At 55.6% G+C, this 82,373-nt stretch carries 86 protein-coding genes and 1 tRNA gene (1 of these 87 running past the window's edge); 65 read left to right on the forward strand and 22 right to left on the reverse strand.

The window, feature by feature from the left end:
* The 6 genes from AB9F26_RS04850 to rarD form a co-directional block, all read left to right on the forward strand.
* On the forward strand, positions 1–2,742 hold the 3' portion of the coding sequence (locus AB9F26_RS04850) for a sarcosine oxidase subunit alpha family protein (RefSeq protein WP_369767416.1). 270 nt of this gene lie to the left of the window's left edge; the window shows 2,742 of its 3,012 coding nt (coding positions 271–3,012); its start codon lies off the left edge, out of view; its stop codon occupies positions 2,740–2,742.
* Positions 2,735–3,328: a sarcosine oxidase subunit gamma gene (locus tag AB9F26_RS04855; RefSeq protein WP_369767417.1), complete on the forward strand. Its 594-nt coding sequence runs from the start codon at positions 2,735–2,737 to the stop codon at positions 3,326–3,328. The genes AB9F26_RS04850 and AB9F26_RS04855 overlap by 8 nt, the downstream gene beginning before the upstream one ends.
* Before the next feature lie 164 nt (positions 3,329–3,492).
* Positions 3,493–3,909, forward strand: coding sequence for a hypothetical protein (locus tag AB9F26_RS04860; RefSeq protein WP_369767418.1), 417 nt, complete (start codon positions 3,493–3,495; stop codon positions 3,907–3,909).
* Positions 3,910–4,160: 251 nt separating this feature from the next.
* Positions 4,161–4,565 carry a hypothetical protein gene (locus tag AB9F26_RS04865; protein ID WP_369767419.1) on the forward strand — a complete coding sequence of 135 codons (405 nt, stop codon included), beginning with the start codon at positions 4,161–4,163 and terminating at the stop codon, positions 4,563–4,565.
* 188 nt (positions 4,566–4,753) lie between these two features.
* Complete coding sequence (locus AB9F26_RS04870; protein ID WP_335584818.1) at positions 4,754–5,356, forward strand: superoxide dismutase; 603 nt, start codon at positions 4,754–4,756, stop codon at positions 5,354–5,356.
* Between the two features lie 167 nt (positions 5,357–5,523).
* Complete coding sequence (gene rarD / locus AB9F26_RS04875) at positions 5,524–6,462, forward strand: EamA family transporter RarD (protein WP_335584819.1); 939 nt, start codon at positions 5,524–5,526, stop codon at positions 6,460–6,462.
* Here rarD and AB9F26_RS04880 read toward each other — a convergent pair.
* Complete coding sequence (locus tag AB9F26_RS04880) at positions 6,384–6,965, reverse strand: TIGR00730 family Rossman fold protein (protein WP_039001260.1); 582 nt, start codon at positions 6,963–6,965, stop codon at positions 6,384–6,386. The genes rarD and AB9F26_RS04880 overlap by 79 nt on opposite strands.
* 36 nt (positions 6,966–7,001) lie before the next feature.
* Here AB9F26_RS04880 and AB9F26_RS04885 point away from each other — a divergent pair, with 36 nt between their 5' ends.
* A complete protein-coding gene (locus AB9F26_RS04885; protein WP_369767420.1) occupies positions 7,002–8,684 on the forward strand; it encodes a LysM peptidoglycan-binding domain-containing protein in 1,683 nt (560 codons plus the stop codon).
* A 75-nt stretch (positions 8,685–8,759) separates the two neighbouring features.
* The gene (locus tag AB9F26_RS04890; protein WP_369767421.1) at positions 8,760–10,586 is read left to right on the forward strand and encodes an ABC transporter ATP-binding protein/permease; all 1,827 of its coding nucleotides are present in this window, start codon (positions 8,760–8,762) and stop codon (positions 10,584–10,586) included.
* A gap of 114 nt (positions 10,587–10,700) precedes the next feature.
* Here the strand turns inward: AB9F26_RS04890 and AB9F26_RS04895 are convergent, their stop codons facing one another.
* Both AB9F26_RS04895 and AB9F26_RS04900 read right to left on the reverse strand, forming a co-directional pair.
* Positions 10,701–14,570 carry an efflux RND transporter permease subunit gene (locus AB9F26_RS04895; RefSeq protein WP_369767422.1) on the reverse strand — a complete coding sequence of 1,290 codons (3,870 nt, stop codon included), beginning with the start codon at positions 14,568–14,570 and terminating at the stop codon, positions 10,701–10,703.
* Positions 14,570–15,844 carry an efflux RND transporter periplasmic adaptor subunit gene (locus AB9F26_RS04900; protein ID WP_369755461.1) on the reverse strand — a complete coding sequence of 425 codons (1,275 nt, stop codon included), beginning with the start codon at positions 15,842–15,844 and terminating at the stop codon, positions 14,570–14,572. The genes AB9F26_RS04895 and AB9F26_RS04900 overlap by 1 nt, the downstream gene beginning before the upstream one ends.
* 351 nt (positions 15,845–16,195) lie before the next feature.
* Here AB9F26_RS04900 and AB9F26_RS04905 point away from each other — a divergent pair, with 351 nt between their 5' ends.
* The 3 genes from AB9F26_RS04905 (at position 16,196) to der (ending at position 19,919) form a co-directional block, all read left to right on the forward strand.
* The gene (locus tag AB9F26_RS04905) at positions 16,196–16,855 is read left to right on the forward strand and encodes a hypothetical protein (RefSeq protein ID WP_369767423.1); all 660 of its coding nucleotides are present in this window, start codon (positions 16,196–16,198) and stop codon (positions 16,853–16,855) included.
* Between the two features lie 75 nt (positions 16,856–16,930).
* Positions 16,931–18,352 (forward strand): PQQ-binding-like beta-propeller repeat protein, encoded by a 1,422-nt coding sequence (locus AB9F26_RS04910; protein ID WP_369767424.1) that lies wholly within the window; start codon positions 16,931–16,933, stop codon positions 18,350–18,352.
* Between the two features lie 100 nt (positions 18,353–18,452).
* Positions 18,453–19,919, forward strand: a complete 1,467-nt coding sequence (der, locus tag AB9F26_RS04915; protein ID WP_039001265.1) for a ribosome biogenesis GTPase Der — start codon at positions 18,453–18,455, stop codon at positions 19,917–19,919.
* 115 nt (positions 19,920–20,034) lie between these two features.
* Here the strand turns inward: der and serS are convergent, their stop codons facing one another.
* Together serS and AB9F26_RS04925 are read right to left on the reverse strand one after the other, a co-directional pair.
* A complete protein-coding gene (gene serS, locus AB9F26_RS04920) occupies positions 20,035–21,327 on the reverse strand; it encodes a serine--tRNA ligase (protein ID WP_369767425.1) in 1,293 nt (430 codons plus the stop codon).
* Between the two features lie 47 nt (positions 21,328–21,374).
* Positions 21,375–21,734: a hypothetical protein gene (locus AB9F26_RS04925; protein WP_369767426.1), complete on the reverse strand. Its 360-nt coding sequence runs from the start codon at positions 21,732–21,734 to the stop codon at positions 21,375–21,377.
* Positions 21,735–21,908: 174 nt separating this feature from the next.
* Here AB9F26_RS04925 and yajC point away from each other — a divergent pair, with 174 nt between their 5' ends.
* From yajC to AB9F26_RS04970, 9 genes are all read left to right on the forward strand, one after another.
* Positions 21,909–22,229 (forward strand): preprotein translocase subunit YajC, encoded by a 321-nt coding sequence (yajC, locus tag AB9F26_RS04930; RefSeq protein WP_052274717.1) that lies wholly within the window; start codon positions 21,909–21,911, stop codon positions 22,227–22,229.
* Between the two features lie 49 nt (positions 22,230–22,278).
* Positions 22,279–23,943 (forward strand): protein translocase subunit SecD, encoded by a 1,665-nt coding sequence (gene secD, locus AB9F26_RS04935; RefSeq protein ID WP_369767427.1) that lies wholly within the window; start codon positions 22,279–22,281, stop codon positions 23,941–23,943.
* A gap of 2 nt (positions 23,944–23,945) precedes the next feature.
* Complete coding sequence (secF, locus tag AB9F26_RS04940; RefSeq protein WP_369755454.1) at positions 23,946–24,905, forward strand: protein translocase subunit SecF; 960 nt, start codon at positions 23,946–23,948, stop codon at positions 24,903–24,905.
* Positions 24,906–24,997: 92 nt separating this feature from the next.
* The gene (locus AB9F26_RS04945; RefSeq protein WP_039001270.1) at positions 24,998–25,351 is read left to right on the forward strand and encodes an Mth938-like domain-containing protein; all 354 of its coding nucleotides are present in this window, start codon (positions 24,998–25,000) and stop codon (positions 25,349–25,351) included.
* A gap of 42 nt (positions 25,352–25,393) precedes the next feature.
* Entirely contained in the window at positions 25,394–26,014 is a 621-nt protein-coding gene (gene ccmA, locus AB9F26_RS04950) for a heme ABC exporter ATP-binding protein CcmA (protein ID WP_369767428.1), read from the forward strand.
* Positions 26,011–26,667, forward strand: coding sequence for a heme exporter protein CcmB (gene ccmB / locus AB9F26_RS04955; protein WP_039001272.1), 657 nt, complete (start codon positions 26,011–26,013; stop codon positions 26,665–26,667). The genes ccmA and ccmB overlap by 4 nt, the downstream gene beginning before the upstream one ends.
* A 55-nt stretch (positions 26,668–26,722) precedes the next feature.
* Entirely contained in the window at positions 26,723–27,451 is a 729-nt protein-coding gene (locus AB9F26_RS04960; protein ID WP_335584833.1) for a heme ABC transporter permease, read from the forward strand.
* Positions 27,448–27,624, forward strand: coding sequence for a heme exporter protein CcmD (gene ccmD / locus AB9F26_RS04965; RefSeq protein WP_369767429.1), 177 nt, complete (start codon positions 27,448–27,450; stop codon positions 27,622–27,624). Before AB9F26_RS04960 ends, ccmD begins: the two co-directional genes overlap by 4 nt.
* On the forward strand, positions 27,617–28,153 hold the full coding sequence (locus tag AB9F26_RS04970; protein ID WP_369767430.1) for a DsbE family thiol:disulfide interchange protein: 537 nt from the start codon (positions 27,617–27,619) through the stop codon (positions 28,151–28,153). Before ccmD ends, AB9F26_RS04970 begins: the two co-directional genes overlap by 8 nt.
* Positions 28,154–28,473: 320 nt before the next feature.
* Here the strand turns inward: AB9F26_RS04970 and acnA are convergent, their stop codons facing one another.
* A complete protein-coding gene (acnA, locus tag AB9F26_RS04975) occupies positions 28,474–31,158 on the reverse strand; it encodes an aconitate hydratase AcnA (protein ID WP_369767431.1) in 2,685 nt (894 codons plus the stop codon).
* Positions 31,159–31,398: 240 nt separating this feature from the next.
* Here acnA and AB9F26_RS04980 point away from each other — a divergent pair, with 240 nt between their 5' ends.
* Positions 31,399–32,106: a DUF1223 domain-containing protein gene (locus AB9F26_RS04980; RefSeq protein ID WP_335584836.1), complete on the forward strand. Its 708-nt coding sequence runs from the start codon at positions 31,399–31,401 to the stop codon at positions 32,104–32,106.
* Here AB9F26_RS04980 and AB9F26_RS04985 read toward each other — a convergent pair.
* Both AB9F26_RS04985 and purB read right to left on the reverse strand, forming a co-directional pair.
* Positions 32,103–33,227, reverse strand: a complete 1,125-nt coding sequence (locus AB9F26_RS04985; RefSeq protein ID WP_369767432.1) for a flagellar motor switch protein FliG — start codon at positions 33,225–33,227, stop codon at positions 32,103–32,105. The two genes, AB9F26_RS04980 and AB9F26_RS04985, sit on opposite strands and share 4 nt — an antisense overlap.
* Before the next feature lie 165 nt (positions 33,228–33,392).
* Positions 33,393–34,700, reverse strand: a complete 1,308-nt coding sequence (purB, locus tag AB9F26_RS04990; protein WP_369755448.1) for an adenylosuccinate lyase — start codon at positions 34,698–34,700, stop codon at positions 33,393–33,395.
* A 105-nt stretch (positions 34,701–34,805) separates the two neighbouring features.
* On the opposite strand from purB, the gene AB9F26_RS04995 reads away from it, so the two are divergent.
* A complete protein-coding gene (locus AB9F26_RS04995; RefSeq protein ID WP_369767433.1) occupies positions 34,806–35,219 on the forward strand; it encodes a DUF6314 family protein in 414 nt (137 codons plus the stop codon).
* On the opposite strand, the gene AB9F26_RS05000 is transcribed toward AB9F26_RS04995, so the two are convergent.
* Positions 35,206–36,429 carry an alpha/beta fold hydrolase gene (locus AB9F26_RS05000; protein ID WP_369767434.1) on the reverse strand — a complete coding sequence of 408 codons (1,224 nt, stop codon included), beginning with the start codon at positions 36,427–36,429 and terminating at the stop codon, positions 35,206–35,208. The genes AB9F26_RS04995 and AB9F26_RS05000 overlap by 14 nt on opposite strands.
* A gap of 152 nt (positions 36,430–36,581) precedes the next feature.
* Between AB9F26_RS05000 and AB9F26_RS05005 the strand changes: the two genes are divergently transcribed.
* Entirely contained in the window at positions 36,582–36,842 is a 261-nt protein-coding gene (locus tag AB9F26_RS05005) for a hypothetical protein (protein WP_369757504.1), read from the forward strand.
* A gap of 20 nt (positions 36,843–36,862) precedes the next feature.
* On the opposite strand, the gene glnA is transcribed toward AB9F26_RS05005, so the two are convergent.
* Positions 36,863–38,269, reverse strand: coding sequence for a type I glutamate--ammonia ligase (gene glnA, locus AB9F26_RS05010; RefSeq protein ID WP_335584842.1), 1,407 nt, complete (start codon positions 38,267–38,269; stop codon positions 36,863–36,865).
* 59 nt (positions 38,270–38,328) lie between these two features.
* Positions 38,329–38,667: a P-II family nitrogen regulator gene (locus AB9F26_RS05015; protein WP_335584843.1), complete on the reverse strand. Its 339-nt coding sequence runs from the start codon at positions 38,665–38,667 to the stop codon at positions 38,329–38,331.
* Positions 38,668–38,913: 246 nt separating this feature from the next.
* On the opposite strand from AB9F26_RS05015, the gene AB9F26_RS05020 reads away from it, so the two are divergent.
* Positions 38,914–40,434, forward strand: a complete 1,521-nt coding sequence (locus AB9F26_RS05020; RefSeq protein WP_369767435.1) for an NAD(P)H-hydrate dehydratase — start codon at positions 38,914–38,916, stop codon at positions 40,432–40,434.
* Here AB9F26_RS05020 and AB9F26_RS05025 read toward each other — a convergent pair.
* Complete coding sequence (locus AB9F26_RS05025; protein ID WP_369767436.1) at positions 40,415–40,885, reverse strand: Hint domain-containing protein; 471 nt, start codon at positions 40,883–40,885, stop codon at positions 40,415–40,417. The genes AB9F26_RS05020 and AB9F26_RS05025 overlap by 20 nt on opposite strands.
* A gap of 296 nt (positions 40,886–41,181) precedes the next feature.
* Between AB9F26_RS05025 and AB9F26_RS05030 the strand changes: the two genes are divergently transcribed.
* Positions 41,182–41,265 (forward strand) — tRNA-Leu (locus tag AB9F26_RS05030).
* Between the two features lie 71 nt (positions 41,266–41,336).
* On the opposite strand, the gene xerC is transcribed toward AB9F26_RS05030, so the two are convergent.
* From xerC to AB9F26_RS05065, 7 genes are all read right to left on the reverse strand, one after another.
* Complete coding sequence (gene xerC, locus AB9F26_RS05035; protein ID WP_369767437.1) at positions 41,337–42,359, reverse strand: tyrosine recombinase XerC; 1,023 nt, start codon at positions 42,357–42,359, stop codon at positions 41,337–41,339.
* Positions 42,353–42,556 carry a helix-turn-helix transcriptional regulator gene (locus tag AB9F26_RS05040; RefSeq protein WP_369767438.1) on the reverse strand — a complete coding sequence of 68 codons (204 nt, stop codon included), beginning with the start codon at positions 42,554–42,556 and terminating at the stop codon, positions 42,353–42,355. The genes xerC and AB9F26_RS05040 overlap by 7 nt, the downstream gene beginning before the upstream one ends.
* Positions 42,557–42,578: 22 nt before the next feature.
* Positions 42,579–42,731, reverse strand: a complete 153-nt coding sequence (locus AB9F26_RS05045) for a hypothetical protein (protein ID WP_369767439.1) — start codon at positions 42,729–42,731, stop codon at positions 42,579–42,581.
* Between the two features lie 46 nt (positions 42,732–42,777).
* Positions 42,778–43,152: a hypothetical protein gene (locus AB9F26_RS05050; RefSeq protein ID WP_369767440.1), complete on the reverse strand. Its 375-nt coding sequence runs from the start codon at positions 43,150–43,152 to the stop codon at positions 42,778–42,780.
* A 152-nt stretch (positions 43,153–43,304) separates the two neighbouring features.
* Positions 43,305–43,721 carry a hypothetical protein gene (locus tag AB9F26_RS05055; RefSeq protein ID WP_369767441.1) on the reverse strand — a complete coding sequence of 139 codons (417 nt, stop codon included), beginning with the start codon at positions 43,719–43,721 and terminating at the stop codon, positions 43,305–43,307.
* Positions 43,718–43,957 (reverse strand): hypothetical protein, encoded by a 240-nt coding sequence (locus AB9F26_RS05060; protein WP_369767442.1) that lies wholly within the window; start codon positions 43,955–43,957, stop codon positions 43,718–43,720. Before AB9F26_RS05060 ends, AB9F26_RS05055 begins: the two co-directional genes overlap by 4 nt.
* Positions 43,958–44,182: 225 nt before the next feature.
* Positions 44,183–44,491: a helix-turn-helix domain-containing protein gene (locus AB9F26_RS05065; protein WP_369767443.1), complete on the reverse strand. Its 309-nt coding sequence runs from the start codon at positions 44,489–44,491 to the stop codon at positions 44,183–44,185.
* 90 nt (positions 44,492–44,581) lie between these two features.
* On the opposite strand from AB9F26_RS05065, the gene AB9F26_RS05070 reads away from it, so the two are divergent.
* Positions 44,582–44,872 carry a hypothetical protein gene (locus AB9F26_RS05070; RefSeq protein ID WP_369767444.1) on the forward strand — a complete coding sequence of 97 codons (291 nt, stop codon included), beginning with the start codon at positions 44,582–44,584 and terminating at the stop codon, positions 44,870–44,872.
* Positions 44,865–45,305 (forward strand): hypothetical protein, encoded by a 441-nt coding sequence (locus tag AB9F26_RS05075; protein WP_369756906.1) that lies wholly within the window; start codon positions 44,865–44,867, stop codon positions 45,303–45,305. Before AB9F26_RS05070 ends, AB9F26_RS05075 begins: the two co-directional genes overlap by 8 nt.
* Before the next feature lie 20 nt (positions 45,306–45,325).
* On the opposite strand, the gene AB9F26_RS05080 is transcribed toward AB9F26_RS05075, so the two are convergent.
* On the reverse strand, positions 45,326–46,285 hold the full coding sequence (locus AB9F26_RS05080; protein ID WP_369767445.1) for an exonuclease domain-containing protein: 960 nt from the start codon (positions 46,283–46,285) through the stop codon (positions 45,326–45,328).
* A gap of 189 nt (positions 46,286–46,474) precedes the next feature.
* On the opposite strand from AB9F26_RS05080, the gene AB9F26_RS05085 reads away from it, so the two are divergent.
* The 29 genes from AB9F26_RS05085 to AB9F26_RS05225 all read left to right on the forward strand — a co-directional run bounded on the left by AB9F26_RS05085 (position 46,475) and on the right by AB9F26_RS05225 (position 69,479).
* Positions 46,475–46,654 (forward strand): hypothetical protein, encoded by a 180-nt coding sequence (locus AB9F26_RS05085; RefSeq protein WP_369767446.1) that lies wholly within the window; start codon positions 46,475–46,477, stop codon positions 46,652–46,654.
* Positions 46,651–47,256, forward strand: coding sequence for a helix-turn-helix domain-containing protein (locus tag AB9F26_RS05090; protein WP_369767447.1), 606 nt, complete (start codon positions 46,651–46,653; stop codon positions 47,254–47,256). The genes AB9F26_RS05085 and AB9F26_RS05090 overlap by 4 nt, the downstream gene beginning before the upstream one ends.
* Positions 47,257–47,337: 81 nt before the next feature.
* Complete coding sequence (locus tag AB9F26_RS05095; protein WP_369767448.1) at positions 47,338–47,925, forward strand: hypothetical protein; 588 nt, start codon at positions 47,338–47,340, stop codon at positions 47,923–47,925.
* A gap of 2 nt (positions 47,926–47,927) precedes the next feature.
* The gene (locus AB9F26_RS05100) at positions 47,928–48,698 is read left to right on the forward strand and encodes a hypothetical protein (RefSeq protein ID WP_369767449.1); all 771 of its coding nucleotides are present in this window, start codon (positions 47,928–47,930) and stop codon (positions 48,696–48,698) included.
* 150 nt (positions 48,699–48,848) lie between these two features.
* Positions 48,849–49,196, forward strand: a complete 348-nt coding sequence (locus tag AB9F26_RS05105) for an HNH endonuclease (RefSeq protein ID WP_369767450.1) — start codon at positions 48,849–48,851, stop codon at positions 49,194–49,196.
* A 122-nt stretch (positions 49,197–49,318) separates the two neighbouring features.
* Positions 49,319–49,801, forward strand: a complete 483-nt coding sequence (locus tag AB9F26_RS05110) for a hypothetical protein (RefSeq protein WP_369767451.1) — start codon at positions 49,319–49,321, stop codon at positions 49,799–49,801.
* A 9-nt stretch (positions 49,802–49,810) separates the two neighbouring features.
* Entirely contained in the window at positions 49,811–51,517 is a 1,707-nt protein-coding gene (locus tag AB9F26_RS05115) for a terminase large subunit (protein WP_369767452.1), read from the forward strand.
* Positions 51,514–52,737, forward strand: coding sequence for a phage portal protein (locus AB9F26_RS05120; RefSeq protein ID WP_369767453.1), 1,224 nt, complete (start codon positions 51,514–51,516; stop codon positions 52,735–52,737). Before AB9F26_RS05115 ends, AB9F26_RS05120 begins: the two co-directional genes overlap by 4 nt.
* A complete protein-coding gene (locus AB9F26_RS05125) occupies positions 52,734–53,579 on the forward strand; it encodes a head maturation protease, ClpP-related (RefSeq protein ID WP_369767454.1) in 846 nt (281 codons plus the stop codon). The genes AB9F26_RS05120 and AB9F26_RS05125 overlap by 4 nt, the downstream gene beginning before the upstream one ends.
* A 72-nt stretch (positions 53,580–53,651) precedes the next feature.
* Positions 53,652–54,911, forward strand: coding sequence for a phage major capsid protein (locus tag AB9F26_RS05130; protein ID WP_369767455.1), 1,260 nt, complete (start codon positions 53,652–53,654; stop codon positions 54,909–54,911).
* A 73-nt stretch (positions 54,912–54,984) separates the two neighbouring features.
* On the forward strand, positions 54,985–55,497 hold the full coding sequence (locus AB9F26_RS05135) for a hypothetical protein (protein WP_369767456.1): 513 nt from the start codon (positions 54,985–54,987) through the stop codon (positions 55,495–55,497).
* Positions 55,494–55,790 (forward strand): head-tail connector protein, encoded by a 297-nt coding sequence (locus tag AB9F26_RS05140; protein WP_369767457.1) that lies wholly within the window; start codon positions 55,494–55,496, stop codon positions 55,788–55,790. The genes AB9F26_RS05135 and AB9F26_RS05140 overlap by 4 nt, the downstream gene beginning before the upstream one ends.
* A 1-nt stretch (position 55,791) precedes the next feature.
* Positions 55,792–55,995, forward strand: coding sequence for a hypothetical protein (locus tag AB9F26_RS05145; protein WP_369767458.1), 204 nt, complete (start codon positions 55,792–55,794; stop codon positions 55,993–55,995).
* Positions 55,992–56,336, forward strand: a complete 345-nt coding sequence (locus AB9F26_RS05150; protein ID WP_369756919.1) for a hypothetical protein — start codon at positions 55,992–55,994, stop codon at positions 56,334–56,336. The genes AB9F26_RS05145 and AB9F26_RS05150 overlap by 4 nt, the downstream gene beginning before the upstream one ends.
* The gene (locus AB9F26_RS05155; protein WP_369767459.1) at positions 56,336–56,758 is read left to right on the forward strand and encodes a hypothetical protein; all 423 of its coding nucleotides are present in this window, start codon (positions 56,336–56,338) and stop codon (positions 56,756–56,758) included. Before AB9F26_RS05150 ends, AB9F26_RS05155 begins: the two co-directional genes overlap by 1 nt.
* Positions 56,755–57,153: a hypothetical protein gene (locus AB9F26_RS05160; protein WP_369767460.1), complete on the forward strand. Its 399-nt coding sequence runs from the start codon at positions 56,755–56,757 to the stop codon at positions 57,151–57,153. The genes AB9F26_RS05155 and AB9F26_RS05160 overlap by 4 nt, the downstream gene beginning before the upstream one ends.
* 82 nt (positions 57,154–57,235) lie before the next feature.
* A complete protein-coding gene (locus tag AB9F26_RS05165) occupies positions 57,236–57,643 on the forward strand; it encodes a hypothetical protein (protein ID WP_369756922.1) in 408 nt (135 codons plus the stop codon).
* Positions 57,643–58,026, forward strand: coding sequence for a hypothetical protein (locus tag AB9F26_RS05170; RefSeq protein WP_369756923.1), 384 nt, complete (start codon positions 57,643–57,645; stop codon positions 58,024–58,026). The genes AB9F26_RS05165 and AB9F26_RS05170 overlap by 1 nt, the downstream gene beginning before the upstream one ends.
* 8 nt (positions 58,027–58,034) lie before the next feature.
* Positions 58,035–58,142: a phage tail assembly chaperone gene (locus AB9F26_RS05175; protein ID WP_369756924.1), complete on the forward strand. Its 108-nt coding sequence runs from the start codon at positions 58,035–58,037 to the stop codon at positions 58,140–58,142.
* Positions 58,143–58,145: 3 nt separating this feature from the next.
* The gene (locus AB9F26_RS05180) at positions 58,146–61,253 is read left to right on the forward strand and encodes a tape measure protein (protein WP_369767462.1); all 3,108 of its coding nucleotides are present in this window, start codon (positions 58,146–58,148) and stop codon (positions 61,251–61,253) included.
* Positions 61,254–61,880: a hypothetical protein gene (locus tag AB9F26_RS05185; RefSeq protein WP_369767463.1), complete on the forward strand. Its 627-nt coding sequence runs from the start codon at positions 61,254–61,256 to the stop codon at positions 61,878–61,880.
* 10 nt (positions 61,881–61,890) lie between these two features.
* Positions 61,891–62,517: a hypothetical protein gene (locus tag AB9F26_RS05190; protein WP_369756927.1), complete on the forward strand. Its 627-nt coding sequence runs from the start codon at positions 61,891–61,893 to the stop codon at positions 62,515–62,517.
* On the forward strand, positions 62,504–62,959 hold the full coding sequence (locus tag AB9F26_RS05195) for a GNAT family N-acetyltransferase (protein WP_369767464.1): 456 nt from the start codon (positions 62,504–62,506) through the stop codon (positions 62,957–62,959). Before AB9F26_RS05190 ends, AB9F26_RS05195 begins: the two co-directional genes overlap by 14 nt.
* A complete protein-coding gene (locus tag AB9F26_RS05200) occupies positions 62,959–67,224 on the forward strand; it encodes a phage tail protein (RefSeq protein WP_369767465.1) in 4,266 nt (1,421 codons plus the stop codon). Before AB9F26_RS05195 ends, AB9F26_RS05200 begins: the two co-directional genes overlap by 1 nt.
* Positions 67,221–67,637 (forward strand): hypothetical protein, encoded by a 417-nt coding sequence (locus tag AB9F26_RS05205; protein WP_369767466.1) that lies wholly within the window; start codon positions 67,221–67,223, stop codon positions 67,635–67,637. The genes AB9F26_RS05200 and AB9F26_RS05205 overlap by 4 nt, the downstream gene beginning before the upstream one ends.
* Entirely contained in the window at positions 67,630–68,046 is a 417-nt protein-coding gene (locus AB9F26_RS05210; protein WP_369767467.1) for a DUF4376 domain-containing protein, read from the forward strand. Before AB9F26_RS05205 ends, AB9F26_RS05210 begins: the two co-directional genes overlap by 8 nt.
* A gap of 113 nt (positions 68,047–68,159) precedes the next feature.
* Positions 68,160–68,405: a hypothetical protein gene (locus tag AB9F26_RS05215; RefSeq protein WP_369767468.1), complete on the forward strand. Its 246-nt coding sequence runs from the start codon at positions 68,160–68,162 to the stop codon at positions 68,403–68,405.
* Positions 68,406–68,430: 25 nt separating this feature from the next.
* Complete coding sequence (locus AB9F26_RS05220) at positions 68,431–69,162, forward strand: lysozyme (RefSeq protein WP_369767469.1); 732 nt, start codon at positions 68,431–68,433, stop codon at positions 69,160–69,162.
* Positions 69,162–69,479 carry a hypothetical protein gene (locus tag AB9F26_RS05225; RefSeq protein WP_369767470.1) on the forward strand — a complete coding sequence of 106 codons (318 nt, stop codon included), beginning with the start codon at positions 69,162–69,164 and terminating at the stop codon, positions 69,477–69,479. Before AB9F26_RS05220 ends, AB9F26_RS05225 begins: the two co-directional genes overlap by 1 nt.
* 524 nt (positions 69,480–70,003) lie before the next feature.
* Here the strand turns inward: AB9F26_RS05225 and AB9F26_RS05230 are convergent.
* A complete protein-coding gene (locus AB9F26_RS05230; protein ID WP_369757751.1) occupies positions 70,004–70,414 on the reverse strand; it encodes a hypothetical protein in 411 nt (136 codons plus the stop codon).
* Between the two features lie 320 nt (positions 70,415–70,734).
* On the opposite strand from AB9F26_RS05230, the gene AB9F26_RS05235 reads away from it, so the two are divergent.
* The gene (locus AB9F26_RS05235; protein ID WP_369757750.1) at positions 70,735–70,911 is read left to right on the forward strand and encodes a hypothetical protein; all 177 of its coding nucleotides are present in this window, start codon (positions 70,735–70,737) and stop codon (positions 70,909–70,911) included.
* Positions 70,912–71,127: 216 nt separating this feature from the next.
* Here the strand turns inward: AB9F26_RS05235 and AB9F26_RS05240 are convergent, their stop codons facing one another.
* Positions 71,128–71,793, reverse strand: coding sequence for an ArsR/SmtB family transcription factor (locus AB9F26_RS05240; protein ID WP_369767471.1), 666 nt, complete (start codon positions 71,791–71,793; stop codon positions 71,128–71,130).
* An 87-nt stretch (positions 71,794–71,880) separates the two neighbouring features.
* Between AB9F26_RS05240 and AB9F26_RS05245 the strand changes: the two genes are divergently transcribed.
* The 8 genes from AB9F26_RS05245 (at position 71,881) to AB9F26_RS05280 (ending at position 82,195) form a co-directional block, all read left to right on the forward strand.
* On the forward strand, positions 71,881–72,732 hold the full coding sequence (locus AB9F26_RS05245) for a sterol desaturase family protein (protein ID WP_369767472.1): 852 nt from the start codon (positions 71,881–71,883) through the stop codon (positions 72,730–72,732).
* Positions 72,729–74,030 (forward strand): MFS transporter, encoded by a 1,302-nt coding sequence (locus AB9F26_RS05250; RefSeq protein ID WP_369767473.1) that lies wholly within the window; start codon positions 72,729–72,731, stop codon positions 74,028–74,030. Before AB9F26_RS05245 ends, AB9F26_RS05250 begins: the two co-directional genes overlap by 4 nt.
* Complete coding sequence (locus AB9F26_RS05255; RefSeq protein ID WP_369767474.1) at positions 74,023–74,739, forward strand: DUF1499 domain-containing protein; 717 nt, start codon at positions 74,023–74,025, stop codon at positions 74,737–74,739. The genes AB9F26_RS05250 and AB9F26_RS05255 overlap by 8 nt, the downstream gene beginning before the upstream one ends.
* A gap of 24 nt (positions 74,740–74,763) precedes the next feature.
* Positions 74,764–75,189: a rhodanese-like domain-containing protein gene (locus tag AB9F26_RS05260; RefSeq protein WP_369767475.1), complete on the forward strand. Its 426-nt coding sequence runs from the start codon at positions 74,764–74,766 to the stop codon at positions 75,187–75,189.
* 600 nt (positions 75,190–75,789) lie between these two features.
* Positions 75,790–77,514 carry an ATP-binding protein gene (locus AB9F26_RS05265; RefSeq protein WP_335586535.1) on the forward strand — a complete coding sequence of 575 codons (1,725 nt, stop codon included), beginning with the start codon at positions 75,790–75,792 and terminating at the stop codon, positions 77,512–77,514.
* Positions 77,511–78,848, forward strand: a complete 1,338-nt coding sequence (locus AB9F26_RS05270; RefSeq protein ID WP_335586534.1) for a sigma-54 dependent transcriptional regulator — start codon at positions 77,511–77,513, stop codon at positions 78,846–78,848. The genes AB9F26_RS05265 and AB9F26_RS05270 overlap by 4 nt, the downstream gene beginning before the upstream one ends.
* Before the next feature lie 128 nt (positions 78,849–78,976).
* A complete protein-coding gene (locus AB9F26_RS05275; RefSeq protein WP_335586533.1) occupies positions 78,977–79,972 on the forward strand; it encodes a TAXI family TRAP transporter solute-binding subunit in 996 nt (331 codons plus the stop codon).
* 66 nt (positions 79,973–80,038) lie between these two features.
* Positions 80,039–82,195, forward strand: a complete 2,157-nt coding sequence (locus tag AB9F26_RS05280; protein WP_335586532.1) for a TRAP transporter fused permease subunit — start codon at positions 80,039–80,041, stop codon at positions 82,193–82,195.
* The last annotated feature ends 178 nt before the right edge of the window (positions 82,196–82,373 follow it).

The following is an 82,373-nucleotide window of genomic DNA, read 5'->3' on the forward strand; positions in this document are numbered from 1 at the left end:
TTTGACGGCCTCGTGGCAACGTCGCAAAACCACTGGCCCAGCCTGAATTTTGACGTGGGCGAGATCAACAACAGTATCGCGCGCTTCCTTCCCGCTGGCTTTTACTACAAGACCTTCATCTCGCCACGGCCCGCATGGAAGCACGTGTTTGAGCCGATCATCCGCAAATCTGCGGGGCTGGGTCCGGCTCCCAAAGATCGTGATGCAGATCGCTATGAACATTTCTATGCCTTTACCGATGTTTTGGTCGTCGGTGGTGGCATCGCAGGCCTGCAAGCAGCCCTCGCCGCAGGACGCTCTGGTGCCAAAGTTCTGCTGTTGGAGCAAACCGACAATTGGGGTGGTCGCGCACCTGTGGACGGCGACGTTATCGACGGTATGGATGCTCAAAGCTGGATAACTTCGGCTCTTAACGAATTGAATACGCTCGAAAATGTGACATTGCGCACCCGCACCCAAGGCTCTGGCGTTTATGACCACGGCTATGCTTTGGGCTATGAGCGTCTAACCGACCACGTCACCGCATCCGCCGCCCCGCGCCACCGCCTATGGCGCATCCGCGCCGCGCGGATTGTGACGGCCACAGGGGCTTTGGAACGCCCCCTCAGCTTCGCGGGCAACGACATCCCTGGCGTGATGCTCGCAGGGGCAATGCGCGACTATTTGGTCAATTTCGGAGTCGCTCCGGCGCAAAATCCAGCCGTAATCACCAACAATGACGACGCCTATCGCACGGCCATCGCATGGCGCAAAGCGGGGCTGAAGATTGCCGCAATTTTGGATGTGCGGGATGCCCCTACGGGGGACTTGATCGATCAGGCGCGTGCGCTCGGGATTGACATTAAATTCGCCACCGGCATTGCCAAAACCATGGGTCACAAAGTGGTGACGGGCCTTAAAATCTGCGCCATCGATAGTGACGGAAGCCAATCCGAACTCCTCGAATGTGACGGTGTGGCCATGTCCGGCGGCTGGTCTCCCGTTGTCCACCTTTGGTCCCATTGCGGTGGAAAACTTCTCTGGGATGACGCGCAAATTCACTTCGCCCCCGATCCTTCCCGCCCGCCGCTTGGCGCGGATGGCACGGGTTTCGTGCTCACGGCGGGCACGGCCTCTGGGCCTCTCGCGACAGGGGCGCTGCTTGCCGATGCGGATGCCGCAGGCAAACGCGCCGCCAAGGAGGCGGGGTTTACCCCCTCCGACGCGGCGGCTCCTACCAGCGCTGAAATCGCGACCGCGCTGCCCAAAGCTATGTGGATTATTCCTGCCAAAGCGACCGCAGATATGCGCGCAAAATCGTGGTTGGACTTCCAGAATGACGTCAAAGTTTCCGACGTGCAACTGGCCGCCCGTGAGGGCTATGAAAGCGTTGAACACACCAAACGCTATACTACTTTGGGTATGGCAACTGATCAAGGTAAGTTGAGTAATATCAACGGATTGGCGGTGCTTTCTCAAGCGATGGGTCAAGAGATACCCTCCGTTGGCACGACCACCTTCCGTCCGCCCTATACCCCGATCTCCATGGGCGCAATCACCGGCGAAGCGCGCGCAGATTTGTTCCAACCTTTGCGCCGTACGCCGATGCACGATTGGCACCAAGACCACGGTGCAACATGGGAACCCGTCGGCACGTGGCGTCGCGTCTATGCCTATGAGCAGGCGGGAGAAACCTCCGATCAGGCCGTCATGCGCGAAACCAAAAACGCGCGTGATAACATCGGTCTTTTGGATGCCAGTACCTTGGGCAAACTTATCGTTAAGGGCCCCGACGCCGCGGCGATCCTTGACCTCATGTACACCAATATGATGTCGACGCTCAAACCCGGCAAATGTCGCTATGGGTTGATGTGTAACGACAATGGATTCCTGATCGATGATGGTGTTGTTGCCCGCATAGATGAGGAGACGTTCCTTTGTCACACAACAACCGGCGGCGCGGAATCTATCCACGCGCATTTCGAGGATTGGTTGCAATGTGAATGGTGGGATATGAAGGTCTATACGGCCAATATCACCGAACAATTTGCGCAAATCGCTGTGGTGGGTCCCAAGGCGCGGCTCCTGTTGGAAAAACTTGGCGGTATGGATGTTTCCAAGGAAACGCTGCCGTTTATGTCTTGGGCACAGGGCACGCTCGCGGGATTTGACGTGCGGGTGTTCCGCATCAGTTTCTCGGGCGAATTGAGCTATGAAATCGCCGTTCCAGCCTGTCAGGGATTGGCGTTTTGGCAAGCCTTGCATGAGGCGGGGCAGGAATTTGGCCTGATGCCTTATGGCACCGAAGCGCTGCATATTTTGCGCGCAGAGAAGGGCTTTATCATTGTCGGTGACGAAAGCGATGGAACAGTTATTCCGCAAGACCTCAATTTGGGTTGGGCGGTGTCCAAGAAGAAACTCGACTTTATCGGTAAACGCGCCCACGCGCGCAAGGATATGCTGCGTGAGGATCGCTGGAAACTTGTGGGCTTCCAATCGGTTGACGGATCAATGCTGCCCGAAAGCGCCTATGTTCTGGGAACGGGTAAAAACGAAAATAACCAGCAAGTGATGCAGGGACGGATCACCTCCACCTATCATTCGCCCAATCTTGGATACGGCATCGCGATGGGCCTTATTGAGGGCGGCTTGGCGCGGATTGGGGACGTTGTCGAAGTTGGCAATCTGGGCCGCGAAACCATCGCCGCACGGGTTGTCGATCCGGTTTTCTATGACAAAGAAGGGGCCAAACAAGATGTCTGAAGCAATTGAAATCGCCGTGAGCGCCCTTGAGGGGGCGACCTCCACGGGCTGTGTGACTGTGCGCGAAATGGGCCTGCAGGGCATGTTGACAGTGCGGGCCGATTTGTCGAGCAAAGTGGTCAAGGCTGCAGTCAAAGCCTTGACGCAAGTGGCAATTCCAAAGCCTCGGCGCGTGTCGATTTCAAAAGGCGCTGGGGTGGCATGGATGTCGCCCGACGAACTGCTAATTTTGCTGCCCTATACTAAGGCCGTTGAGGCATCGGTTGCGTTGGACAAGGCCTTAGCGGGCACCCATGCGCTGGTAGAAAATGTCTCCGACGCGCGGGCGGTGTTTACGGTTTCCGGTCCCGATGCTCGCGATGTTTTGGCCAAACTTTCCCCTGTTGATCTCTCGGATGACAACTTTGCCAAAGGGGAAATCCGTCGCAGCCGTCTGGCGCAAATTCCGGCGGCGTTTTGGATGTCGGGGGATGCCTCCGCGCGCCATGAGGAGATGACCATCGTTGTCTTTCGCAGCGTTGCTAAATACGCGTTCGATGTCCTTTCTAACGCCAGTAGTGGCGGGCCGGTCAAGTTCTATTCTTGAAAGGAGCGTGATCCTTGTGGGTTGGGGCGGGCCGAATGAGGTATCATAATATGTTTGTTTACAAATGGTTATGACCACAAGACACAAGCCTCCACACGCCTTGCGATAAAACTATTATCACGCTACCTATGTTGGATATTGTTTTTTCGATTTGGAGAAGTCATTTGAAATTTTCGTTTTTCGCAGTGGTTGCTGCGACTTTAACCCTCGGGATCACAGCACCCGCTTCCGCCGCCAACCTGCTCATGTGCAAAGTCTCAAATGCTGGCGCGTCACGAGGTTGGATTTCGGACAAGATCGTAATTGCCTATGAGGAAGGCAGAAAAGATGTTTTAGTTTTTGATCGTGTGATTTCCAATTATGGTTCGGAATCAGCGGTGGGGAAGGTTGAAACCGATAATGCAAAGCGGACGACTTTTGTTTGGGAAGTTAAGGTTACGGATTCCAAGCGCCAACACGCCACAATGCAATACCGATTGACGTTTCTAAAGAAGAACCACGGTCTGCGGTTGACAGTAAACCCTTTAGGATATCGCGGCGACGTGACTGGCAAAGGTATCTGTACGCCAACGGTGAGCTAAAACGCGCTCCTATACTGGGATCAGCATAGTTTTGTTCCGAAGCGTGGCGCAAGACGCGTTTGACACGCTGTCTAACGCGTCATCGGGCGGGGCCGTTGGCTACTACGACCAACCGTTTTTATTCGGCTCGGACTCCATTTTATTGTGCTTTATTGAGGAAATTTCGTCCCATTTAGGGAATGCTGTTGTCCATCAACCTCTCAACCCCTAGGCTTGAGACGCGTAGTATTTGAAAATTATGGAGAAGTTTTGTGAAACCTTTGACTTTTGCCGCCGCCACTCTGGCTCTTATTGTTGGGGGCGTCGCACCGGCTTCCGCACTAATTCTGAAATGCAACGTCTCGAATGCAGGCTCGTCAAAAGGGTGGATCGCGGACAACATTGAGATTGAATATGAGGACGGATCAGAGCTGGCAATGGTTTCCGATCAACTCATTCTAAAATATGGTTCCGGAATTGCAATCGGTCGGGTTAAAAGTGACAGTTCCACACGAACGACCTTTGTTTGGGAGCAAAGAATTAAAGACACGTCGCTCCAAAACGCCACGATTGAATACCGTCTGAACTATGAAAAGAAAGACCACCAGCTAAGCATGACGGCTAAGGCGATGGGGATTGGACGTACTGCTACTGGCAAAGGGTCCTGTACGTTTTAATTGGAAAAAAACAAGGTCTTGCACAGGGAACTTGTTTTATGAAAGGTGTCTGACCGAGGTATGAAAATTTCGAATTTGGACACGAAACCTGCAAAACACCCTTGACCTCCCCCCATTGACGGGGCCATTCATCAGGGGACAATATCCGCGAACATGCGCCAATTTGCGCTCAAAACATGAGGTTCACCATGGCTTTTACGCTTCCCGATCTTCCATATGCCCACGACGCCCTTGCCGACAACGGCATGTCCGCCGAGACGCTCCAATTCCACCACGACCTGCACCACAACGCTTATGTCACCAATGGCAACGCGGCGATTGCGGGCACCGAATGGGATGGCAAGAGCCTCGAAGACATCATCACCGGCACTTACAACGCCAAATCTGTTGCCCAAAACGGCATCTTCAACAACATCAGCCAGCTTTGGAATCACAACCAATTCTGGGAAATGATGTCCCCTGGCACGACCGCTATGCCCTCCGAGCTTGAAAAAGCTTTGGTTGAGAGCTTTGGCTCGGTCGACGAATTCAAAACTGAATTCGCAGCCGCTGGTGCTGGTCAATTCGGTTCTGGCTGGTGCTGGTTGGTAAAAGCTGCTGATGGGGGCCTCAAAGTCACCAAAACAGAAAACGGTGTAAACCCGCTTTGCTTTGGCCAAACCGCGCTTTTGGGTTGCGACGTGTGGGAGCATTCCTATTACATCGATTTCCGCAACAAACGCCCAGTTTACCTCTCGAACTTCCTTGAGAAGCTCGTGAACTGGGAAAATGTTGCATCCCGTCTGGGCTAAGCTTCGTCCTATAATTTTTGAAAACCCGCTAGGAGTAATTCTGGCGGGTTTTTTCGTTTTACCACAAGGGAATTTTCCTTTACGTTACGGCGCTGCTGTGAAACGCTGACGCCGATACGCGTGCGTTTTTGACACGGGTTACCCCAATAAATTTAAGGTGATCCCCCATGCCCGAGCATATTAAGGGAAGTCTTGCGATGCTCTTGGCCTGTGTTGTCTGGGGCTTTTCGTCGATTTATTATAAAGCGATAGATCACGTGGCACCCTTGGAAGTTTTGAGCCACCGAAGCCTATGGTCGCTTGCGTTCTTGCTTGGTATTCTGGCGGTGCAGGGGCGGTTGCCGACCTTGTGGCCGATCTTGCGGGATCGCCGCAAAATGCTGTGGATTACGGCGGCTTCCTTGCTGATTTCAATTAATTGGTTTTTGTTTATCTATGCGGTTCAATCGGGGCGCGCGGTTGAAAGTTCGCTGGGCTATTTTATCTTCCCTCTGTTTGCTGTTTTGCTGGGGGCCTTTGTGTTGGGAGAGCGTTTGGGGCCGCTCAAATGGGCGGCTGTGGCGCTGGCTGCGATGGCCGTCATGGGGCTGACCTACGCGCTTGAGGCACCGCCTTGGATCTCGCTGGTATTGTCCAGCACCTTCGCGGTTTATGGCCTGATCAAGAAGCAGCTAGATGCCGGCCCCGTGGTTTCAGTGACCTTAGAGGTGCTCATTCTCCTGCCTCTTGGCGTGATCTGGCTTTGGGGTGCGCATACGCAGGGTTGGCAGGCGATTGGCACGCAAACCCCCGGTGTGTTTGGCAAAAACTGGCAGGACAGCCTGTTGTTGATCTTTTCTGGCGTCTTGACGGCGGTGCCGCTGCTGCTTCTGTCCTATGCTAGCAAACGCGTGTCCTTGGCGACTTTGGGGTTGTTGACCTATGTGAATCCAACGCTTCAGTTTTTGGTGGCAGTTTTTCTGTTTGGCGAGATCATGACGCCCGCGCATTTGATCGCTTTCCCCGTCATTTGGATCGCTTTGGCGCTTTATTCCGTTGTGAGTTTCTCTGAGGAAAGGTCGTCGCGTAAAGCGCTGCGCAATGCGGCGACGGTTTCGACAACGTGAACGAAATCGCGCAATGAGGCGTCGGCAAATCCTTGGTCGATAATGTGATCTATCAGGGCCATGAGTGGCGCCCAGTATCCGTCGACCGACAAGAGGTAAATGGGCTTGCTGTGCAGGCCCAACTGGCGCCACGTCAAGACCTCGAAAAACTCGTCCATTGACCCCGCGCCCCCGGGCATCACCACCACGGCATCGGCGTTCATATACATCACCTTTTTGCGCTCGTGCATGTTTTCGGTGATGATGAAATTGGTGAGGTCGCGCTTGCCGACTTCGTGTTTCATCAAGTGGGTTGGAATAACGCCAAAGGTTTGAGCGCCTGCGGATTGTGCGGCGTTGGCCACGGCCCCCATCAATCCGATATCCCCCGCGCCATAAACCAAGCGCCAGTTTTCCTCGGCGATCATCTTGCCCGTTTGTTTTGCCGCCTCTGTATATGCGGGATTTACCCCGTTTCGCGAGCCACAATAGACACAAATTGATGCAGAAAAAGTGGAAGTCATGGACAACGGCCTTTGGTTAGGGTTTCTTGAGCGTCAATGTGGGCGCTGCGCCTGCACAATCGCTTGTTCATGGGACGGGTGCAAGACCATTGGGGAATGGAATACATGGCTGTTCAGGGCAAATCAGGATTAACGGGCGCGACAGGCGTGGTTTTGGGCGGAGGGGCGGCATTGATTGTCGCGATGGTCGGTTATTTGGCCTATTACGCGCAAACGCAACACCCCGTAGAGATAGAGATCAAAGAGTCCGCCGTGGTTGCCCCCGCGCAGGTCGCGGCACCGGTTGAGAATGCAATCGAAACTGTCTCCGAAACGGATGTGGTTGCGCCTGAGCCGCAAGCTCAAACCAAGGCCCAAGTGCCAGAACAACAAGTCTCAGAGCAGCCTGAACCTGCGCAGGCAGAGACCGACGTGGTGGAAATCGCGCCCGCTGTTCCCGAGCCACTCGCCGACCAAGGCCTCGCGCCGCCGACGTTTGATGTGGTGCGAGTTGATGCCGACGGCAATGCGCTTGTGGCGGGGCGTGGCGTTGCGGGGCAAGAAATAGCCATTCTGGTCGACGGAGAAGAAGTCGCGCGCGCACAAGCAGATGGCGCGGGTAATTTCGTCAGCCTTTTCACCATCAACCTCACATCGGCGGCCAAAGTCGTGTCCCTCCTTCAAGGAAGCGGCGCTTCGTCTGTGGCGTCCGTTGATACGGTGATCCTTGCGCCGCCCGAGGCACCTGTGGTTGTTGCAGAGGCCACACAAACGCCAGCACCGTCGCCAGAAAAGGAACCGCAAAACGCACAAGAGGCCGTAGACCCTTCGCAGGAAACGACGAATTTGAGCACTACAGAGGGCACGACGCAAAGTACACAATTGGTCGTGCCTGCCGAGTCCGTTGAGGTTGCAAAAGTACAGATTGAGGAAGAGAAGGTTCCTTTGTCCTCAGCGCAGGCTGCGGCGACACCGGCAGTCCCTGAGGAGGATGTCGCAGAGGCGGCACTTGAAGGTGTCGCGCAAGTCGACACAGCCCAAACCTCTGTTGTTCCTGATTCCGCGCCGACCGCAATCGAGGCTGCTGGAATAGAAGAGGCGGTTTCTCAAACGATTGAGACACAGGAGTTGAACACGCAGACCGCTTCTCAAACGCCTGCCGAAGCCGTGGCGGAGCCTGTCGCCCAAGCTCCTGCGATCCTTTTGGCGACGGAGGAGGGCGTGAAAGTGCTGCAAACAAGCGGGGCCTCCGCCATCAAAAACATTGCGATTGACGCCATCACCTATGCGACCACGGGCGACGTTCAGGTCACAGGGCGCGGCAAGGCGGGCGAATTCGTGCGCCTTTATCTCGACAATAAGTCCGTCGGTGAGGGCGAGATTGCTTCTGATGGTGCGTGGTCATTTGACTTGGAACAGATCAGCGCGGGGCTGTACACTTTGCGCGCGGATCAGGTCGACACGGCGGGAAAAGTCAGTGCGCGCGTTGAGACACCGTTCCAGCGTGAGGCGCCAGAACTTCTGGCCCAAACCGCGCCCTCTGCCCCCGAAAGCGGAGTGGCCACCGTCAAGGCGGTCACTGTGCAACCGGGCAATACCCTTTGGGGGATCGCGAAGGCAAGCTACGGCGACGGGGTGCTTTATGTGCGGGTCTTTGAGGCAAACAAGGACGCCATTCGCAATCCTGACCTCATCTATCCCGGGCAGGTTTTTACGGTTCCAGCATCAAAAGAAAACTAGGTTTCTGACGGCTCCCCTCTGGCCATCCACCGCGCGTCTGTCTACTTTGCGAAGTTCAGCTAGCCGGAGGAAGCCATGCGTCGATTGACCCCCACAGATGCCGCCCTAAAAGGCGGCCCAAAGGGCGGAGCGTGGAATGTGATCCGCCGCGTCACCCCCTATGTTTGGCCCAAAGATAAGCTCTGGGTGAAACGTCGTGTGGTCGCGGCCATGACCATGCTTATTCTATCTAAGTTCGTCGCGGTTCTCGCGCCGGTTTTGTACAAAGAAGCGGTGGACAACCTCGCGGGCGAAGGGCAGTCCGCGGCGTGGATGTTGGGCATGGGCGCGGTCGGATTGACCGTCGCTTACGGCATGACACGGGTGATGACGGTCGGGATGAACCAATTGCGCGATGTCATCTTTGCCAAGGTTGGCCAAGGAGCGTTGCGCGCTCTCGCGCTTGAGACGTTCACCCATATTCACCAACTCTCAATGCGCTATCATATCGCGCGCAAAACCGGCGGCCTCTCGCGGATTATCGAGCGTGGCGTAAAGGGCGTTGATTTCCTCCTGCGCTTCCTTTTGTTTTCGATCGGGCCCTTGATCCTAGAGTTGTTGATGGTCGCCATCATTCTATTTTTTGTGTTTGATGTCTGGTATTTAGCTGCCGTTGTCGTGACGATTACCCTGTATGTCTGGTTCACATTCGCGGTGACCGAATGGCGCGTGCGCGCCCGCCAAGAGATGAATAAACAAGATACCGAGGCCAATCAAAAAGCCATAGACAGCCTTCTCAATTTTGAGACGGTGAAGTATTTTGGCGCAGAGAAGCGCGAAGCTGCGCGCTATGACGAGTCCATGGCGCTCTATCAAGTTGCCGCGCTCAAAACCAACTATTCCCTCGCGTTTCTGAACTTTGGCCAGTCGCTTTTTATCACTGCTGGCCTTGTGGTTGTGATGGTGATGGCGGCTATGGGCGTGCAAAGTGGCGCGCTGACGGTTGGCGATTTTGTGATGGTGAATGCCTATATGATCCAAATCACCATGCCGCTCAATTTTCTTGGATCGGTCTATCGCGAAATCCGCCAAGCCTTGGTGGATATGGGCGATATGTTCGACCTTTTGGGGCAACCCGCAGAGGTGGTCGACAAGCCAAATGCGCCCGACCTCAAGATCAACGGCGGCGAAGTTGTTTTGGACAGTGTGAAGTTTGGCTATGACGCCGAGCGGCCGATTTTGAAGGGCGTGAGCCTGACGATTGGGGCGGGGGAAACCGTAGCGATTGTTGGCCCCTCAGGGAGCGGAAAATCCACCATTGGGCGTCTGTTGTTTCGGTTTTATGATGTGAGCGACGGCGGGGTGCGCATTGATGGTCAAGACCTGCGCGATGTGACCCAAGAAAGCCTGCATGCCCAGATTGGCGTCGTGCCACAAGACACCGTATTGTTCAACGACAGCATCTATTACAACATTGCCTATGGGCGTGCGGATGCCAGTGAGGAAGAAATCTTTGAGGCCGCACGCGGTGCTAAAATCCACGACTTCATCACGTCGCTTCCCGATGGGTATAACACTCCCGTTGGTGAGCGCGGTTTGAAGCTTTCGGGCGGTGAAAAGCAGCGGGTCGGCATTGCGCGGACCCTGCTCAAAAATCCACCGATCCTGTTGCTTGACGAGGCCACCAGTGCACTAGACAGCGAAACAGAGCGCGACATTCAGGACAGCCTCGCGGCCATGGGGCGGGGGCGGACGGTGATTACGATTGCCCACCGTCTCTCGACTGTTGTGGATGCGGATCGGATTGTTGTGTTGGAGGCGGGCGAGGTTATCGAGCAAGGGTCGCACGATGAATTACTCGTGCGTAACCAACGTTATGCCTCGATGTGGTATCGCCAGCAAACAGAAGAAGACGTGGCCTAAGAGCACCGTTTTTACGTGACCCGAACCCGTCTATTGTGGAATGCCTAAGGAAGAGACCTCAAGTCTCGCAGACAAAAAAGACCGGAGATAATCTCCGGCCTTTTGCGTTTTACACTACTCGGCAGCTTTTAACGGGGGGCCATCTTTTTTGGCGATCCCGTTCTGGAGTTCGCCGTCATTGCTTGCCGCACCGACATCCGCTTCGCGTAGGTAATCCTGCTTTGGGTCCGGCGCTTTGCCGGTTTTCTCAAGGACGCTCTCAAGTTCGCTGAGGTCGATATCCTCGGCGGGTTCCTCTTCAAAGCCGTCGCCTTGTGGCAAGGTCAGGCGGGTCCAGTCCAGTTCGGGAGCGTGGATTTTACGGGCGGCGGATTGGAGGGCCCAATCCTGTGCTGCCTTGCTGCTGCGTCCCATCGACAGCATCGCAAACAGGCGCGCGAGCCAACTTACATAGGTCCAGAACCACACTCGAATGGCGAGCATGGACGGGGTGAACACAAGCGTCAGAACGGTTGCAATCCCAAGGCCAAAGACCACGGCGGTCGCCAGTTGGTTCCACCAAAGGGCAGTGGGGCTGTTGACGGAATAGCCACCGTTGATGAAGTCGAGCGACAGGCCAAACATCATCGGCGCAAGGCCCGCCATCGTGGTGATTGTGGTCAGCAACACTGGGCGGATACGGTTCTGCGCCGTGCGGATAATCGCTTCAATGCGCGGCATGTAGCGCGCGTATTCCTGATAGGTGTCGATCAACACAATGTTGTTGTTCACCACGATTCCCGCCAAGGCCACGATCCCCGTTCCGGTCATAATAATCGAGAACGCTTGTCCCATCACCAGCATCCCGATGAGCACGCCCGTGGTCGAAAGAACCACCGCGATGAGCACCAAAATGGAGTTATAGAAGCTGTTGAATTGCGCCAGTAGGATCACAAACATCAAGGCCAAAGCGCCTGCGAAAGCTTTCATCAGGAAGGCGCCGGACTCCGCTTGCTCTTCTTGATCGCCCGTCCATTCCCATGCAACCCCCTCGGGCAAATTGCCGTCAGCGTCGAGCCATTCCGTGAGGGTTTCGATGCGCTCGGTGGGGTTTACGGGGATTGATTTGTAATCACCCGCGTCAATCTGCGACTGATAGGTGGTCCCGTTTGAACGCGTCAATTCAAGTTGGTCCTCGCTTATCACGACGGTTTCCATGCCCTCTTGCGAGGTGTCCTGAGGGACCAGTTTTACGAGGTTTGAATCAACCGCCGCTTTCACATCGAAATACCGTTGCTGATCAATCCGGTCGATCTGTGCCAGCTTTGCCACAGGCTTGCGGGTGGTGAAATTCGACAGCGGGACAAGTCCCTCGGAGGTGCGAATACGCAGGCTATCCAAGGTCGAAAGAACGCGGTCCGCTTCGGGTAAACGCACCCGAATTTCGATTTCCTCGTCGCTGGTATCGACCCGCATGGTGTCGAGCAGAATACCGCGCGTGACCAGCTGAACCATGCCGCCAACGGTGGCCACATCCGCGCCGTAACGGCCGGCTTTTTGGACGTCCACGTCGATTTGCCAATCAATCCCCGGAAGGGGAAGCGTATCGTCAATATCGGCCAGACCCGCCGTGTCTTCAAACTTCGCGCGTGCGATTTCTGTTGCAACAAGAAGCGATTCCCAATTGTCGGATTTCAGGCGCAGATGCACAGGTTTTCCAGAGCCCGGACCGCGCGACAAGTTCAGGATTTCGGCTTTGATACCCGGAATTTGAGCGAGTTTGACTTCGAGGCGCTCCAGCACCTTATTGCCATCATATTCAGGGTCGACGGCGTTGCGCTCGATGCCCCAAAACCATGGCACTTTGACGGTGGGGCGGTCTTCCCACGGGATCAGCTCGATTTGCACCTGACCGATGGCGTCACGCGGTGCGCCCGCGCCACCGTCGTTTTGGGTCAGGCCGCCGTCACCTGCGAAGGCAAAGGTGCTTTGCACACCAGTTTCATTGATAATAACCTCTTCGGCCTCGCGCAGGGCGGCGTCTTTTTCCTCAAGCGACAGGTTCCCGCGTTGGCGCACGTAAATGATCGCCTGCTCGGGTTCGCTTTCAACAAAAAACTCGACGCCTTTGTTGTTTTCGCCAAAGTATTGGAAGGTTGTCATCACAACGAAAATCACCGCGGCAACCGACACCAAGGGCATGATCGGGTTGCCCACAATGAACTTGATGAACAGGCCAAAGGGCGAGCGATGAACGCCTGCGCGCACCTTTTTCTCGCGTTTGGGCAGGGCCGCGGCCCCAAGGAACGCCGAGCTGGCAAAAGCCGAGATCATAAAGAGCACAGCTCCTGGAAGGATGGCCAGCACGCCCTCGGTTGGGGCAGTGCCGCCAAACAGATATCCGGGGTTGAGCATTTGCATCATGCCCAAGAACAACCCGTAGAGCGCGAAAGGCACGAACGCCGCGCGCACGAACCACGGGAGTTTGGTGATCAGCCACGCCGAGACGTGTTCAATGATCCGCGAGCCACGGCCAAACACGCCGCCCAAGACAGGCAGGTAGATGAGGGCAACTACAAGGGAGGCCGAAAGCACAAAGATCAAAGTGACGGGCAACATGCCCATGAATTGGCCGGGAACGCCGGGCCAAAACAGCATGGGCAGGAAGGCACAGAGCGTGGTCGCGGTGGAACTGACGATGGGCCAGAACATGCGTTTGGCGGCCTCGGTAAAGGCGTGCATCGGGCCGACGCCCTCTTTGATACGTCGGTCGGCGTATTCCACCACCACAATCGCGCCATCCACCAGCATCCCCACGGCGAGGATCAAACCAAACATCACGATGTTGGAAATGGTGATCCCCATCGCGCCCAAAAGCACGAAACACAATAGGAAGGACGTGGGAATGGAGAAGCCCACCAGAAGGGCGGAGCGGGTGCCAAGCGACGCAAGAACGACGATCATCACCAGCGCGATTGCCGTGAGAACCGAGCCTTCAAGCTGGCTCACCATCGACCCCACAGTGCGCGATTGGTCGTTGCTCGCCCCCACATGGACGGCGGCTTGCAACTGTTCGGGCCACTCGGCGCGGGCCTCTTCAACGGCGGCACGCACCTGCGCGGCGGTGTCGATAATGTTATAGCCTTTGCGTTTCACCACCTGCAAAGCGACGGTTGTTTCGCCATTAAAACGAGCGGTTCCTGTGCGGTCTTCAAACGTCAGACGGATATCCGCGAGGTCGCCAAGGGTCACAACACGGTCGCCGTTGGTTTTCACGGGCAGGTCAAAAATATCTTTGGCATCGTTGAAGCTTGAGGGGATTTTCACGGAAAACGCGCCATTAGGGGTTTCGATTTCACCCGCTGCGATCAATTGGTTGTTGTTGACCACAACGTTGATCAATTCGGGCGCAGTCACATTATAGGCTTCAAGGCGCAACGGGTCGATTGTGACTTCGACCATCTCGTCGCGATGCCCCGCAAGAGCCGCTTCCAGCACCGGCTCAAGGGCTTCGATTTTATCCTGAAGCTGCTTGCCAACACGCACCAAGGTGCGCTCTGGTAAATCGCCAGATAGATTTACAATGATGATCGGAAATTCGGAAAAGTTGATCTCGGTGATGGAGTATTTATCGGCCCCAGCGGGGAAATTCCCCTCAACGGTGTTCATCTTGTCGCGCACATCGGCGATGATTTTGGTCTTGTCCCAGCCGAATTCAAACTCCAGCGCCACGCCGCCATAGCCCTCAGAGGCGGTGGCGGTCATGGTCTTGAGGCCATCCAGATCAGACAGTTCGTTTTCCATCGGCTTAACCAACAGGGCTTCGCTGTCTTCGGCGGAAATTCCGGGGAAGGGGACAGAAACAAAAAGAGCCGGAATTTCAATATCCGGCTCGCCCTCCTTGGGCAGGTTCATGTAAGCCGCAGCCCCCGCGATCAGGGAAATCGCGATAAAGGCAACCACCATGCGGGCGCGTTCGGCGGCCCAATCGACTAAACCAGTCATCAGCTTGGCTCCCTATAGGTCACCGCGACGGTCACACCATCAATAACATATTCTTGGCCTGACGTAATCACGCTCACTTCTTGGGGAAGGTCCAAGACCCAAATCCCATCGACGCTATCGCGTAAAACGGACACTTCCAAAAATTTCACCACGTTTTGGTCTTCGACAACCCGAACCCCAAGGGCACCTTCGTCATTCAGGGTCAAGGACGAAGCGGGCAATAAATGCGCGTCCGACCCCGCGGAGGATACCACGATCTCCACCGTTTGGCCGTCGCGAATGGCGAGATCTGCGTTCGGCACGATTACCTCCACGCGGAAGGTGCGGGTCGCGCTATCGGCGGTGCGCGACAGGAATGACACGCGGCCAACGGCGTCCACACCCGAGGCCAAACGTGCGCCGGACATGGCCCCAACTTTGATGCGTTCCACATCGGTTTCCGGAACAAACCCGACCAGCTTAATCGGATCAAGCAATACGACCGTTGTACACAGAGCGCCCGGTTGCATCAGGGTGCCAAGCTCGGCGGTGTCTGTTTCCAACATGCCCGAGAAGGGGGCCAAAATGCGCAGACGTTCGATATCCCGCTCGGCGGCAACCACACGGGCCACGGCCGATTTGATGCCAGATTCGGCGGCGGAAACGGAGGCTTTTGCGCCCTGAACACCCGCGAGCGCGCTCTCATACGCGGCGGCGCTGGAGGCCACCCGTGTATCGGAGGCAAATCCACCCTCAGAAAGACGTTTGGCGGCGGTGTCGTTAATTTTTGCTTCAGAAAGGCGTGCATTGGCCTCGGCGAGGCGAGCATTGGCTTCAGGGACGGCGGCATTTGCGCGCTCAAGATTGCCCTCGGCATCCGCGAGGACAGAGGCGCGGGTGCCAATCTCGACTTCGCACAAAAGCTGGCCTTTTTCGATATAGCCACCCTTGCGCAGGGGTTCGGAGATAATCAATCCGGTGACTTCGGAGCGGATTTCAACTTTGCGGGCCGCTTCGGTTTGGCCACGCAGTAAGACCGCATTTTCAACAGGCTGGGCAACAGAGCGCAACGCGACGACAGAGACCATCGGGCTAGCGTTTTGCGTGTTTGTGACTTCGTCTGAGGCTTCGATTTGGGCCACGGAGGTGGGTTGGTCGCCTGCCTCAACCGTTTCTTCTACAACGACGGGGGTGTCATCTTTAAAGGCAAATCCCAAGAGCCTGTCGCGCTCAAATACGAGCAAAAATAAAAATAAACTTACCAAAATGGCAGAAATCACGGGTAATGGACGCATGGAACCCTCTTAAAAACATACTATGGTTGCCCGTCGGACAGGTGTTAATCACGTTCACATAAGTGGTTTTGGTTAGATTACAACTGAAATCTAACGTCAATTTACCTGAACTGTTCGGTTTAGTTTATTTATGCGGCACAGTGATTGCAAGTGATGAAGAAATGATTGATGGGGGAAAATGTTGCATCGAACCGCCCAGATATTCCCAACCAAGCCCGTGCATTTATAAAGAGCGACGCGGCGGGTCTTGGCAAGGCGTTCCGCTTCGGGGTATGAGGGGGCATACCGGACGCATTCGGGAAGACGAAATGCCCCCGCACAGACGGGTGGGCAGACGGGCAGGAGAACGACGTGAGCGATACAGACAGTTTTATTGACGAGGTAAGTGAAGAGGTCCGTCAGGATCGACTCTTCGGATATATGCGTAAATACGGGTGGGTCGCAGGTGCGCTCGTTTTGCTTTTGGTTGGGGGAACCGCCGTTAATGAGGCGAGACGCGCCTCAGCCCAAGCGTCAGCCGAGAGCTTTGGCGATGAAGTGATTACCGCGATGCTCAACAATGAATCCGCAGCCCGAGTCACCGAACTTGCGGTCATCCAAGCGCCTTCCCCACAGGCCAACGTCATTCTTGCGTTTTTGCAAAGTGGTGAAGAATCTTTGGGCAGTGAAGGCTCAGATGCCGCCATTGCAGCTCTTGATGTCATCAAAGCGAGCCCCGAGTCTGCGCAGGTCTATCGGGACCTTGCAGGTTTCAAGGCGGCATTGCTTTTGGGTGCGGGCGTTCCTGCTGCGGATCGCAAATCGGCTTTTGAGGCTCTCATCGTTCCAGGCAGCGCGTTCCGCCTGTTGGCCGAAGAGCAAGTGGCCCTTATTGAGGTCGAAATGGACGACAAGGACGCGGCGATCGCGCGTTTGAACGCCATTTCTCAAGATGCCGAACTGACGTCGAGTTTGCGTCAACGTGTGGAGCAATGGAAATTGGTTCTGGGCGTGAAAACAGCGACCGGCTAGAGAAAACGCGTCACCGCTTGAGAATGGCCTATTTGCGCCGTGAACTAGGGACGAGGAATTTGAGTGGAGCTTAACATGAACCCAGTGCTACCGAAATTTGCACTCGAGTCCGCCAAAACAACTTCTGTTTTCGCGCCCTCACGGTTCGGACTCAAAAAGGCCGCGCATCTTTTTGCGGGGCTTGCTGTGGTTGCTTTGTTGGCGGCCTGTGCCAAGGATGAAGTTATTCTTCCGGGCGAGCGGATTGGTTTGCGCGCGCCTTTTGGCGCTCAAGAGCCTGCAACCGCAATGGTTGTCGAAACCCGCGCCGAAGTTACGCTTCCGCCAGCGCCCAGCTTTTCGGCGCGTCGCCCCGTGACCAACAGCGCGTGGACCCATTCCAACGGGTCCCCACAACATCACATTGACCACCCTGCCTTGGCCCAAACCATCCGCCCCCTTTGGAGTGTGGATATCGGCGAGGGTGACAGTCGCAAGTACCGGATTTCAACCACCCCCGTCGCCAAAGACGGCCGGATTTTCACCATGGACAGCCAATCACTGGTCATGGCGCATAACACCAGCGGCGCGCTCCTTTGGAAGCGCAACCTGACGCCGATCACAGATTCGCCAGAGGATGTTTCGGGCGGCGGCCTGGCGATTTCGGGTGACATCTTGGTCGCCACGACGGGATTTGGCGAGATGGTGGCACTGGATGTGAAAACAGGTGGCGAAGTCTGGGCGCAACGGGTGGATGCAAATATCGCAAGCCCTCCGACAATCTATAACGGCTTGGTCTATGCCATTTCGCGCAACAATGTGGCTTGGGCGGTCAATCTGAGCGACGGGCGCGTTAAATGGCAATTGGCCAACGCGCCAAGCGATTCCGGCATCATTGGCGGCGCGGCCCCCGCGGCAACTAATGATGTCGCGATTTTCCCGTTCAGCACGGGCGAAATGATCGCCACCTTCCCGCAAGGCGGCGTCCGTCTGTGGAGCACGACGATTTCTGGCCGTCGCGTCGACTCGGCCTACGCGGGCATCACTGATATCACCAGCGAGCCTGTGATCCTTGGCAATACGGTCTATGCGGGGAATGCTTCTGGGCGCACGATTAAATTCAACCGCGCCAACGGCGATGTCGTTTGGACCGCGCAAGAGGGGGCTTATGGTCCCGTTTGGCCTGAGGGCAACTCGGTGTTTCTGGTCAACGATCAATCCGCCCTCGTGCGTTTGAGTGCGGCGACGGGCGAAACCTTGTGGAAAGTTGATCTGCCTTATTTTGTTGAGGAAAAGATCAAGAAACGCAAAACAATCTATGCCCATTACGGCCCTGTCCTTGCGGGCGGACGCCTTTGGGTGGGGTCGAGCGATGGCGTGCTACGCTCCTTTGATCCGCAAAACGGCCAGCTTTTATCGACGGTCCCGCTGCCTGAAGGGGCAACCACAGCGCCAATCGTCGTCAACAACACACTCTATATCGTCACCGGCGATGGGGCTTTGCGCGCCTATCGCTAGGTGCGGCACCCCGATATCTTAGGAATTCTTTACGCAGGGGCTTTCCGTTCCTGCGCAAATCATGTTACGGACGCGCCTGATCCGTGCATTGGAGCATAAAATGAGCTTTACCCTTGCCATCGTGGGCCGCCCGAATGTGGGCAAATCCACTTTGTTTAACCGTTTGGTCGGTAAACGTCTTGCGTTGGTGGATGACCAACCGGGCGTCACACGAGACCTGCGCGAAGGTGCCGCGCGGCTTGGCGACTTGAATTTCACCGTCATTGATACGGCGGGCCTTGAAGAAGCCACGGACGAGAGCCTTCAGGGACGCATGCGTGCGCTCACTGAACGTGCCGTCAGTATGGCTGACATCTGCCTGTTCGTGATTGACGCGCGCGTCGGGGTGACCTCCACGGACCGCGTGTTTGCCGAAATCCTGCGCAAAAAGAACGCGCATGTTATTGTTGCCGCGAATAAGGCCGAGGGAAACGCCGCCGAAGGGGGCGTGCTCGAGGCCTATTCTTTGGGCCTTGGCGAGCCTCTTCGGCTATCTGGTGAACACGGCGAAGGCATGTCGGATTTGTATTCGATGTTGCTGCCGATTTCCGAGGAACTTGCCGCCAAGACCTATTCGGCCGAGCCAGAAGTCGATGTTGACGTCTCGGATGATGACGAAGAAGAAGGTCCCCGCGTTCCGACCAAAGAACAGCCGCTGCAAATCGCAATTTGTGGGCGTCCCAATGCGGGGAAATCCACCCTTGTGAACCAACTTTTGGGCGAGGAGCGGATGCTTGTTGGTCCAGAGGCGGGGATCACGCGCGATGCGATCTCGGTGCAGACTGTTTGGGAAGGCACACCTGTGCGCGTGTTTGATACCGCAGGCATGCGCAAACGGGCTAAGGTGCAGGAAAAGCTTGAGAAACTCTCGGTTTCCGATGGTATTCGCGCCGTTAAGTTCGCCGAAGTTGTGGTGGTTTTGCTGGACGTTGAAATCCCATTTGAGACCCAAGACCTGAAGCTTGCCGACCTTGTGGAACGTGAAGGGCGCGCGGTTGTTATCGCTGTTAATAAATGGGACACGGAACCGGATAAACAATCTAAACTCAAGCAGTTACGCGAGAGTCTTGAACTGCATTTACCCCAGTTGCGCGGCGTGCCGATGGTGACGATTTCGGCCAAAACCGGCAAGGGCATGGACCGTCTGCACGAAGCGATCATGAAGGCCCATGATGTTTGGAACACACGGATTACGACAAGTCATTTGAACCGCTGGTTGATGGCGATGGTTGAGGCGCATCCGCCGCCCGCACCGTCGGGTCGTCGGATCAAATTACGCTATATGACACAGGTGAAAACACGCCCACCGGGGTTTGTGGTGATGTGTAGCTTGCCGGAAAAATTGCCCGAAAGTTATTCTCGGTATCTTGTCAATGGATTGCGGCTCGACTTTGAAATGCCAGGGACTCCGATCCGTCTGCATATGCGCAGTCAGGCGTCGCAGAATCCGTTTAAGGATAAGAAGAAATCGACGCCGTCGCGTTTGCGCAAGCACCTTGGGAAACCGACCGCCAAGAAGACGTGGTAGGGCGTTTTTTAAAAAGTTTAAAACCTCTGAGAGGCACTTTTTAAAAAGTTTAAACATTCTGGAATAAAAAAAGGGGCCTCAACGGGCCCCTTTTTCGTGTCTTGTGGGAAGTGGCTTAGGCCAAAGCGCCCTCGGAGGTGATGCGGGTTTTGCCGCCGAGGTAGGGGTGCAAAACGGCGGGGAGGGTGACGGAGCCGTCGGCTTGTTGGCCGTTTTCTAGGACCGCAATGAGGCAGCGTCCGACGGCGAGGCCGGAGCCGTTTAGGGTGTGGACGAATTCGGGTTTGCCGCCGTCCGCAGGTTTGAAGCGGGCGTTCATGCGGCGGGCTTGGAAATCGCCTGTGGTGGAGCAGGAACTGATCTCGCGGTAGGCGTTTTGACCGGGGAGCCACACTTCGATATCATAGGTGCGTTTTGCGCCAAAACCGATGTCGCCTGTGCAGAGTTTGACCGTGCGATAGGGCAGGTCGAGTTTCTCAAGGATGCCCTCGGCGCATTTGGTCATGCGCTCAAGTTCGGCGTCCGACTCGTCGGGATGCATGATCGAGACCATCTCGACTTTTTCGAACTGGTGCTGGCGCAACATACCAGAGGTGTCGCGGCCTGCGGAGCCAGCTTCGGAGCGGAAACACAAAGTATGCGCGACCATGCGGCGGGGCAGGTCTTCGGCGGCGAGGGTGCCCTCGGCGACGCTATAAGTGAGGGGGACTTCGGCGGTTGGCACGAGCCACCAGCCGTTGGTTGTCTGGTAGCTGTCTTCGCCGAATTTGGGCAATTTATCGGTGCCTGTCATGGCGTCGTCGCGGACCAAAACGGGCGGGTTGATTTCGGTCAGGCCGTTTTCATCGACATGGGTGTCGAGCATGAATTGGGCGAGGGCGCGGTGGACGCGGGCGACGGCACCTTTGAGCATCACGAAACGCGCGCCCGAGATTTTGCCAGCGGTTTCGAAATCGAGGGAGGCCGCGGTGCCTGCCAACTCAAAATGTTCCTTGGGGGCGAAATCATAGGTGGGGAGGGTGCCCCATGTGTGCATTTCTTGGTTTTCGCTCTCGTCCGCGCCCTCGGGCACATCGTCGGCCACGATATTGGGGATGACCATCAGCATGTCGCGCAGGCGGGCGTCTTCAATCTTGGATTCTTCTTCGAGGGTAGCGATTTCGGCCTTTTTCTCGGAGACCAGCGCACGGAGGCGTTCAAACTCGGCGTCGTCGCCACGGGCCTTGGCCGCGCCAACTTCTTTGCTGGCCTTGTTGCGGGTCGCGAGGGCCTCTTCGGCGGCCATGATTTTCTCACGGCGGGCGGTATCAACGGCGAGGATTTCGGAGGACAAAGACGACAGGCCCCGACGTGCCATAGCGGCATCAAAAGCGGCGGGATTTTCGCGGATTTGGCGAATGTCGTGCATGGGAGCTGTCCTTTATTGGGGTGATCTTGGAGAGCTTTTAGCGCGTTTTATTTGGGTTGGGAACCTTTGGTTTTACGACGTTTCAAAAATCGTTCTAGACGTTTCGCAAATCGTTCTAAAGGATTTGGGAGCCGGTCAAGAAGGCGCTTCACCTGCCAGGCTAGGACTGGACCGAAGGTGTAAGTGAAGGCTTGAATGTAGCCACTTTTTCGAACGTCTGGGTCAAGGCTTTCTAGTTTGGGGCTCCAAATTGGATAGGAGTACAGATAGAAAAGCCAGCAAAGGGGCAAAACCGCCAAAACTTGTACAAAGATGCCCGGTTTATAGGTCGCGATCGACGAACCCACGCGTTTTAGGCGCAGCCAAAGGGCTTGAAGGATATTCGGGTTGTTCTCAGAATCACGCATTAAGACCTCAATTCAGTTGCAATAGTGTTAGCGCTGCACTGGCATTGGGACAACAGGCTGCATATGTCCTGTGGGGTCGGGTGTTTAGCTTGTGATTCTGTAAACGCGCCTTTAGGGTGCCCGCCAGCCAATACGGTGCAAATGCACCACTAAACCCAAGAAAAGGACGACCAAATGTTCGTGACCCCTGCATATGCCCAAGCCGCTGGTGGCTCTTCCAGTGCTATCTTGCAATTTGTGCCCCTCATCGCGATTTTCGCCATCATGTATTTCCTGATGATCCGCCCCCAGCAAAAGAAGCTCAAAGAGCACAAAGCGATGGTTGCGGCGCTGCACCGTGGCGACCAAGTGGTCACACAGGGCGGTTTGATCGGCAAGGTTTCCAAGGTTAAAGATAACAATGAAGTTGAAGTTGAATTGGCCGAGGGCGTAAAAGTGCGCGTGGTTCAATCGACGATCGCGCAGGTTTTGAACAAGACAGAACCAGCTAAATAATCAACAAAAACAATATCCTAATACGATTGTCTAAGAACAGGCGGAAAAGATGCTGAGTATCGCTTTATGGAAGCGGATTACCATTTGGGGACTCGTTGCCCTTGGTGTGGTCCTTGCGCTTCCCAATGTGTTTTACCCACGGGTAGAGCGCCACAACGACGCCGTTGCGGCGATTGAGGCTGGGTTTAATACACCCGAAAATCAGGCAGAAGCGGCGCTTTGGCCTGATTATCTGCCGTCAAATCTGGTCAATCTGGGGCTTGATCTTCGCGGCGGGGCGCATTTGCTGGCGCAAGTGAACCTCGCGGAAGTTTACGCGTCGCGGATGGAGGGCATGTGGCCCGATGTGCGGGATGCGTTGCGGGTTGAGAGCGATGTTGTTGGCGGTGTGCGTCAGGTAAAAGACGCGCCCGAGGGCGAATTACACGTTCAGATCAACACGCCCGCCGGATTGCAACGGGCGATTGAGATTGTGCGGACATTGGCGCAACCCGTTGTAAGCCTTACAAGTATCGGCCACACCGATCTGGAAGTGACGGGTGAAGGCGACGTTATTGTTGTGAAGCTGTCGGAGGCCGAACGTGTGGCAACCGATTTGCGGACCATGGCAACATCGCTTGAAATCGTGCGCAACCGTGTGGATGCGGCAGGCACGCGCGAGCCGACAATTCAGAGCATTGGCGAGGATCGTATCCTTATTCAGGTGCCCGGAATTGGTTCGGCGGAAGAGTTGAAAACACTGATCGGTTCGACCGCGAAGTTGGAATTTAAACCTGTGACTGGGCGCGCAACAAGCGCCGATGCACGGACGGATTCGCGCAACGAAGTCCTTAAGTCGGTTGACGAAGAGGGTGTCTATTACATTGTCGAGAAAACGGCTGTTGTGACGGGTGAAGACCTGACCAATGCGCAACCGAGTTTTGACCAAAATGGCCGTCCCGCCGTGAGCTTTACGTTCAACGGGTCTGGGTCGCGCAAATTTGGCGATTATACGCTGGAAAACATCGGGTCGCCGTTTGCGATTGTCCTCGATAACGAGGTGATCTCGGCGCCGACCATCCAAAGCCACATTCCAGGTGGATCGGGGATTATCACGGGGAACTTTGATATTGCCGAAACCACGCATCTGGCGATTTTGCTGCGGGCGGGGGCGTTGCCAGCCAAGATGACTTTCCTCGAAGAACGCACTGTTGGGCCAGAATTGGGCCAAGACAGTATTGATGCTGGGCGGATTGCTTGCATCATCGCCTTTGCGGGTGTGCTGATCTTTATGATGCTATCGTATGGAATGTTTGGCCTGTTTGCCAATATCGCGCTAATCATCAACGTCGGGCTTATTTTCGGCATTCTGAGCGTCTTTGGCGCGACCCTGACCCTTCCCGGGATTGCGGGGATCGTTTTGACGATTGGTATGGCGGTGGATGCCAACGTGCTGATTTTTGAGCGGATTCGCGAAGAACTCAAGGCGGCGCGCGGGCCTGTGCGGGCGATTGAACTTGGCTATGAAAAAGCGCTGAGTGCGATTATCGACGCGAACGTCACCACACTGATTACGGCGTTTATCCTGTTTGCCATGGGCTCTGGCCCCGTCAAAGGCTTCGCGATTACGCTGGGTATTGGCATTATCACATCGGTCTTTACGGCCATTTTCGTGACCCGTTTGATCATTGTGATGTGGTTTGAACGTACACGTCCCAAAACGATCGAGGTATAAAGATGCGTTTGAAACTTGTTCCTTCGGAAAGCAATTGGGATTTCTTTTCGACCACCAAAATCACTTTGGGCGCCTCGGCGCTCGCGGTGGTGGTGTCGGTTATCTTGTTCTTCACCATGGGTCTGAACTTCGGAATCGACTTTAAGGGTGGCACAACCATCCGCACGGATTCCGACATTTCGGTGGACGTGGGCGCCTATCGGGACGCCCTTACGCCGCTCAATTTGGGCGACGTATCGATCACGGAAATCTTTGATCCCACCAATGCCGATTTGAATGCGGCACAAATCCGCATCCAAGCCCAAGAGGGCGCGGAAAGCGTGTCCATCGACATGATCACATCGGTGAAAGAGGCGCTTCTGGCGACCGACAGCACCCTGACGTTTCCAGAGGTCAATTCGGTAGGCCCGAAGGTCTCGGGCGAGTTGGTGCAAACGGCGGTTCTTGCGATTGTGGCGGCGATGGCGGCGGTGTTGTTTTACATCTGGCTGCGGTTTGAATGGCAGTTTTCGGTTGGCGCGGTTGTGGCGCTTATCCACGATGTGGTGCTGACGATCGGGGTGTTTAGCCTTGTGCAAATCCGGTTTGATCTGGCGATTATTGCGGCACTTTTGACCATCGTGGGGTATTCTCTCAACGACACTGTGGTTGTGTTTGACCGTGTGCGCGAGAACTTGCGTCGCTATAAAACACGGCCCTTGCGGGATGTTTTGAACCAGTCAATCAACGAAACCTTGAGCCGTACCGTGATGACATCGGTAACCACATTGATCGCGCTAATTGCCCTGTTTATCTTGGGTGGCGACGTGATCCGCGGGTTTGTTTTCGCGATGATTTGGGGCGTTGTAGTCGGGACATATAGCTCGATTTTCGTGGCCTCCGCGATCCTGTTGCGCCTTGGTGTGACACGCGATTGGTCAAAAGAACAAGGTGATCCCGCCGCGGAACAAGCGGAAGCTTAAAACACAGTGCTGGCCCATAACGGGCTGGCATTTTTTTTGCCTTGGCGGTCTCCAGACTTGTCGGACTTACGAATTAGGGGTAAAAACACGTTATGAAATTTACCGAAGTAACATATGGCGATGTGGTTCCTGTGGACGGTTACGGCCCCGGATTTTTTCGCATTTTGGGCGAGGTTCATACAGGGCCGATGGCCTTGATGCCGAGCGGTGTTGTTGAATGGCAGGGGTTTGATGACCTCGCGCCATTGCTAAAAGCTGCCGATGATTTGGACGTATTGTTTGTGGGCGTTGGGGCCGAGATTGCCGCGCTTCCTGCGGGTGTGCGCGCCGCCCTTGAGGGGGCTGGCATTGGCGTGGAACTGATGGCGACGCCCACGGCCTGTCGGACGTATAATGTGCTTTTGAGTGAGGGGCGGCGCATTGGGCTTGCGGCCTTGCCTGTCTGAATTCCTTGCATTTGTTGGGCGCAATAGTCTAGGCCTTTCCCTATGATATTGCAGGTTGAAAATCTTACAGTGCAGCGCGGCGGCGTCGCGGTCTTGGCGGGGGTTTCCTTTGCGCTGGACGCGGGGCAGGCCGTTTTCTTGCGCGGTCCTAACGGGATCGGCAAGACGACGCTTTTGCGCACCTTGGCGGGGTTGCAACCCGCCGTGACGGGGGCGATTTCGGGCGCGCATTGGCCAGAGGGTATCGCCTATGCCTCGCACGCAGATGGGGTGAAACCGACGTTGACTGTGGCCGAGAACCTATGGTTTTGGGCGCGTGTTTTTGGCACGGTGGAGATTGACGCGGCCCTTGATCAAATGAACCTGCTGGATTTGCGAGATCGCCCCGCGCATACGTTGTCGGCGGGACAAAAGCGGCGGTTGGGGCTGGCGCGGATGCTGGTGACGGGGCGGCCGATCTGGGTGATGGATGAACCAACGATTTCACTGGATCGGGACAGCACGGCGCTTTTTGCACAGGCGGTGCAAGGTCATCTCAGTGCTGGCGGGGCGGCGGTGATTGCCACCCATATCGACCTTGGTTTTGACGCGCAAACCCTTGAACTTGCGCCGTTTAAGGCGGCCCGCATGAGTGACGCAGATTTTGATGAGGCTTTCCTGTGAGAGCGCTTTTCTGGCGGGATATTCGCCTTGCTGTGCGGTCGGGCGGCGGCTTTGGGCTTGGGCTTGCGTTCTTTTTGATCGTGGTAGTGTTGATTCCATTCGGGGTGGGACCGCAGACCAGTGTGCTACGGGTGATCGCGCCGGGGGTTTTGTGGGTCGGGGCGCTTTTGGCGTGCCTTTTGTCGCTTGATCGCCTTTTTGCGCTGGATTACGAAGACGGCTCGCTTGATCTTATGGCGACTTCGCCCCTACCGCTTGAAGGGGTTGTGGCGGTAAAAGCCATGGCGCATTGGGTGACGACGGGGGTGCCGCTGACGCTGGTTGCGCCTGTTTTGGCGGTGCTTTTGAATATGACGCCGGAGGCATTCGTGTGGTTGGTGGCGACGCTGGCGATTGGCACACCTGCGCTTTCGGTGATCGGCACGTTTGGCGCGGCGCTGACGGTGGGGTTGAAACGCGGTGGGTTGCTGTTGTCGATTCTGGTGTTGCCGATGTATGTGCCGACGTTGATTTTTGGGGCAGAAACTCTGCGCCGTGGAGCGAGTGGCATGGAGGTACAAACGCCTCTGCTTTTGCTCGCGGCCATCACGCTTGCGTCCTTGGCAATCCTGCCTTTTGCCTCGGCTGCGGCAATCCGTATCAACCTGCGTTAACACAAACCCGTGTAGGGTGATTGCGCAAATGTTTAACTCAATTTAGGGTCCGGCCATGTCACTTTGGGAATATGCAAATCCGCGAAAATTCATGGTAACCTCCGGCACTATCTTGCCGTGGGTGATTGCGCTTGCGGTCGTGACGTTGGTCGGCGGTCTTGTTTGGGGGTTCTTCTTTACGCCTGAAGATTATCGCCAAGGCGCGACGGTGAAAATCATGTTTTTGCACGTGCCAGCGGCGCTTATGGCGATCAATGCGTGGTTGATGATGTTGGTTACGAGTTTGATCTGGCTGGTGCGGCGGCACCATGTGAGTGCGCTGGCGGCCAAAGCGGCGGCACCGATCGGCATTGTCATGACGCTGATTGCGCTGATTACGGGCGCGATTTGGGGGCAACCGATGTGGGGGACCGCGTGGGAATGGGATCCGCGTTTGACGTCTTTCCTTATCTTGTTGCTATTTTACCTTGGCTATGTGGCCCTTTGGGAAGCGATCGACAATCCTGATACCGCCGCCGATTTAACGGCCGTTTTGTGCCTTGTCGGATCTGTTTTCGCGCTTTTGTCGCGCTATGCGGTGCTGTTTTGGAACCAAGGCCTGCATCAAGGGGCGAGCTTGTCGTTGGACAAAGAAGAGAATGTCTCTGATGTTTTTGCCTATCCGCTGTACCTTTGTATGGCCGGTTTTATCCTCTTGTTTGTGGCGCTTGTTTTGATGCGTACACGGACCGAAATTCGTGTGCGGCGGTTGAATGCGCTGCTGGCAAGGGAGCGTTCGGTATGATGCCAGAACTTGGAAAATATGCGAGTGAAGTCATGGCGGCCTATGCCGCCACGGCGGTTTTATTGGCGGTGTTGATTGCCATGACCGTGGTGAAAAGCCGCCGCGTTGCGGATGCGCTGCGTGAAGTTGAAAATCGGCGTGAAGCGCTTAAAAACAGGAATGAAAATGGCTAGAATATCACCTTGGGCCGTTGTCCCCCCCCTCCTTTTTGCGGGGCTTGCAGCCGTTTTCTATGTCGGCATGTACCGCGAGGACCCGAGTGCTTTGCCAAGCGTTCTTATTGGCAAAGAGGTGCCCGTGTTAACGCTTTCCTCGTTTGAAGGCAGCGACGTGCTCTCCGCCGAAACCCTCGCGCTGCCAGGTGTGAAGCTGGTGAATTTCTGGGCAAGTTGGTGCGTGCCGTGCCGTGCCGAACATCCGCAGCTTGAGGAAATGGCGCAAACGGGCATTACAATCCACGGCTTGAACTACAAAGACAAACCAGAGGCCGCGGCGCGGTTCCTAGCTGAGCTTGGCGATCCCTTCGCGACAATTAGCGCGGATGATACGGGGCGCACGGGGCGTGATTGGGGGGTATACGGGGTTCCGGAAACCTTCGTGATCGATGGTGACGGAGAGGTAATTTTGCGCTTTGCTGGCCCGATTACCCAGCGCGTGATGAAGGAAACGATCCTTCCCGCCATAGAAGAGGCCACCCCTTAAGAGGGGAGGCCCGAGAACGCTGGGCAACCCTAGTGAGGAGCGTGCGTCAGAAAAATTAATAATAGAAATCCGGCTGTTTCGAGCAATGGCCATGAGAATGGCAGTCCTACGGGAATCAATTTTATCTTGGAAATTTTCATACCTAGAGTGTCGCATCTATTTATTAACAAGGCTAGAACGCCAATGGCTCCATAGGCGGTCTCTTGGGAATTTCACTGTTTCCAACGAAGGGTACTTTCGCCTTTAAGATGTAAAAAGGCGCCCCGCAAAACCTGCGAGGCGCTTAAGTTGTCTAGATTCGGTAGTTAAGCCTTTGAAACTTAGGACTTAGCAAGGTTGCGCAGCACATAGTGCAACACGCCGCCGTGTTCGACGTACTCAACTTCAATCGCAGTGTCGATCCGGCACTTGAGCATGATCTCTTTGACGGAACCGTCCGCCATCGTGATCGTGCAGGGCACCTCTTGGAGGGGCTTAATGCTGTCCAAACCGCTGATTGAGACCGTTTCTTCGCCAGTGAGGCCAAGCGTTTTGCGCGTGTCGCCGTTTGTAAATTCGAACGGGATAACGCCGAAGCCAACGAGGTTGGAACGGTGAATACGTTCAAAACTTTCCGCAATCACAGCTTTGACGCCGAGGAGGGCCGTTCCTTTGGCCGCCCAGTCACGTGAAGAGCCCGCACCGTATTGTTCGCCGCCAAAGACAACGAGCGGTGTTCCGGCATCTTGATAGGCCATGGACGCGTCGTAGATCGAGGTTTCTTTGCCGTCGGGACCGTTTGTATAGCCGCCTTCAACGTTGTGCAGCATCTCGTTTTTGATGCGGATATTGGCGAAAGTGCCGCGCATCATGATCTCGTGGTTGCCGCGACGCGAACCATAGGAGTTGAACTCCCGTGGGGCGACTTGGCGCTCGATCAGATACTTACCCGCAGGGCTTGTGGTCGCGAAACCACCCGCTGGAGAGATGTGGTCGGTGGTGATCATATCGCCCAAAACGGCCAGAACTTTGGCGTCGTGGATGTTGGTGATCACACCTGGTTCGGGGCTCATGCCTTGGAAGTACGGCGGGTTTTGCACGTAGGTCGAAGTTGGGGGCCAGTCGTAGGTGACGCTATCTGTGGTTTTGACGCCCTGCCATTTATCGTCGCCCTTGAAGACGTCGGCATATTTGCTTTGGAAGGCTTCGCGGGTCACGGTCTTTTCAACCAAATCCGCGATTTCCTGTGTCGAGGGCCAGATGTCTTTTAGGTAAACATCATTGCCGTTTTGGTCTTGGCCAAGCACGTCAGATGCAAGGTTAATGTCCAAGGTTCCGGCGATGGCATAGGCCACAACGAGGGGCGGCGAGGCAAGGTAGTTAGCGCGCACGTCGGGGGAAATACGGCCCTCAAAGTTGCGGTTACCAGACAGAACGGAGGTTGCCACGAGGTCGCCTTCGGCGATGGCGGCGGAGATTTCCGCTTGGATCGGTCCCGAGTTACCGATGCAGGTTGTGCAGCCGTAACCGACGAGGTTGAAGCCGAGTGCGTCGAAGTCTTCTTGCAGGTCAGCCGCCTCTAAGTAGGCAGAAACAACTTGCGAACCGGGCGCGAGGGACGTTTTGACCCAAGGCTGGCGGTTAAGACCCAAAGCGCGTGCTTTGCGGGCAACGAGACCCGCGCCGATCATCACGTAGGGGTTGGAAGTGTTGGTACAGGAGGTGATCGAGGCGATCACAACTTTGCCCGATTCCATTGTGTAATCTTCGCCTGTGACAACCACTTCTTTGCCCATTGGACGTTTGAAGGTTTCTTCCATTTCGCGACGGAATTCGGTTTTGCCGTCTGTCAGTGCGACGAAGTCTTGTGGGCGTTTTGGACCGGAAATCGCAGGAACGATTGTGCCCATATCGAGGGACAATGTGTCGGTGTAAATCGGGGAATAATCCGCGTCGCGCCAGAAGCCGTTCTCTTTGGCATAGGCTTCGACGAGGGCAATCCGGTCTTCGTCGCGGCCAGAAACACGCAGGTAGCGGAGCGTTTCGTCATCGATTGGGAAGAAGCCACATGTTGCGCCGTATTCTGGCGCCATGTTGGCGATTGTCGCGCGGTCAGCGAGGGGCAGGTGATCAAGACCCGCGCCATAGAATTCAACGAATTTGCTGACAACGCCTTTGGCACGCAGCAGTTCGACAACTTTGAGCACAAGGTCGGTGCCGGTTGTGCCTTCGACCATCGCGCCTGTCAGCTCAAAGCCAACAACTTCGGGGATGAGCATGGAGATCGGCTGGCCGAGCATCGCAGCTTCGGCCTCGATGCCACCAACGCCCCAACCAAGAACAGCCAAACCGTTGACCATAGTTGTGTGGGAATCGGTGCCGACGAGCGTGTCGGGGTAAGCAACTTCGTTGCCGTTTTGGTCGGTGTCCGTCCAAACAGTTTGCGAGAGATACTCAAGGTTCACTTGGTGACAGATGCCTGTCCCTGGAGGAACAACGCGGAAATTGTTAAAGGCGGATTGGCCCCATTTCAGGAAGGTATAGCGCTCCATGTTGCGCTCATATTCGCGGTCGACGTTCATTTGGAACGCACGTGGGTTGCCAAATTCGTCGATCATCACGGAGTGGTCAATCACCAGATCAACAGGGTTGAGCGGGTTGATTTTCTCAGGGTCACCACCGAGGGCGACAATCCCGTCGCGCATCGCGGCAAGGTCAACCACGGCAGGAACGCCGGTGAAATCTTGCATCAAAACGCGGGCAGGGCGGTAAGCGATTTCGCGCGGGTTTTTGCCACCGTTGGCACCCCATTCGGCGAAAGCTTTGATGTCGTCAACCGAGACGGTTTTGCCATCTTCAAAGCGCAGCATGTTCTCAAGAACAACTTTCAGCGCGGCTGGCAATTTGGAGAAATCGCCAAGGCCTGCGGCTTGGGCGGCTGGGATGGAATAGTAGGAAATGCTCTTGTCGCCCACAGTGAGTGTTTTGCGGGTCTTTGAGGAATCGTGTCCGACGGTGATGGGCATGTTGGCCTCCCTTTATAGTGAAAATAGGGTATCGCTGGAGGGGTTTTGGACCAGTTTGACTCGATAATCAAGAGGGGAGCACGTCTATTGTATACCATTGTACACGATTTTTACGCCAAGAGAGGGTTTTTTCCCGATTTTGACGCGCGGGCACCACACGCGGCGCTCGCAAATGGTTGATTGGCGCTTTTACTGGTGTTTCAATACAAGGTTAAGAAACAGATGTATCGGAAAGATTTTATGACGGCAATTTGGACACGCGCAGCACGCGCCCTTGCACTCTCTCTTGGCTTTAGTGCGATTTGCGGTGCCGCCAATGCGCAGTCTGGACCTGTTGTCGTGGAACTTTATACCTCTCAGGGGTGCTCGTCTTGTCCACCTGCGGATGCGCTTTTGGATCAATTGGCGCAGCGTCGCGACATTATCGCCTTGGGGCTGCATGTCGATTATTGGGACTACATCGGATGGAAAGATGTCTTTGGCGACCCCGCCTTTACCGAACGCCAGCGCAATTATAGCCGCGCGGCGGGAACGACGGTTGTGTATACCCCGCAAATGGTGATTGGCGGGGTTGAACATGTGGTTGGCAACAAACCTGCCGATGTTGAGCGAGCGATTAAGAAAGCCATGGGCGTGGTTTCCCCTGTCACGCTTTCGGTGGTTAAAAACGGCCCGCTGTTCGTGATCGAGGCGCAGTCCAAGCAACGTGCGGATATGGTGGTGCAATTGGTGCGGTTCGTGCCAAATCAATCGGTAAAAATTCGCGGGGGCGAGAACAATGGGCGGGAAGTGTCGTATTCCAATATCGTGACCGATTGGCGGGTGCTTAAGAAATGGAACGGCGCAACGCCTTTTACGGTAAAAGTTGATCCCAAGGGCGCGCATCATGCGATCATCATTCAGCGCGCGGGGCATGGCCAGATTTTGGCCGCGGCGCGTTTGGATTAATCTTCGGGCGGATCATCATCCATTCTCAGGAAGATTTCGCCCGCCGCCTCAAGTTGACGGACCGAAGCCACAAGTTTGGTTTGGGCATCATCTGAATCTTTGGCTTTGATAACGCCCGCTTCTTCCATTTCTTCGAGGAGGCTTGCTGACAGTCGTTTGGACATGCTTGCGAGAACAAAGTCGACGGTCGCATTGTCTCCCCCTTGTTTGGCCGCAGCGAGCGCGGTCACAAGATCGGCCTGATCTACGCCGCGCAAAACTTTGGCCATGTCGCGGGGGTGAATGCGCTGGGGAATATTGGCGAAGGTGAAAATCGCCTTGCGCACAAGGGCGCCGAACTCTTTGTCATCCTCATCCAGCCCATCCAAAACCTCGTCGCGACGGGTGGCGGCCGAGAAGTTCAGGATTGCGCCGACACGGTCAACGGGGTCGTCATCAAAGGCGACGGGGGGCTGGTTGTTGAGTTGGGTGGCGAGGGAAACGCCGATGCGGCGCACGGCCTCTGGGGTGACGGATTTGGTTTGGGAAATCGCATAGGCAATGCGGCGCGCGCGTTCGCCCGCAATCATGCCAAGCAGTTCGGCGGCGCGGGGCACGGCGAGTTTGGAGATCATCACGGCGCAAATTTCAATTGCTTCGGATTCCAGCGCCACGAGGAGAATGTCAAGCGGGAGATCGACGACTTTTTCCCAAGGGTCACCGTAGAAAACGCCACCCGCTTCACGGCGCAAGCGCGTGACCATCGAGGGGGAGAGCGCGCCTTCCAGAACCTTGAGCGCGCCATCAAGGCCACCGGGGAAGAACATGCCGACACTCTCGATTTCCGAGAGGAATTCCTCGATAACGGAGATCATCGTCTCGCGACTGATACTTTTCATGCTGCCCATAGAACGGGTCAGAGTGTGTTGTAATTCCTCGGGAAAATCAGAAATCGGGAGCTTGGCGCCATCCGAGAGGAGCAGGCGCACGATGATCGCCGCTTTTTGGGCGCGGGAGAGTTTGGGGGCGGGGCCGGAATTTGAGGGGAAAGACGGTGTGGCGGGAAAGCCACTTCCAAGGGCATTGCCCATGGGAGGCAAATCTAGGGGGAAATCGCCGATTGGGGCTAAAGCTGTGCTCACGAGTGTCTCTCCATTCTGGATGTCCTAGGAATGCACCAGAGATGTTAAGAGAGGCTTTAAGAAAGGGAGGTTAGAGAAAATTCTCAGTAGTTTTTCGGCGTAGGTCTGAAAAATCCCGCCAGAAGGTGTCTGACGGGATTATAAGTGTTTGAAATTTGGGCTGGGTTAGCTTTTGCCAAAGACCCGTGCAAAGATCGTATCGACGTGTTTTGTGTGATAGCCGAGGTCGAATTTTTCCTCGATTGCTTCAACGCCAAGCGCTTTTACGACCGCGTCGTCCGCGAGCAATTCAGTTTTGAAATCACAGCCCGTTTCCCAGACTTTCATCGCGTTGCGTTGCACCATGCTGTAGGACTCTTCGCGCGACACGCCGGCTTGGGTGAGGGCGAGAAGCACGCGTTGGGACATCACGAGGCCGGGGAATTTGTTCATGTTGGCGAGCATATTCTCAGGGTAAACTAGGAGTTTGTCGATCACGCTTGTGAGACGCGCGAGGGCGAAATCGAGGGTGATTGTGGCGTCGGGGCCGATGTTGCGCTCGACCGAGGAGTGCGAAATATCGCGCTCGTGCCAGAGGGCGACGTTTTCGAGCGCGGGGATTACGGTCATGCGGACAAGACGCGCGAGGCCTGTGAGGTTTTCGGTGAGGATAGGGTTTTTCTTGTGCGGCATCGCCGAAGAACCCTTTTGGCCCATCGAGAAAAACTCAGCCGCTTCAAGCACTTCGGTGCGTTGCATGTGGCGGATTTCGGTGGAAATGTTTTCCACGGTCGAGGAGACAACACCGAGGGCGGCGAAGAAAGCTGCGTGGCGGTCGCGCGGGATAACTTGGGTTGAGATCGGCTCTGGCTCAAGGCCAAGTTGGGCGCAAACGTATTCTTCTACGGCGGGGTCGATATTGGCGAAAGTGCCGACCGCGCCAGAAATCGCGCCTGTGGATATTTCTTCGCGGGCAGTTTTTAGGCGGCGCAGGTTGCGGTCCATTTCGGCGTAGAAACGCGCGAAGGTGAGGCCCATTGTCGTTGGTTCGGCATGAATGCCGTGGGAGCGGCCGATACGGATGGTGTCTTTGTGCTCAAGGGCGCGGCGTTTGAGGGCAGCCATGAGGCCCTTTGCGTCCTCAATGAGGATGTCGGCAGCGCGCACGAGTTGGACGTTGAAACAGGTGTCCAAAACATCGGAGCTGGTCATGCCTTGGTGGACGAAACGCGCTTCTTCGGAACCGACATGCTCGGCAAGGTGGGTGAGGAAGGCGATGACGTCATGTCTGGTTTCGGCTTCGATTTCGTCGATCCGTGCCACGTCAAATTCAACGTCTTTGGCTTTCCAAACGGCGTCGGCGTTTTCGCGCGGGATGACGCCAATATTGGCCATGGCTTCGCAGGCGTGGGCCTCGATTTCATACCAGATTTTGAATTTGGTTTCAGGTGACCAAATGGCAACCATTTCGGGGCGAGAATAACGAGGGATCATGGGGTAGCCTTTTTTAGGGAAACAGACATGGCAGAGGCGCGCGGCTTCTCATAGACTGACGGGGCACAGGCGGCAAGGCCACGCGGCGTAAAGGGACGTGACAAAGTGAGTTTTTCACCAGATTTAGCCGATTTTCGCGGCGAATGGGCGTTGGAACGCGATATTCAGAGCGAAATTGCGGGTCAGGCGGGGCGGTTTTCGGGGCGGGCGTGGTTTTGCGCGGCCGAGGGGGGCTTGGCCTATCGCGAGGTTGGGAAGCTGCATCTTGGGGCGGCGGTGATTCAGGCGGAGCGGCGGTATTTTTGGCGCGAGGCGGCGGGCGAGATTGAGGTTTTGTTTGCCGATGGGCGTCCGTTTCACAGCTTCACCCCCGCCCAAACGGTGGCCACGCATTTTTGCGATCCTGACGTGTATCAAGTGGCCTATGATTTCGCCGATTGGCCATGCTGGTCTTCGCGCTGGCGGGTGACGGGGCCGCGCAAAGACTATGTGATGACCAGCCGCTTTAGTCCCGTTTAGCCCCAAGAACCGTCGTGATGTGGGATTTTTTCTCAAGGGTTTGATGCACGGGGCAGCGATCGGCAATTTCGAGAAGGCGCGCGCGTTGGGTCGCATCGAGGGAGCCCGTGAGGTGGATTTCGCGGTGGAAACTATCAATTTTTTGCGGCGTCGTTTGACAGGCGTCTTGGGCGTGGACCTTATTATGGGTCACGTCGACCTGAACCGAGTCCAGCGGCCAGCTCTTGCGACGGGCATACATGCGGATGGTCATGGAGGTACAGGCGCCAAGGCCGGCGGCGAGGAAGCCATAGGGCGACATGCCCTGATTTGTGCCGCCATAGGCGTGGGGTTCATCGGCTAATGCATGATGAAACGGGCCAGAGGTGACGTCTTGCAGGAAGCCCGATGGATCGGCCTCCGAGACGCGCACAATCCCTTCGGGCGCGCCAATCGGCGGGGCAGGGGGCGCGAGTTTGAGGTAGCGCGAGGCCCATGTAGCAATCACTTCGGCGACATATTCGGCATCTTCGGGGCGGGTCAGAAGGTGGTCGGCGCTATCTAATGTGACGAAACTTTTGGGGTGTTTGGCGGCGGTGAAAATATCGGCGGCGTTGTCGATGCTGACAATTTCATCGCGGGGCGCATGCATCACCATGAGCGCGGCTTTGAGCTGGGCCAAATCGGGCAGGATGGGGGCGTTGGCGATGTCGTCGATAAAGGTTTTACCAATGGTAACCGGACGGCCGCCAAGTTCGACTTGGGCGGAGCCTTGGGCGTTGATTGTCGCGAGATCGTTCTCAAATAAATGCGCCACATGCGACGGGTCGGCAGGGGCGCCGATGGTGGCCACGGCTTTGATGTTGGGTAAGGAGAGCGCCGCGCGCAGGACCGCCGCGCCACCCAAAGAGTGGCCGATGAGGAGGGATGCGGGGGAGCCGATACTCTCAAGATGGGCCGCAGCAGCGAGGAGATCTTGGGCGTTGCTGGTGAAGTTTGTATTGCCAAATTCACCGTCTGAATGTCCCAAGCCCGTGAAATCAAACCGCAAAACGGCAATGCCCATTGAGGCAAGGCGCGCAGAAATCCTACGGGCGGCGGGGATGTCTTTGCCACAGGTGAAACAATGCGCGAAAATCGCGGTCGCCAAATGCGGTCCGTCGGGTCGATCAAAACGGGCGGCGAGCTTGTCGCCATCATGGCCGACAAAAGTGAGTTTTTGGGGGGGCATTGGACTTCCTTGTTGCAGGATTTGAGAATGGGGTGCGGGGGCGATTTGGGCAAGGGGGGACGGGGGCACCTCACGCATTGGTGAGGCGGCGCGGGTCTTTGTGAGGTCGAAATTGGGCCGGTGTTCGGGGCGGGGTCACCTAAACTTGCGTTATGATCGAGATCTTGAATACGTTCCATCCGCCCGAGCAAGCCACGCGCGCCTGTGCGCCGCGTATGCCAGGACTTGCGCCGCTTGGGTTTACGGATTGGCTTCAGATTTCGGAGGTTTACGGGCCGCAGATGGCGTTGCGGCGGGAGTTGTTGGATTTGGTTTTGGCACAGGTTGCGGTGGCTCGAGCCCCGCCTTTGGCGACTCTGGCGCAATCAGAGGCATTCGAAAAACGAAAAAGGGCGCCCGAAGACGCCCTTTAAGATATTGAAACCGTTAAATATTAACAGCTGTAGTACATTTGGAATTCCACAGGGTGTGGTGTGTGTTCAAAAGTGTAAACTTCTTCCCATTTGAGGGCTGCGTAGCCTTCGATTTGGTCTTTTGTGAACACGTCGCCCTTGAGCAGGAAGTCGTGATCCGCTGCCAATTCTTCGAGCGCTTCACGCAAGGACGCACAAACCGTCGGGATGCCAGAAAGCTCTTCTGGTGGCAGGTCATAGAGGTTTTTGTCGGACGCCGCACCGGGATCGATTTTGTTGAGGATGCCGTCAAGGCCAGCCATCAACAAGGCTGCAAAGCAAAGGTAGGGGTTTGCTGCGGGATCAGGGAAACGCGCTTCAACGCGTTTTGCCTTGGGGGATTCCGAGAACGGAATACGCACACAACCAGAGCGGTTGGACGCGGAATAGGCGCGCAGAACGGGGGCTTCAAAACCAGGGATCAAACGCTTGTAGGAGTTTGTCGATGGGTTTGTGAAGGCGTTCAAAGCTTTGGCGTGCTTGAGGATACCACCGATGAAGTACAAAGCTTCTTGGGAGAGATCCGCGTATTTGTCGCCCGCAAAGAGCGGCTTGCCGTCTTTCCAGATCGACATGTTTACGTGCATGCCAGAGCCGTTGTCGCCATAGATTGGTTTTGGCATGAAGGTCGCGGATTTGCCATAGGCGTGCGCGACGTTATGCACAATGTATTTGTATTTTTGCAGGTGATCGGCTTGCTCGGTGAGCGTGCCAAAGATCAGGCCAAGCTCGTGCTGACAGGAGGCAACCTCGTGGTGGTGCTTGTCAACTTTCATGCCCATACGCTTCATAGTGGAAAGCATTTCGGAGCGAATGTCTTGGGCATCGTCGATTGGGTTGACGGGGAAGTAGCCGCCTTTGAGACCAGGACGGTGGCCCATGTTGCCCATTTCGACTTCTGCGTCTGTATTCCAAGAAGCGTCCAGCGCGTCAACTTCGTAAGACACTTTGTTGATCGAGTTGGAGAAGCGCACATTGTCAAAGAGGAAGAATTCAGCTTCTGGGCCGAAATAGGACGTGTCACCTACGCCGGAAGCGATGAGGTAAGCTTCGGCTTTTTCCGCGGTGCCACGTGGGTCGCGGGAGTAGGCTTCGCCGGTATCAGGCTCAACAACGGAGCAGTGAATGCAGAGTGTTTTTTCCGCATAGAACGGGTCCATATAGACCGATTTTGGGTCTGGGATCAATTTCATGTCGGATTCGTTGATCGCTTTCCAGCCCGCGATGGACGAGCCGTCAAACATGAACCCGTCTTCGAAGAAATCTTCGTCGACGATGTCTGAGATCAAGGTGACGTGTTGGAGTTTGCCACGTGGGTCTGTGAAACGAACGTCCACATATTCAACATTTTCGTCGGCAATAAGTTTGAGAACGGCAGCTATGCTCATCTGTTTCTCTTCCCTCTGGTTTAGTGTTAGATTAGAACCGCTTGCGCGGCGTTGTTAACTTACAATGCGTCTTCGTTGGTTTCGCCGGTCCGGATGCGGATGGCCTGTTCAATGGAGGACACAAAGATTTTGCCATCGCCGATTTTGTCGGTTTTAGCAGCATTGATAATGGCTTCGATTGCGGCATCTACCTGATCGGTGGCCAGCACGATTTCGATTTTTACTTTGGGCAGGAAATCGACAACATATTCGGCGCCACGGTAAAGCTCCGTGTGGCCCTTCTGACGGCCGAAACCCTTGACTTCAATTACCGAAAGACCCTGAACGCCAACTTCTTGGAGCGCTTCTTTTACCTCGTCCAATTTGAACGGTTTGATAATGGCTTCAATTTTTTTCATTGTGCGTCTCCTTTGAATGGGTCGGGGAATCTCCGCTGTCGAAGTGTTCAGAACACTTTCCTAATCAGGGAACAATTGGCTATGCTGACGCATCCACGGTGGGGGCGGGGAATCTGGGCGTTAAGTTCGTTAATTGTGCGATTTGATTAAAAATAGGGCAGTATGAAAACTTTTGGGGCAATGCAGGTCCAGAGGTTTCGGACTGGTGACTTTGATTTCCTCAGGAATAAGTTTGAAAGTGAAGTTATGACGGACCTTATAACAGCGGCGCAAATGCGCGGTGTCGAACAAGCTGCGATCACGTCGGGCGCGGTCACAGGGCTTGAGTTGATGGAGCGGGCAGGGCGCGGCGTAGTGGCGGCCATTTTTGAGGAATGGCCAGAATTTGCGCAGTCCGGCGGGCGCGCAGTTGTGCTCTGTGGGCCGGGAAATAATGGCGGCGACGGCTTTGTGATTGCGCGTTTGTTGCGGGAGTGGGGCTGGGAGGTGGAGGTTTGTTTGTGGGGCGGTCCTGCGCGGCTTCCGCCCGACGCCAAGGCGAACTATGTGCGTTGGTGTGCACTTGGCGCGGTGCATCCATTGGGGGAGCCGGTATTTGAGGCGGCAGAGTTGGTGGTGGATGCCCTGTTTGGCACGGGACTTACGCGGAAGTTAGAAGGGCTTGAGAAAACGGCATTGGCGATGAAGGACAGGGGGGCAGCAGGGCGTCCCAAGGTTGTCGCGGTGGATGTGCCAAGTGGTTTGAGTGCGGATAGTGGCCGTTATGTGGGGGAAATCGCCGTTGAAGGGCGCATTTCTGCGGATCTGACGGTGAGTTTTCATCGGGCCAAAACGGGGCATTACTTGGCGGATGGCCCTGCGGCCTGCGGGCGGTTGGTGGTCAAGGATATTGGTTTGGACGGATTTTGTGTGTCTGGGGAGGGAGTCCGTTTGGCGAGCCCGAATGCGGAAAGGCTCCAAAAACGAGGCGAAGGGCATAAGTTTTCCCATGGACATGCGTTTGTGCTGTGCGGGGGTGTTGGCCACGGCGGCGCGGCGCGGTTGGCGGCGCGCGGGGCTTTGCGGATTGGCGCGGGGTTGGTGACGCTCGGGTGCCCTCCGGCGGCGATTTTGGAAAACGCCTGCCAGCTTAATGCGGTGATGCTGGCGCGGGTTGCGGATAGGGCGGGGTTGACGGAAATCCTTGAAGATAGCCGGATCAACGCGCTTTGTGTGGGGCCGGGGCTCGGGAGCCGCGCCGAGACGCGGGGTCTGGTTCGGGCGGTGCTTTTGGCGCGGCGCGCGAGCGTGGTGGATGCCGATGGCTTGTCGGCGTTTGCAACGGCCCCTGCGGATTTGTTTGAGATGTTGCATGAGGCATGTGTTTTGACGCCCCATGCGGGCGAATTTGCGCGGTTATTTCCGGATATCGCAGAGCATTTGTCGGCAGGATGTACCAAGGTTGATGCCGTGCGAGAGGCTGCTGCACGAGCGGGATGTGTGGTTTTGTTGAAAGGGGCGGATACGGTAATTGCGACCCCAGAGGGGCGGGCTTGTATTAACGCCGCCGCCTATGAACGCGCGGCGCCGTGGTTGGCAACGGCGGGGTCGGGAGATGTATTGGCGGGGTTTATCACAGGGCTTCTGGCGCGCGGATTTGCGCCCTATGAGGCGGCGCAGACGGCAGCTTGGCTGCATGTGGACTGCGCCCGCATTTTTGGAGCGGGGTTGATTTCCGAGGACTTGCCGGAGGTTTTACCGAGCGTTCTTAAGCGTTTACACGGATAGGCGGCGCGCTGGCGACTTCGAGACCGTCCACATAGAGAATATGCGGCGTTTCAAACTCAAGTGCATAGAATACAGTCTCTGTGGAGGTTTCGCGTGCAATGAAGTGACCGTCCGCAAGGCGGCTTACGGGCACCAAAGCTTCGGCCTCGCCAAACATCGCTTTCGCCCGCCAGTCGCGCAACAATATGCGTTGCCCTTCGGCGACCAGAAGTTCGCTTGCGGGACGATCATGCCCCAAGACGCTGGCGCGAATACGGTAGGCCGAGTCGGAGCGGGTGGTGGTGACGGCTTTGAGTTGCGCCATGCCGATGTCGCGCGTGATAATGCGGTCCCCCGCGCGCAGATGCTCGACAGGCATTTCGCCTTTCAGCGTTAGGACAATACTTCCCGTCGCAAAGCCGGACGGCAAGGTTGGCCCAGTGTCTTCGATTTTCCGCGCAAGATTCGTCACAAGGCACGCCTGGGGAGCGTTCCCTGTTTGCGCGCGTCGGACCGTTTTCGGTTTCATAGACGTGCTCTCTTTTAACCGCCTCAAGGTTTTCCTCAACCTAGGGCACAAAGGGGGAGACTTAGGTTTTTTTTGGCGGAAATTCGTTAATATTTGATTGATGTTGCCCCGAAGACTCGCATTGAGGGCAGTTCTTTTGGCGGGGCGGCGAAAAAACTTTAATATTGGCGCATTTTCCACTCGCATAGGGGAAACCTCTAGGCTAGAAGGGCGCGAATGGTGGCCTCGGCCCCATGAGTGCGGGTGTGGCGGAATGGTAGACGCACCAGATTTAGGTTCTGGCGCCGCGAGGCGTGGAGGTTCGAGTCCTCTCACCCGCACCACTTTGATTTTATTATATAAAATTGATAAAAGTGGTGTTTCGCTTAGTTGGTCAATTCTCAAGTTTATCAATTTAGTTATCACTTTCACGTTTCGTATTTGTTCTGTTCCTCCTTTCTTGTGCAGTCTTGCTGAGCTTTTTTTGATTGGCTTGGGCGCGATACTTTTGAACCATCGTCAGCGTCTTATGCCCCGTCACGGCTTGAATTTCGGAATCGCTACATCCAGCGTCTGCGAGCTCACGCGCAGCATTGTAGCGCCAGCCATGAATAACAAACTCTTTGGCCCCGATTGCTTCGCGCACTTCTAGAACCAGCTTTTGAACGTGGCGCTTTGAGATCGGCGTCGTGAGGTTCTTTGCTAGGATGTGCTTGCCTGCCCTGGGGGCATTCGCTAAATGTGCGCGAAGTCTGGCAGGGCAGAATACCCAAACGCGGCTGTTTGTCTTTTCCTGCAAGACTTCCATGTATTCGCCGTCAAAATGGCTCCACTCCATTTTCACCACGTCGCCAATGCGCTGGCCTGTTCCTGTGCAGAGATGAAAAGCCAGCAATTCAGTATCTAGGCTTTCACGTTTACAATAACGTTCGAAGGCTTCGAGCTTATCTTCTGGCCATGGATGGTATTCTCCTCCCTTTAACTTCGAGACGCCCGATGCGGGATTGGCTATGATCCATTCCAACTCAATTGCATGGTTGGCTAGGATTGAAAGCTGCTCAACCATCGCGTTTGCCTTGCGCCATGTGTCGGCATAGGCATCCCTTGCAGCAATCACATCTCTACGGCGCATTTTCGTGAAGTCACGTTTCCCATTTTTCTCTCGGATCAGCTCAAGGGTCCGGCGGTATTCCGTGCGGGTGTTGGGCTTAAGGCTCTTAAAGCGAGGCGTTTGGTAGTAGCTCGTAACCAGGGCGTCGAAGGTAGTTTTTGTTATGCTGGTTTTGCCCGATCGGATCTCCCAATAGGCGGTATCAAACTCTCGGCTATCTGGGTCGTCGGGCAGGCGGATATACTTCCCTGATCGGCGAAAATACCAGTACTCTCGGCCTTTTCGCGTGATTTTGTGCAAGTGAGGTTTGGTTGTTTTCTTCACCATTCAAATTGACCGTCCATGATTTCACCGCTCTTTATAGCCTCAAGTTCCCGCACGGACCAACGGACATACTCGCCGCCGATCGTTACGGGTTTGGGCAATGCACCTTTTTCCACCAACCGCTTGAAGTCGGCGCAGGGCATTTCAAGCATTTTTGCCGCGGTTCGTTCGCTGGCAAAGATTGGTGATTGTCGATTCATAGCCAAGGCTCCTTCGGTAAAGTCATCGGATTGCCTCCCAACTTGCAAAGCCAATCCAGACAATTAGAAACCATCCAGTGAGGATAATGATTGCCCAGAAGGCGAGCATCGCAGCACCTTCGAGGAGGACCCATGCTTTCCCGACCAGTCGGTTAGAGTTGTGGGGCTCCGTCATGATGCGGCCTCGCTTTTTGTCGTGCGGATTTGATGTTCCAACTTGGCTATCGCGAGTATCGCTGGTCTAAGAGGAATTTGACCGCAGCCATGTTCGCTGTCGCACTTAAGATTTGTGCGGACAGGATTTCGACGGTCGTTCTTCTTCTTCGTGCAATTCTGCGAAGGCTTTCAGACGTGTGTGGTTCTAGCTTCAACAATTCCATTGCTGTTTTCTGGGCGGGGACATAGGCGGCTTTGGGACGGCGTGCCCTCCTTCTCGCAGGGAATTTGATGCCTCGTTCTCTGGCTTCGCGAATGATCACGTTGAAGGTGCTCCTCGACATGTTTTGGTCGGTCTGTTCCCTTATTTCGTCAAACTTCATGCCAAGACGCGCCAGATCGACGACGTGCGCGTTACGTTTTGTGAAATCTTTCGGCATGACGGTCTCGCTGTTTTGAATTGGGCGCGCGCAGCTGGGAATTCCGTGAGTGAAATGGCTGCGCGCGCGTTTGTGCGGGTGGGAGGCTCCCGCGGTTGTAAAAGTGGCCGAAGGCGGGAGGAAGTACCTTCGGCCGAGGTGGCCGATCCGTTTCAAGCGTGGGTCGGCTGAGGTTTTTTGTGTTTGCCGATCGCGGCCAATAGTTGGCGCGCAAGGTGGCTATCTTCTGGGGTGCCGAGTGATTTCAGGATCTCGCAATGGGTTGCGATATCTGCGTCGCTGATGATGTCAGGAAGGCGTAGTGCGTTGCGCGCGGTGTTCAGTTTCTCGGCGGTTTCAATGCGGCGGCTGGCGCATTTCATCCAGTCGCGGATGGCCTCAATCGGGGAGGTGCCAAGGCCGGTGATTTCGAAAAGCTGTACCTCGACCAAATGGGCCACGCCGCGCGGCATGATGGGCCATGTGCCGCCTTGCTCCACGACCCAGCTTGCAAAATGGCTGGGGCGTTCTTCTTCGGTGCGCATTTGGAGCGAGCCGATACAGGTTTGAATGTGCTCTAGATCGATCATGTGCACGACGCCGCGTTTTGGACGCGATAGGCGAGCAGTTCACCGATGACGTCAGGCAAGTACATTGCGAGGGCGGCTTGATCTTCCAAAGATATGACGCCGAAAACGCGCTCTGGGCCACCTTTGGCGAGGGTGCGAAGGGCGTGGGTTGGGACAAGTTCTTCATTGCTCAGCACTTTGTCAGGCGTAGCCGCTATCGCTTGCGCTGTTGCTCGGGGTAAATCGGCTAGAAACATAAAGACCTCCATCGGGTTGATGAAAGATCATTAATGGACGATTTTTCCACTGTCAAATAAAATTATGGACAAAACATCCATTGCTATGCCGTGTGATATCAGCCAAATCTTGGCGCAATACTATTTTGAAGCAATCATGGGGTAGGGTGATTTGAGTAGCTATGGGTTTGGAGAGCGTGTTTTGTTTTGGGTGTCTAACTTAACAGGCGTGTCAATTGATAAAGTTTACAGCTTCTCGCCGCGTTGTATTGTAGTTAAGGCGTCGGCGAGGTTCTTAGGCAGTTCTGTCAAGCGGCCACGGTAGATGAAGTCCATTGAAATCCCCCACTTTTCGGCAATAATATAAGCCATATCGGCTTTTAGGGGTTTTGTCCCATTTTCAATTTTGGTGTAGCTGGATCGATCAATTCCCACTGAATCAGCGAAATCTGCTTTATTCAGTTTGTAGTGATTTCTAAGTGCTGCGAGCCGTTCCCCGACTAGAACCGGATGGAAAGGGTTGTGAGATGTATGGGTGTTTTTGATGTTTTTCATACTTCAATTATTGCCTATGTATGGAAGATATTTCCATGGATGTTTTGTCCACTATTGACTAATGGTAAATTCTTCCACTAATTGTGGAGAATGGATGATTTTTCTACTTTCAGAGATTTGATTGCATTGTGGCCTTCTCGGGCGGCATTTGCTGAAGACGTGAGTGTATCCTTAGGAAGGGTGCATAAATGGGCTCAAAAAAACAGCATTCCGGCACCGTACTTAAGCATTATTTTGACCGCTGGTAAGAATAGGCGTTTTGATATTTCCGCTGATCTTCTTTTGCGGCTGTCTAGTTCGGGTCTCGAAAGGAAAGTTCTCTGCCCCAACCTTGAGGGCATTTCCCAACATTTAAAAAGAAACGAGGTTTCCAGTGGGTGATCCAGTTACGCGCGGGATTTTCGACGGGCTCGTGCGCCGCGCTGGCGGCGTTGATGCCGTCGCGGCGGTTTTAGAGGCCCGTTATGGTACAGGCTCAAAGGGCACGGTTTCCAAGATGTGCAGCGGCATCATTGGCGTCACGGTGGACGCGGCGGTTGCGGTGGAGGACTTCGTCGGCGCTTTCCCGATCACCAACCGGATGTTTGAACGCACCGGGCGCGAGGGGGTTAAGCATGGCTGCCTCAAGGAGCTGGCGGCGCAAAGCACATTGGCGACGGGGCAGGCGCACTCCGCCCTGATCCGCGCGTTTTCGGCAATCAGCGATGATCCCGAACAATTGACCGACAAAGAACGCGCCGAGGTCATCGCGGAAATGCGGGCGGCGCGGCAAATCATCACCAACATAATCGACGCAGCGGAGGCGGCAGGATGAGTGCCCCTTACGCGATGGAGCTAGGTTCTAACCAAATCGAGAAACTCTCCTTCACCAATGATTTTGATGGCGCAGCCTTCTGCAATCAGTTCTTCCGCGCGCCGGTGTTTAGTGCTCTTTTCGTGCCCAGCAAGCAGGGTCAGGTCCTGATCGCCGACGATCAGAAGTGTGATTTTTTTCGAAATACCTGCTTTTACAGAAATACCTGCTCCGGCAGCGGTTGTGGCCGCTTCGGTTCTCGAAAGTTTCAGTTGGCCAGTGAAGCAGGCGACATGACCAAAGAGCGGCCCTTTATGGTTGCCCTCTACTGCGATCGAAACGGGAAATTTGGCCGCACCCTTTCGTGCGGGAGCGGCAAGTTCAGGGAACTGCAGACTGGTTCTCTCCTCTGCAAGCAAAACGATGCAGGCGGCAGCTCTTGCGTCTTCTTCGGCATCATGGTGCTTGAAATCCAGCGCAAGTTCTTGCTTGAGGTTTGCGAGGCCGTGGCCACCATTGCCAGTAAATTCCGGCCACGCCTTTCGGGCAATCCTAACACTATCGAGCCAATTGGAACGCAAAGCCGGTATTCCATAGTTTTTGCTCGCGGCATTGAAGGCTTGTTTGTCAAAATTGCTGTGTTGTATGAGCGTATGCCGTTCAAGAAACGGGCGCAGAGATTGGAGAACGCTGGAAAAATCTGGCGCGCCTGCAACCACATGTTTGTCGATGCCATGGAGATTGGAGTTAAAGCTTTCAAACTTCTCTTTGGGGTCGACAAAATAGCTCAAAGTCTCGATCTCACCGTCCTCGGTGACCATAGCGAGGCCAATCTGGCAGATGCTGTGCTGGTTCCCATTAGCTGTTTCCACGTCCACAGCAACAAATCTGAATGTGCGGTCGAACAATTCATTTTGTCCAGGCCTACTCGAGGCGTTTTGCGTGACAGCGGGGCTCGGGTCGGTACTTCTAAAGATATTGAGGAATTTCCGTATCATCATAAAGCCTTATGCATACTAATTAATCTGGCGACGTTAACAACGCTAATCCCTTCAAGTCCAGTAAAACCGCGTTCGACTGGTTCGCAATCTAGCTTAGTGCGTGATTGGCTTGGACCATTTGTACGCCCTTTTGAAGGGTGTTTCCGCATCGGAAATGGCTTGTGGTTCCGAGTTTCACAGACATTTATATTGCCGAGTGACCGGACTTTTTTACTCGCGGCAGTCGCATATCTCACTGCATTGTTTTCGGCAATCAGCGATGATCCCGAACAATTGACCGACAAAGAACGCGCCGAGGTCATCGCGGAAATGCGGGCGGCGCGGCAAATCATCACCAACATAATCGACGCAGCGGAGGCCGCAGGATGAGCCATAAAGCAACCAATTGGCTGTCGGGTATTCCGGCCGATTTGATCGGGGCAAGCGAGTTCCGCATCCTGTTTCACCTCTGTGATTGTCACAACCCTTCGAAGGGTTGCTTCCCGACGCAGGCCTATTTACGGGGCTGTACGGGGGCCTCAAACGGCACGGTGAACAACGCTCTCAATGCGCTCGAAGCGAAGGGATTGATCGCCCGCCATCGGGAACGCGAGAAGGGCTCAAAAAGGCAAAAACCGACACGCTATATTCTGGGTTTCGAGATGGAGAAATCGCCAAACCCGTCTCCAAATACTGGAGATGGAGCCGTCTCCAATCTAGGGGGCGACCCGTCTCCAATTTGGCGGCAAAGCCGTCTCCAGCCCACTGGAGAGAAACCTGTAAGTAAACCAGTAATTAACCATGCGCGGACGCGCGAGGCGCAGTTTTTCACAAACTCCGAGCAGTTTGAAGCAAAGCAGGTTTGCGAATTTGTGAAGGGCGGCGGCAAGCCAAATGCGCAGGCCATTCCCAGCCGTGTTTTGGAATGTTTGATCGCCAAAACGATGCTGTCGACCGATGAGATGAAACGGGCAGGGCTTGGGAAGAAGTGAGTTCCTTTTTTTGAGGAGCCGACTCCAATAATTGGAGTTGGGCTTGAGGCAAGTGAAGATTGAGCGGAGAGGATTGAGGCGATGAATGCGGAAGAGTTGAAGGCAGGCAAAGAGCGGGTGCGCGACCTTCTGATTGCGCCGTTGGTCGAGTTGGGCATGAAGCGTAAGCGCGGCGACACGGTTGAGGCGCATGACAAGATGCTCGATAATTTGGCCGCCATTCTGGCCTACATGGATGCGCCGAACCTCAAGGGCCTCAAAAGCGTGATGATCGGCTTGGCTGGTGGCAAGGCGCGCGACCAGTGGCCGTCGCAGATCAGCTTTCTAAACAATGCGAAACGGTTTCAGGAGCCCGAGGCGAGCGACAGCGAAATGGTCCATAGCCTGATCGGGTCCAAGGCAGGGCAGCGCGCCTATGAGGGCGGCTATCTGGTTGAGTTCTATTCCGATTTGAAGGCGGGCAAGCATGTTCTTGGATCTTATGCGGAGCGGAATTTGCGCGAGCGCGGGGCCGCCAATAAGCGGCGGTTGGATCGTATTCGGGCGCAGCAGGACCGCGACACCGCGCTGCCGTCGGATCTGAACTGGATGGCGGGATATGCGGGTTATGAACGCCGTGCGCTGGCGGTGCTGGAGGCAGAAAATTGCAAAAACGAGGCGGGCGCATGAACATGGCAAAGATTGAGGTAGGTGGCGTGGTGCGGGTTACTCCGGCGGGAGTGGCGCGGGTTATTTCCAAGCGGTTGGTGGAAGCTGAGGCGGCGCGGATTGCGGCGGTGAAAGCGCGCGGCACGGTACCGCCGCTCTGTGGTCCAGAAATTCCAGCAGCCCCAGCACGTGGTCCTGTGTTGCGGTTTGAACCGCTGGAAACTGCTGTGACCAAGGAAGGCAACATTCGCGTGGTGCGATCGGGGTTTGAGGGGCGCAAGGCGTTGCGCGCGGCGGACATCTTTGACGTGATGAATGCCCAGGCGGCACGGCGCAGCCAAGGTGCCAACATGTTCAGCAAACGGCAAATGGATGCCGGGCGGCTCTACCGCGATCTGGTGGAGCGTCACAGCTCGGCGGGCGTCAAATGCTCCTCACTTGAGGCCACGGGCGGCGGCGGATCGGGCGGCAATTTCATGGATGCGGTGCTGGCGGCAGGCGAGGAAATCCGACGCCAGCAGCGGCTGATTGGCAGCGGTGCGGCGATGGTGGTGCGACGGGTTCGCCCCTCGGCGCGCGGCTCGCGGGTGATGATCTATGACCGTGTTTTAGTGGATATGGTCTGCCTGCAAGAAAAAAATCTGAGTGAAGTCCTGACCGCGCACGGCTGGTCCTTGGGTGGCAATGTTTCTATTGTTTTCAAAGCGCTGTGCGCCTGTCTTGAGAGGATGTCTGGCGCGCAGAAGGGCGGCTCAAGGATCCTCTCGTGGGCAGAGGGGCAAAATTTGTGTTGATCTTTATTTAATCCGCGTCCACTTATGTCGATAATATCACCAACTGCGCCCACCGGAAACGGTCTGGGCGTTTTTGCTTTTCGGCGTCACGCCTGCCTCTCACATTTTGGATATCTCTATGCTGTCGGTCCGCATCAAAGGCGCGCACTCGTGGGGCGTTTGAAAACCATCCCGTCGCGCCTGTCGCGGGTGAAGCCGCGCTTGGCCCAGCCGGTACCGCTGGCGGTGGAAGGGCAACGGCGCTCGGAAGGTCCGATCAAGAGCTACCGCTGGCAAAAGCTGCGCCAGAAAATCTTGGCGCGGGATGGCTACCTCTGCCAGCAAACCGGCGTGGCTTTGATTGGCAAATATCCGGAGGCAAACAGTCCGGTGGTCGATCACATCAAGCCCCATCGCGGCGACCTCGATCTGTTCTGGGACGAAAGCAACCTGCAAGCGGTGGCGAAAGCCTGGCACGATCGCGAGAAGCAAAGCCTTGAGAAACGCGGTCTGGCGTGAGGCTGTCACGTCATTGAAAACGTTGGATAATATCCTGTACCTCGGCGAGGAGGGGGGTGGGGTCAAACTCAGGGGTTTTTGGGCATATCGACCCGTCTCCCCTCACGTAGAGGTTTTTTTTCATGGCGGCGAAATTTGATCTGCTTGGCGATCCGATCCCGGACAACCATGGCAAGGCAGGGCGGGATGGTCATGTGGCCTGTCGTGAAAATCATAACAAAATCAGACTATTAGCGATTGCAGGTTGGACGCAGGCGCAGATTGCCAAGGAGCTTGGCCTGTCGGCGCCGACTCTGCGCAAGCATTATTTTCTATCTTTGAAGAAAGGCGCCTCGATCGCGGTGTCTGAAATCAAAGCGCAAGTGATGCTGATGTTGTTCAAGGCAGCGCAGGGCGGAAACGTCGCCGCGATGAAAGAACTGCTGAAGCAAGCTGAGCGCAGCGAGTTGGAAGCTCTGGCGGGCAAAGCGCGCGGCGACGGGAAGGCCAAGGAAAAGCCGCTGGGCAAAAAAGCGCAACAAAGCAAAGACGCGCGCGACATCACCGCTACTGCCGAGGGTGGGGTTGCGGCGCATTTGCCGAGTTATTCGGATTTCAAACATTAGGGGGCCGAAGTGGCGCTAGATTTTTCCTTTGCTTGCCTTGATTGGGAGGAAAAACTCAAAGCGGGGGAAACGCCGATTTGCGCGTTGCCGATCGACACCAGGAAGGCGGATCAAGCCGAAGCGATTTTTAATTCCCTGCGCCTTCCGGATGTGATCGGGCAACCGACCATGGCGCAGGCGGGCGGGCAATGGTTTCGCGATATCGTGCGCGCAGCCTTTGGCGCTTATGTTGAGGGCACGTCTGAGCGTCTGATTGGCGAGTTGTTCGTTCTGGTGCCAAAGAAGAACTCGAAAACCACCAACTCGGCGGCGCTTGGGATCACGGCGCTGGTGCTCAATTTGGTGCCTAATGCGGTGATGCTGATCGTCGGGCCGTCGCTTGAGGTAGCGGACACCTGTTTTTCTCAAGCAATCGGGATGATCGAGGCGGATGAAACCTTGAAAGCATTATTTCAGGTGCGGGGGCATATCAAAACGATTGAGCACCGGATCACTGGTGCGGTTCTGAAAATCAAGACGTTCGATATGAAGGTGATGACCGGCGCAATTCCGATCCTTGTGATCTTGGACGAGTTGCACATCATGGCCAAAAACCACTATGCGAAAAAGGTTCTGGGGCAAATACGTGGCGGCATGATCACACGGCCCGATACGCTTTTGATCATGATCACAACGCAATCGGTTGATCCGCCGGCAGGTATTTTTAAATCCGAGCTGGAATATGCACGCGGTGTTCGGGATGGCCTGATCAAAGAAGAGGTTCGGCTCTTGCCGATCCTCTATGAGTTCTCGGAAGCCTTCCAGAAAGACAAAAGGGAACTTTGGCAAGATCCGAAGTATTGGCCGATGGTGCTGCCAAATCTTGGGCGTTCGATCGAGATTCACCGGCTGACGCCTTTGTTTCGGCAGGCGATGGACAAAGGGCTTGAGGATAAAATCCTTTGGGCCTCGCAGCATTTGAACATTCAAATCGGGCTGGGGACGCATTCCGATCTTTGGATCGGCGGCGAATATTGGCTCAGCTCGGAAGACGAAAATCTAACCTATGAGAAAATCAAGGAAGTTTGCGACGTTTGCGTCGTCGGGATCGATGGCGGTGGCCTCGATGACCTTTTGGGCCTCACGGTGATTGGCCGCCATAGGACAACGAAGATTTGGTTGAGCTGGTCGAAAGCCTTTGCCGACGAGCTGGTGAAAGAACGTCGCAAAAATATCGTGGCGGAACTTGAGGATTTCGAAAAGGCTGGCGATTTGGTTTTCGTGAGTGATGGCGTGGAAGATATTTCCGCCGTTGCAGAAATATGTGCGGATTTAAACAACGCGGGGTTGCTTCCAGACGAAAACGCGATCGGCCTCGATCCGGAGGGCGTTGCGGCGATCATCGACGCGCTTATCGGTGCGGGGATCAGTGAAGCGCAACTTGCGGCGGTGTCGCAGGGCTACAAACTCAATGCCGCGATCAAAGGTGCGCCGCGAAAATTGAAAAACGGCTCCCTCAAACATTGTGACCAGGCGCTGATGAATTGGTGCGTGGGCAATGCGCGGGCGGAAATGCGCGGCAACGCCCAAATCGTGACCAAGCAATTGTCCGGGTCTGGCAAGATCGACCCCTTGATGGCGTTTTTTGATGCGGTGATGCTGATGAGCCAAAATCCTTCGCCGTCTATGAAAGCAAACATGGATGAATTTCTCTCAAACCCTGTGATGGTGATATGATCCGATTTTTGAAGGCGGCAACGCGCGTGGTGCGCCAAGAACTGGCCAGCGGTGAATCCGGCTGGGTGTCTTTGTCGTCGAGCGAGGCAATTTCGTCGAGTGGGGTGACGTCTGCCGCTGGGAAAATAGTATCCGAGAAGGCCGCGCTCAATGTCTCAGCGGTCTGGGCCTGTGTCAGTAAGACGGCGCAAATCGTTTCGACCTTGCCCTTGGACCTCTTTGAGAAGCAAGCGGATGGGTCGCGCGTAAAAATCGAAAACGACCTATCGCAAATGGTGAAGCTTTCACCAAACACCATTCAGACGGGCGTTGAGCATTGGGAAGGGCAGGAAGCCAAAAAGCTTCTCTCGGGTAACGCCTATTCCGAAAAAATTCTCTTGGGAAAACGGCTCGTCGGGCTGAGACCGCTGCATAATGTTAAGCCCGTGAGGATTTCCACAGGTTTCAAATACAGGGTCACGGAAGATGGCCGCCAGTATGATCTTCCGGCTGAAAAAGTGCTGCATATGCGCGGCTTTGGCGCGGGCGATGGCTTGGGGTTGTCGGCGGTTTCTTATGGTGCGAATTCCATGGGCTTGGCGCTGGCGGCGGATGAAACTGCCGGCGCGGTGTTTGCCAACGGCCTGATGGCCAGCGGCATTCTCAAGGCGGATCAATCGTTGACAGAACCCCAACGCGCAAAGCTTCAGGAGATGCTCGAAGCCTATACCGGTTCAAAGAAGGCTGGCAAAGTCATGGCGCTTCCGGGGGTTCTTGAGTTTCAACAACTCCAGTTCAATCCTGAAGATATTCAAATGCTGGAAACGCGGCGCTTTAGCGTTGAAGATGTTTGCCGCTGGTTTGGCACGCCGCCGATCGTGATTGGCCATGCCTCTGAAGGTCAAACCATGTGGGGGTCGGGCGTTGAATCGATCATGCTGTCTTGGCTGACAACGGGGATCAATCCGCTTTTGTGTCGCAATGAGGCGCGGTTCAATCGCGATCTGATTCCGATCGAGAAGCGGCGGCGCTGGTATTTTGAATATAACCGCGAAGCCATGCTGCAGATGGACAGTGTGGCGAAGGGGGAATTCCTCTCCAAAATGCGCACCTCGGGCATTATGTCCGCCGACGAAGCGCGCACGAAAATCAACCTGCCCAAACGTGGCGGGGCTGCGGATCAATTGATCGCGCAGACCGCTTTGGCTCCCCTTGAAAAACTCATGACAGGTGAAAAATGACACTTCGCATATTGCCTAAGGCAACCCTCAACACGCTCCCAAATTGTCGCTCTGACATTCCAGAGCGCGCGATCAATCAGTGGAACCCCGATGTGATGGCCTCGGAAGGGGAGAGTGGCGAAAACACAATCACAATTCTCGACCCGATCGGCGCGGATTGGTACGGCGAAGGGGTGACGGCCAAACGTATTTCGGCGGCTTTGCGGCGGATTGGCCCAAATCCGGTCGAGGTTGTGATCAACAGCCCAGGCGGAAGTTTCTTTGAGGGGCTGGCGATCTATAATTTGTTGCTGGAGCATAAAGGCGAGGTCACGGTCAAAATCATCGGCATGGCGGCGTCTGCGGCCTCGGTGATTGCGATGGCGGCGGACAACCTGCTGATGGCGCGGGCCAGTTTTCTGATGATCCACAATACTTGGGTGATGAGTGCCGGAGATCAGCATTCCTTCCGCGACGTTGCCGATTGGTTGAAACCTTTCGACGAAGCTGCGGTTGATATTTACCACGCGCGAACGTCGATCGACCGTAAGAAAATTTCCGCAATGTTGGACAAGGAGACCTGGATCGGGGGAAGCTCTGCCGTCGATCAGGGGTTTGCGGATGATCTTCTTTCTTCCGATCAGGTCGAAACCAACGCTCAAAACGCCACGGAATTGACGCCGCATGCTGCGCAGAAAAAAGCAGACCTTTTGCTTGCGCGCTCCGGTGTCACCAAAGCAACGCGGCGCGAGATTTTCGCCGCGATGAAAGGGGGCACGTCTCGCGCTGCCCTATCCAGTACGTCCAGCGCTGCTGTTCATGAGGCGGCGACGCGCCTCCTAACTCAAATCAACAACATCTAACGGAGACCAAATATGTCTAAACGATTTTTAATGCCGAGCATTGCTCTGGCAACCCTTTCGGCTGCGCTCCCAATGGGCGTGATGATGCTGCCGCGCAACGATGCCGACACCGATACAGTTGCTCTGCTGACCAAAGTTAGCGCCCAATTGGATAAGGTCAGCTCCGAAGTCAAAAGCACAGCTGAGGACGCGCTGAAGCAAGCAAACAAATCCGGAGTTGTATCTGCGGAAACAAAGGCTACCGCCGACAAGCTGCTCACCTCGCAGAGCGCGATGAACAAAGTTGTGGAAGCTTTGAAGGCGCAGGTTGAGGGGCTCGACAGCAAGACGCAGGACATCGCACAGCAATTTGCCGAGGGCGGCGCAGGCGGAGGTCAGAACGGGCCAGTGTTAAGTCTCGGGCAAGCATTTGCGGGCGAAACCGATAAAATCAAAGCTTTTGTTTCCAACGGCTTCACGGGAGTCATGTCAGTAACGGTTCAGAACGCGATTACGACGGCGGCTGGTTCGGGCGGTGGTTTGATTAGCCGCCATGAAGAGACCACGCCGATTGGCATTCAACGCCGGCGTTTGTTGATCCGGGGGCTGTTGACGCAGGGCAAAACTGGCAGCAATGGCGTCCATGTGCGCAAACAGGTTCTGCGGGACAACCAGGCGGCGGCGACGGCCGAAGGGGGCACGTCGCAGGCGTCGGCCTATGGCTGGGACAAAGAGCTGACACCGGTGAAGAAAATCACCCATGTCACCAACATCAGCGAAGAAACCATGTCTGATGCCGACGAGTTGCAGACCGAAATTGACAGCGAAATGCGCTATGGATTGGACCTTGAAGAAGAAAACCAGCTGCTTGCGGGTGATGGTCTTGGCGAAAATCACAGTGGCCTTTTGACCGAAGCGCCGTCTTTTGTGGCGGCTGCCGGCTTGCCCAATGCCACGCGCATCGATCGCTTGCGCCTGGGGATTTTGCAGATCGCGCTGGAGGATCATATCGCGTCGTCCTTTGTGCTCAATCCGCTGGATTGGGCGGCGATTGATCTGCTGAAGGACACGACGGGGCGTTATATTTTCGGCAACGCCTTTGGGCAATCCTCGCCCTCGCTCTGGGGCAAGGATGTGGTCGAGACCTCCGGCATGGGGGCGGGCGAATGGTTGACCGGCGATCTTGCGCTGGCGGCGACGATTTATGATCGGCAGGAAACGGAAGTGCTGATTTCTTCTGAGCATGGCACAAATTTCGTGGAAGGCATGCTGACCATGAAGGCGCAGAAGCGCCTTGCTTTGGCGATTAAACGCGCGCTCGCCATGTGCAAAGGCGACTTTGTCTTCGTGTAATCCATTGATGGATTGAAAGAAACAGCGCGCGCCGATTGGCGGCGCGCGTGACCTTAAAATTGTGCGAGGACATATGTTAATCAAAATGAATTCGACCCGTCACACGGCGGTCGGCACGTTTAAGTTTGGCGTGATCTATAACGTCGATGAGCGGGATCCGCGCGTGGCCAAAGCGCTCAAAGGCTTGCGGGCGGGTGCCACTCCTGCGGCGACGGTCCTGACGGAAAAGCAGGCGAAAAAACTGAACGCGGAGGTGAAAAGCCTCGCGCCATTGCCAGCGGCCAGTTTCAGTGCTCAGGATGCGGATGTGCTGCAGAAGGAACTGTCGGCAACGCAGGCCACTTTGGAAGAGCTGCAGGGAACTGCAGGAGATTTGGCGAGCAAGGTTGCGGCGCAGGATGCGGAAAACATCGCACTGACGGCAGCGGTTGCCGCCCTGTCTGACGAGCGCAAACAACTCGAGGACGATCTTGCCGCGATGGCGGCTGAAGCTGACACCTTGAAGTCCACGCTTGAGAACGAGCGCACGGCAGCGGTTGCGAAAGCCGAAAGCGCGACGACGAAAAAAGCGACCTCCAAGACATGAGCGCAGTCAGCCTTGCGGACGCCAAAAAAGAAGTTGGCGTCCGCCATGACGAGCATGACACGCTTCTGACCGGCTACCTTGAGGCTGCAACCGTTCACGCTCAAAACCATGTGAACCGTATATTTGCAGACGATTATGGGGCGGACCTTCCATCTCCCATTTGCATCGCCATTTTGATGCATGTTGCATTTCTCTATCGCAACCGGGGAGCGGCATCTGATGGTAAAAATTCCGAACTTCCAAACGGTTATAAAATGCTTTTGGAAGCTTATCGAAATTTCTTGGGAGCTTGAAATGCTTAAAAAAGTCAAAGTGAAAACGAAAACCGTGACCATGATCAAGGCGCGGGCGGTGAGTGGCCAAACCCGTGCCGTTGGCGAGGTTCTGCGCGATCTTCCCGAAACGGTCGCTGATATGCTGGTGGGTCGCAAGGTCGCGGTCCTTGGTGAGAAAACTCAGCAAAAGCCCGTTGAGGAGAAACCCGAGCCAAAGCCGTGATCTACGCCGATATTTGCCGCATCGAGCATCCGGTCGAAACACCGGTTGCTGGCGGTGGGCGCGAAATTCAATGGCAGGAATTCATGGTTCTTGATTGCCGGATTGAGGCGCTGCGCTCCTTTCAGGCCGCCGTTGAAAGACAAACGGCGGGCGGTATCGCGTCCATGCCACCGGTGCGTCTGCACTTTGGCTATTTCGCTGGCGGTTTGGCCATCACCGAGGCGATGCGGGCGGTCAATTTGGAAACGCAGGAGGTGATGAATATTCTGTCGCCGCCTGTGGATTTGAGCGGGATGCGGGTGGAATTGACGCTCTCTGCCGCGATCGGAAAGCCGAGCTGATGGCTAAAATTCGAGGAGCAAAAGAGCTGCGTCGCGCGTTGAAGCATGCGCCAAGCGCCTTGCGCAAGGAAGCCACCGAAGAGGTGAAAATTTCATCCCAAACCATGTATCGGCGGGTGATGGCGGGGTTGGCCACGGCGGGGCGGCTTGCGCCGTTGTGGCACGGAAAGATCGGCATGCAGCGGATTACTGGCAATGCGCGGCGGTTTTACCGTCATTCTGTTTCGGAAAAGAAAATGAGCGGCCGTGTCGGCTTGTTGACGCCAGGTGCGCATCGATCGGCTTTCTATTTGCGGATGTTTTTCTACGGCACCTACCGCCAACCGGCGCGCAATATCCATGAAGAGGTCTTTGAAGACGAGGCCGACGGGTTTGTGAAAGCCCAGCAAAAGGCGCTTGATCGCGTGGTGAGGAAATTATGACCGTTGAACAAGCTTTCCCCTTTCAAGTGTGGATCGCAGAGCAAGTAGCTTTGGCGCTGGCGGCGGACCCGATCGAGGTTTTTGACTATGCGCCGCAAAAACCGCCGGTGGAATTCATCCGTCTCGACGGGTTTGGCCTGACCGGTCAAAGCCTGAAGAACAAAGAGCGCGGGCGTCACAGTTGCGAGATCCATTATTTCCATCGACCAAAGGGGGCGGACCTAGGCGCGCGGGGGCAAAAGCGCGCCAAAGAGGTGCTTGCGGGGATCCATAGCTTTTTGAAGGTGCAGGCCTTCCTGGGGGAAACCCTGTCGTTTCAGTCGATGAGCAATGAAAAAGACGCGGACGGTGTGACCCAGCACGGCCACCTGCGCTATTCGATCCTGATTTCTTAAACCTTGGCGGGGTTCGCCTTTGTTTGCTCGGCCATTTGGTCGGGTCAATTCGTGTGTCTAAATCAAAAAAAGGAGGCCCAACATGTCGGGCAAAGACTATCTTCTCTATATCTCCGCCGATGGAACGTCTGTGGGTGCTAAAACCGCAATCGAACTGCAAGGGGATATGAGCCTCAATTTTGGCAAAAGCGTTTCAAAAACCGCGTATAAAAACGGCGCTAAATCTTCGCAGGGCAATGAGGGCATTTCGGGGTCTTGTTCGTTTGGCGACGAAGCGCCCCTTCCGGCAGGCATTGTCCTGTTGTGGGATGCGCATGACAACGACGGTGCGGCCTATTTGTGGATCGAGTCCAGTAAGACGGGTGGGAAAACTTGGGAGGGTAACTTCAAGGTTGCCATTACCGAGCTTACCGCGCCCACGGAAGGTGAAGTGTCGCACAGTCTCGAGTTCAGCGAAGACGGCACAATCACGCGCGGTACCGTCGTCTAATGCGCGGTCGCGTTCATATCGAGTTCGGCGGGAGGGATCATTCCCTCTTGCCGACTTATGAGGTCGCTGAGCAGTTTGAAGCCCGCCACGGCGGCATTGTTGATCATTACGAAAAGCTCAACAACGGTTCCGCTCCGATGCAGGTGCGCGCTTATTTGATTTTGCTGGCGCTCAAACAGGGCGAGGGCGGCGACAAGTTCACCCTGCAAGGCGTGATGAAGGCCATGTTTGAATTTGGCCTCTGGCATGGCGATCTGGTGCGCAAAGAGAATGAGCTGATCGAAGGGCTCATTTACACGCCGGAGCAGCTCCTCGCAAAAAAGGAAGAGGAGAAGGCGGCGATGAAAATCGCGTCCGAAGCCTTGGGGGTCTTCTCCGAATAGCCTTCCAAGTGGCCACCGTTGATCTGGGCTGGCCACCGTCCGAATTCTGGACCGCAACCCCGAAAGAACTCTGGGCGGCTTACGATCACAAAGTGAAACGAAACAAGGGAAACTAGAGCATGGCGCGCAAGGTTATTGCTGAATTTGATGCGATCGACGGACCGTTTGTTCAAAAGCTCAAGCGGATCGACAGTGGGATTTCGCGCTTTGAACGGGGCACACTTTCATCTTTTGGCCGCGTTGAGCGCGGTATGGATCGCCTTGTGTCGCAGGGCGCAAGGTTGCGATCGACCACGGCCTTTCTGGGCGCAGGCTTTGGTCTCAAGGTGGCGTCGGATTTTGTGGATCAAAGCAAGCTTATTCGGAACGCCCTGCGAGATGTCGGCGGTGACTCACAAGAGACTTTTGAGGCGGTCTATCTCAGCTCGATGAAATCTTTGTCCGGCTTTACCGGCTTTGCACAGGGCGTGCAGCGGATGCAAAAATCGCTAGAGGGGCAGCAAGCCCTCACGCAGACCATTCGCGATATGGAAACGCTCAACAAGTTGCTAGCCGTCGGCGGGAAGTCGGCGCAAGAGCGCGAGTCCACTATGGTCCAATTCACCCAAGCGCTGCAGTCTGGCGTTTTGCAGGGCGATGAATTGCGTTCGATCCGCGAAAACGCACCCATCAGTTTTACCCGCGCGATTGCCCGGGAAGCGGGAGGCACGTTGGCGGATTTGAAGGATCTCGCCAAAGAGGGCGTGATCACGACTGAGGTGATGATCCGTGCGTTGCAAAGCCTTGAGGCAGAAGCCGACGCGAAATTCGCCAATGTCGAGGTGACGGTGCAAGCGGCGGCACAAGTGTTTAAAAACGGCGCGATTGTTGCGGCGGAAGGGTTCGATAAGGGGCTTGGCTTGTCGCGCGCCACGGCGGAAAGTCTGCAGGGGTTGGGCGAGATCTTGGGATCGGATGCCGAGGCCGCCGAGCTCTTTGGCAAGAGCGTGAAAGTGGCAGGCTTTGCGCTGGCGGCGGCTTTCGGCGGGCGTAAAATGACTGGCTTTGTGAGCGGCGTCAAAGATTTGACGGCGGCGCGCTATGCCGCTGCCACTGCTGCCGATCGTGAATTGCGCACGGCAAACGAACTCGTGGCAAAACGACAGCTGGGGGTGGCGGCGACGCAGGCCAGCGTCGACAAGCTGGCATTGCAAGGCGCTGCGACCCAGCGCATGACCTCGGCCAACAAGCAGGCCATAAAAGCGCGCACGCAATTGACAGCAGCAACCGCTCGGCAGGCCATTGCGACGGCGGGGGTTGATGCGGCGCAAAAACGTCTTTTGCTCTCCACACGCTTGCTGACGGGGGCGGGGTCCGCTTTGCGCGGCGCCTTTGCCTTTTTGGGCGGTTGGCCTGGACTGCTGCTGATTGCCGGCACGGCGTTCCTCACTATGGGGGAGTCGGCGGAAAGCGCGACGGAGCGTTTGGAACGGCTCAACCAGATGAGCGGCCAACTTGAAGGCTCCAGCGATAATCTGCGTGCGGTCTTGGAAAAACTCAATGCGGCCATAGAGACGCGCGGCGATAAATCGCTCGAGGCCTCCTCGAAAATCATTGCGGCCACGCGGCAGGAATTTGAAGCCAAGAAGGTTTTGCTGCGGCAAGAAAAGATTGGCGAGCAAAGGTTGCAAGCCGAGCGGCTCAAAGAGTTAAATCGCCTGATCAAAGAGCGCGCGGACATTAAGTCGATTGAGGATCGGGTCATCGAGGCCATGAATGAGGGCGCGGCCTATTCGGGGGAATTGCCCGCGAGCTACCGACAGAACATAACGAAAGGGGCCGCAAAAGCCTATAATGCGGACCTGCTGGCGCTCGATCGCACGATTGATGGTTTGCAAGCGACCGTCGATCTCACGGCTCAATCCATTCAATCGGCCAATGAAATCATAGGCACCTCGTTTGATGTGGAGCCTGCCAAGGAATGGGGGACGCAGGTGGATGCGGCGCGCAAGATGGCGGAAAAGTTCATCGCGCAGAATATGTCGGCGGCGGAGCGGCAAGCGGCGGTCACAGCCGAGGTCGCGGCGGCACGGGAAAAGCTGGTGGCGCAATACGGGGCGGAAAGCGATATCGTGTCCACACTCGATCGCGCGATGTCCAGTTTCCAGAATGAACTCAGGAAAACCAAAGGTGACACCGACAGCCTGACCTCGGCGGCGACACAGCTCAATCAGGCGCTTTCTGCGGTGAGCAGCGTGCACCTAAATCTGGGCGATCGCCTGTCGGTCGCGCGGGCGCAATTGAACGCGGCGCAGGCGGGGGCGAACCAGGACAAAGTAAGTGCGGTCGGGGATGCACAACAGCAATCAATCACGCTGGTGAAAGCAGGCGCCACGCCGGATCAGATCGCGGCGGCCTATACAAAAACTCTCGAGCTCAATCTTGAACTGTCCGAAACACAGGGGCTGATTTCGGCGATCTTCACGCCCAAAAAAGAGGGTGGAGGCGGGGCGACATCACCGCTCAAGACGCTGGAAAAGGAGGCCATCACCGCGATCCAAAGCATGATGACAGCCGAGGAGCGCCGCGCGCAAACCATTGCCAAGACGGTTGAGATTAGGCGTCAATTGGTGGCCACCTATGGCGCGGAACATATCTCGGTTGCGGCCCTTACCGATGCGCTCGATCGAATGAAGAACGAGCTCGAGGACGGCAAAAGCAAAACCGACGAACTGTTCGATACGCTTTCTGATCGTATTGCCAATTCCATCAACGAATGGAAGGGCTTCGGCTCCCTTGTTAAAGCGATTTTGGCCGACATTGTTCGGCAAGAAGGCGTCAGTTTCATCCTGAAATCAGTGGGCTCGGCTATTGGTGGCAGCTTTGGCGAGTCCCTCTCGGCGGAGGTGCATCATGCGGGCGGAATAGCGGGGTCCGGTACGACTAAGCGCCAAGTATCGCCCAGGATGTTTGTTGGGGCCCCGCGCTATCACAACGGCGGAATTGCGGGTCTGAAACCCAATGAGGTTCCAGCGATTTTGGAGGCGGGCGAGCGGGTGTTGCGCAAGGGCGAGACCATGGGCGGCGGCGGGATGACTGTCTCGATCGCCATGGCCAATGATTTTCGCGGCGTTGATAACGGCATGAAAGAGTTTCTGGCCAAGCAAATGTCCAAGATGGAGGCCAGCTTTAAGCCCAAAGTTCTACAGGTGATCTCAAATCTGCCGCGCACCAGGGAGGGTCGTTAGATGACTGTGGCACCGATTTCCGATCTGTTGCTTGGCTATACGTTTCTGACCACAAGCTTCACCCTTCAGCAAAATCAACGGGTGTCGCGCGACAAAGGCGGGCGCGCTTATACGTCCGATTTTGGCGCGCCGTTCTGGATCGCGACCTACGGGTCGGTGATGCTTGGACACGATGATCTGGTCCAAGCGGAATCGCAGCTGCTGGAGTTGGACGGGGCGATGGGCACATTCTGGGCCTATGACACGCGCCGGTTCCAACCGCGCAAACATAGCGGGGGCGCTTTTAGCGACGTCGGGGTGATTGCGTCTATCGGGGTCAACAATGACGCGGTGACGCTGTCCGGTCTGGCGAACGGCTTTACCGCCTCAATCGGCGACAGACTTTCGATCGAAACCGATGGCGGCGGCAGGCGCCTTTTCTCGGTCGTGCGCGAGGAAGTTGTCACGGTGGGCGGCAGCCTGACCATTAAGATCCGCCCCCACCTTCCGATCTCTGTGAGTGTCGGGGCCGATGTGCGCTTTTCCAAGGCCACGGTTCTCATGCAAGTGGAACCACAATCCGTTGAAACCAACGACGCGGGACGTGCCCTTGGGACCGTCAATTTCAAAGCCGTCGAAGTCATCTAAGGATCCCCATATGCCCAATTCAATGAGCGCCGCAAATCTTGCGGCGATTGCACAGCGTCGCCTTTTCCCCCGTGATTTTCTCTGGGTGACGGCGACGCGCTATTCTGATGGCGTGGAGGTTGCGCAAGGCTTCTGGTCAGATGCGGGCGACATTTCCGCTGAAATTTTCAACCCGGACACCAATGCAAACGAGATCCGTTTTTTCCACGGGGTCGGGACGCTGATTTCTATTTCGACCTTGGCGGATGTGAGCAACTTGACCATTCAAGAGTTGGAGATCGCGATTCCGCCTGAGGAAGCTTTTGGCCAAGATTTACTGCGGGTCTATGATCTCAGGCGCGCGAAAGTCGAGATTTATCGGGGATTTCTAGATCCCGCCACCCGTCGTTTGGTGGGGCCCGCCGATCCGCGCTTTCTTGGTTTTATCGATGAGGTCGAAGAAGACGAAGACGATGCCGGCAACACCACCGGCGTTGCCAAATGCGTGTCCTTCACGCAGGAATTGACGCGCTCCAATCCAGATACGCGCTCCGATGATAGCCAGCGCTTGCGCTCGGCCACCGATGATTTCTTGGCCGATGTTTCAACCGTTGGCGACTGGTCGCTATTCTGGGGCCAAAACAGTGGGGTTGCATAGCGTGGCCGTCATTCGTCAGGCGCTTCCACGCGAGGCAACAGCCATTGCAGAACTGGGCCGCGACTTTCTGGCCCATACCGGCGCTCATATCCCGTTTGACCTGTCCTATGCCAAACACACGGTGCGGACGTTTATTTCCGACCCGACGCGCCTTGCGCTGGTGCTGGAAAAAGACGGCGCGGTTGTGGGCGCGCTGCTGGCGGCCACCTCACCATCGCCCTTTTCGCCTGTGCTTTTTGCCCAGGAGGTTGCGTGGTGGGTCAGCCCGAACGCTCGCAGTCTAAGATCGCTGCAAATGATTGCCCAGTATGAAGCTTGGGCAAATTCGCGAGGCTGCCGCTTTGTCGCGATGGCCAGCCTGAATGATCACCGGCTTGATCGTTTCTACCGTCGGCGCGGTTTTACCCCGCTGGAAACCCACTATTTGAAGGGTCTGAAATAATGCCATTTGTCACCGCCGCCGTTGCTGCCATTGGCACCTTCTTTGCGGGATTAACCTTGGAAGTTGTCGGCGCGTTTTTGATTAGAACCATTGCCAGTATCGCTGTGAATGTTCTGGTGAATACGCTGCTTGGCTCAAAGGAGAAAAAACAGCCAGCGATCGGGGTGACCGGCGCATTGTCGTCTGGCGGGGATGTTCCGAGGTCGTTCATTCTTGGGCAGTCGCGGGTTGATGGCTCGCTGGTCTACAGAAACACTTGGGGCAATGCAGGCGCCACGCCGAATGCCTATTACACCCGCGTCATAGCCCTTTCCGATTTGCCGCATTCGCAACTTCTTGAATTTTATGTGGATGGCGAGAAGGTCACCCTTGGGGACATAAAGCACGGCAATCTTGGCTACCCGATTGAAGAATATTCAGATGCGGGCGGCGTCTATCTCTGGATCAATTATTATGACGGTACGCAAACGACGGCCGATCCGCTTTTGGTGGCCCATGCAAGTCCTGAGCGACCCTATCCTGCAACCCGCGTTGGGGTTGGCATGTGCTATGCGGTCATTACCGCGCGCAGCAAGCCGGCCTTGTTCTCGGCAGGTTGGCCTAGTTATCATTTCGTTCTCAGTTCAACGCCGTTTTACGATCTTTCCAAGGACAGCTCGCAAGGCGGGGCAGGGCCGCAGCGTTGGAATGACCCGACAACCTGGGGCGGGGACGGCGATGATCTGCCCGTTGTGCAGGCCTATAATATTCTGCGTGGTATCTTCTACAACAGCACGTGGTTTTACGGCACGCGCGGTCTGAGTTCGGGACGTTTACCGAGCGCGAAATGGATTGCGGAAATTAACAAATGTCGCACGCCGACGGAAGGCCTGAACGGATTTGCGCCACGGTATCGGTGCAGCGGAGAGCTGCGGGTATCGTCGGAACCGGCCTCCGCGCTGGAAGCGGCCCTGATGACCTGTTCGGGTCGCATTGCCGACATTGGTGGCGTTTATTACCCCCATATTGGGGAGCCAGAAGCGCCAGTGGCCAGTTTTACCGACGCCGAAATCTTGGCAACCGAAGAGGAAAGTTTCGTCCCTTTTCGGCGCTTGCACGACACCGTGAATGGCATCACCGCGACCTATACAGAACCGTCCGAGGGCTATGTTACCAAGGCCGCGCCACCGCTTTACAATGCCAATTTTGAGGCCGAAGACGGCAACCGCCGCCTGACCTCAAATGTCGATCTGCAAATGGTGCCCTATAGTGAGCAGGTGCAAAGGCTGATGGCCGAAGCGCTGTCTGCATCGCGCCGCAACCGGCGGCACACGCTGTTTTTGCCGCCGGCCTATAGCACGGTTCTCAACAATGAGGTCCTGGCGTGGACCTCTGAAAAATACAGCTACGACGCCAAGCAATTTATCATCAACGGTCGCGTCCTTTTGGATGACGGGTCGATCGCGCTTGAACTTGGGGAGGTGGATCCCGAGGATTACACGCCACCCGCCGCGAACTCCTATGTGCCTGTCACGCCGTCGCCGGTTGTTCTGGTGCGGCCATCAAGTCAAGCTGTCCTGAATTTCGCAGTTGCGCCGGACTCGGTGGTTGATGGATCCGCGCAAGGGCGCCTTCCCGCAATCCTTGCGACATGGGATACCAGTCTGGACGACATCGAGGCGCTGCACGTGCGGGTGCGTCTTGAGGGGGTGGCGGCCTCAAGTGAGCTTTTGCTCCTTCCCAACTTTGAGGACGGGTCGGCCCGCATTATTGCCGGCATTCTCCCCGATACCGATTACGAGGTCTCGGCGCGTCTTGTGCCAAATGCGGCGCGTGCTGTGTCCTGGACCTCTTGGCTCAAGGTCACAACGCCCGACGTGCGGTTTGGCTATATCGATCTTGCCCCAGCCATTGAGGCTGAAATTACCGCAGCACAGACACAGTCTGCTGCCGCTGCCGAAGGCGTAGTTACTCTATCTGGCGAGGTTACGGCGGTTCAGGACAATCTCGCCGCGCAAATTGCAGCGAGTGATTTAGAGTTTGGAACGGTGAATTCTGAACTAGCCGCGACGGGGATCCTTGCCCAGGCTGCCGTTGCCGGGGGTGGTCTTATCATGGACCCCTACTTTGTAACCTTCGACGAATCCGCCGACGATTGGGAAAAGACGGGCGATGTTGACCCTGTAGGCACTCCCAATGAGGTCTATCCTGTAGGCCAAACCCTGACTATGACAACCCTCTTGGGGCAGGACTGCGGAACCTATCTAAAGTATTCCCAAAGCGGGTGGACGGGCGGCATTGACCATGAGGGATATGTCGTCGAACTTACTTTTGAGGTGGTCGCGGGGGATCCTCAAAGTACGGGGATGCGCGTATCGTGGATCGAAAACTCCTTTAAAAGCGATTATATAAGTCTGCAAGAAGCGAATGACGGCGCGGCTATCGAAGTCGGAAAACTCTACACAATCTCCTTTATTGCAATTCGCCCAACGTCCATTTCCAATCCTGTTATCGATATGGGTGTTTATCTCTACGGGAGTAAAGATAACTTTGGCGACGGTGCCAATCAACCAAACACAACGAAATTCCACAGGTGCGCCATGCGGCCAGCCACTCCCGAAGAACTCGGCGGCGGTATTATTGATGCGGCGATTACGGCGGCGGTTAACACGGAAACCACGGCGCGGGTTAGCTCAGAGGCCGCCCTCGCAAATGCGACGCAAACCGTTCAAAGCAACCTTGATGATACTGATGCAACGGTATCCAGCCAAGCCACGACTTTAGCCGCGGTGGATGGTTTTGCCCAAGCTTCGGCGGGCCTCACAGTCACAACAAACGGCGGGAATATCGCGGGGTTTATCGCCACGTCCTTTTCCAACCCAAATGGATCGGGCGGATCCTTGCTTGAATTGCTTGGGTCGGTTGTGAAAGCGGGAACGATTGCCGCCAATAAACTGAGTGTCGGTTTCAACACCAACAGAATTGTGAACAGCAATTTCTTGGACGGTCTGACAAACTGGTTTTCTTGGGGGAGTGGGGGGGCCCACTCGTCAGGCTACTATCAGGTTCGTGCGGCTGGTTCCAGTTTTGCGGGGAAACTCTATCCGACTTTGACCGCTTACTGCGGATCGGCAGGGATTGACGGGTATCAAGTTTTCGAAAACAAACCAGTAACATCGGCAGGGGGAATGGTTTCTTTTGGGATGCCAGTTTCCGCAGGTGATTGGGTTGAAGCGTCTGCAAAGCTATCAACGCATAGGTGTCGCCGCGTTATTCGTATTCGCTGGCGCGATTCTGATAACGTTTATATTTCGGACTCTACAGTAGAAGATTTAAGCACAACAGGAACAATAGGGGGCAACTCCAATCCCGCCGACTGGCCTAAATATGGCGGTAAAGCGCAAGCGCCAGCTAACGCTGCTTATGCAACTTGGCAAATTCTCAAATGGGAAAATCTTGCAGGTACCTCAAGTTACATCTTTATCCATGAGCCAGTGCTATGTTTGACAACAGCCGACGCCACAGAACTGACAACATACAGTCCAGACGGAACCACGCTAATATCGGGCGGGGTAATCATTGCCGAAACGATCTATACCAGCCACCTTAACACGGTTGAATTTGCCGCCGCTGGCCTTGCTATCTTCGGTGGCGCTATGAAAAGTACCAACTTCAACGGGGCGATTTCTGGCGATGATATTCCTTCCGTAGGGACTGTAGGTTGGGCGGTCTCTAAAAATGGCAAAATGGTTCTTCACAATCTTGTGGTCCGTGGGAGCATTGTTGGCGGCGCGGTTTCTAATGGCGCCGATATGTTGGCGGCTATCGGTAGCCCCGTTCACATTGTCACTTTGGGGTCACAGGTAGGCTCAACAATCTCAACTGGTGTGATGGGATCAAGCGAGCTTTGGATTATCGCCCTCCGTGGCGAGTATAGGCACCAAAAATTGGTTTACGGGGCATACAATAGCGGCAATGGCACAACTCCCGTTTCAACTTATCGAACACAATTAGAATTATGGATGCGGGAAAGATCAGTCGGCGGGTCTTGGGGTGGGTGGTACAAAAAAACAAACGGTGTCGATTCATCATCGACAACCGCTTGGTCAGTCTTCGAGCACTCATATACGGTTATGGGAAAGGGGATTGAGATGCAGTTGAAGCTTATCTTGGGGTCTGCTGGCCCCGCAGTATTTAACGCTAGTGGTGACCAATCGAGCACCCCCGACGTCACCTATACTTGCGTTAAAAACTTGGGACTTTCAGCAAAGGCGGTGGTGAAATGAGTGTTGTATATGTGAAGCTGGACGATGAAAGCCAAGTTGTTGTTTCTGTAGTTCAGGGAGCCGTACCTTTCGACCCTGAAACGATTTTCGAGCAAGGGCTGATCTGCGTGGAAGGTCACTCAGTCGATTTCCTTCAAAGCGCGCATATATTCACAGATGAACTTGGCTTTGAGTTTTTCGCGCGTCCGTCGCTTCCTGAATTGGTGGCGATAGAGGGAGGCTGGGGGATCTCCGGCCTTCCAGAAGGCACAGTCTGCACAATCACGGACATATCGGACGGGGGAACCATTCACTCATCCACAGGCACAGAACTTGAATTTTCTCTGCCGGATGGTGGGAGCTATCAAATCGAGTTTGCAACGGCTGGCCTTTACATGGATCGGACTTACGTTTTGGAGGTCAACAGTGCTTGAAATTAAAAGAACGGTGGAAAGCAAAGCGTACCAGAAAGCCGCTGAAAATCGTGAGATTATGGACGCAATAAATTTGGAACGGGATCGGCGCATAAATCTTGGATTTGATTTCGCGGGCCAACATTTTCAAAGCGACCCCAAAAGCCTTTTGAATATTTCAGGGGCCGGGGCTTCGGCGGGCATTGCCTATATTTCTGGAAAACAAGCGGGCGATTATCGCTGGCACGGTGGCGATAGTGATTTTGCGTGGACGGTTGGCGACAACACGTCTTTTGTTATGGATGCGCAAACGACTTTCGCCATGTCGCAAGCGGCGATGGCGCATGTTGATTGGTTTATGAAGGCTAGTCGCGCCCTAAAGGATATGGACCCGATCCCTTCTGATTTCTTGGATGATCAATACTGGTGAGCGCCCCGCGCGCCTTGCGGCCAATATAGCCGCGCCTTCCCTTCCCCCTAAAAATTTAATGAGTCTTTTGCCCCGCCTGCGGGGAAAATTGTGACGAAAAAAGGATCTGCGATTTGGAACAATTCAGTGAAACGGAACGCGCGACCCTGGCCTCTGTGGCCGACATGTTTGCCGTAAAAAAGGACCGCGACGATTTTCGGGAATTGGTGCGCAGCGGCGCGACGGTGCGCGAAATGGTCCTGGCCTACCGCACGCAAAAACGCATGATTTCATCCCTAAAGGCGGTGGCCTCTTTGATCGCGGTGATCGGGGCCGCCTATGCCGCCCTCAAGCAATTCGGTGTTTTCCCAAAATTATAATTTGAAAATTTGGAAGGTAAAAAAAATGAAACTGATACCAGAATGGAAGCAAGTTTTGACCGGGGCGTGGTCCTCGGTGCTGGCGATTGTTGGCGCCCTGGCGCTGGCGGCCGGCGCGGCTTGGGAATATTTCAGCCCCGAGGATCTCGGGCTTGAGAATTGGCAATATTTGGCCATCGCGGCTTTGCTCTCGGCGGGCGTGTCTGGCGCGCGTGTGACACAGCAAGATGCCCTTGCCAAAAAGGTGGCGGAATATTTGAGCGCTACCGGCGGGGCGATCAAACGGCGCGGCGTGGGGATCCTTGCAGCGAGTGCTGTGGCATTGGCCAGTGCGGTTTCCTTTGTTGGCGGTTGGGAAGGTAAAGAGAACCAAGCCTATTGGGACAGCATCGGCAAGGTCTGGACGGTGTGTCACGGCGAAACGCGCGGCGTGGGGCAGGGGGATTACTACACCGATGCGCAATGCGCGGAGATGCTGGCCGAGGGCCTCCTAGAATTTGAGCGCCAGCTCGATCGCTGTTTGGCGTCGCCCATCCATATTCCCGTCAACACAAAGATCGCGCTGATGGCCTGGTCCTGGAATGTGGGTGTCGGTGCTGCCTGTCGCTCCACATTGGTGCGTAAAGTGAACACGGGCGATCTGCTGGGGGCCTGCCATGAATTGCCGCGCTGGAACAGGGCGGGTGGCAAGGTGATCCGTGGCTTGAGCAACCGGCGCGGGGCCGAACGCAAGCTGTGCCTCTCTGGGCTGGGGTGATGCGTCTTCCAAATCCTTGGTTCATTCTGGCCGTTTTGGCGGCGCTCAGTGGCATCTATGGGCTTGGGCGGGGCCATGGTGCAAAGGCGGCAATGCAGGACGTGCAGGCGGCGACACAGCGCAAAAACCTTGAGTTGTTCAACCTTGCCGAAAAAACATCCCGCATCGCCGCCGAACTCAACAGGGAACGCGCTGCGCGTGCAGCGCTTCAGGAGGATTTTGAAGATGCAGCCAATGAAGCAATGGGGGCCGATCGCTGCGCTGTTGATACTGACAGCGTGCAACGGATCCGCGCCCTCTGGGATGCGCGCCCCTAGGCCTGATGCCGAGCTGCTCGCACCCTGTGAAAAACCACGGCTCGCACCAGGTGCAAAGAGCCAAGCTCAAATGGAAATCGCGGTCGGGCGAATTGGCAATGATTTGATCACTTGCGCCGATCGGCATGGGGCGCTGGCGCAGTGGGCGATCGAGCATACTGCAATTGTTGGTCCTCGATAGAGCGACCGCAAAACGAGATACCCTCGCCTACGGGCGGGGGCGCTCGGTGTATCAGCACCTAACACCACGCGGCAAATATTCAAACCAACCGCGCCGACAATCCGATTAGAATATCGTCGCCCGACTCTCGCGAGAGCGCGCGACCTATATTTGAGAATCAATCATGAACACAATGACTAAGGTGCCCGCAGCTGCCCCTCGGCCAATTCCGCTTGAAGCGCCTGTAATGAGTGCTTTCGTGGCCATTTCCTCGTTACCCTCCATCGATTCCTGACTTTCGAACTTTAGCACACAGTTCAACGGGCAGGATTAAAGAGAGAATACAATGAGCAGCAGGGATGAATTATTCTGGGAAAATCATCACTTCATCGCCGGTATTTCCGACCGTAAACGCGACGAATTTTGCGCCCTCGGTTGAGCTGACGTTATTGGCCACCATGTTCAGGTTTGGAATTTCATACGCCGCCTCGCCTGGAAGAAGTGTCAGCGCGTCAAGGCCGTCAGCTTCAATCATGATCGAACCTTCGATCATATAGACGAATATGTGGCCAGGATGGAAGTGACGGTCGATAGTCCAGCCGGGGCCTACTTCGAATAATACAACATTCGACTCTTTACCGGCGATGTCCTCGAGCGGCATATTCAACAGCCCTGTTGTCACCATTTCGCCAGTTTCCAGTGCCGAGCTTTGAGTTCCGACAAATGAGAAAGCTGCCACGGTCGCGATTAATACTAAATGCTTACGTTTCATCATATTTCCCTCGTTTTATGGAATCATTGATTATTTTAACGTTATACCCACCTACGCTTTAAAGAGACTAAGACCATCGATCGATTTAAAGACACTAAGACCATCGATTATAGCGCAAAGCTTAGTAAAAGTCAAATATTCCAATCTGGTGAAGCTAAAGTGCTGTCAACGCCGGAGCTACAGAGTGCCTCAGACAGCATCAGGTTGGACTATCGGATACCGACCCTATCTTCCCCCCCTATGCTCAACCCAGAGGCAATGACAAAGCCTCCGCCATGCTCATGAAGCGGCTCCGCACAGTCATCCCAGACAAGAAGATCACCATGCACTCGCTGCGACACCGCATAAAGGACAAGCTGCGCAACTCTGGCTGTCCTGAAAGCCTCTCCATGGAAATCCTTGGACATGCCCAGGGCAGTGTCGCGGCCAACTATGGCTCAGGCTATGCTATCGACGTCATGCGGGAGGCGTTGGTGAAGGTTTGGTGGGAGTGTTGCTAAGTTGGGTGGGGGCAGCTACCGGCCTTTAGACGCCATTTGAGAAACAAGTCTGACGACCGCTCCCAGCCCGAAGCGGACGCGAGACGGACTTCCAATCAGGCCGCAGCGCTTCTGCAAAGAATTCCAGAAGTCGCCACGCTCTTCCGGAGCCCGCAACGTCTGCTTTGCAAGGAATTAGCTAAATTGGACTGCGGTGACAGCAAATAAGGTTTCAGTTCATCGGGACATTGACCGAATGGCACGCCCGTCCTCCCGCCATTCCGGCAATCCTCCCTCAAGGCGCCGCGCGTTGAAGCCATGTTTGCGCAGGGCGGCGACCGCCTGGTGGGCATAGACGCAGTAGGGTCCCCGGCAGTAGGCGACGATATCGGTCCTCGGATCGAGGGTCGGAACGATCCGCTCGAGCTCTGCCAGCGTCGTGTTGAGCGCGCCCGGAATGTGGCCGACTGCGTATTCGTCGGCGGGCCGGATGTCAAGAACGGTCACCGCCCCCTCGGCGAGCCGTGCCGCGAGTTGCTCCCGGCTGACCGGTTCAGGTGCATCTTGCCCGCCTGAGAGACCGCGAAGGATGCGGTCTACCTGCGCCAGGTTCCGCTCGGCGACGACCCGCAACAGATCCATCAACGCAAGCGTCTTCGCGTCGGTCAGCCGGTAGATCACCGCCTTGCCGTCGCGGCGGCTGGTGACAAGCGCTGCGCGGCGCAGCTGCTGCAGATGCTGTGAGCAGTTGGCGATGGTGAGGCCGGTCTTTTCGGCGAGCGCCTCCACGTTACGCTCTCCCTGCGCCAGTTGTTCGAGAAGTGACAATCGCGCCGGAGCGGACAGGGCGCGCGCGACGAGTGCGTATTCCTCAAGAAGTGCTATCTTCGGGCTGATTGACACCGGGCGTCTCCAGACGTTAAATCATTCAAGTGACAATTTGAATGATAGCGATTCCATCGCTTCCGACAACCCCGAAGTCCAGAACCCATGTCCGAGACCATCCTTGCTGCCGAACCGACGATCCGCCTTGCCGCCTTTCTGGGTGTTCTGGCGGCTATGGCGCTGTGGGAAGTGGCGGCCCCCCGGCGTCGGCGGGAAATTCCTCGGGTGATCCGCTGGACGAACAACCTTGCGCTCGTCGTGGTCGACACGGTCATCCTGCGGCTGACCTTCCCTATCATCGCGGTCGGCCTTGCGGTCATGGCCGAGGACCGTGGATGGGGGCTGTTCAACAACATCGACGTGCCGGTCTGGCTGGCCATCGTGATCTCGATGCTGCTGCTCGATCTGGCGATCTATCTGCAGCACGTGATGTTCCACGCGGTGCCGGGGCTTTGGCGGCTGCACCGGATGCACCACGCCGATCTCGATTTCGACGCGACGACGGGCCTGCGCTTTCACCCGGTGGAAATCCTCATTTCAATGGGGATCAAGCTGGCAGTGGTCGCAGCCCTCGGCCCACCCGCCATAGCTGTCCTGCTGTTCGAGGTGATCCTGAACGCTGCGGCGCTCTTCAACCACGCCAACATCGATCTGCCGCGCCCCGTTGACCGGGTGCTGCGCCTGTTCGTGGTGACGCCCGACATGCACCGCGTGCACCATTCCATCGACCCGCGCGAGACCAATTCCAACTACGGCTTCAACCTGCCCTGGTGGGATTGGCTGTTGGGCACCTACATCGCGCAACCCGCGAAGGGGCATAAGGGTATGGAGATCGGCATCGAGCAGTTCCGCACCCAGCGCGACCTCTGGCTCGACCGGATGCTGATCCAGCCCGTCCGCGGACCGGCGAGTGGTCATGCGCTCGACCCCCGAATGACGGCGAAGGAGCCGGAATGACCTACGCCCTCGGCATCCGCGAGAACTTGCGCCCTTTTTTGGAGCAGCTTCTTCAAGTCTTCTTCGTTGGCCTGACCATTGGCCTCCAACGCACGGTGATCCCTGCCTTGGCCGAGACTGAGTTCGGGGTCGTTCAGGGCTCGATGACCGCGATCTTTGCGTTCATCGTCTCCTTCGGGATCATGAAGGGGGCGATGAACTTCGTCTCGGGGCGCCTGTCCGAACGCGTCGGGCGGCGCAAGGTTCTCATCTGGGGTTGGCTGGTGGCCCTGCCGATCCCGTTCATGATCCTCTGGGCGCCGTCCTGGGGCTGGATCGTGGCGGCGAACGTGCTTCTGGGCGTCAACCAGGGGTTTTGCTGGTCGATGACCGTCACGGCGAAGATGGACATCGTAAAGGGGTCCCAGCGCGGGCTCGCCACCGGGTTCAACGAGTTCGCGGGCTATGGCGGCGTGGCTCTGGCCGGGCTGGCAACCGGTTATCTCGCCAGCTCCTTCGATCCGCGAATGAGCCTCTTCGTCTTCGGTCTTGTCGTGATCCTTCTCGCGCTGGCGGCGGGGTTACTCGCCTTCACCGAGACGCTTCCCTATGCAAGGGCCGAGGCTGCGCGGCACAAGTCAGGCGCGACCACAGGGCCGCGCCCGCGCTATGTGGAAGGGCCCGAGAGCCCGACGGCGGGCCAGATCTTTGCCCTCGTCACATGGCAGAACCGCACCTTCATGGCGCTGGCGCAGGCGGGCAGCGTCGAGAAGTTCGTCGATGCGCTGATGTGGGCGCTGGTGCCTGTTTTCATGGTGGCGAAGGGCGCGAGCCTGATCGAGATCGGCTGGGTCACCGGCATCTACGGGTTCGTCTGGGGTGGCAGCCAACTTTGGACCGGGCCGCTGTCTGATGCTTTGGGGCGCAAGTGGCCGACGGTCGCAGGCTTCTTCCTCTGTTCCGGTGGCGTCCTTGTGTTTCCGTTCCTCGCAACAACTTCGGGTTGGGCCGTTGCCGCCGCCATCATCGGGGTCGGCATGGCGCTGCTCTATCCGACCCTCATCGCCGCGATGGGTGACATCTCGCACCCGTCATGGCGCGGCTCGGCGCTGGGTGTCTACCGGTTCTGGCGCGATCTTGGCTACGCCATCGGGGCGCTCGCCATGGGTCTGATCGCAGATGCGTCGGGGACGCTCGAGGCCGGGTTTTGGGTCACGGGGCTTGCCATGGCGCTGTCGGGAGTCTGGCTGATCGTCGCGATGGAAGAGACCCATCCCCGCCTCAATCCCTCACCCGACGCGGAGCGCACGCATGCCTGACATCCTGACCCGTCGCCTTGGCTTCCTTTCCATCCTGCTGGGACTCGCGTCCCTTGCGCTTCTCGCCGTGTCGGTCTGGGGTTTCCGGGCGGGAGGGTGGCCTTGGCCGCAAGCGTATGACGTTGCCGGTTGGGGGGCCTGGACGGGCGGTGCGGGCGTCATTGTCGCGCTGGCCGGTGTGGTGGTCTGGTGGCGCCGACGGCGGGGCGACATTGCTGTGCTGCTGGGGCTGATCCTGTCGCTGCCCGTCGCAGGCCTTGGCACCGTCTTCGAGATCGCTGCGCTCACGACACCGCCGATCAACGACATCTCGACTGATATCGAGGACCCCCCGGTCTTCTGGTTCACGGCGACGCCCAGTGACTACCCGGCGCAGAATGCCGATCCGCAGGGAGCCGCCTATCCGCATGTGCGCCCGCTGGAGCTGCCGGTCTCCGGAGACGAGGCCTTCGCGGCAGCGCTGGCATTCGTGGAAGCACGCGGCTGGGATGTGCTCTCGGCCGATCCCGTTGAGAGCCAGATCGAGGCCATCGCCACGAGCCGCCTCTTCGGCTTCGAGGACGAGGTGGCGATCCGGGTCACCGAGACCGACACCGGCACCCGCATCGACATGCGCTCGCGCTCGCGCCTAGGCCAGATCGACCGTGGTTTCAACGCCCGGCGCATTGAAGCTTTCTTTACAGACTTGAAACTGAAAACCGGTGAATGAAAACGAGAATAGAGGAGTAATTTGATGAAAGTATGCCACACTCTTGCGGCGGCGACCGTCGCGTTCGGCATCTATATGGCACCCGCCCAGGCGCAGGACGCCGCCATTGAGGCGATGCAGGAATACATGATGTTCTCGGAATACGAATCCGGCATCATCCTGCCCCAACAGATCGATCAGTCCGTGTTCGAGTCGGCACTCTTCGTCGACACACGGGATGCGGGACAGTTTGAAGACGGCACGATTCTCGGTTCCGTCAACATCGAATGGCGCGAAGTGCTCGACCGGATCGACGAAATTCCAGAGGGTCGCATGACAATACTATTCTGCAACACCGGGAGCTTGTCGGCCCAGGCGGCCTTTGCCCTGCGCGTGGCCGGTCGAGCGAACGTCGTTGTTTTGCAAACTGGCCTCACCGGTTGGCAACAGGACGCTGCATACATGCCTTGAAGGAAACGTCCTGCTCGGAATTTCGGGCAGAACGAATTTACCTAAGCGGACATTGGTGGTGGGCGCTCCAGGGTGCCCCCACCAGGGTCAAAATACCCAACTAAACCGTCGGTGCGAAGTGGCTTTGCAAAGGCAGCTTCTGCGCAAGCCGACCCTGGTGTAGATTGCGTCGAACGACCGCTTCCCGCCGTTAGTGTCGAATGCTGCGGTCGCATAAAGGTCTCGAGCCTAGCTCTAGCATAGATGTCGCGAACGGCCCTTTGTTGCCGTTCGCCTACCCTCGATAATGCCGCAGTGCGGCCCGTTAGACCGGACTTTCGCTGCGCCAGCAGAATCGAGTGATCGGTGAATTCACAGACTGCGGACTTAGCCGCCGTTCACTGCAATTCCGTCGATGTCCGCTAATGCTGAGATCATCGCCTTCTTATTGGAACGGTTGCTGCCACGATTTCTAAGTAGGGTGAGAGTCTCTGACTTCGGAATTCCCTTAAGAAGTGCCTTGCCCTGCGAGTTTCCGCAGGGCGCTTTCGGTAGGTGTACTGGATAACTGTTTACATAAAGTCCCGTCCGGTATCACATACATCCTCATAGGAGAGGTCAATGCCAACTGAGATCGATATTGAGCGCGCGCCTAGAAGGATGCGCAAACGCGTTCTTGGCGTATTGCTTTTTACTGTTTTGCTTGCCACTGCAGCGACCTTCTTTGGGGCTCAGCATTATTTCGAACGGTTGGAGGGTGAAACGGCAATGAACCGTATGGCCTTGTACCAGCGTGCTTTGAACGAAACGCTACGCCAACACCAGCATTTGCCCTTCGTGTTGGCAAGCGATCCGCGTTACGCTCAGGCATTGCAGCCCAACTTTGTGACGCCTGAAACAAACGAAAGGCTGCAGCGTTTGGCAAGTGAAGCCAAGTTGGAAGCCATTTACCTCATGGATGCAACGGGACGTGTTGTAGCGACTTCTAATGCCGATAAGCCGCATAGCTTCCTTGGTCAAAACTATGGTTTCCGTCCTTATTTTCAAAGTGCCTTGCAAGGCGAGCGTAGCGATTACTTCGCAATCGGTGCGACATCTGGACGACCTGGATATTTCGTTGCGGAACCTGTTTCGTTTGCTTCAAATACCCAAAAAGGCGTCATAGCGATCAAGCTGGATGTGAGCGAACTGCAACGGTCATGGGAAAGCGACAGTGAAACAGTTGTTGCAATCAATGAAGACAATATCGTCGTTTTAGCCTCCAACCCTGATTGGCTTTATCGACCTGTTAGCACCCTCGATTCAAAGGTCCGCATGGCGATCTTGGAAAGCCGTCAATTTGGCAATGAACAACTTCAATCGCTAGATTGGATGCCCATTGGAACAGACCGTGTGCGGCTGGAAGGGACTGATTATTTACTAGCATCCGGGACGTCCGAATGGCGGAACTGGACCGTCCATTACTTGCATCCTCAAAGTATCATTTTACGCGAAACCCTTCTAACAACGGCCTTTTTCGGTAGTATCATCACCTTCCTGTTGGGGTTTGCAACGTTCCTTCGGTCGCGGCGTATCGAATTGGCGTACGCTGCATCCGAACGGCGGCGTACAGAATTGATCGAAACAAATCGACGCTTAGAACATGCGCAGACAGAATTGGCACGTAACGCTAAGTTGGCAGCACTTGGCCATTTGGCAGCCTCCGTTACACATGAGTTGGGTCAGCCGATAAGCGCATTTCGAAACCACCTTGCTGCAGCGGAGATAGGCAATGAAATTACTTCGCCCCAAACCGCTGCAAACCTGAACAAGCTTGTGGACCGCATGGAAGCTGTCACAGCGCAATTCAAATTTTTCGCGCGCGGGCGGGGTGATAAGAAGACCAAAGTGAACTTGGCAACCGTCTTTGAAGAGGTAGAGAACTTACTACAAGCCGAGCTCTTAGAGGGACACATTAACTTCCAAACTGCGCACTTACCCAGTCCGATCTATATTCATGCCCATCAAATTCAATTGGAGCAGGCGCTGGTAAATCTGGTTAAGAACGCAATTCACGCTGTTGAAGACAAACCTAAGCCGATGATTAAAATTGATGTTTCCACCAACCGAGGCGTTCTTAAAATCCACGTAACGGACAACGGTCCGGGACTTGCGAATGCAACCCTCACCGACCTGCAAGAGCCATTTTTCAGCACGAAACCCTCCGGGATTGGGATGGGGTTGGGTTTGGCTATTGCGACTGAAATCATTAAAGATCACGGCGGGGAACTCGCCCTTGGTGACGTCCAAGATGGCGCGACGTTTATCGTGACGTTATCATTTGATGCGAACGGGAGTAGATCATGAGCAAAGGGACCGTACTTGTTATCGAAGATGATCGCGAAATGCGTGTTTCATTGGATCATTTGTTGCAAAGCGCAGGGTATGACACCGTCATTGCAAAAAATGGGTCTGATGGGTTGGACGCTTTGCAGCAAAACGCACCCGATGTTGTGTTAAGTGATGTTCGGATGCCTGCAATGGATGGGCTTGAATTTCAGCGAAAAGCGCGTGAAATCAGCCATGTACCTGTCGTTCTGATCTCGGCGCACGGTGATATCCCAATGGCTGTCGGCGCGTTACAAGATGGTGCCTATAGCTTCATTGAAAAGCCATTCGAACCCCGCCGCCTTTTGGGAATTCTGAAGAATGCAATTCGGATGAAGCGGCTGGAAGACAGTACCAAACTGTTGCAAAATAGATTGGTCGAATTGGCTGACTTGGAACGTGTTTTAATCGGTAACAGCACGCAGATCGCTGATACCCGTGATTTAATTTTCGACTTTTCCATGAGTCGCGCAAATGTCTTAATTCTTGGACAAACGGGCACTGGAAAGGAATTGGTCGCGCGGGCTTTGCACGATCTTGGTCAGATCCCTGCCGCCCCGTTTATTCCAATAAACTGCGCCACGATCCCACCAGAACAGTTTGAAGAAACTGTATTTGGCACCATCGATAATCCGCGCGGATTGATGAGCCAAGCCGACGGTGGAACGCTGTTTTTAGATGAACTCAGTTCGATGCCCTACCAGTCCCAATCCAAATTTCTGCGCGCGATCGAGACGCAGCAATATCAACGCGTGGGCGAGACCGAAGTTCAAACTGTTGAACTGCGCGTGATCAGCGCCGCATCGGGGCAGATTGCGCAAATGGTCATCGATAAAACCTTTCGCAAGGATCTGTTGTTCCGTCTCAACACCCTCGAAATCTCACTGCCCTGCTTAGCCGATCGCGGTGAAGACGTGTTGTTGTTGTTTCGTCACTACCTGGAACGGCTTAGCCAGCTTTACGAACTGCCATCCCCGACGCTCACGAATGACGATATCTCGGCCCTTATCGCGTATGATTGGCCCGGCAATGTGAGGGAATTACAAAACGTTGCTGAACGGCGTGTGCTGGCCCAGCGTCGTGGCGGTGGGTCTGTCAGGCATTCCATGGCCAAGCAATCGACGTCGCAGGCTTTTCCCGAAACCCTTCGTGAAGCTGTCGCCATGTTTGAACGCGAGTTGGTAAGCCGTGCGATCCAAAGCGAAAACGGACGCATGGATGATGTCGCTGCGTCCCTTGGGATAGGACGACGCACTTTGAACGAGAAGATCGTCAAACTAGGACTAGATAAAGAAGCCATTTTGTCGCGTTAAACTGCCATGCGGACATCCGCAGACAACTTTATGCGTCTCCTGCATTTTCTCACATATCGCGACTCCCGCCCAGTTTGGCATAACCGTCACAAGCCGGATTAATGGCTAAATTTCTGGGAGGAAATATAATGAAAATGTTGAAAGCACTTGTTGTCAGTGCCGGTCTTGTGACGTCCGGCGGTGCCTTTGCGCAAGGCGCAGACTACGTATTGAATACAGCATCAACGGGTGGCACCTATCACCCCGTAGGTACAGCGATCTCGACCTTGTCAAAAATAAAATTGCTGCCAAAGCAGGGGTTTTCGCTCACGGCCGTGAACTCTGCAGGGTCCGGCGCTAACGTCCAAGCCTTGTCCGCCGGCACCGCCGATTTCGCAATTTTGCAGGGTCTGTTCGGATCATATGCCGTCACAGGCACAGGCCCCGTAAGTGAGCCACAGGCGAACCTTCGTTCGGTTACAATGCTTTGGCAGAACGTCGAGCAATTTATTGTGCCAACGGAAAAGGCGACAACAGGCACAGTCGCAGATTTGACTGGCCTGAAAGGCATGTCTGTTGGCATGGGCAAACAGAACTCTGGCACCATCGGGTCCAACACTGTTTTGCTTGCTGGCCTGGGCTTAGATGTCGGGTCTGACTTCACGCTGGTCTCAGCAGGGTACGGTCCCACGGCAGACGCCTTGGCAAACGGGCAAGCGGTTGCCGCTGGCATCCCGTCTGGTCCACCAACTGGTGCGATCACAAAACTGATGGCTTCCAATGAAGGTAAATTCACAATCCTTGACGTGACGGCTGAACAAAACGCTGCGATGGACGCTGGCCGTAATCTTTGGGTGCCATACACAATCGCGGCTGGTACCTACCCCGGTCAAACCAAGGACGTGAACACAATCGCGCAACCCAACTTTTTGGCTGTGAACGCAAGCGTTGACGAAGAACATGTCTATATGCTGACCAAAACCATGTATGAAAATTTGCCGTTCTTGCAAGCGATCCATCCCGCAACCAAAGCGATGATGATTGAATCAGCAATGGCAGGTCTTCCGGCCCCCCTGCACCCAGGGGCCGCGCGTTACTACACAGAAGTTGGTCTGGAAATTCCAGCAAACTTGATCGCGCAATAAGACACTAAGACCGCGATAAGGGGCACCATTTTGGCTGCCCCTTATTCCTTTTGGGGGGAGAACCACATGACAAACGCTGCTGTACAAGAACCAATGACCCGAGACATGCTGTTAAGAATGCCGCGGGGTAAGTTTGGGACACAGCACATCGTGCTTGTTTTCGCGATGTGTTTTGCCATTTGGCACGTTTTGACTAACGTTTACCTGACGGAACCCGGGCTTTGGCAAAACGCCATCCATTTCGCAGGTTTTGCATTTCTCGCCTCCATCACCCTTAGCCCTTGGGGCAAACACTCTGGTCAAACGTGGGCTTGGGTCGTGGACACCGTTTACGGATTGCTCGTGGCGAGCGCTGCGTTGTGGGTGGCAGGGGCCGAAAGCGGTCTCTACGAACGATCCCTCGCGGTGACCGGTTTGGGCTGGCAATTTACTATCATTGATTGGGCCGCAGGTTTGCTGCTGATATTTGCATGTATTGATTTGTCGCGTCGTGTGTCCGGTTGGGTCATCCCGATCTTGATCGTCTTGTCCCTCAGCTATATCTTATTCTTGGGTACAATGTTGCCGGGTGTCTTCCGCTCTGCGAGCCTTCCCATAAACGATGTTTTGTTCCGAACGCTTTACAATGATGAAGGTATGTTCGGTATCCTTGCCAACATCTCGGTCACGAACATTACCTTGTTCATGATCTTTGGCGGCTTTCTGGTTGTGTCGGGTGCCAGCAACTTTGTAATCGAAATATCCAAAGTTGTGGCGGGCCGTATCAAAGGCGGCGCTGCATTTGTCGCGATCATCTCTTCGGCTTTGACGGGTACGATTTCCGGATCAGCCATCGCCAATACGGCGTCCACTGGGGTCATCACCATTCCCTTAATGAAGTCTAACGGCTTTCGGCCAAAATTTGCAGCGGGCGTTGAAGCTGCGGCATCAACGGGTGGTCAACTAATGCCACCAATCATGGGGGCTGGTGCATTCGTTATGGCCAGCTATACATCCATCCCCTACGGCACAATTGTTGCCGTGTCTGTTGTGCCTGCCATCCTCTACTTTCTATCAGTTGCCTTTATTGTGCGCATTGAAGCCGTCAAATATGATGTTGGGTCCGAAATCGATCTGACCGTAGATCACGGCAAAATGTTGTCCGGTGGTTTGGTGTTTGTCATCCCATTGGCTGTGATGATCTGGTTGTTGCTCTCTGGCGTGACCCCATCCTTTGCCGCCTGCTGGGCCATAGTTGCTGTGATCGCAACCTCGTGGTTCACCAGCTTGCTTGCATGTTTCAGCAAAGACGACGGGTTCACACCCGTCAATATGGGCCCAGCAAAGATTTCTGAGGCACTGGTGAGCGGCATCAAGTCAGCCATCATGACCGCCATTTTGTTGACGGCTATCGGGATTATGAACAATGCAATTGTGACCAGTGGCGTTGGAAATGGATTTTCGTTGATGATCGCACAGTGGTCTCAAGGGTCTTTGGTGTTGGCGATTGGGCTCATCGCGATTGCCTCACTTGTATTGGGAATGGGGCTGCCCGTAACGGCCGCCTATATTATTCTCGCTATCTTGACCGCGCCCGCCTTGGCTGGGATCATGGCCGACGGCCTCATCGCAGAACAGTTGATGGCTGGTATCACTGATCCGGCAAAGTCGGGGTTGTTCTTCCTTGTGGATCACCCGCTGGTCGCACAAGTGGCGACGGGTATGACCAAACCCGAGGCATGGGAATTGATCCGAAACATCCCCTTCGAAATCGCGGTCACAATCCGGCCTGTCATGGTCGATCCTACGATGCTGACGACGTTTTTGTTGACGGCGCATTTGATCATCTTCTGGCTCAGTCAAGATTCCAACGTGACGCCACCGGTGTGTCTTGCAGCATTCACAGCCGCCGGTATTGCGGGTTCACCTCCAATGGCAACAGGTTTTGAAAGCTGGAAAATCGCCAAGGGTCTATATGTCGTGCCATTGTTGTTTGCCTACACACCTCTGATTTCAGGCGACCTGATTGAAGTGCTGCAAATTGGCTTCTTCGCACTGTTCGGAATTTACGCAACCAACGCTATCATCCAGTGGTACGCAGAGGGTCCAATTGGCCCTATCAGCGCATTGCTTTTGGTTCTTGGTGCAGTGGGAGCCTACTGGCCTTTGGCACTGCTTCCCAACATCATAGGCGCGTTGGCGATTTTGACGGTGATCGTTTTATCTTCTAACCGAAAAGCATAGGGGGCAAGCATCAAAGTGGATCCTAAAGCAGACTTTCGTGCAGATTGCAGCATGGGTCAGATTGGGCTCACTGCCGCCATTAGATCGTTTGCAGCATTCGTGGATTTGACCTCTTATTGAACGGCTGCTTTCGCCAGATTGCCCGAGAGCCCGCGCACTTGCAGCGAAAGTCCGCAAT

This window comes from Falsihalocynthiibacter sp. BN13B15 (assembly GCF_041205415.1).
GTDB classification, from domain to species: Bacteria; Pseudomonadota; Alphaproteobacteria; order Rhodobacterales; family Rhodobacteraceae; genus Falsihalocynthiibacter; species Falsihalocynthiibacter arcticus.

What these genes read in the sequence shown, in the direction of transcription:
- AB9F26_RS05020 (WP_369767435.1), top strand. Translation starts at nt 38,914, where the DNA reads ATGACGGACCTTATAACAGCGGCGCAAATGCGCGGTGTCGAACAAGCT.
- ccmA (WP_369767428.1), top strand. Translation starts at nt 25,394, where the DNA reads ATGATATTGCAGGTTGAAAATCTTACAGTGCAGCGCGGCGGCGTCGCG.
- secD (WP_369767427.1), top strand. Translation starts at nt 22,279, where the DNA reads ATGCTGAGTATCGCTTTATGGAAGCGGATTACCATTTGGGGACTCGTT.
- AB9F26_RS05110 (WP_369767451.1), top strand. Translation starts at nt 49,319, where the DNA reads ATGGCGGCGAAATTTGATCTGCTTGGCGATCCGATCCCGGACAACCAT.
- AB9F26_RS05015 (WP_335584843.1), bottom strand. Translation starts at nt 38,667, where the DNA reads ATGAAAAAAATTGAAGCCATTATCAAACCGTTCAAATTGGACGAGGTA.
- AB9F26_RS05165 (WP_369756922.1), top strand. Translation starts at nt 57,236, where the DNA reads ATGTCGGGCAAAGACTATCTTCTCTATATCTCCGCCGATGGAACGTCT.
- AB9F26_RS05160 (WP_369767460.1), top strand. Translation starts at nt 56,755, where the DNA reads ATGACCGTTGAACAAGCTTTCCCCTTTCAAGTGTGGATCGCAGAGCAA.
- AB9F26_RS05200 (WP_369767465.1), top strand. Translation starts at nt 62,959, where the DNA reads ATGCCATTTGTCACCGCCGCCGTTGCTGCCATTGGCACCTTCTTTGCG.
- AB9F26_RS05100 (WP_369767449.1), top strand. Translation starts at nt 47,928, where the DNA reads ATGGCAAAGATTGAGGTAGGTGGCGTGGTGCGGGTTACTCCGGCGGGA.
- AB9F26_RS05095 (WP_369767448.1), top strand. Translation starts at nt 47,338, where the DNA reads ATGAATGCGGAAGAGTTGAAGGCAGGCAAAGAGCGGGTGCGCGACCTT.
- AB9F26_RS05230 (WP_369757751.1), bottom strand. Translation starts at nt 70,414, where the DNA reads ATGATGAAACGTAAGCATTTAGTATTAATCGCGACCGTGGCAGCTTTC.
- AB9F26_RS04960 (WP_335584833.1), top strand. Translation starts at nt 26,723, where the DNA reads ATGTCACTTTGGGAATATGCAAATCCGCGAAAATTCATGGTAACCTCC.
- AB9F26_RS05005 (WP_369757504.1), top strand. Translation starts at nt 36,582, where the DNA reads ATGATCGAGATCTTGAATACGTTCCATCCGCCCGAGCAAGCCACGCGC.
- AB9F26_RS04980 (WP_335584836.1), top strand. Translation starts at nt 31,399, where the DNA reads ATGACGGCAATTTGGACACGCGCAGCACGCGCCCTTGCACTCTCTCTT.
- xerC (WP_369767437.1), bottom strand. Translation starts at nt 42,359, where the DNA reads ATGGTGAAGAAAACAACCAAACCTCACTTGCACAAAATCACGCGAAAA.
- AB9F26_RS05080 (WP_369767445.1), bottom strand. Translation starts at nt 46,285, where the DNA reads ATGATGATACGGAAATTCCTCAATATCTTTAGAAGTACCGACCCGAGC.
- AB9F26_RS05090 (WP_369767447.1), top strand. Translation starts at nt 46,651, where the DNA reads ATGAGCCATAAAGCAACCAATTGGCTGTCGGGTATTCCGGCCGATTTG.
- AB9F26_RS05280 (WP_335586532.1), top strand. Translation starts at nt 80,039, where the DNA reads ATGACAAACGCTGCTGTACAAGAACCAATGACCCGAGACATGCTGTTA.
- secF (WP_369755454.1), top strand. Translation starts at nt 23,946, where the DNA reads ATGCGTTTGAAACTTGTTCCTTCGGAAAGCAATTGGGATTTCTTTTCG.
- AB9F26_RS05130 (WP_369767455.1), top strand. Translation starts at nt 53,652, where the DNA reads ATGGGCGTGATGATGCTGCCGCGCAACGATGCCGACACCGATACAGTT.
- AB9F26_RS05185 (WP_369767463.1), top strand. Translation starts at nt 61,254, where the DNA reads ATGACTGTGGCACCGATTTCCGATCTGTTGCTTGGCTATACGTTTCTG.
- AB9F26_RS05180 (WP_369767462.1), top strand. Translation starts at nt 58,146, where the DNA reads ATGGCGCGCAAGGTTATTGCTGAATTTGATGCGATCGACGGACCGTTT.
- AB9F26_RS05050 (WP_369767440.1), bottom strand. Translation starts at nt 43,152, where the DNA reads ATGCCGAAAGATTTCACAAAACGTAACGCGCACGTCGTCGATCTGGCG.
- ccmD (WP_369767429.1), top strand. Translation starts at nt 27,448, where the DNA reads ATGATGCCAGAACTTGGAAAATATGCGAGTGAAGTCATGGCGGCCTAT.
- AB9F26_RS05055 (WP_369767441.1), bottom strand. Translation starts at nt 43,721, where the DNA reads ATGATCGATCTAGAGCACATTCAAACCTGTATCGGCTCGCTCCAAATG.
- AB9F26_RS04970 (WP_369767430.1), top strand. Translation starts at nt 27,617, where the DNA reads ATGGCTAGAATATCACCTTGGGCCGTTGTCCCCCCCCTCCTTTTTGCG.
- AB9F26_RS04870 (WP_335584818.1), top strand. Translation starts at nt 4,754, where the DNA reads ATGGCTTTTACGCTTCCCGATCTTCCATATGCCCACGACGCCCTTGCC.
- AB9F26_RS05125 (WP_369767454.1), top strand. Translation starts at nt 52,734, where the DNA reads ATGACACTTCGCATATTGCCTAAGGCAACCCTCAACACGCTCCCAAAT.
- AB9F26_RS05220 (WP_369767469.1), top strand. Translation starts at nt 68,431, where the DNA reads ATGAAACTGATACCAGAATGGAAGCAAGTTTTGACCGGGGCGTGGTCC.
- AB9F26_RS05040 (WP_369767438.1), bottom strand. Translation starts at nt 42,556, where the DNA reads ATGAATCGACAATCACCAATCTTTGCCAGCGAACGAACCGCGGCAAAA.
- yajC (WP_052274717.1), top strand. Translation starts at nt 21,909, where the DNA reads ATGTTCGTGACCCCTGCATATGCCCAAGCCGCTGGTGGCTCTTCCAGT.
- AB9F26_RS04885 (WP_369767420.1), top strand. Translation starts at nt 7,002, where the DNA reads ATGTGGGCGCTGCGCCTGCACAATCGCTTGTTCATGGGACGGGTGCAA.
- AB9F26_RS05060 (WP_369767442.1), bottom strand. Translation starts at nt 43,957, where the DNA reads ATGTTTCTAGCCGATTTACCCCGAGCAACAGCGCAAGCGATAGCGGCT.
- AB9F26_RS04900 (WP_369755461.1), bottom strand. Translation starts at nt 15,844, where the DNA reads ATGCGTCCATTACCCGTGATTTCTGCCATTTTGGTAAGTTTATTTTTA.
- AB9F26_RS05250 (WP_369767473.1), top strand. Translation starts at nt 72,729, where the DNA reads ATGACCTACGCCCTCGGCATCCGCGAGAACTTGCGCCCTTTTTTGGAG.
- AB9F26_RS05120 (WP_369767453.1), top strand. Translation starts at nt 51,514, where the DNA reads ATGATCCGATTTTTGAAGGCGGCAACGCGCGTGGTGCGCCAAGAACTG.
- AB9F26_RS05265 (WP_335586535.1), top strand. Translation starts at nt 75,790, where the DNA reads ATGCCAACTGAGATCGATATTGAGCGCGCGCCTAGAAGGATGCGCAAA.
- AB9F26_RS04895 (WP_369767422.1), bottom strand. Translation starts at nt 14,570, where the DNA reads ATGACTGGTTTAGTCGATTGGGCCGCCGAACGCGCCCGCATGGTGGTT.
- serS (WP_369767425.1), bottom strand. Translation starts at nt 21,327, where the DNA reads ATGCACGACATTCGCCAAATCCGCGAAAATCCCGCCGCTTTTGATGCC.
- AB9F26_RS05135 (WP_369767456.1), top strand. Translation starts at nt 54,985, where the DNA reads ATGTTAATCAAAATGAATTCGACCCGTCACACGGCGGTCGGCACGTTT.
- AB9F26_RS04910 (WP_369767424.1), top strand. Translation starts at nt 16,931, where the DNA reads ATGAACCCAGTGCTACCGAAATTTGCACTCGAGTCCGCCAAAACAACT.
- AB9F26_RS05205 (WP_369767466.1), top strand. Translation starts at nt 67,221, where the DNA reads ATGAGTGTTGTATATGTGAAGCTGGACGATGAAAGCCAAGTTGTTGTT.
- AB9F26_RS04925 (WP_369767426.1), bottom strand. Translation starts at nt 21,734, where the DNA reads ATGCGTGATTCTGAGAACAACCCGAATATCCTTCAAGCCCTTTGGCTG.
- AB9F26_RS05070 (WP_369767444.1), top strand. Translation starts at nt 44,582, where the DNA reads ATGGATGATTTTTCTACTTTCAGAGATTTGATTGCATTGTGGCCTTCT.
- AB9F26_RS05270 (WP_335586534.1), top strand. Translation starts at nt 77,511, where the DNA reads ATGAGCAAAGGGACCGTACTTGTTATCGAAGATGATCGCGAAATGCGT.
- AB9F26_RS05260 (WP_369767475.1), top strand. Translation starts at nt 74,764, where the DNA reads ATGAAAGTATGCCACACTCTTGCGGCGGCGACCGTCGCGTTCGGCATC.
- rarD (WP_335584819.1), top strand. Translation starts at nt 5,524, where the DNA reads ATGCCCGAGCATATTAAGGGAAGTCTTGCGATGCTCTTGGCCTGTGTT.
- AB9F26_RS05145 (WP_369767458.1), top strand. Translation starts at nt 55,792, where the DNA reads ATGCTTAAAAAAGTCAAAGTGAAAACGAAAACCGTGACCATGATCAAG.
- AB9F26_RS05140 (WP_369767457.1), top strand. Translation starts at nt 55,494, where the DNA reads ATGAGCGCAGTCAGCCTTGCGGACGCCAAAAAAGAAGTTGGCGTCCGC.
- AB9F26_RS04945 (WP_039001270.1), top strand. Translation starts at nt 24,998, where the DNA reads ATGAAATTTACCGAAGTAACATATGGCGATGTGGTTCCTGTGGACGGT.
- der (WP_039001265.1), top strand. Translation starts at nt 18,453, where the DNA reads ATGAGCTTTACCCTTGCCATCGTGGGCCGCCCGAATGTGGGCAAATCC.
- AB9F26_RS04855 (WP_369767417.1), top strand. Translation starts at nt 2,735, where the DNA reads ATGTCTGAAGCAATTGAAATCGCCGTGAGCGCCCTTGAGGGGGCGACC.
- AB9F26_RS05275 (WP_335586533.1), top strand. Translation starts at nt 78,977, where the DNA reads ATGAAAATGTTGAAAGCACTTGTTGTCAGTGCCGGTCTTGTGACGTCC.
- AB9F26_RS05255 (WP_369767474.1), top strand. Translation starts at nt 74,023, where the DNA reads ATGCCTGACATCCTGACCCGTCGCCTTGGCTTCCTTTCCATCCTGCTG.
- AB9F26_RS05045 (WP_369767439.1), bottom strand. Translation starts at nt 42,731, where the DNA reads ATGACGGAGCCCCACAACTCTAACCGACTGGTCGGGAAAGCATGGGTC.
- AB9F26_RS04880 (WP_039001260.1), bottom strand. Translation starts at nt 6,965, where the DNA reads ATGACTTCCACTTTTTCTGCATCAATTTGTGTCTATTGTGGCTCGCGA.
- AB9F26_RS05225 (WP_369767470.1), top strand. Translation starts at nt 69,162, where the DNA reads ATGCGTCTTCCAAATCCTTGGTTCATTCTGGCCGTTTTGGCGGCGCTC.
- AB9F26_RS04890 (WP_369767421.1), top strand. Translation starts at nt 8,760, where the DNA reads ATGCGTCGATTGACCCCCACAGATGCCGCCCTAAAAGGCGGCCCAAAG.
- AB9F26_RS05000 (WP_369767434.1), bottom strand. Translation starts at nt 36,429, where the DNA reads ATGCCCCCCCAAAAACTCACTTTTGTCGGCCATGATGGCGACAAGCTC.
- purB (WP_369755448.1), bottom strand. Translation starts at nt 34,700, where the DNA reads ATGATCCCTCGTTATTCTCGCCCCGAAATGGTTGCCATTTGGTCACCT.
- glnA (WP_335584842.1), bottom strand. Translation starts at nt 38,269, where the DNA reads ATGAGCATAGCTGCCGTTCTCAAACTTATTGCCGACGAAAATGTTGAA.
- AB9F26_RS05170 (WP_369756923.1), top strand. Translation starts at nt 57,643, where the DNA reads ATGCGCGGTCGCGTTCATATCGAGTTCGGCGGGAGGGATCATTCCCTC.
- AB9F26_RS05235 (WP_369757750.1), top strand. Translation starts at nt 70,735, where the DNA reads ATGCACTCGCTGCGACACCGCATAAAGGACAAGCTGCGCAACTCTGGC.
- AB9F26_RS05155 (WP_369767459.1), top strand. Translation starts at nt 56,336, where the DNA reads ATGGCTAAAATTCGAGGAGCAAAAGAGCTGCGTCGCGCGTTGAAGCAT.
- AB9F26_RS05065 (WP_369767443.1), bottom strand. Translation starts at nt 44,491, where the DNA reads ATGAAAAACATCAAAAACACCCATACATCTCACAACCCTTTCCATCCG.
- AB9F26_RS05190 (WP_369756927.1), top strand. Translation starts at nt 61,891, where the DNA reads ATGCCCAATTCAATGAGCGCCGCAAATCTTGCGGCGATTGCACAGCGT.
- acnA (WP_369767431.1), bottom strand. Translation starts at nt 31,158, where the DNA reads ATGCCCATCACCGTCGGACACGATTCCTCAAAGACCCGCAAAACACTC.
- AB9F26_RS05245 (WP_369767472.1), top strand. Translation starts at nt 71,881, where the DNA reads ATGTCCGAGACCATCCTTGCTGCCGAACCGACGATCCGCCTTGCCGCC.